General features: G+C 64.0%; 108 protein-coding genes, 1 tRNA gene and 2 pseudogenes (1 of these 111 running past the window's edge). 53 read left to right on the top strand and 58 right to left on the bottom strand.

Features of this window, described 5'->3' with window-relative positions:
- Positions 1 to 208, bottom strand: partial view of a LysE family translocator gene (locus tag AC07SZ_RS20455; protein WP_172372452.1) — the start only. Its footprint begins 392 nt before the window's first position; only the first 208 of its 600 coding nucleotides appear in the window; its start codon is at positions 206 to 208; its stop codon lies off the left edge, out of view.
- A gap of 55 nt (positions 209 to 263) precedes the next feature.
- Here AC07SZ_RS20455 and AC07SZ_RS20450 point away from each other — a divergent pair, with 55 nt between their 5' ends.
- Positions 264 to 1,172 (top strand): LysR family transcriptional regulator, encoded by a 909-nt coding sequence (locus tag AC07SZ_RS20450; RefSeq protein ID WP_162258949.1) that lies wholly within the window; start codon positions 264 to 266, stop codon positions 1,170 to 1,172.
- A gap of 70 nt (positions 1,173 to 1,242) precedes the next feature.
- Here the strand turns inward: AC07SZ_RS20450 and AC07SZ_RS20445 are convergent, their stop codons facing one another.
- The 3 genes from AC07SZ_RS20445 to AC07SZ_RS20435 form a co-directional block, all read right to left on the bottom strand.
- Positions 1,243 to 1,893 (bottom strand): dihydrofolate reductase family protein, encoded by a 651-nt coding sequence (locus tag AC07SZ_RS20445; protein WP_494915627.1) that lies wholly within the window; start codon positions 1,891 to 1,893, stop codon positions 1,243 to 1,245.
- Positions 1,894 to 2,013: 120 nt separating this feature from the next.
- Positions 2,014 to 2,853: a protein-L-isoaspartate O-methyltransferase family protein gene (locus tag AC07SZ_RS20440; protein ID WP_494915625.1), complete on the bottom strand. Its 840-nt coding sequence runs from the start codon at positions 2,851 to 2,853 to the stop codon at positions 2,014 to 2,016.
- A 50-nt stretch (positions 2,854 to 2,903) separates the two neighbouring features.
- Positions 2,904 to 4,268 (bottom strand): Nramp family divalent metal transporter, encoded by a 1,365-nt coding sequence (locus AC07SZ_RS20435; RefSeq protein ID WP_494915624.1) that lies wholly within the window; start codon positions 4,266 to 4,268, stop codon positions 2,904 to 2,906.
- Positions 4,269 to 4,501: 233 nt separating this feature from the next.
- Here AC07SZ_RS20435 and mntR point away from each other — a divergent pair, with 233 nt between their 5' ends.
- From mntR to AC07SZ_RS20410, 5 genes are all read left to right on the top strand, one after another.
- A complete protein-coding gene (mntR, locus tag AC07SZ_RS20430; RefSeq protein ID WP_056578997.1) occupies positions 4,502 to 4,954 on the top strand; it encodes a manganese-binding transcriptional regulator MntR in 453 nt (150 codons plus the stop codon).
- Positions 4,955 to 5,045: 91 nt separating this feature from the next.
- On the top strand, positions 5,046 to 5,234 hold the full coding sequence (locus AC07SZ_RS20425; RefSeq protein ID WP_056578647.1) for a hypothetical protein: 189 nt from the start codon (positions 5,046 to 5,048) through the stop codon (positions 5,232 to 5,234).
- A 241-nt stretch (positions 5,235 to 5,475) separates the two neighbouring features.
- Positions 5,476 to 6,417, top strand: coding sequence for a KPN_02809 family neutral zinc metallopeptidase (ypfJ, locus tag AC07SZ_RS20420; protein WP_494915623.1), 942 nt, complete (start codon positions 5,476 to 5,478; stop codon positions 6,415 to 6,417).
- A 157-nt stretch (positions 6,418 to 6,574) separates the two neighbouring features.
- A complete protein-coding gene (locus AC07SZ_RS20415; protein WP_494915621.1) occupies positions 6,575 to 7,840 on the top strand; it encodes a TCR/Tet family MFS transporter in 1,266 nt (421 codons plus the stop codon).
- On the top strand, positions 7,837 to 8,757 hold the full coding sequence (locus tag AC07SZ_RS20410; protein ID WP_172372465.1) for an aldo/keto reductase: 921 nt from the start codon (positions 7,837 to 7,839) through the stop codon (positions 8,755 to 8,757). Before AC07SZ_RS20415 ends, AC07SZ_RS20410 begins: the two co-directional genes overlap by 4 nt.
- Positions 8,758 to 8,981: 224 nt before the next feature.
- Here AC07SZ_RS20410 and carA read toward each other — a convergent pair whose 3' ends face one another.
- On the bottom strand, positions 8,982 to 10,199 hold the full coding sequence (gene carA / locus AC07SZ_RS20405) for a glutamine-hydrolyzing carbamoyl-phosphate synthase small subunit (RefSeq protein ID WP_172372476.1): 1,218 nt from the start codon (positions 10,197 to 10,199) through the stop codon (positions 8,982 to 8,984).
- A 277-nt stretch (positions 10,200 to 10,476) separates the two neighbouring features.
- On the opposite strand from carA, the gene AC07SZ_RS20400 reads away from it, so the two are divergent.
- Positions 10,477 to 10,926 carry a GatB/YqeY domain-containing protein gene (locus AC07SZ_RS20400; RefSeq protein ID WP_056578994.1) on the top strand — a complete coding sequence of 150 codons (450 nt, stop codon included), beginning with the start codon at positions 10,477 to 10,479 and terminating at the stop codon, positions 10,924 to 10,926.
- Positions 10,927 to 11,096: 170 nt separating this feature from the next.
- Here AC07SZ_RS20400 and AC07SZ_RS20395 read toward each other — a convergent pair whose 3' ends face one another.
- The gene (locus tag AC07SZ_RS20395; protein ID WP_494915620.1) at positions 11,097 to 12,101 is read right to left on the bottom strand and encodes a hypothetical protein; all 1,005 of its coding nucleotides are present in this window, start codon (positions 12,099 to 12,101) and stop codon (positions 11,097 to 11,099) included.
- A gap of 240 nt (positions 12,102 to 12,341) precedes the next feature.
- Here AC07SZ_RS20395 and AC07SZ_RS20390 point away from each other — a divergent pair, with 240 nt between their 5' ends.
- The 4 genes from AC07SZ_RS20390 (at position 12,342) to AC07SZ_RS20375 (ending at position 15,666) form a co-directional block, all read left to right on the top strand.
- The gene (locus AC07SZ_RS20390; RefSeq protein ID WP_494915619.1) at positions 12,342 to 13,244 is read left to right on the top strand and encodes an AraC family transcriptional regulator; all 903 of its coding nucleotides are present in this window, start codon (positions 12,342 to 12,344) and stop codon (positions 13,242 to 13,244) included.
- Between the two features lie 154 nt (positions 13,245 to 13,398).
- Positions 13,399 to 14,142 carry an SDR family oxidoreductase gene (locus AC07SZ_RS20385; RefSeq protein ID WP_494915617.1) on the top strand — a complete coding sequence of 248 codons (744 nt, stop codon included), beginning with the start codon at positions 13,399 to 13,401 and terminating at the stop codon, positions 14,140 to 14,142.
- Positions 14,143 to 14,348: 206 nt separating this feature from the next.
- Entirely contained in the window at positions 14,349 to 15,059 is a 711-nt protein-coding gene (locus AC07SZ_RS20380; RefSeq protein ID WP_494915615.1) for a DNA helicase, read from the top strand.
- A 49-nt stretch (positions 15,060 to 15,108) separates the two neighbouring features.
- The gene (locus AC07SZ_RS20375; RefSeq protein ID WP_056578619.1) at positions 15,109 to 15,666 is read left to right on the top strand and encodes a GNAT family N-acetyltransferase; all 558 of its coding nucleotides are present in this window, start codon (positions 15,109 to 15,111) and stop codon (positions 15,664 to 15,666) included.
- A gap of 12 nt (positions 15,667 to 15,678) precedes the next feature.
- Here AC07SZ_RS20375 and AC07SZ_RS20370 read toward each other — a convergent pair whose 3' ends face one another.
- From AC07SZ_RS20370 to AC07SZ_RS20350, 5 genes are read right to left on the bottom strand one after another with little or no spacing between them, the layout of a single operon-like run.
- Positions 15,679 to 16,707 carry a DmpA family aminopeptidase gene (locus tag AC07SZ_RS20370; protein WP_172372483.1) on the bottom strand — a complete coding sequence of 343 codons (1,029 nt, stop codon included), beginning with the start codon at positions 16,705 to 16,707 and terminating at the stop codon, positions 15,679 to 15,681.
- 9 nt (positions 16,708 to 16,716) lie between these two features.
- Positions 16,717 to 17,460, bottom strand: coding sequence for an amino acid ABC transporter ATP-binding protein (locus tag AC07SZ_RS20365; RefSeq protein ID WP_056578613.1), 744 nt, complete (start codon positions 17,458 to 17,460; stop codon positions 16,717 to 16,719).
- 19 nt (positions 17,461 to 17,479) lie between these two features.
- Positions 17,480 to 18,589, bottom strand: coding sequence for an amino acid ABC transporter permease (locus AC07SZ_RS20360; RefSeq protein WP_494915614.1), 1,110 nt, complete (start codon positions 18,587 to 18,589; stop codon positions 17,480 to 17,482).
- Positions 18,589 to 19,434: an ABC transporter substrate-binding protein gene (locus tag AC07SZ_RS20355; RefSeq protein ID WP_172372487.1), complete on the bottom strand. Its 846-nt coding sequence runs from the start codon at positions 19,432 to 19,434 to the stop codon at positions 18,589 to 18,591. Before AC07SZ_RS20355 ends, AC07SZ_RS20360 begins: the two co-directional genes overlap by 1 nt.
- A 40-nt stretch (positions 19,435 to 19,474) precedes the next feature.
- The gene (locus AC07SZ_RS20350; RefSeq protein WP_056578991.1) at positions 19,475 to 20,338 is read right to left on the bottom strand and encodes a D-amino-acid transaminase; all 864 of its coding nucleotides are present in this window, start codon (positions 20,336 to 20,338) and stop codon (positions 19,475 to 19,477) included.
- A gap of 160 nt (positions 20,339 to 20,498) precedes the next feature.
- On the opposite strand from AC07SZ_RS20350, the gene AC07SZ_RS20345 reads away from it, so the two are divergent.
- Positions 20,499 to 21,419, top strand: a complete 921-nt coding sequence (locus AC07SZ_RS20345; protein ID WP_056578604.1) for a LysR family transcriptional regulator — start codon at positions 20,499 to 20,501, stop codon at positions 21,417 to 21,419.
- Here AC07SZ_RS20345 and AC07SZ_RS20340 read toward each other — a convergent pair.
- Positions 21,409 to 22,209, bottom strand: a complete 801-nt coding sequence (locus AC07SZ_RS20340; RefSeq protein ID WP_494915611.1) for a M55 family metallopeptidase — start codon at positions 22,207 to 22,209, stop codon at positions 21,409 to 21,411. The two genes, AC07SZ_RS20345 and AC07SZ_RS20340, sit on opposite strands and share 11 nt — an antisense overlap.
- A 90-nt stretch (positions 22,210 to 22,299) precedes the next feature.
- Positions 22,300 to 22,716: a MerR family transcriptional regulator gene (locus tag AC07SZ_RS20335; RefSeq protein ID WP_056578599.1), complete on the bottom strand. Its 417-nt coding sequence runs from the start codon at positions 22,714 to 22,716 to the stop codon at positions 22,300 to 22,302.
- Between the two features lie 104 nt (positions 22,717 to 22,820).
- Between AC07SZ_RS20335 and AC07SZ_RS20330 the strand changes: the two genes are divergently transcribed.
- Positions 22,821 to 25,100 carry a heavy metal translocating P-type ATPase gene (locus AC07SZ_RS20330; protein WP_494915779.1) on the top strand — a complete coding sequence of 760 codons (2,280 nt, stop codon included), beginning with the start codon at positions 22,821 to 22,823 and terminating at the stop codon, positions 25,098 to 25,100.
- 19 nt (positions 25,101 to 25,119) lie between these two features.
- Here the strand turns inward: AC07SZ_RS20330 and AC07SZ_RS20325 are convergent, their stop codons facing one another.
- On the bottom strand, positions 25,120 to 25,950 hold the full coding sequence (locus AC07SZ_RS20325) for an SDR family oxidoreductase (protein WP_494915609.1): 831 nt from the start codon (positions 25,948 to 25,950) through the stop codon (positions 25,120 to 25,122).
- 95 nt (positions 25,951 to 26,045) lie between these two features.
- Between AC07SZ_RS20325 and AC07SZ_RS20320 the strand changes: the two genes are divergently transcribed.
- Positions 26,046 to 26,942, top strand: coding sequence for a LysR family transcriptional regulator (locus AC07SZ_RS20320; RefSeq protein WP_494915607.1), 897 nt, complete (start codon positions 26,046 to 26,048; stop codon positions 26,940 to 26,942).
- Positions 26,943 to 26,947: 5 nt separating this feature from the next.
- On the opposite strand, the gene AC07SZ_RS20315 is transcribed toward AC07SZ_RS20320, so the two are convergent.
- The 3 genes from AC07SZ_RS20315 to AC07SZ_RS20305 all read right to left on the bottom strand — a co-directional run bounded on the left by AC07SZ_RS20315 (position 26,948) and on the right by AC07SZ_RS20305 (position 30,206).
- Complete coding sequence (locus tag AC07SZ_RS20315) at positions 26,948 to 28,132, bottom strand: MFS transporter (RefSeq protein WP_494915605.1); 1,185 nt, start codon at positions 28,130 to 28,132, stop codon at positions 26,948 to 26,950.
- A gap of 97 nt (positions 28,133 to 28,229) precedes the next feature.
- Positions 28,230 to 28,439, bottom strand: coding sequence for a DUF2061 domain-containing protein (locus tag AC07SZ_RS20310; RefSeq protein WP_056578587.1), 210 nt, complete (start codon positions 28,437 to 28,439; stop codon positions 28,230 to 28,232).
- Positions 28,440 to 28,541: 102 nt separating this feature from the next.
- Positions 28,542 to 30,206, bottom strand: a complete 1,665-nt coding sequence (locus AC07SZ_RS20305) for a Na/Pi cotransporter family protein (protein ID WP_172372493.1) — start codon at positions 30,204 to 30,206, stop codon at positions 28,542 to 28,544.
- 385 nt (positions 30,207 to 30,591) lie between these two features.
- Between AC07SZ_RS20305 and AC07SZ_RS20300 the strand changes: the two genes are divergently transcribed.
- The 3 genes from AC07SZ_RS20300 (at position 30,592) to rpoD (ending at position 35,501) form a co-directional block, all read left to right on the top strand.
- The gene (locus AC07SZ_RS20300) at positions 30,592 to 30,960 is read left to right on the top strand and encodes an RcnB family protein (protein ID WP_056578582.1); all 369 of its coding nucleotides are present in this window, start codon (positions 30,592 to 30,594) and stop codon (positions 30,958 to 30,960) included.
- A 143-nt stretch (positions 30,961 to 31,103) separates the two neighbouring features.
- On the top strand, positions 31,104 to 33,038 hold the full coding sequence (dnaG, locus tag AC07SZ_RS20295) for a DNA primase (protein ID WP_056578579.1): 1,935 nt from the start codon (positions 31,104 to 31,106) through the stop codon (positions 33,036 to 33,038).
- 438 nt (positions 33,039 to 33,476) lie between these two features.
- Complete coding sequence (rpoD, locus tag AC07SZ_RS20290) at positions 33,477 to 35,501, top strand: RNA polymerase sigma factor RpoD (RefSeq protein ID WP_056578576.1); 2,025 nt, start codon at positions 33,477 to 33,479, stop codon at positions 35,499 to 35,501.
- A gap of 95 nt (positions 35,502 to 35,596) precedes the next feature.
- Here rpoD and AC07SZ_RS20285 read toward each other — a convergent pair whose 3' ends face one another.
- Positions 35,597 to 36,652 (bottom strand): TauD/TfdA family dioxygenase, encoded by a 1,056-nt coding sequence (locus AC07SZ_RS20285; protein WP_494915604.1) that lies wholly within the window; start codon positions 36,650 to 36,652, stop codon positions 35,597 to 35,599.
- A 274-nt stretch (positions 36,653 to 36,926) separates the two neighbouring features.
- On the opposite strand from AC07SZ_RS20285, the gene AC07SZ_RS20280 reads away from it, so the two are divergent.
- The 5 genes from AC07SZ_RS20280 to AC07SZ_RS20260 all read left to right on the top strand — a co-directional run bounded on the left by AC07SZ_RS20280 (position 36,927) and on the right by AC07SZ_RS20260 (position 39,988).
- The gene (locus tag AC07SZ_RS20280; protein WP_056578573.1) at positions 36,927 to 37,220 is read left to right on the top strand and encodes a GYD domain-containing protein; all 294 of its coding nucleotides are present in this window, start codon (positions 36,927 to 36,929) and stop codon (positions 37,218 to 37,220) included.
- Positions 37,221 to 37,348: 128 nt separating this feature from the next.
- On the top strand, positions 37,349 to 37,615 hold the full coding sequence (locus AC07SZ_RS20275; protein WP_056578570.1) for a putative hemolysin: 267 nt from the start codon (positions 37,349 to 37,351) through the stop codon (positions 37,613 to 37,615).
- A 35-nt stretch (positions 37,616 to 37,650) separates the two neighbouring features.
- Positions 37,651 to 38,715, top strand: coding sequence for a DMT family transporter (locus tag AC07SZ_RS20270; protein WP_494915603.1), 1,065 nt, complete (start codon positions 37,651 to 37,653; stop codon positions 38,713 to 38,715).
- Between the two features lie 11 nt (positions 38,716 to 38,726).
- Positions 38,727 to 39,119, top strand: a complete 393-nt coding sequence (locus AC07SZ_RS20265) for a thiol-disulfide oxidoreductase DCC family protein (RefSeq protein WP_056578983.1) — start codon at positions 38,727 to 38,729, stop codon at positions 39,117 to 39,119.
- A gap of 179 nt (positions 39,120 to 39,298) precedes the next feature.
- Positions 39,299 to 39,988 carry a PadR family transcriptional regulator gene (locus AC07SZ_RS20260; RefSeq protein ID WP_494915602.1) on the top strand — a complete coding sequence of 230 codons (690 nt, stop codon included), beginning with the start codon at positions 39,299 to 39,301 and terminating at the stop codon, positions 39,986 to 39,988.
- A gap of 70 nt (positions 39,989 to 40,058) precedes the next feature.
- On the opposite strand, the gene AC07SZ_RS20255 is transcribed toward AC07SZ_RS20260, so the two are convergent.
- Positions 40,059 to 40,319, bottom strand: coding sequence for a YiaA/YiaB family inner membrane protein (locus tag AC07SZ_RS20255; RefSeq protein WP_023779112.1), 261 nt, complete (start codon positions 40,317 to 40,319; stop codon positions 40,059 to 40,061).
- A 56-nt stretch (positions 40,320 to 40,375) separates the two neighbouring features.
- Positions 40,376 to 41,053: a PspA/IM30 family protein gene (locus AC07SZ_RS20250; protein ID WP_056578562.1), complete on the bottom strand. Its 678-nt coding sequence runs from the start codon at positions 41,051 to 41,053 to the stop codon at positions 40,376 to 40,378.
- A gap of 179 nt (positions 41,054 to 41,232) precedes the next feature.
- Here AC07SZ_RS20250 and AC07SZ_RS20245 point away from each other — a divergent pair, with 179 nt between their 5' ends.
- Both AC07SZ_RS20245 and AC07SZ_RS20240 read left to right on the top strand, forming a co-directional pair.
- Complete coding sequence (locus AC07SZ_RS20245; protein ID WP_056578560.1) at positions 41,233 to 41,874, top strand: TetR/AcrR family transcriptional regulator; 642 nt, start codon at positions 41,233 to 41,235, stop codon at positions 41,872 to 41,874.
- A 47-nt stretch (positions 41,875 to 41,921) separates the two neighbouring features.
- Positions 41,922 to 42,218: an HlyU family transcriptional regulator gene (locus tag AC07SZ_RS20240; protein ID WP_056578557.1), complete on the top strand. Its 297-nt coding sequence runs from the start codon at positions 41,922 to 41,924 to the stop codon at positions 42,216 to 42,218.
- Positions 42,219 to 42,403: 185 nt separating this feature from the next.
- Here AC07SZ_RS20240 and AC07SZ_RS20235 read toward each other — a convergent pair whose 3' ends face one another.
- The gene (locus AC07SZ_RS20235) at positions 42,404 to 43,996 is read right to left on the bottom strand and encodes an ATP-binding cassette domain-containing protein (RefSeq protein WP_494915601.1); all 1,593 of its coding nucleotides are present in this window, start codon (positions 43,994 to 43,996) and stop codon (positions 42,404 to 42,406) included.
- Positions 43,993 to 45,603: an ATP-binding cassette domain-containing protein gene (locus AC07SZ_RS20230; RefSeq protein WP_494915600.1), complete on the bottom strand. Its 1,611-nt coding sequence runs from the start codon at positions 45,601 to 45,603 to the stop codon at positions 43,993 to 43,995. The genes AC07SZ_RS20235 and AC07SZ_RS20230 overlap by 4 nt, the downstream gene beginning before the upstream one ends.
- 100 nt (positions 45,604 to 45,703) lie before the next feature.
- Here AC07SZ_RS20230 and AC07SZ_RS20225 point away from each other — a divergent pair, with 100 nt between their 5' ends.
- The 4 genes from AC07SZ_RS20225 to AC07SZ_RS20210 are packed head-to-tail and all read left to right on the top strand — an operon-like array spanning position 45,704 to position 49,064.
- Positions 45,704 to 47,275 carry a cytochrome ubiquinol oxidase subunit I gene (locus AC07SZ_RS20225; RefSeq protein WP_494915599.1) on the top strand — a complete coding sequence of 524 codons (1,572 nt, stop codon included), beginning with the start codon at positions 45,704 to 45,706 and terminating at the stop codon, positions 47,273 to 47,275.
- Between the two features lie 15 nt (positions 47,276 to 47,290).
- Positions 47,291 to 48,445 (top strand): cytochrome d ubiquinol oxidase subunit II, encoded by a 1,155-nt coding sequence (gene cydB, locus AC07SZ_RS20220; protein ID WP_494915597.1) that lies wholly within the window; start codon positions 47,291 to 47,293, stop codon positions 48,443 to 48,445.
- Between the two features lie 19 nt (positions 48,446 to 48,464).
- Positions 48,465 to 48,596, top strand: coding sequence for a cytochrome bd-I oxidase subunit CydX (cydX, locus tag AC07SZ_RS20215; protein ID WP_494915596.1), 132 nt, complete (start codon positions 48,465 to 48,467; stop codon positions 48,594 to 48,596).
- Positions 48,597 to 48,620: 24 nt separating this feature from the next.
- Positions 48,621 to 49,064 carry a hemerythrin domain-containing protein gene (locus tag AC07SZ_RS20210; RefSeq protein WP_494915595.1) on the top strand — a complete coding sequence of 148 codons (444 nt, stop codon included), beginning with the start codon at positions 48,621 to 48,623 and terminating at the stop codon, positions 49,062 to 49,064.
- Between the two features lie 30 nt (positions 49,065 to 49,094).
- Here AC07SZ_RS20210 and AC07SZ_RS20205 read toward each other — a convergent pair whose 3' ends face one another.
- The gene (locus AC07SZ_RS20205; protein ID WP_494915593.1) at positions 49,095 to 49,817 is read right to left on the bottom strand and encodes a Crp/Fnr family transcriptional regulator; all 723 of its coding nucleotides are present in this window, start codon (positions 49,815 to 49,817) and stop codon (positions 49,095 to 49,097) included.
- Positions 49,818 to 50,020: 203 nt separating this feature from the next.
- Between AC07SZ_RS20205 and AC07SZ_RS20200 the strand changes: the two genes are divergently transcribed.
- The 3 genes from AC07SZ_RS20200 to AC07SZ_RS20190 are packed head-to-tail and all read left to right on the top strand — an operon-like array spanning position 50,021 to position 53,746.
- On the top strand, positions 50,021 to 52,459 hold the full coding sequence (locus tag AC07SZ_RS20200; protein WP_494915592.1) for a GcvT family protein: 2,439 nt from the start codon (positions 50,021 to 50,023) through the stop codon (positions 52,457 to 52,459).
- Positions 52,460 to 52,478: 19 nt separating this feature from the next.
- Positions 52,479 to 53,588, top strand: coding sequence for a mandelate racemase/muconate lactonizing enzyme family protein (locus tag AC07SZ_RS20195; RefSeq protein ID WP_494915591.1), 1,110 nt, complete (start codon positions 52,479 to 52,481; stop codon positions 53,586 to 53,588).
- Positions 53,589 to 53,602: 14 nt separating this feature from the next.
- Positions 53,603 to 53,746, top strand: a complete 144-nt coding sequence (locus AC07SZ_RS20190; RefSeq protein ID WP_494915590.1) for a hypothetical protein — start codon at positions 53,603 to 53,605, stop codon at positions 53,744 to 53,746.
- Between the two features lie 109 nt (positions 53,747 to 53,855).
- Here the strand turns inward: AC07SZ_RS20190 and AC07SZ_RS20185 are convergent, their stop codons facing one another.
- The 5 genes from AC07SZ_RS20185 to AC07SZ_RS20165 all read right to left on the bottom strand — a co-directional run bounded on the left by AC07SZ_RS20185 (position 53,856) and on the right by AC07SZ_RS20165 (position 58,890).
- Positions 53,856 to 54,650: an ATP-binding cassette domain-containing protein gene (locus AC07SZ_RS20185; RefSeq protein ID WP_056578537.1), complete on the bottom strand. Its 795-nt coding sequence runs from the start codon at positions 54,648 to 54,650 to the stop codon at positions 53,856 to 53,858.
- Positions 54,650 to 55,747, bottom strand: a complete 1,098-nt coding sequence (locus AC07SZ_RS20180) for an ABC transporter permease (protein WP_056578534.1) — start codon at positions 55,745 to 55,747, stop codon at positions 54,650 to 54,652. Before AC07SZ_RS20180 ends, AC07SZ_RS20185 begins: the two co-directional genes overlap by 1 nt.
- A gap of 58 nt (positions 55,748 to 55,805) precedes the next feature.
- Complete coding sequence (locus tag AC07SZ_RS20175; protein WP_056578532.1) at positions 55,806 to 56,762, bottom strand: rhizopine catabolism ABC transporter substrate-binding protein; 957 nt, start codon at positions 56,760 to 56,762, stop codon at positions 55,806 to 55,808.
- 113 nt (positions 56,763 to 56,875) lie between these two features.
- On the bottom strand, positions 56,876 to 57,775 hold the full coding sequence (gene iolE, locus AC07SZ_RS20170; protein WP_494915588.1) for a myo-inosose-2 dehydratase: 900 nt from the start codon (positions 57,773 to 57,775) through the stop codon (positions 56,876 to 56,878).
- Positions 57,772 to 58,890 carry a Gfo/Idh/MocA family protein gene (locus AC07SZ_RS20165; RefSeq protein ID WP_494915586.1) on the bottom strand — a complete coding sequence of 373 codons (1,119 nt, stop codon included), beginning with the start codon at positions 58,888 to 58,890 and terminating at the stop codon, positions 57,772 to 57,774. Before AC07SZ_RS20165 ends, iolE begins: the two co-directional genes overlap by 4 nt.
- A gap of 97 nt (positions 58,891 to 58,987) precedes the next feature.
- Here AC07SZ_RS20165 and mocR point away from each other — a divergent pair, with 97 nt between their 5' ends.
- The gene (gene mocR, locus AC07SZ_RS20160) at positions 58,988 to 60,457 is read left to right on the top strand and encodes a rhizopine catabolism transcriptional regulator MocR (RefSeq protein WP_494915584.1); all 1,470 of its coding nucleotides are present in this window, start codon (positions 58,988 to 58,990) and stop codon (positions 60,455 to 60,457) included.
- 37 nt (positions 60,458 to 60,494) lie between these two features.
- Here the strand turns inward: mocR and AC07SZ_RS20155 are convergent, their stop codons facing one another.
- Together AC07SZ_RS20155 and AC07SZ_RS20150 are read right to left on the bottom strand one after the other, a co-directional pair.
- Complete coding sequence (locus AC07SZ_RS20155) at positions 60,495 to 61,697, bottom strand: MFS transporter (protein ID WP_494915582.1); 1,203 nt, start codon at positions 61,695 to 61,697, stop codon at positions 60,495 to 60,497.
- Between the two features lie 148 nt (positions 61,698 to 61,845).
- Positions 61,846 to 62,304 carry an Lrp/AsnC family transcriptional regulator gene (locus tag AC07SZ_RS20150; protein WP_056578518.1) on the bottom strand — a complete coding sequence of 153 codons (459 nt, stop codon included), beginning with the start codon at positions 62,302 to 62,304 and terminating at the stop codon, positions 61,846 to 61,848.
- Between the two features lie 170 nt (positions 62,305 to 62,474).
- Between AC07SZ_RS20150 and AC07SZ_RS20145 the strand changes: the two genes are divergently transcribed.
- Both AC07SZ_RS20145 and AC07SZ_RS20140 read left to right on the top strand, forming a co-directional pair.
- The gene (locus AC07SZ_RS20145) at positions 62,475 to 63,209 is read left to right on the top strand and encodes an AzlC family ABC transporter permease (protein ID WP_172372505.1); all 735 of its coding nucleotides are present in this window, start codon (positions 62,475 to 62,477) and stop codon (positions 63,207 to 63,209) included.
- On the top strand, positions 63,206 to 63,505 hold the full coding sequence (locus AC07SZ_RS20140) for an AzlD family protein (protein ID WP_172372507.1): 300 nt from the start codon (positions 63,206 to 63,208) through the stop codon (positions 63,503 to 63,505). The genes AC07SZ_RS20145 and AC07SZ_RS20140 overlap by 4 nt, the downstream gene beginning before the upstream one ends.
- Positions 63,506 to 63,535: 30 nt before the next feature.
- Here the strand turns inward: AC07SZ_RS20140 and AC07SZ_RS20135 are convergent, their stop codons facing one another.
- From AC07SZ_RS20135 to AC07SZ_RS20115, 5 genes are read right to left on the bottom strand one after another with little or no spacing between them, the layout of a single operon-like run.
- Positions 63,536 to 64,594, bottom strand: a complete 1,059-nt coding sequence (locus tag AC07SZ_RS20135; RefSeq protein WP_494915580.1) for an ABC transporter ATP-binding protein — start codon at positions 64,592 to 64,594, stop codon at positions 63,536 to 63,538.
- A 10-nt stretch (positions 64,595 to 64,604) separates the two neighbouring features.
- Entirely contained in the window at positions 64,605 to 65,537 is a 933-nt protein-coding gene (kce, locus tag AC07SZ_RS20130) for a 3,5-dioxohexanoate:acetyl-CoA acetone transferase (protein WP_056578508.1), read from the bottom strand.
- Between the two features lie 30 nt (positions 65,538 to 65,567).
- Positions 65,568 to 66,416 carry a carbohydrate ABC transporter permease gene (locus tag AC07SZ_RS20125; RefSeq protein WP_056578505.1) on the bottom strand — a complete coding sequence of 283 codons (849 nt, stop codon included), beginning with the start codon at positions 66,414 to 66,416 and terminating at the stop codon, positions 65,568 to 65,570.
- The gene (locus tag AC07SZ_RS20120; protein ID WP_056578502.1) at positions 66,413 to 67,348 is read right to left on the bottom strand and encodes a carbohydrate ABC transporter permease; all 936 of its coding nucleotides are present in this window, start codon (positions 67,346 to 67,348) and stop codon (positions 66,413 to 66,415) included. Before AC07SZ_RS20120 ends, AC07SZ_RS20125 begins: the two co-directional genes overlap by 4 nt.
- Position 67,349: 1 nt before the next feature.
- Positions 67,350 to 68,600 (bottom strand): sugar ABC transporter substrate-binding protein, encoded by a 1,251-nt coding sequence (locus AC07SZ_RS20115; RefSeq protein WP_494915578.1) that lies wholly within the window; start codon positions 68,598 to 68,600, stop codon positions 67,350 to 67,352.
- Positions 68,601 to 68,749: 149 nt separating this feature from the next.
- Between AC07SZ_RS20115 and AC07SZ_RS20110 the strand changes: the two genes are divergently transcribed.
- The 4 genes and pseudogenes from AC07SZ_RS20110 to AC07SZ_RS20095 all read left to right on the top strand — a co-directional run.
- Positions 68,750 to 69,673, top strand: coding sequence for a BadF/BadG/BcrA/BcrD ATPase family protein (locus tag AC07SZ_RS20110; protein ID WP_494915576.1), 924 nt, complete (start codon positions 68,750 to 68,752; stop codon positions 69,671 to 69,673).
- Positions 69,674 to 70,696: an SIS domain-containing protein gene (locus AC07SZ_RS20105; protein WP_494915574.1), complete on the top strand. Its 1,023-nt coding sequence runs from the start codon at positions 69,674 to 69,676 to the stop codon at positions 70,694 to 70,696.
- Positions 70,697 to 70,834: 138 nt separating this feature from the next.
- Positions 70,835 to 72,061, top strand: coding sequence for an ROK family transcriptional regulator (locus AC07SZ_RS20100; protein WP_494915572.1), 1,227 nt, complete (start codon positions 70,835 to 70,837; stop codon positions 72,059 to 72,061).
- An 18-nt stretch (positions 72,062 to 72,079) separates the two neighbouring features.
- Positions 72,080 to 72,176: pseudogene (locus AC07SZ_RS20095) on the top strand (HlyU family transcriptional regulator); the annotation flags it as partial.
- Position 72,177: 1 nt separating this feature from the next.
- Here AC07SZ_RS20095 and AC07SZ_RS20090 read toward each other — a convergent pair.
- The 3 genes from AC07SZ_RS20090 to AC07SZ_RS20080 form a co-directional block, all read right to left on the bottom strand.
- On the bottom strand, positions 72,178 to 74,757 hold the full coding sequence (locus tag AC07SZ_RS20090) for a polynucleotide kinase-phosphatase (RefSeq protein ID WP_172372517.1): 2,580 nt from the start codon (positions 74,755 to 74,757) through the stop codon (positions 72,178 to 72,180).
- Positions 74,754 to 76,136 (bottom strand): 3' terminal RNA ribose 2'-O-methyltransferase Hen1, encoded by a 1,383-nt coding sequence (locus AC07SZ_RS20085; protein WP_172372519.1) that lies wholly within the window; start codon positions 76,134 to 76,136, stop codon positions 74,754 to 74,756. The genes AC07SZ_RS20090 and AC07SZ_RS20085 overlap by 4 nt, the downstream gene beginning before the upstream one ends.
- A gap of 167 nt (positions 76,137 to 76,303) precedes the next feature.
- Positions 76,304 to 76,936, bottom strand: a complete 633-nt coding sequence (locus tag AC07SZ_RS20080; RefSeq protein ID WP_172372521.1) for an FMN-dependent NADH-azoreductase — start codon at positions 76,934 to 76,936, stop codon at positions 76,304 to 76,306.
- A gap of 105 nt (positions 76,937 to 77,041) precedes the next feature.
- On the opposite strand from AC07SZ_RS20080, the gene AC07SZ_RS20075 reads away from it, so the two are divergent.
- The gene (locus AC07SZ_RS20075) at positions 77,042 to 78,001 is read left to right on the top strand and encodes a LysR family transcriptional regulator (RefSeq protein WP_494915571.1); all 960 of its coding nucleotides are present in this window, start codon (positions 77,042 to 77,044) and stop codon (positions 77,999 to 78,001) included.
- Here AC07SZ_RS20075 and AC07SZ_RS20070 read toward each other — a convergent pair.
- Positions 77,934 to 78,560 carry a TetR/AcrR family transcriptional regulator gene (locus AC07SZ_RS20070; RefSeq protein ID WP_172372525.1) on the bottom strand — a complete coding sequence of 209 codons (627 nt, stop codon included), beginning with the start codon at positions 78,558 to 78,560 and terminating at the stop codon, positions 77,934 to 77,936. The genes AC07SZ_RS20075 and AC07SZ_RS20070 overlap by 68 nt on opposite strands.
- Before the next feature lie 66 nt (positions 78,561 to 78,626).
- Here AC07SZ_RS20070 and AC07SZ_RS20065 point away from each other — a divergent pair, with 66 nt between their 5' ends.
- Entirely contained in the window at positions 78,627 to 79,052 is a 426-nt protein-coding gene (locus tag AC07SZ_RS20065) for a VOC family protein (protein ID WP_056578474.1), read from the top strand.
- A gap of 259 nt (positions 79,053 to 79,311) precedes the next feature.
- Here the strand turns inward: AC07SZ_RS20065 and AC07SZ_RS20060 are convergent, their stop codons facing one another.
- Positions 79,312 to 80,262, bottom strand: coding sequence for a S1C family serine protease (locus AC07SZ_RS20060; RefSeq protein ID WP_172372527.1), 951 nt, complete (start codon positions 80,260 to 80,262; stop codon positions 79,312 to 79,314).
- A gap of 227 nt (positions 80,263 to 80,489) precedes the next feature.
- Here AC07SZ_RS20060 and AC07SZ_RS20055 point away from each other — a divergent pair, with 227 nt between their 5' ends.
- The 3 genes from AC07SZ_RS20055 (at position 80,490) to AC07SZ_RS20045 (ending at position 82,971) form a co-directional block, all read left to right on the top strand.
- A complete protein-coding gene (locus AC07SZ_RS20055; RefSeq protein ID WP_494915570.1) occupies positions 80,490 to 81,362 on the top strand; it encodes a S1C family serine protease in 873 nt (290 codons plus the stop codon).
- Between the two features lie 8 nt (positions 81,363 to 81,370).
- On the top strand, positions 81,371 to 82,003 hold the full coding sequence (locus AC07SZ_RS20050; RefSeq protein WP_494915568.1) for a helix-turn-helix transcriptional regulator: 633 nt from the start codon (positions 81,371 to 81,373) through the stop codon (positions 82,001 to 82,003).
- A 101-nt stretch (positions 82,004 to 82,104) separates the two neighbouring features.
- Positions 82,105 to 82,971: an SDR family oxidoreductase gene (locus AC07SZ_RS20045; protein ID WP_056578462.1), complete on the top strand. Its 867-nt coding sequence runs from the start codon at positions 82,105 to 82,107 to the stop codon at positions 82,969 to 82,971.
- An 81-nt stretch (positions 82,972 to 83,052) separates the two neighbouring features.
- On the opposite strand, the gene AC07SZ_RS20040 is transcribed toward AC07SZ_RS20045, so the two are convergent.
- Positions 83,053 to 83,571, bottom strand: a complete 519-nt coding sequence (locus AC07SZ_RS20040) for a TIGR00645 family protein (RefSeq protein WP_056578459.1) — start codon at positions 83,569 to 83,571, stop codon at positions 83,053 to 83,055.
- Positions 83,572 to 83,891: 320 nt separating this feature from the next.
- Complete coding sequence (locus tag AC07SZ_RS20035; protein WP_494915566.1) at positions 83,892 to 86,111, bottom strand: OmpA family protein; 2,220 nt, start codon at positions 86,109 to 86,111, stop codon at positions 83,892 to 83,894.
- 198 nt (positions 86,112 to 86,309) lie between these two features.
- On the opposite strand from AC07SZ_RS20035, the gene AC07SZ_RS20030 reads away from it, so the two are divergent.
- Positions 86,310 to 86,756, top strand: a complete 447-nt coding sequence (locus AC07SZ_RS20030) for a YcgN family cysteine cluster protein (RefSeq protein ID WP_494915565.1) — start codon at positions 86,310 to 86,312, stop codon at positions 86,754 to 86,756.
- Positions 86,757 to 86,945: 189 nt separating this feature from the next.
- Positions 86,946 to 87,302 carry a hypothetical protein gene (locus tag AC07SZ_RS20025; RefSeq protein ID WP_081295150.1) on the top strand — a complete coding sequence of 119 codons (357 nt, stop codon included), beginning with the start codon at positions 86,946 to 86,948 and terminating at the stop codon, positions 87,300 to 87,302.
- Positions 87,303 to 87,427: 125 nt separating this feature from the next.
- Here AC07SZ_RS20025 and AC07SZ_RS20020 read toward each other — a convergent pair whose 3' ends face one another.
- On the bottom strand, positions 87,428 to 88,138 hold the full coding sequence (locus AC07SZ_RS20020) for an SIMPL domain-containing protein (RefSeq protein WP_056578449.1): 711 nt from the start codon (positions 88,136 to 88,138) through the stop codon (positions 87,428 to 87,430).
- 134 nt (positions 88,139 to 88,272) lie between these two features.
- On the opposite strand from AC07SZ_RS20020, the gene AC07SZ_RS20015 reads away from it, so the two are divergent.
- The 3 genes from AC07SZ_RS20015 (at position 88,273) to AC07SZ_RS20005 (ending at position 92,423) form a co-directional block, all read left to right on the top strand.
- Positions 88,273 to 88,348: transfer RNA gene (locus tag AC07SZ_RS20015), tRNA-Ile, on the top strand.
- A gap of 382 nt (positions 88,349 to 88,730) precedes the next feature.
- Entirely contained in the window at positions 88,731 to 91,154 is a 2,424-nt protein-coding gene (locus AC07SZ_RS20010; RefSeq protein WP_494915564.1) for a phosphoketolase family protein, read from the top strand.
- 51 nt (positions 91,155 to 91,205) lie between these two features.
- On the top strand, positions 91,206 to 92,423 hold the full coding sequence (locus AC07SZ_RS20005) for an acetate/propionate family kinase (RefSeq protein WP_494915563.1): 1,218 nt from the start codon (positions 91,206 to 91,208) through the stop codon (positions 92,421 to 92,423).
- Here the strand turns inward: AC07SZ_RS20005 and AC07SZ_RS20000 are convergent.
- The 4 genes from AC07SZ_RS20000 to AC07SZ_RS19985 all read right to left on the bottom strand — a co-directional run bounded on the left by AC07SZ_RS20000 (position 92,412) and on the right by AC07SZ_RS19985 (position 94,953).
- Positions 92,412 to 92,933, bottom strand: a complete 522-nt coding sequence (locus AC07SZ_RS20000; RefSeq protein WP_056578442.1) for a GNAT family N-acetyltransferase — start codon at positions 92,931 to 92,933, stop codon at positions 92,412 to 92,414. The two genes, AC07SZ_RS20005 and AC07SZ_RS20000, sit on opposite strands and share 12 nt — an antisense overlap.
- Positions 92,934 to 93,038: 105 nt before the next feature.
- Positions 93,039 to 93,686, bottom strand: coding sequence for a helix-turn-helix domain-containing protein (locus tag AC07SZ_RS19995; RefSeq protein ID WP_056578439.1), 648 nt, complete (start codon positions 93,684 to 93,686; stop codon positions 93,039 to 93,041).
- A 414-nt stretch (positions 93,687 to 94,100) separates the two neighbouring features.
- The gene (locus tag AC07SZ_RS19990; protein ID WP_056578436.1) at positions 94,101 to 94,631 is read right to left on the bottom strand and encodes a cytochrome b/b6 domain-containing protein; all 531 of its coding nucleotides are present in this window, start codon (positions 94,629 to 94,631) and stop codon (positions 94,101 to 94,103) included.
- 43 nt (positions 94,632 to 94,674) lie between these two features.
- Positions 94,675 to 94,953, bottom strand: coding sequence for a PepSY domain-containing protein (locus AC07SZ_RS19985; RefSeq protein ID WP_056578434.1), 279 nt, complete (start codon positions 94,951 to 94,953; stop codon positions 94,675 to 94,677).
- 257 nt (positions 94,954 to 95,210) lie between these two features.
- Here AC07SZ_RS19985 and AC07SZ_RS19980 point away from each other — a divergent pair, with 257 nt between their 5' ends.
- Together AC07SZ_RS19980 and AC07SZ_RS19975 are read left to right on the top strand one after the other, a co-directional pair.
- A complete protein-coding gene (locus AC07SZ_RS19980) occupies positions 95,211 to 95,708 on the top strand; it encodes a cupredoxin domain-containing protein (RefSeq protein ID WP_172372533.1) in 498 nt (165 codons plus the stop codon).
- 150 nt (positions 95,709 to 95,858) lie between these two features.
- Entirely contained in the window at positions 95,859 to 96,842 is a 984-nt protein-coding gene (locus AC07SZ_RS19975; protein WP_056578965.1) for a zinc-dependent alcohol dehydrogenase family protein, read from the top strand.
- Between the two features lie 14 nt (positions 96,843 to 96,856).
- Here AC07SZ_RS19975 and AC07SZ_RS19970 read toward each other — a convergent pair whose 3' ends face one another.
- From AC07SZ_RS19970 to AC07SZ_RS19950, 5 genes are all read right to left on the bottom strand, one after another.
- Positions 96,857 to 97,447, bottom strand: a complete 591-nt coding sequence (locus tag AC07SZ_RS19970; protein ID WP_056578427.1) for an NAD(P)H-dependent oxidoreductase — start codon at positions 97,445 to 97,447, stop codon at positions 96,857 to 96,859.
- A 32-nt stretch (positions 97,448 to 97,479) separates the two neighbouring features.
- A complete protein-coding gene (locus AC07SZ_RS19965) occupies positions 97,480 to 97,866 on the bottom strand; it encodes a hypothetical protein (RefSeq protein WP_056578424.1) in 387 nt (128 codons plus the stop codon).
- A gap of 85 nt (positions 97,867 to 97,951) precedes the next feature.
- Positions 97,952 to 99,205 (bottom strand): MgtC/SapB family protein, encoded by a 1,254-nt coding sequence (locus AC07SZ_RS19960; protein WP_494915778.1) that lies wholly within the window; start codon positions 99,203 to 99,205, stop codon positions 97,952 to 97,954.
- 13 nt (positions 99,206 to 99,218) lie between these two features.
- Positions 99,219 to 99,668 carry a thioredoxin TrxC gene (gene trxC / locus AC07SZ_RS19955; RefSeq protein ID WP_172372537.1) on the bottom strand — a complete coding sequence of 150 codons (450 nt, stop codon included), beginning with the start codon at positions 99,666 to 99,668 and terminating at the stop codon, positions 99,219 to 99,221.
- Positions 99,669 to 99,695: 27 nt separating this feature from the next.
- Positions 99,696 to 101,549, bottom strand: coding sequence for a heavy metal translocating P-type ATPase (locus tag AC07SZ_RS19950; RefSeq protein WP_065005229.1), 1,854 nt, complete (start codon positions 101,547 to 101,549; stop codon positions 99,696 to 99,698).
- A gap of 166 nt (positions 101,550 to 101,715) precedes the next feature.
- Between AC07SZ_RS19950 and AC07SZ_RS19945 the strand changes: the two genes are divergently transcribed.
- Entirely contained in the window at positions 101,716 to 104,397 is a 2,682-nt protein-coding gene (locus AC07SZ_RS19945) for a bifunctional acetate--CoA ligase family protein/GNAT family N-acetyltransferase (RefSeq protein WP_494915562.1), read from the top strand.
- Between the two features lie 20 nt (positions 104,398 to 104,417).
- Here AC07SZ_RS19945 and AC07SZ_RS19940 read toward each other — a convergent pair whose 3' ends face one another.
- On the bottom strand, positions 104,418 to 105,971 hold the full coding sequence (locus AC07SZ_RS19940) for a bifunctional aminoglycoside phosphotransferase/ATP-binding protein (protein WP_494915560.1): 1,554 nt from the start codon (positions 105,969 to 105,971) through the stop codon (positions 104,418 to 104,420).
- 49 nt (positions 105,972 to 106,020) lie between these two features.
- A complete protein-coding gene (locus AC07SZ_RS19935; RefSeq protein WP_056578416.1) occupies positions 106,021 to 106,419 on the bottom strand; it encodes a c-type cytochrome in 399 nt (132 codons plus the stop codon).
- A gap of 174 nt (positions 106,420 to 106,593) precedes the next feature.
- Here AC07SZ_RS19935 and AC07SZ_RS19930 point away from each other — a divergent pair, with 174 nt between their 5' ends.
- Positions 106,594 to 107,430, top strand: coding sequence for a universal stress protein (locus tag AC07SZ_RS19930; protein ID WP_056578414.1), 837 nt, complete (start codon positions 106,594 to 106,596; stop codon positions 107,428 to 107,430).
- Positions 107,431 to 107,511: 81 nt separating this feature from the next.
- Here AC07SZ_RS19930 and AC07SZ_RS19925 read toward each other — a convergent pair whose 3' ends face one another.
- The 3 genes from AC07SZ_RS19925 to AC07SZ_RS19915 are packed head-to-tail and all read right to left on the bottom strand — an operon-like array spanning position 107,512 to position 109,102.
- Entirely contained in the window at positions 107,512 to 107,958 is a 447-nt protein-coding gene (locus AC07SZ_RS19925; protein ID WP_494915559.1) for a pyridoxamine 5'-phosphate oxidase family protein, read from the bottom strand.
- 19 nt (positions 107,959 to 107,977) lie between these two features.
- Positions 107,978 to 108,664 carry a phosphoribosyltransferase gene (locus tag AC07SZ_RS19920; RefSeq protein WP_494915558.1) on the bottom strand — a complete coding sequence of 229 codons (687 nt, stop codon included), beginning with the start codon at positions 108,662 to 108,664 and terminating at the stop codon, positions 107,978 to 107,980.
- 3 nt (positions 108,665 to 108,667) lie between these two features.
- On the bottom strand, positions 108,668 to 109,102 hold the full coding sequence (locus AC07SZ_RS19915; RefSeq protein ID WP_494915557.1) for a DUF2267 domain-containing protein: 435 nt from the start codon (positions 109,100 to 109,102) through the stop codon (positions 108,668 to 108,670).
- On the opposite strand from AC07SZ_RS19915, the gene AC07SZ_RS19910 reads away from it, so the two are divergent.
- Positions 109,101 to 109,268: a hypothetical protein gene (locus AC07SZ_RS19910; protein WP_155772426.1), complete on the top strand. Its 168-nt coding sequence runs from the start codon at positions 109,101 to 109,103 to the stop codon at positions 109,266 to 109,268. The genes AC07SZ_RS19915 and AC07SZ_RS19910 overlap by 2 nt on opposite strands.
- A 42-nt stretch (positions 109,269 to 109,310) precedes the next feature.
- On the opposite strand, the pseudogene AC07SZ_RS19905 reads toward AC07SZ_RS19910, so the two are convergent.
- Positions 109,311 to 109,541 (bottom strand): annotated as a pseudogene (locus AC07SZ_RS19905) (5-aminolevulinate synthase); the annotation flags it as partial.

Here is a 109,541-nt window from a genome sequence, read left to right as displayed (position 1 = left end):
GCGAAGGGACCGCAAGCAGCAGGCCGGCGAGCCCAGCGGCGGCCGCGCCTGTCACGGTGGCGAGGCCGGCGGCACTGCCGGCCATCAGCGGAACGGACCGGCGAAAGCCGAACCGCGCGCCCGAAGCGGTGGACAAGGTGGTGGCGATGCCTGGCGTGGCCGTGGCCACGAAGGCAAACAGGATGAGCGGCAGGATGGGCTGGAGCATGGGACGTCCTTTTCGGAGGCCCCATGGTAGACTTGGGTTAGCATCAGTAAATGCAATGTTTGTGATGTCAGGCATTAGCATCTATAATGCGGATATGATCCGCAATCTCGATACCGCACTGATGCGCACCTTCGTCACCGTCGCCGACAAGGCCAGCATGACGGCGGCCGCCAATGCGCTGCACCTGACGCAGGGCGCCGTCAGCCAGCAGGTGAGGCGGCTGGAGGAGACGCTTGGCTGCGGGCTGTTCGAGCGCGACCGGCGCGGCCTGCGCCTGACGCGGTCGGGCGAGCGCCTGTTCGACAAGGCAAAGCGCCTGCTCAGCCTCAACGACGAGATCTGGGCGGAGATGACTGGCTCGGCGGTTGCCGGGCAGGTGCGGCTCGGCGTGCCCTACGATCTGGTCGGAACCTTGCTCGCGCCGGTGCTGAAGGCCTATGCCGAGACCTATCCGCAGGTCGAGATCTCGCTGGTCTGCGCCTCGTCGCCGGAACTGGCGTCAGCGCTCGCGGCCGGAACCATCGACCTTGCGGTGATCGAGGAGCGGGTCGGCCCGACATCAGGCGAATGCCTGGCCATCGACCGGCTGGTCTGGGTCGGCGCCAGAGGCGGCACCGCGCGTGCCAAGCGGCCGCTGCCGGTGTCGATCGTTGCCGACACCTGCGCCTTCCGGCCGGTGGTGCTGGCGGCGCTCAACGAGCATGGACTGGAATGGCGTACCGTGTTCGAGAACGGCAATATCGACGCAACGACGGCGACGGTGCGCTCCGACCTTGCCGTCACCACGTGGCTCGCTTCGACCGTGCCGGCCGATCTCGACATCCTGCCGTTCGAGACCGGCCTGCCGCCGCTGCCGAATTTTTCGATCAACCTGCATTTGCCAAGGCACGGCGTCGGGCCGGCGGCGCAGGAATTCGCGCGGCATATACGCGATGGACTGGCGCGACGGCCTGTCGCGGCTTGAGACCAAGCAGCACTTGGGCTCCTTTCCCCGGTCGATCAGGGAAGAGGAAAGGTGCCAGGGCCGCGTCCCGCTATTTCCAGTTCCTGCGCCGTTCGAGTTCGGCGTCGGACGGCTCCCCGGTGACAAAGGAGCCGACCTCGATTTCGCCTGAGCGCTCGTAGGTCGCGATGATGACGCCGGTGCTGGAGGTCTGCGACTTGGCAAGCCTGAAGGCGACCGGCGTGGTGTCATCGCCGAACAGCCGCTTGCCCTTGCCAAGCAGCAGCGGGAAGATCATCAGCCGGATCTCGTCGATCAGCCCGTTGGCGAGCAAGGTCTGGATCAGGTTGCCCGATCCCTGGATGAGTAGGTCAGGTCCATCCTCCTGCTTGAGACGGCGCAGTGTCGCGACGATGTCGGGCCCAAGCGATTGCGTGTTCTGCCAGGTGAGGGTGTCAGGCCGGTGCGTCGCCACATATTTGGTCGCCGGGTTGAAGGCATCCGCGATCGGATCTTTCTGATACGGCCAGTACGCGGCGAAGATGTCATAGGTCCTGCGGCCGAGCAGCAGGGCGAAGGGTTTGGAGAAAAGTTCCTCCATTGCCGCGCCTCCCACCTCGTCGAAATAATGGAAGGTCCAGCCGCCGAACTTGAAGCCGCCGACCGGATCTTCCTCCGGGCCGCCCGGCGCCTGCATGACGCCGTCCAGGCTGACGAAAGTGGCGGCGATGATCTTCCTCATGGTACTCTCCCTTGTTCCGTTCCATCCGCCGTCGCGGCCGGACCATGGCCCAAGGACGGATCGCCCGCGACCATCCCGACAGGGTTCGCGAAATTTTGGACAAGCCTGCCCATCGATCCGTCAGTTGCCGGGTCTGGCGCGGAGATTTTTCGATGAGAACCAGACGTCGCCGAAGATGGCGGTGGCGGTGCGGTCCGGCGCCTTGTCGCTCGTCAGCCATATCGAGCGGCTGCGCGCGGCTTGCTCCCGCGTCGGGATCTTCGCCGCGAGATCCGCAACCGAGGCACCGAAGCATGGGATGAACCAGGAGCGCATGAAGGGGTCGCAGGCGAAGCCCTTTTGGGTGCGGGTCACCATCACCGCCAGCGGGACGCGCTCGGCCGGGCGCCAGGGGAAGATCATGCGGCCACCGGGGCGCAATGCCTTCAGCCATCCGGCCGGAGGGGCGACGACCCCGGCGTTGACATAGATGATGTCGGATGGCGGCAAGGGCATGGTCACGGCATCGCCATGGACGACAGTCGCGTTGCCGTAAGCCTTGAGATTTCCGCGTGCCAGATCGGCCAACTTGTCGTCGAGTTCGAAAGCGGTGACGGTGCCGGGCGACACCAGCCTGGCGAGCAAGGCTGTGTAGTAGCCGGTGCCGGCACCGATATGGGTGACGGTCTCACCGAGTTTCGGTGCCAGTTTTCCAATCCACATGGCGTGCAGGAACGGCTCGCCATTGTTGATGCCCTTGTCGGCATCGAGCGCCACCAGCACGTTCTGGTAAATATGGGAGGGGTCGGCACTAGGCGTCGTGACCCTGCCGTTGCCGGCGACGATCGTCCACGGTCCGGGGCCGAGGAAGGCCTCGCGCGGCACGCTGGCGAAAACCTCCTCCAGGCGTGGATCCGACGAGGCGGCATTGGCCGCCATCAGCCGCGCGTAGAATCTCCTAGTATCTTCTATCGTGCCCATGACGCCAAGATAGCGCGATTTGTCGGCTTGTCTCGCGATCCGGCGGAGCCTTAGCCGACTCCGAACATCGTGTCGTAGAGCAGCTTGAAATTGAGCACGAGGATGATCGCGGCGACCACCCAGGCAAGGGCCGCCACGGCGCGCGGGATGGCGAGGCCGCCCATCTTCTTGCGGTCGGAGACGAACTGCACCAGCGGAATGACCGCGAAGGGCAGTTGCATGGACAGGATGACCTGGCTGAATACCAGCAGCTGGCCAGTGCCCTTTTCGCCGTAGAGCGCGGTGACGACCACCACCGGGATGATGGCGAGGCCGCGCGTCAGAAGCCGCCGGGCCCAGTTGGGGATGCGCAGGCGCAGGAACCCTTCCATGATGATCTGGCCGGCGAGCGTCGCCGTCACCGTCGAGTTGAGGCCGGAGGCAAGCAGCGCCACGGCGAACAGGATCGAGGCGATGCCCAAGCCCAGGAGCGGCGACAGCAACTCGAAGGCCTGGCCGATCTCCGCGACATCCTGGTGGCCCGTATTGTGGAAGGCGACAGCCGACACGATCAGGATGGCGGCGTTGACGAACAGCGCCAGCATCAGGGCGATGGTGGAATCCATCGTCGCCCATTTGACGGCGTCGCGCTTGCCTTTCTCCGTGCGCTCATAGGCCCGGGTCTGCACGATCGAGGAGTGCAAATAGAGATTGTGCGGCATGACGGTGGCGCCGATGATGCCGATCGCGATGTAGAGCATCGCCGGATTGGTGACGATCTCCGGTGACGGCACGAACATCGAATGCAGGATTGTGCCGGCCGGTGGGGCGGCGACGAAGATTTGGATGGCAAAGCAGCTGAAGATGATGATCAAAAGCGCGATGACGAAGGCTTCGAGATAGCGAAACCCCTTGTTCATCAGGAGCAGCACCAGGAAGGCGTCGAGCGCGGTGAGCATGGCGCCCCCGACCAGCGGAATGCCGAACAGCAGCTGCAATGCGATCGCCGTGCCGATGACTTCGGCGAGGTCACAGGCGATGATGGCGAGTTCGCAGGCGATCCACAGCACGAAATTGACCGGGCGCGGGTAATAGGCGCGGCAGGCCTGGGCGAGATCGCGGCCGGTGGCGATGCCGAGGCGTGCGGCCAGCGCCTGCAGCAGGATCGCCATCAGGTTGGACAGCATGATGACGAACAAAAGCGTGTAGCCGAACTGGGCGCCGCCGGCGAGGTCGGTCGCCCAGTTGCCGGGGTCCATATAGCCGACCGAAACCATGTAGCCGGGGCCCATGAAGGCGAACAGGCGGCGGAACCAGACGCCGGAACTCGGCACCGCGACCGAGGAATTGACCTCGCGCAGGCTGGGCTGGTCGTCCTCGTCCCGTCCGGCGAACCGCCATTCGGACCGGGTGGCTGTAATGTCTGATTCTGACATGGAAAGGCTTTCCGCGACTTCCGGGGATATCCGTAACCTATGCCATGGCTCAACATTATGCAACATGCTATATTTCATTGTCGGTGCTTTTTACCGGATGGTCCGAACAGCGTGTGCAGGCGCCAATCGGAAACGCCGGTTGCGCCTGTGGGGGAATGCAAATAAACGGCCTGAAGAATCAGAGCCCGTGCTATAAAAGCGCCGACGGCCAAACTCCCGAGGAGGAGCGCGCATTGGCGCTGAAGAACAGACCGGTTCCGCGCGAGCCATTGCCCGATGCCGATGTCCATTCGGAAGGGTTCAGGCAGACGCGCGAAGCGCGCCGCAGCGCGCTGGTCGAGGACTATGTCGAGCTGATCGCCGACCTGATCGAGGACGGCAACGAGGCGCGCCAGGTCGACATCGCCGCACGGCTCGGCGTCGCCCAGCCGACGGTGGCCAAGATGCTGACGCGACTGTGCGCCGACGGGCTCGTTTCGAGAAAACCCTATCGCGGTGTGTTCCTGACCGATGCCGGCCGCAAGGTCGCGGAAGAAAGCCGCATCCGCCACCAGACGGTGGAAGCTTTCCTGCGTTCATTGGGCGTCAGCGCCGAAACGGCGCGCATCGATGCCGAGGGCATCGAACACCATGTCAGCGCCGAGACGCTGGAAGCATTTCGCAAGGCCATGACCGCGCCGCGTTAGGCCGCTAAGCCGTTCTCGGACGGCCGCCGGAACCACCGCACCTTACGCACGTTGCTCCTGACATCGCGCTGATGTCGCAAGGGAGGAAGCAATGGGCGTTGAACAAGCACCGACCGCCAAGGGCAAGCAAGCCGCCAAAGGGTTGAAACAGGCGGCCGCGAAGGACGAGCGCAAGACCGAGGCGGAGACCGGCCGCCCGCTGAAAAAGGGCGCCGCGCGGTTCGAGGAGCGCTCGAAAAGCTCCGACGGCAAGAGCGCCGGCGCCAAGCAGAAGGGCTGAGGTCGGGTCGACGTCAAGGCGCCCGCCTGTTCACTCCCGCACATCCTGCACCCATCAAGTCTCGCACGCCCCCGGTTTGCGGGCAAGCTACAGGCCCTGCTGGCTCTCGGCCAGAGCACCATGCCGGCACCCCGGCGGTCTCGAAAAATACTGTGACTTGGCGCAACCATTGGGCTAATTGTTTGTTGGGTTGAGCCGGCCTGCCGGAGCAACGGAAAAGTTTGCAGCGCGAGGAGTTGCCATGCTCTGGAGAGGCCGTCGTCAGAGTGACAATATCGAGGACGACCGCAGCGACAGCGGCTCCGGCGGAGGATTGGGCGGCAGCCCCGGCCAGTTCCGCATTCCCATCGGCGGCAGTTCCGGCGGTGGCGGCATGTCGCTTTCGGGCCTCATCATCTTCGCGGTCGTGGCGTTGATCGCCTGGGGTGTCTTCGGCATCAATCCGCTGCAATTGCTCAACGGTGACGGCGGCGCCTTGCTGCCGGGCGGCGGCGGGCAGATATCGGACAACAGCGGCGGCCAGAACAGCGGCTCGGCGCCCGCCAATGACGAGATGAAGCAGTTCGTCGCGACCGTGCTCGCCGAGACGGAAGACACTTGGACCGGCATCTTCAAGTCACAGGGCCTGACCTATGAGGATCCCAAGCTGGTGCTGTTTTCCGGCCAGGTCCGCTCCGCCTGCGGCTTTGCGTCGGCGGCGGCCGGGCCGTTCTATTGTCCAGGGGACCACAAGGTCTATCTCGACATGACCTTTTTCCAGCAGCTCGACCAGCAGTTCGGCGCTTCCGGCGAGTTCGCCCGCGCCTATGTGGTCGCCCATGAGGTCGGCCACCACGTGCAGAACCTGACCGGCATCATGTCCAAGTTCAACCAGATGCGGCAGGGCATGAGCGAGGCCGATGCCAACCAGCTGTCGGTGCGCATCGAGCTGCAGGCCGACTGTTTCGCAGGCGTGTGGGCGCATTACACGGCCCAGAAGGGCATATTGGAGCAGGGCGACATCGAAAGCGCGCTGAACGCCGCCAAGCAGATCGGCGACGACACGCTGCAGAAGAAGATGCAGGGTTATGTGGTGCCGGAAAGCTTCAACCACGGCACCTCGCAGCAGCGGCAGACCTGGCTGGCGCGCGGCTACAAGAGCGGCAAGCTTTCAGACTGCAACACGATGAGCGGGCCTCTCTGAACACTCCTTTCCAGGCGCCGACCTGACGGCAAAGTCGCCGTCAGGGAGTGTCAGGAACGCGTATTCCTGCCTGTTCCCTCATTGTTCCTTTTCGCCGGCTCGCCTATAAGGTGCGTCCGCCCGTGCCCCCGGGGCGGCTGGAGGAGCTTGACCCATCATGATCGATCCCAAAACCGCCAGGCGGGGCCTCGCGCTGGTTTTCACCACGCTGCTGCTCGATATTATCGGGTTCGGCATCATCATGCCGGTGCTGCCGGCCTATTTGCAGGAATTGACCGGTGTCGGCGTCAGCGAGGCGGCCATCGAGGGCGGCTGGCTGTTCTTCGTCTACGCGGCCATGCAGTTCTTCTTCGCACCCATCATGGGCGGCCTGAGCGACCGCTTCGGGCGGCGGCCGATCCTGCTGGCCTCGGTGCTGACCTTTTCCATCGACAATCTGATCTGCGCTATCGCCTGGTCCTATCCGATGCTGTTCATCGGGCGTGTGCTGGCCGGCATTTCGGGCGCCAGCTATTCGACGACATCGGCCTTCATCGCCGACATCTCGAACGACGAGAACCGAGCAAAGAATTTCGGCCTGCTTGGCATCGCCTTCGGCGTCGGGTTCGTCATCGGACCGGTGCTGGGCGGATTGCTCGGCACGTTCGGACCGCGCGTGCCGTTCTATTTCGCCGCCGGGCTCGCCTTCGTGAATTTCCTGATCGCGATGGTCCTCCTGCCGGAAACGCTCGATGAAAAGCATCGCCGCCGCTTCGAATGGAAACGCGCCAACCCGGTCGGCACGCTTCTGCAGATGCGCCAATATCAAGGCATTGGCTGGATCGGGCTCGTCTTCTTCCTGATGACGCTCGGCCACATGATGTATCCGGCGGTGTGGTCTTTCGTATCCAACTACCGTTATGGCTGGAGCCAGCAGCAGATCGGCTTCTCGCTCGGCGCCTTCGGCCTGTGCGGCGCGATCGTCATGGCAACGGTGCTGCCGCGCGTGGTCACGAGGCTCGGTGAATGGAAGACGGCGGCAATCGGGCTGACCTTCACGGCGGCCAGCGCCTTCGGCTATGCCTTCGCCACGCAGGGCTGGATGGTCTACGCGGTGATCGTCGTGGGTTGCCTGGAGGCCTTGGCCGATCCGCCGTTGAGGAGCCTCGCCGCCGCCAAGGTGCCACCTTCCGCACAAGGCGAACTGCAGGGCGCGATGACCTCGATCTTCTCGATCACTTCCATCATCACGCCGCTGCTCTACACGGCGATCTTTTCCTGGTTCACGGGGCCTGGCGCGCCGGTGGCCTTCGGCGGGGCACCCTATCTGGTCGGTGCCTGCTTCCTGGTGCTGGCGCTCATCGTCTTCGTCACCAGGGTGGCGAGACCGGCCGTGGTCGGGACTATCACCGCCAACGTGGCGGAAGACGGAGCGCGGATATGAGCCGTGACAGCCGCATGGTGCTGACCAGGAACGGGGTGTCGCTGTCGCGATTGGTCTTCGGTGCCTGGCGCCTGCTCGACGGCGACGCCCGCCCTGATGCCGATCAGGTCGGAAGGCTGATCGGCGCCGCTGTCGATCTCGGCCTGACCAGTTTCGACCACGCCGATATCTACGGGAATTACGAGGTGGAGGCGGCCTTCGGCGCGGGGCTGTCGCGCTGGAAAGGCAAGCGCGAGGAGATCGAGCTGATCTCGAAATGCGACATCATGCTGGCCTCGGCCAACCGGCCGCGGAGCCGGCTGAAGCACTATGATACCAGCGCCGCCCACATAACCGCCTCGGTCGACCGCTCGCTCGGCAATCTCGGCACCGATTATCTCGACCTGTTGCTGTTGCATCGGCCGGATCCGCTGATGGATGCCGACGAGACGGCGGCGGCACTGGCCGGGTTGGTCAAGGCCGGCAAGGTGAGAGCGGTCGGCGTCTCGAATTTCACGCCATCACAGTTCGATCTGCTGGCCTCGCGGCTGCCGTTTGCCCTGGTCACCAACCAGATCGAGATGTCGGTGCTGAAGACATCCGCATTGACCGATGGCAGTCTCGACCACGCGCAGCGCCTGGGCTACGCGCCGATGATCTGGTCGCCGCTTGGCGGCGGCTCGCTGTTCACCGGCAAGGAAGCCCGGGAGGCTCGGGTGCGGGCAGCACTCGCGGCGGTTGCCGCCGAAGTCGGCGCCGGTGATCTCGCCACTGTTGCCATCGCCTGGCTGCTGCGCCATCCGGCCCGGCTGGTGCCGGTGTTGGGGTCGATGAAGCCGGAACGGCTGGCGGCCATGGTCAAGGCGCTGGAGATCAGCCTCGACCGCCAGCAATGGTTCGCCATACTGGAGGCGAGTGAAGGCCGGCCGGTGGCGTAAGGGTGGGGCATTTGCGGTGCAGGGCTGCGAGATGTTGGCGCTGCCCCTCATTGCCCTGCCGGGCATTTCTCCCCGTATAGTGACGGGGAGAAAGATGCAGCCAGCGCCGCTTTCGCAAATCGTCGACGTTGCAATAGGAGCGCTGAGGTGGCCACAGCTTCCTCTCCCCGTTCACGGGGAGAAGGTGCCGGCAGGCAGATGAGGGGCCGCGCTGACGGATCGAATTAAGCCCGCTCCGCCAGCAATTCCTCGCCGCGCTTTTGCCGGATCAGGTTGACGAAACGGCGGAACAGATAGTGCGAATCCTGCGGGCCCGGCGAGGCCTCGGGGTGGTGCTGGACCGAGAACACCGGCCGGCCGGTCAGCGCAATGCCGCAGTTCGAACCATCGAACAGCGAGACATGGGTTTCCTCGACACCCTCGGGCAGCGAGTCGGCATCGACGGCGAAGCCGTGATTCATCGACACGATCTCGACCTTGCCGGTGGTGTGGTCCTTGACCGGATGGTTGGCGCCATGATGGCCCTGATGCATCTTGGCGGTCCTGCCGCCGAGCGCCAGCGCCAGCATCTGGTGACCGAGGCAGATGCCGAACACCGGGATGTCGGTCTTCAGCAGATCCTGGATGACGGGCACGGCATAGTCGCCGGTGGCTTCCGGATCGCCAGGGCCGTTGGAGAGGAAGATGCCGTCGGGCCGCATGGCGAGGATTTCTTCGGCGCCTGTCTTGGCCGGCACCACGGTGACCTTGGCGCCGAGGCCGGCGAGCAGGCGCAAAATGTTGCGCTTGACGCCGTAGTCGATGGCCACGACGTGCAGCGACGGATCAGTCTGTTCGCCAAAACCTTCGTTCCACACCCAGGGCGTCTCGCGCCAGACCGAGGACTGGCCCGAGGTGACTTCCTTGGCGAGGTCGAGCCCGATCAGACCCGACCATGCGGCGGCGCGCTGCTTCAAATCGTCCAGGTCGAAGACGCCGTCCGGCGCATGCGCGATGACGGCGTTGGGCATGCCCTTTTCGCGGATCAGCGCGGTCAGCGCACGGGTGTCGATGCCCGACAGCGCCACGATGCCGCGCTTCTTCAGCCACTGGTCGAGATCGCCGGCGGCGCGGTAGTTGGACGGGTTGGTGACATCGGCCTTGAACACGGCGCCGACGGCGCCGGCGCGGGCGGCGGGGTTGAGATCCTCGATGTCCTCGCCATTGGTGCCGATGTTGCCGATGTGCGGGAAGGTGAAGGTGACGATCTGGCCGGCATAGGAGGGGTCGGTGAGGATTTCCTGATAGCCGGTGAGCGCGGTGTTGAAGCAGACTTCGGCGACGGCGGAGCCGGTGGCACCGAGGCCGCGGCCCTCGATGACGGTCCCGTCGGCCAGCACCAGAAGGGCGGTCGGCTTTTCGGTGGCCCAAGGTGGGGTCAGCGCGGGCGTCGTCTCGGCCATGGCGGCACTCCTATCAGGCTGCGCGCTGCAAAAGGCCCGGCGGGCCATCCGCGCAGCAAACGGCGCGGAGCGGCGAATTCGCGGCCTCCACGCATTCAAGCTTCAGTTCATGCAAGGCCCAGTACATAGGGGAAGGGGGCAGGGCGGTCAATGATCATGCGAAATGCCGCCATGATTTATTTCATCAAGCAATATCAGAGGCTTGGTCCACAATATCTGGGTTTGCCTTGGCTGGGCCCCGGCGCTATTGTCCGCGCCGACCGAAGGAGAAAACATCATGCGCGGAAAAATCGCCGAATCCCTGAAGAGCGCGATGAAGGCGCAGGACAAGCACAGGCTACCGACATTGCGGCTGATCCAGGCCGCCATCCACGATCGCGACATCGCCAATCGCGGTTCGGGCAAGGACCCCGCCAGCGACGAGGAAATCCTGCAGATCCTGGCCAAGATGGTGAAGCAGCGCGAGGAATCGGCCAAGGCGTTCGAAGACGGCAAGCGGCCGGAACTGGCGGCGCAGGAGCGCGGCGAGATGGAGATCATCCGCGGCTTCCTGCCGACCCAGCTCGATGATGCCGCGATCACCGCCGCGGCGCGCGAGGCGATTGCCGAGACCGGTGCCGCCAGCCAGAAGGACATGGGCAAGGTGATTGCCGCGCTGAAGCAGAAATATGCCGGCCAGATGGATTTCGGCAAGGCGAGTGGCATCGTCAAAGGGCTGCTGCAGTAGGGGCCTGCCGCTGGCCGAGGTTGCGACCGAGATTGTCTTCTTTCACCGCCAGAGCCGGACGGTTCTTTTCGCCGATCTCATCCGGCATTTCCGCCCTGGATGGTTCAAGGGCTGGCGGGCACTCGTTGCCCGGCTCGACCTGATGGTGGCCGCCAAGCCGTCCTGCCGGTTCACGGCCCCTTGCACATCGGCAGCGGCTGCACGGGTGGGGCGGGGTGATCCTTCTTGTACTGGGCGATCATCGGCTCGAGGGCTTTTCGCGGCCAGAATTTCGGCGCGCCGATTTCCTTAAGGCATGATGCGTTCCAATAGGGCGCCTCGCCGGATGGCGAATGGCCTTTGGCCGCCTGCGCGACGGCGGCGATGTCGCGCGATTCCGGATAGATGTAGAGTGTCGTCGGATTGTCCTTCACCATCGCGATGATCTGCCGCGCGTCCGCCGGCGACCAGCTGGTGCAGCCATTGCTGCGGCCGCCGGCATACTCGACCAGTTTGCCGAACGGCACCAGGCCATCATGGTCGGCATAGGAGCTGTTCGGGCTTTTGCGCATGCACATGGCGCGCAGCACCTGCGCCGCATGGCCGCCGATCACTCTTTGTCTCGCATTGTCGGCTTCGCCTTCGCCGTCGAACTGGATGAAGGTGCGCAGGAAGGCGGCATCCTGTTTCGCGCCGGTGCTGTAGAAGCCCTTGAAGGAGGTCTTCGCCTCGCGGGTGACATAGGCGCCGCCAGCGGTCAGCTCCGAATCCATGGCATTGCCGAAGTTCTTGGAACAGCGCCTGCCATTTGAAAAATCGGCCGTGCCTTTCAGATCTTTTCCGCCGCCGTGGCCTGACGCGATGGCGCGAAACGATTGGCTGGCCTCGCAGATGACATAGTACCGGCGCCCCAGCACGCCATTGCCGAGATCGCCGGGACGTGTAGCGTCCATGGCGAAGTAACAGGGATTCCTGACCGCGCCTTGCGCCACCTTTTTCAGGTAGAGCGCTCGCGCCCGCTCCAGCACCACGGCCGAGATCTGGCCGTCGCTGTCGCCGACATGGGCCTGCAGCCAGGCCGGAACACCTGATGGCTGCAATGCGGCGAAGGATCGGGCCGTCGCCGTCAAGGCAATGACCATGACAAGGAGGCTGAGGGTGACGACCACACCCAATGGGACAGATCTCAACCGCACCGGATCAATTCTCCTGCCGAAGCCATGCGAATCCTTGCGGCGTCATATCCGCAACCAATCATAAAATGTCCCGCGCCCATCGGCGAGACACATCTTGTTTAGCTTGCCCGCAGCGATCGTTTTGCGATCAGCCTGCGGATGACGCACTGCAGGGACGCCTGCCGCGCTCCCAGCCAAACTGGACAGGCCGGGAGGACGATCTATAATTACCGAGCGCAAAATAATTATGGATCGTCTGGAATGGATCCTCTCAGTGACATCATTGCTCTTTTGCAACCCAGCACGGCGATTTCCAAGCCCATCAAGGGGCGTGGCCGATGGGGCGTGCGTTACGCCGCCTATGATGCGCCTGGCTTTACAATAATCGTGGAGGGCACGTGCTGGATCGCCTTTGCGGGCCAGGATCCAGTCAAGTTCGAGAAGGGAGACTTCCTCCTGCTGCCTTCCACGCCGGCCTTCTCGCTCAGCAGCCATCCAGGCATCGACTGTGAGCTCCGGACGCCAATGGACGTTGCCGTCCAGCATGGCGAGCAAGATGGAGACCCGGATTTTGTCGCGCTCGGCGGAACGTTTCGAATCGAGCCGGTCAATGCCGCGCTTCTGCTCGCTCTGCTTCCGAGCGTCATCCACGTGCCGGGATCGCAGGGGCGTTCCTCCAGGCTTGGCAGGGTCATTAGCCTCATCATGGAGGAGTGCGAGAACGAAGATCCGGGCAAGGAAATGGTCTTGCAGCGATTGCTCGAGATTCTGCTCGTCGAAGCGCTGCGATGGCGTGGCATCGGTTCCGGCGCGGCCGGCCTGCTCGGCGGGATGCGGGATCCGGCGCTGGCGCGCGTGCTCCGCGCCATGCACGGGGATGTCCGGGCGGGTTGGACGGTCGCGGAGCTCGCCAGGATCGCGGGACTTTCGCGGTCGGCCTTCGCGGCTCGCTTCGTGGACGTGCTCGGTTGCGGCCCGATCGAGTACCTGGCCCGCTGGCGCATGGCGCTGGCGAAGGATGCTCTCATCCGAGGCTCGAAAACCCTGGACAAAATAGCCGGTGAGATCGGCTACGAGTCCGCCAGCGCCTTCAGCACTGCTTTCAGGAAACGGCTTGGTTGCTCACCGGGCAAGTTCGCCCGCGACGCCCGCGTGACCGCATAGGGCAGTGCCTCGCGCGGCGTAGCCTCTTCAAGGTCACTTGCTCGCCCGGTATGAGCCATTTTTGGACAGTTGGAAATAAAAATAGGACTATTGATTATGGATCGTCTGCGTTGGCAAGCCTACGAAAGGGGCATTGAAACCGACGGAGCCAAGCATGCAAACGATCCTCATCACCGGCTGTTCATCTGGCTATGGCCTCGAGACAGCCCGCCATTTTCTCGTCAACGGGTGGAACGTCATCGCCACCATGCGGACACCGCGGGAGGACATACTGCCGCGCTCGGAGCGCCTGAGGATCCTGCCGCTGGACGTCACCAGCGAGGCCAGTATCTCGGCGACCGTCAAAGCCGCGGGTCCGATCGATGTTCTCGTCAACAATGCAGGCATCGGCGTGGTCGGCGCCTTTGAAGCGACGACGATGTCGCACATCCGAAAGGTCTTCGAGACCAATACGCTTGGCGTGATGGCCATGGCGCAGGCCGTGATTCCGCAGATGCGCGAGCGCCGGTCCGGCGTGATCGTCAACGTCACCTCAAGCGCCACCCTCGCCGCAATGCCCTTGGCGGCCGCCTACACCGCCAGCAAGCAGGCCATCGAGGGCTTCACCGGATCGCTCGCGCACGAACTTGCCTATTTCGGTATCCGCGCAAAGCTGGTCGAGCCCGGATATGCGCCAACAACGCGTTTTTCGCATAATACTTCAGTGCGCATCGAAGACATGATCCCTGAAGCCTATGCCGATTTCGCGGCCCCGATCTTCGCGGCCTTCGCCCAGCCCGCGCTGACCACCAAGGAAAGCGACGTTGCCGAAGCTATCTGGGCCGCTGTCCACGACACTTCGGGCAAACTCCGTTTTCCGGCAGGCCAGGATGCGGTCGCCCTGGCAAACGCTGGCTGAAGTCTCCCGGGGTGCAACGATTGTCGTCCCGCCAATTCTACGTCCGTTCGGATTGAGCTATCATCCGATTCTGGCGTGGCCCACGCCTCCTCCCTCCACCGGGAAAGCATTCGTTCGTGCGGGGCACTCTCATCATCGAACCGACTGTTCGAGCACCAGGCATAAGGAGGGGTTGCGAAAACTGCTCGCACCAGGAGGTTTTTGAGATGATTTTATCCGCGCCTGTCTACCATCTGAAGCGTCAAGCCAGGCTGTTGTCGCGCGAGGCAAAAATCCCGCTCCACCAGGCGCTTGACCGGATTGCCGCGCAAGAGGGATTTGCCAGTTGGAGCCTGCTTGCGGCGAAGCTGTCCGAGACGGCGCCCGCCAGCAGGTTGTTCGCGCAACTCACACCTGGTGACCTGGTTCTGGTCGGCGCGCGGCCGGGCCATGGCAAGACGCTGATGAGCCTCGAACTGGCGGTCGAAGCGATGAAGTCGGGCCACCGCAGTGTGTTCTTCACGCTGGAATATACGCAACGCGATGTACTGGAGCGGCTCCGCGCCATCGGCGTCGAGCCGGCCCGGTTCGACCGGCTGTTCGAGTTCGACACTTCCGATGCCATCAGCGCCGGCTATATCGTCAGGGTGTTGGGGTCGGCGCCGCGTGGCACGCTGGCGGTCATCGATTACCTGCAACTGCTCGATCAGAAACGAGAGAATCCAGGCCTGATGGACCAGGTCCGCACGCTGAAGGCTTTCGCGCGCGATAGCGGCGTGATCCTGGTCTTCATCTCGCAGATCGACCGGTCCTACGATCCCGCGAAGAAGCCGGTCCCGGATATCAGTGATGTTCGCCTGCCCAACCCGCTTGATTTGTCCCTCTTCGACAAGGCCTGCTTCCTGAACGAGGGCGAGATCCGCTTCCAGGCGGCTTGAGCGCTCCAGCGGCCAAGGCTATCCCAGCGTCACTGGGAGAGCATGGATCATGGTCGAGATCGTCAAACCGGCGCTTGAACATCTGCCGTCCTACAAGGCCGCGCTTGAGCGCGGCTGGTCGCCGGACAATGTTCGGCCCGTGGAGGCAACGCGCGAGCAGCTCGCGGCGATAGAGCAGGCTCCGGTGGCCTTCCTGGCCAGCCTGGATGATCCTGAAGCCAGGGGCGGCCCGATCACCTTGCCCGATGGCACACAAGTGCCGCGCCTGCCGGGATTTCGCCGCTGGATCTGGGATGGCGAGGCGTCAGGCTCGATCGGCTTTCGCTGGCAGAAGGGAACGGCGATGCTGCCGTCGCATGTGCTTGGCCATATCGGCTATGCGGTGGTGCCCTGGAAGCAGCGGCGCGGCTACGCCACCGAGGCCCTGCGGCTGATGCTCGACGAGGCGAGGGCGGTCGGCCTTCCCTATGTCGAGATCACCGCCAAGCCGGGCAATCCGGCATCACACAAGGTGATCCTGGCCAATGGCGGCAAGCTCGTCGAGCGCTTCCTCGAGGACGCAGCCTATGGCGGGGTGGAGAGTCTGCGGTTCCGGATCGACTTGTAGGCCGCCTCGTCGCTACGCCTGACCGCGCAGCCAGTCGGCCAGCGATGCGCGATGCTTGCCGGCCCTGCCGGTGAAGGCTTCGGCCGACAGCATGGAGTTCAGCACGGCCTCCTGCGTGGCTTCCGCCGCCGCCCGAAAAAGGATGTCGATGCGCGCTTCGTTGAGCGCCAGCAGCGGTACGAGATCGCGGCTTTCATCGTGGTCGACCAGATTGCCGGTGCTGAAGGCAATGGCGATGTCGCCGCTCCCATGGCCCCAGAAGGAGCCAAGTGTCGCGATGCCTGCCCCGGCGCGGCGTGCTACTCTCTCGAGCTGGCGGTGTTCGAGCGGCACGTCGGTTGCCAGCACGACCATGATCGAACCGCGTTCGGCCTCGGCCGGCCGCCTGGGGTCGGGCCGGCGCCCATCGGGCAGAATGAGGTCGCCCGGCCTGCCGAAATTCGAGAGCACGAGAACACCAAGGTGATGTTCGCCGCCAAGCGCGATTCTCCTGGACGCCGAGCCGATGCCGCCCTTGAAGCCGAAGCAACTCATTCCCGTTCCGGCGCCGACATTGCCCTGTTCGACCGCGCCTTCACGAGCGTCCGCCAGTGCGGCAAGGGCGTGTTCTTCGGTCACGGCCAGGGCCTGGATGTCGTTCAGCGGACCGTCATTGCACTCGCCGACCACCGGATTGACGGTTCCGGTGGTGCGGCCGATATCCGGATTCTGGCGGATGGCGTCGCGGATCAGGGCCGTGGCGCAGGTGCCGACCGAGAGCGTGTTGGTCAAGAGAACAGGTGTTTCGATGGTGCCGAGTTCCTGCACCTGCGTCAGGCCGACCGTCTTGCCGAAACCATTGATGACATGGCTTGCCGCCGTCACCTTCTTGCGGAACAGATTTCCGCCATGCGGCAAGATCGCGGTCACGCCGGTGTTGATGTGCCCATCGCGCAGGGTGGAATGGCCGACCCGCACGCCGGGCACGTCGGTGATGGAATTCATTGCGCCCGCCGGCAAGGTGCCGCAGGTCAGGCCGAAGTCACCGACAGTCCTGATCATCCTTGCTCCTTACAAACGTCCCGCGTCGATGATCCGTTTCAGGAAGGCGCGGGTGCGTTCGCCCTGCGGGTTGCCGAAAATCCGCGAAGGCGGGCCTTCCTCATAGACCAGCCCTTCCTGCAGGAAACAGACCTTGTCGGCAACCTCGCGCGCAAATCCCATTTCGTGCGTCGCCAGCACCATGGTCATGCCCTTGGTCGCCAGGTCGCGCACGATGTCCAGGACTTCCGAGACGAGCTCGGGATCGAGCGCCGAGGTGATCTCGTCGAGCAGCAGGAGGGCAGGGTCCATCATCAGCGCGCGCACGATCGCCACACGCTGTTGCTGGCCGCCGGACAGGCGGTCAGGATATTCCCGTGCCTTGGCGGCGAGGCCGACCCGTTCGAGCAGCGCCATGCCCTTGTCTTCGGCCGCCTTGCGCGGCGTGCCCAGCACCTTGACCGGGCCGAGCGTGATGTTCTCGATGACGCTCATGTGCGGAAACAGGTTGTAGCTCTGGAAGACGATGCCGATCTCGCGCCGGAGCAGGTCGAGGTCGACGCCCGGACCGGTGACGCGGTCGCCATGCAGCCTGATCTCGCCGCCCTGGATGGGCTCGAGACAGTTGATGCAGCGCAGCAGCGTGGACTTGCCGCAACCCGAAGGGCCGATCAGGCAGACCACCTGGTGTTCCTCGATGTCCAGCGAAATGCCCTTCAGCACCTCGACCGCGCCATATCGCTTGTAGGCCTTGTCGATTTCGACCAATGCCATGGTGGTTACTCCCCGCTCGTCAGGATCCCGAGCGCATTTTGCGGCGGTCCCGCTCGATCAGCCGATCGACGAACCGGGCCTGCGGGATGGTGATGAGGATGAAGAGGAGCGCCACAGTCGTCACCGCCGACAGGTTGAAGTTATTGCTGGCGACGATCTTCGACTGGTTGAAGGCATCGATGGTGCCGATGATGGCGACCAGCGCGGTGTCTTTCTGCAGGCTGATGCAGTTGTTCATCAACGGCGGAATGATGCCGCGTACCGCCTGCGGAACGACCACATAGCGCATCGTCCTGAAATAGGAGAGGCCCAGCGAACGCGCCGCCGCGATCTGGCTCGGATGCACGCTTTCGATGCCGGCGCGATAGACTTCCGAGGTGTAGGCGCCGTAGGTCAGTGTGAGCGCGATGATCGCATAGGCGTTGGAGGACAGGTCCTTCAGGATGGGCAGTCCGGTCAGCGGCAGGCCGAAGCCGATGAGATAGATGGTGATGATGGCCGGCAGGCCGCGGAACAGGTCGCCATAGACGATCGCAAGCGTGCGGATCGGCCGGCCGGCCTTGCCGGGCAAGGTGCGGGCGATGGCGACGACCAGCGCCCAGACCAGGATGAGGATCGCGGAAAAGAAGAAGATCGAGATGTTGGTGCCGAATGCCTTGAGAATGGTCCAGGCCGACTTCCAGATCAGGTCGAGATCGAAGAACGTCCGGCTGACGGCGGCATCGTTGACCACCAGGAACCAGGCGAAGGCGCAGATGATCAGGAGCGCCACCGAATAGGAAAGGGCATTCCAGGATGCATCCGAGGATATGGACCCGAGTTCGCGGCCGGCATGCACATCATCCGAGGATGCCGCGCGCGCGGACAGCCTGACAGCGCGCCAGGCAATCCCGATGACCCATAGCGGCGGCACGCAGGCGAGTGCCGACATGATCTGGACAGGCACGTTCGGCCAGCCCTGCCGCAGTACATAGGCGGCGATGTGCAGGGACGTGCAGGCAATGGCGAGGAACGTCGCGACAGCCACGCCGAGCACGACCCAGGCCCGCCTGCCATGCGTGCGGACCTTGCTGCGAGCACGCCATTGGCTGGCGCGCTCGTTTCCCGATTCGGCTGTCGGTGTCGACATCAGTACTTCCAGGTCGGCACGCTGTCGGGGGAGAGGCCACCCCAGGACGGCAGCAGATAAGCGGCCTCCAGCTTCTTCAGCGTGCCGTCGTTCTTGAGGTCGGTCATGACCTTGTCGATGACCGCTCCGTTCGGCGAGCCCTTCGGATAGATGCCGGCGGTCGGCCGGTCGGTGGCGTATTTGCCGACGACGGCAAGCTTGCCGTTGGAATTCGCCACCTGGCCGAGCACGATGCCGAGATCGGTCATCACGGCGTCCACCTTGCCGGCGGCTGCCGCGGTGAACATCGAGGCCGTGTCGTCGAACACATCGACGCTCTTGGCCTTGAGGGTCTCTTGCGCGAACTGCACCAGCGTCGTGCCCGCCTGGACGCCGACGCGGCTGGTCTTGATGGTTTCTTCGGTGACCGTGTTGCCGGCCTTCACCGCCACGCCATTGTCCGACTGTATGTAAGGCACCGAGAAGTCGACGACCTTCTTGCGCGGTTCCGTCACCGAGATCAGCGCCAGCGCGATGTCGTAATCCTTGTTCTGGCCGGCGACGATGGAATCGAACGAGGCGTTGACCAGCTTCACCGTATCGAGGCCGAGCCGATGCGCGATGTTGACCGCCATGCAGAACTCGTAGCCGTCCTTGATCGTGTCGGGCGTATCGCCATTGAACTGGCCGACCGCCGGCAGATTGATGATGACGGTGAACTGGCCGGCAACCGCCGGAGTGATCTTGTCGGTGCCGCGCTCGCCGGTCACCTGGCAGTCGCCATAGCCCTGGGTCTCGGCCACGGCCGAGGTGGCGCAGGCCAATGTCAGGACGGAGGCGCATAATGCGTATTTCAAGGATTTCATTTTCAATTCCCCATTGTTGATTGTCGTTGCGGGTCTTCTCCTACTGAACCTGTGCAGGGCTCCCCAATGCCAGGTCCAGATAGGTCTTCTGCAGGAGCCGCGTGACCGGCCCGGACTTGCCGTCGCCGATCGCTCGTCCCGCAATTTCGATCACCGGGGTCACCAGGCTCGATGCGCTGGTGAGGAAGGCCTCGCGGGCGTTCTGCGCTTCTTCGACGGTGAAGCGTGACTGGTCGACGACCAGGTTCAACTGATCGGCCACCTTGATCACGGCACGGCGCGTGCAGCCCGGCAGGATGGCGCGCGAGTTGGCACGGGTGACGATGCGGTTGTCGGCGGTGACGATATAGGCGGTGGAGGAGGCGCCCTCGGTGACGAAGCCGTCCTCTACGAGCCAGGCCTCCTTGCAGCCGCGTTGAGAGGCGACATGCTTGGCCTGGACCTGCGCAAGCAGCATGGTGGTCTTGATATCGCGTCGTGCCCAGCGCTGGTCGTCGACGACGGCGACGCGGATACCGTCGCGCAATGCCGCCGTGTCGCTGATATCCCTGGCCTGGGTGAAGGCGAAGAAGGTCGGCTTGATGTCTTCGGCATAGCCGAAGTTGCGGTCGGCGATGCCACGGCTGATCTGCAGGTAGATGACACCTTCCCGCAGCTTGTTGCGGGCAATCAACTGGGTCTGGACTTCGACGATTGCTTCCTTCGAGAGCGGCATCGGGATTTCGAGTTCGCCAAGCGACCGTTCGAGCCTCGCCAGGTGGAGATCATTGTCGATCAGGCGTCCCTCGATGACCGCGGTCACCTCATAGATGCTGTCTCCGAACAGCAGCCCCCTGTCGAAGACCGAAATCCTCGCCTCGTGCTCGCTGACGAAACTGCCTTCCACATAGACTTCGCGCGCCACGATCATTCCCGTTTTGATGAAGTGGGCGGACGCTAGTGGCATCGCTGGACCGTGGCCAATGCCATGTTTCTTCGTGCTTATGCATTTTTTGCATGGGATTTGCGCGGCGTGAGGAAAGGCCGCTATACGGAGCTGCGCAAGACGCGGGAGACTGGATTGCATGGAACTGAAATGGCTGGAGGATTTCTGCTGCCTGGCCGGCTGCCTGAGTTTTTCCAGGGCTGCCTATTTGCGCGGCGTGACGCAGCCGGCCTTCAGCCGGCGCATCAAGCAGCTCGAAGGCTGGATGGGCGCCACCCTCGTCAACCGGGCGACCTTTCCCATAACGCTGACGGCGGAGGGCGCGCGCTTCCTGCCGATGGCCGAGGACGCCATACGCACTATGCATCGCAATCGCGATTCACTGCGCCCGCGCAACGAGGCGGAAAAGCACAGGGTGACGTTTTCGGCGCTGCACACGCTAACTGTCACCTTCCTGCCCGCATGGCTGGACGACATGCGCGCGCACCTGCCGCGCTTCAGTTCGCATGTCAGCCCGGACAAGGGCGGCATCGAGGAGAACATCGACACGCTGCTCGACGGCAATTGCGATTTCCTGCTGACCTATTTCCATCCCTCGGTGCCGTTCTTGCTCGACAGTTCGCGCTTTTCCTTCCTCGTGCTGGGTACGGAGAAGGTGAAGCCGGTGGCGGCGCCGCATCCGGAGGGACCGCTGCTCGACCATGCGCTGAGGACACACACGCCGCTGCCCTATATCGATTATGGCGACTTCTCGTTTTTCGGCATGGCGCTGAACAAGCTGTTCGCCAAGCGTGCGCCCTTCGTGCGCAACACAACGCATGAGAACACCATCTGCATCGGCCACAAGGCGATGGCGCTCGCCGGCTGGGGCGTGTCGTGGCTGCCGGAACGTCTGATCGCCGGCGAACTGGCCCAGGGAGCACTTGTGCCGGCGTCCGTCGATCCCGACTGGGAGCTGACCACCGAGATCCGCCTCTATCGCCACGCCGATGGCGCGCGCCCGATCGCCAACCGTTTCTGGGAAGCGGCGGCCAGCTCGGCCAGTGGCGTCACACGGTGAGGAAGCGCAGCGCGCGCAGCACCTCGAAATAATCGTCGGAGACGAAGCGCAAGGTGCGCTCGCGCGGATGCTCCGCTCCCGGATACCAGCTGGCGCGGTAGGCGTCGGTCGGATTGTTGAACTCGATCTCCACGTCGAAATGCCTGGGCAGATCGAGGCGGCACGCCGTCAGGTCACGCGACAGCGCCTTTTCCACCCCCTCGCGAATCCGGTCGATCGCTCGCGCCGGCGACATGGACAGCGCGGCGCGTCCGAAGCCTTCGCTCACCGCTACCGTGCCGATTTCCGGCACGAGCGCGCGGGCGTCATCGCATATGCCGCGATCGCCCGACAGAAACACTGGCGGGACGCCGAGCGGGGCCGCGGTATAGGCGTTGACGGTGAACTCCGAGGCGACCTCGCCATTGATGATCAGCCGCGAAATCCTGTCGTTCATGGTGTGGGCAAGCGGGTTCGCCTCGACGCCGGCCTTGGCGTGATAGCCGGTGAAAAGTGCCGCGTCGAAACTCTTGTCGAGGCCGAACATCATGACATGGGGGTGGCCGCTCCAGCCACGCACGATGCTGGCATGGTCGGGCAGTTTCGAAACAATGAGGTTGCGCCCGGTCTGGTGCGCGTCCTTGATCAGGATCTCTTTGGCGCCGGCGGCCTTGGCGCCTTCGCAGGCGGCGGCGACCTCGGCGGTCATCAGTTCGCGGAATTCCTGGTAATCCGGTCTTTCCTTCAGCGCCTCGTCCCAGTCCGCTATGCCGGCGGTACCCTCTATGTCGGCGCTGATAAACACTTTCATCCGTTGTCCCTGCCTTGCCGCTGTTCGATTCTTTTCCGCCGATTAACTCCTTTCGCCGCGAAAATGAATCTCCTCGCTGAAATCAAAGTCTCACTTGTGCTCGTCGGCGCAGAGCGCGTGGTCGGACAGCGCGCGGATGACGTAGCAGTCGCCGACCGTCTTGCCGTCGCAGCAAGAGGCGATGCGCTCCAGCTCGGTTTCCAGCCGCTTCAGCTGGGCGATCTTTTCGCGCACGGAAACCAGCTGCTCCTGCGCGATCTTGTCGGCATGGCCGCAAGGCTGCTCGGGATGGAAGCTGAGCTCGATCAGCGAACGGATGTCCTCGACGGCGAAGCCCAGGTCGCGGGCGTGGCGGATGAAGGCCAGCCGTTCCAGCTCCTGCCTGGAGTAGCGGCGCTGGTTGCCTTCCGAGCGTTCGGGCGCGGCGACCAGGCCCATCTGTTCGTAATAACGGATGGTCGGCACCTTGACCCCGGTGCGGCGCGAGAGATCACCGATCGAAAACATGCATTTTGCCTCTTGAAGCTCTAGTGACTAGAGCAATTACATTGGCTGACATCAAGGTGCAAGGTCCGGCGCGGCAGCCGGTGAAAGAGCAGACAGGTGATGTGATGACGGCTCTTCTAAAGCAGACACGGTTCAGGATCGGCGGCATGGATTGCGCCTCCTGCGCGGCCAAGATCGATACGGCGGTGCGCCGCCTCGACGGTGTGGCCGATGTCTCGGTTTCGGTGACCGGCGCCTCGATGACCGTCAGCCATGGCGGTCCGCTCAACGATGACAAGGTGCTGCGGCAGGTGGCGCGGCTGGGCTACGGCATCGTCAAGGCGGAGGCTCTTGCCGGCAGGCCAACGGCCAAGGCGCACGATCATGCCGCTCATGACCACGAAGGCCCTGACCATGAAGGCCCTGACCGTGAAGGCCATGACCATGAAGGTCACGGACACGAAGGCCACGACCATGTCGGCGGCCAACAAATCACCAAGGAGGCCGCGGGGTCATCCCATCTCCACAGCCATGCCGAGCCTGGGCAGGCGTGGTGGCGCGGCCGTCGCGCGGCGCTGACGCTGGCCTGCGCGGCAGCGCTTCTGGCCGCCTATGGCATCGGTCATCTGTATCCCGCGACCGAGCGCTGGGTCTTCCTGGCCGCCTTGCTGGTCGGTCTCGTTCCGATCGCGCGGCGTGCGCTGATGGCGGCACTCGCCGGCACGCCGTTCTCGATCGAGATGCTGATGACCATCGCCGCTGTTGGGGCCGTGATGATCGGCGCCACGGAAGAAGCGGCAGCCGTCGTGGTGCTGTTCCTGATCGGGGAGCTTCTCGAGGGTGTCGCCGCCGGCCGTGCGCGGGCCAGCATCCAGGGCCTTGCCGATCTGGTGCCGAAGACGGCGCTGGTCGAGCGGGGAGGCGGCACGGTTGAGGTTCTCGCCGAAGACCTTGCGGTCGGCGACGTCATCACGGTGCGGCCGGGCGACCGCATCCCGGCCGATGGCGAGATCACGGAGGGTTCGAGCGACATTGACGAGGCGCCCGTGACCGGCGAGAGCACGCCGAAGCGCAAGAGCGTTGGAGAGCCTGTGTTCGCCGGCACGATCAACAGCGACGGCGTGCTGAAGGTGCGGGTGACAGCGGCCGCTTCCGACAACACCATCGCCCGCGTGGTGCGGCTGGTGGAGGAAGCGCAGGAGGCCAAGGCGCCGACCGAGCGCTTCATCGACCGCTTTTCACGATACTATACGCCCGGTGTGCTGGCAGTCGGCACGCTGGTGGCAGTGCTGCCGCCGCTTGTCGCCGGCGGCGACTGGAACCAATGGATCTACAAGGGCCTGGCGATCCTTTTGATCGGCTGTCCCTGCGCTCTGGTCATCTCGACGCCGGCGGCAATCGCGGCGGGTCTGGCGACAGGCGCCCGGCGCGGGCTGCTGATGAAGGGCGGTGCGGTCCTGGAGCGCTTTCGCCGGATCACCGCGGTCGCCTTCGACAAGACCGGCACGCTGACCGGGGGCAAGCCTGTGGTGACCGACATCGTGGCCTATGGCCGCGACGAACGCAGCGTACTGGCGTTGGCGGCGGCACTCGAGCAGGGCTCCAGCCATCCGCTGGCGGTGGCGATCCTGGACAGGGCAAAGGCGGACAAGGCACCGGTGCCGCCGGCGCTCTCGGCCAAGGCGATCTCCGGCAAGGGAGTCGAGGGCAGCGTCGGCGGCGTCTCCATCTTCCTCGGTTCGGGCCCGGCGGCGGACGAACGCACTGACATGACGCAAGCGCAGCGCCTTGCCATCGACAGCCTCAACGGCCAGGGCAAGACCGTGTCTGTGCTGGTGGCCGATGGTGTGCTGGCCGGGCTGATCGCCATGCGTGACGAGCCGCGGCCGGACGCGGCGGCGGGCATCGCGGCGCTGAAGGCCGAGGGTATCCGCGCGGTGATGCTGACCGGCGACAATCGCCGCACCGCGGAAGCCATCGCCGCCTCGCTCGGCATCGAGGCGCGGGCGGAACTGCTGCCGCAGGACAAGCAGCGGATGATCGGCGAGTTGCAGCGCGAAGGGCTGACGGTGGCCAAGGTCGGTGACGGCATCAACGACGCGCCGGCGCTCGCCGCCGCCGACATCGGCATCGCCATGGGCGGCGGCACCGATGTGGCGCTGGAAACGGCGGATGCGGCGATCCTGCATGGCCGCGTCACGGACGTTGTCCGGATGGTGCGGCTGTCGCGTGCGGTGATGGCCAATATCGGCCAGAATATCACCGTGGCGCTGGGGCTGAAGGCGGTCTTCCTGGTCACGACCATCCTGGGCATCACCGGCCTCTGGCCGGCGATCCTGGCCGACACCGGCGCCACGGTGCTGGTCACCGCCAACGCCATGCGCCTCTTGCGCTGGCGCGGGTGACCGCACGCTACCGTTTGGGTCAGGGGTCGATATCCATGGCGAGTGCCACGTCCTTCCGGTTCTCCAACTCCGCAAGCCTGCCCTGGAGCGCGCTATGGATCGAGGCGTAGGCGGTGGCGCCGAAGGTCAATCGTCGAGGCGCGGGATCCTGCTCCACCGAGGCGATCATCGCCTCGACCATCTTGCAGGGATCGCCCTTGATGTCGAACGAACCCTCGGAAAAAGCCCGGCGTAAGTCCGCGACCGGGGTGTTCTCGTAGGCATCCGTGGACCCGGAACTGACCAGGCTGGCACCGAAGTTCGTGCGTGTCGGCCCGGGCTCGACCAGCGTCAGCCCGATGCCGAACGGCTCAACTTCCTGGCGAACGGATTCGACGAAGCCTTCGATGCCCCATTTGGTGGCGTGATAGAGGCTGAAGCCGGGATAGGCCATCTGTCCGCCCTCCGAGGAGAATTGCAGGATGCGGCCGCCCTGCTGTTTCCTCAGATGCGGCAGTGCTGCCCGGATCAGCTGGATCGAGCCGATGAGGTTTGTGTCGATCAGGTCGCGGATCTGGCCGTCTTCCAGTTCCTCGGCGGCGCCGAAGAGGCCATAGCCGGCGTTGCTGACGATGACATCGATGCGTCCCAGTTCGCCAAAGGCCCTGCCGATCGTCGCCCGGATAGCATCGGTGTCGGTTATTTCGAGCGACGCGATCCAGAGCCGATCGCCATGTTGCGTCTTCAAATCGGCGAGCGTCCGTGGCTTTCGTACAGTCGCGGCGACACGGTCGCCACGGGCCAGAAGCCTTTCTGTCAAAAGTCGCCCGAAACCGGATGAGGTGCCGGTGATGAACCATGTCCTGGTCATGGAAAATGTCCTCTCATGTTGACTTCAGCCAAGACTACTCGATCCAATTCATGATACTATCCGTTCAATTTGATATAGCCTGATGAAGATTTCCCATGAGTGGTAAGCCCGGACTTCCGGAATTGACTGCGCTCGCCGCGATTGTCTCGCACCGCAGCTTCCGCAAGGCGGCCGACGATCTCGGCCTTTCGCCGTCCACGCTCAGCCACATGATGCGGACGCTGGAACGGGGCATGGGTGTACGCCTGCTCAATCGCACCACGCGCAGCGTCGCGCCGACCGAGGCGGGCGAGCGGCTCGTTACGCGCCTGCGGCCGCTTCTGTCGGATATCGACGCCGCATTGGCAGAGGTCGACGACTTCCGTGGTCTTGCATCAGGGACGCTGCGGATCAACACCAGCGAGATCGGTGCGCGACTGTTGCTCGGATCCGTGGTGCCGGTCTTTCTTCAGCGCTACCCCCAAGTCTCGCTCGATCTCGTCACCGAGGGAAGACTGGTCGATGTCGTCGCTGAAGGCTTTGATGCCGGTATCCGTCTGGGCGAGGCCGTGCCGCAAGACATGGTTGCGGTGCGCTTCGGCGGGCCGACACGCTTCATTGCCGTTGCATCGCCGGCCTATCTGGCAGGTCGCCCGGTTCCGCGCGTCCCGGATGATCTCAGGGATCAAACCTGCATCCGGTTTCGGTTGCCGAGTGGCAAACCCTACCGATGGGAGTTCGAGAAACATGGCCAGGAGATCGCGATCGATGTCCCTGGCGCGCTGACACTCGACAATATGGAGTTGATGGCCGAGGCCGCCGCCGGCGGCATGGGGATCGCTTACATCTCTGACAAATCCGCCAAGGCTCACCTCGACCGGGGAGCGCTTGTCACCGTGCTGGACGATTGGTGTCCGCCCATTCCCGGCCTGTTCCTCTATTATCCGGGCCGTCGGCTGGTGCCGCCGGCGCTGCGCGCCTTCATCGACGTGCTGAAGGAGACCGAAAGCTGAAGCCGCTACTCGGCTGGAGCCGTCAGCGGCGGCGTGGCGTTGCTGCGCCCTTCCCAGACCTGGGAAACAATTGCGACCACCACGGCGACCAGCATCGCCAAAGCTCCGACCACCGGCAGGCTGCGGTAGCCGTAGCCGGCATTGAGCATGGCGGCGCCCAGCGACGCGGCAAGCGCGATGCCGACATTGAAGCCGGACGGGATCAGCGAGGAGGCGAGGTTGGCGGCATCCGCCGTCCACGCCAGGATGCGGGTCTGGATCGGCGTGCCGATGGCGAAATTGAGGCCTCCCCAGATGACGATCGCGATGACCATCGGCACGGGGTAGGGGCTGACGGCGTAGATCACCGCCAGCGTCGCCGCCTGTAGGCCAAGCATGGTGATCAGCGACGGCATCAGCTTCCAGTCCGACAGCTTGCCGCCGAGGAAGACGCCAAGCGTGGCGCCGACGCCGTTGAGCAGCAGCACCCAGGGCACCAGGTTCTCGTCGAGCCCGGTGACTTCCAGCAGGGTCGGCGTGATGTAGGTGAACAGGCAGAACTGGCCGAGCATCAGCATCAGCATCAGGATCAACGAGGTCCAGACCTGCTGGCGTGCCAGCACGCGGACCTCACGGGCAAGGCCGGCTGGCTTGGCCGATGAGCCGGTGGTGCGCGGCAACAGGGCGGCCATGGCAAGAGTCGCCGCCACGCCCAACCCGCACATCACCCAGAAGGTGGCGCGCCAGCCCCAGATGTTGCCGATCGCCGTGCCGGCCGGCACGCCGATGACGTTGGAGACGGTGAGGCCGGACAGGATGACCGCCACCGCCATGCCGCGCTTGTCTTCGGGAACGAGCCCGACAGCGACCACCATGGCGACACCGAAATAGGCGCCGTGCGCGACCGCGACGGCAACGCGCAGCAGCAGCATCGAGGTGAAGTCGGGCGCCAGCGCGCAGGCCGCCTGGCCGATGGTGAAGGCGACGGCGAGCCCGAGCAGCAAGGTCTTGCGCGGCAAGGACTTGGTCGCGAGCGCCAGCAGCGGGCCGCCTATGGCGATGCCGCAAGCATAGCCGGAAACGAGATAGCCGGCGGATGGGACAGAGACGCCAAGCCCTTGCGCCACCTGCGGCAGCACGCCTGCAATGACGAATTCGGTGGTGCCGAAGGCGAAAGCGGCGATGAACAGGGCGATAAGCGGAAGCGACATGGGGAAGCCTTGGCTGGAATGGCCTCAAACCACGGATGGACCGCGGGGGCAATCCAGAAATTTTTGTCGCGACTTTAGGTTTTCTTGACCGGCAGCTTCAGGCCGTGTTCTTGCGGCCATAGGGAATCTTCAGCCACGCCCGCTCGTGGAAATAGTAGAGCAGGGACTTGGTGAAGACCTCGGTTATGCCGATGGCCGCGGCGAGTTTGACGCTTCCTGTGACGACCAGGGAAATGATCAGCGTGTCGATGGTGCCGGTCACGCGCCAGGACAGCGCCTTGGCAAAACTGCGCGAATGGGTGTCCATCGATTCCTCCGAAAGCCTGGGTAGCCGATCCTTATCCTGTCTGCCGGAAGCGGAGCAAAGGTATTTTGCCGTCAAGTGAGCACCGCAGCCGGTGGGGTGGCTTCAGCTCGCCTTCAACCTTGACCCCGTCAGCAGGCCGCGCTCTTCGAGCACCGGATAGGCCATCGACGCCAGCAGCGAGTTGATCTGCTTCAGGTCGCGGATGGTATCGAGATGGATCGAGCTGGTCTCGACGCTCTTGGCGGTGCCTTCGCGCAGCCGCAGGAAATGGCTGGCGCTGGTTTCCTTCTCGCGGTCGCGCAACTGGTCCTTTTCCAGCACCAGCTGGCGGGCGGTTTCAGGGTCGCGGGAGACCAGCACGTTGAAGGCGAGCCTTGCATTGGCCAGCACCGAGCTGTGGAAGGCGCACAACTCGCTCCAGCCTTCGTCGGTGAATTCCAGCCCGCGATCGAACTTCTTCTTCACATGCACCAGCATGTTGCGCACGATGATGTCGCCGACCTGCTCGAGCTTGACGCAGGCGCCGATCAACTCCTGGCAACGCAGCGCCTCGTCCTCGGTCAGCGGGTTCTTGGTGACCTTGGCGAGGTAGAGTTTGATGGCGGCATGCTTCCGGTCGACGCGGTCGTCGAGGGCGGCCAGCGCCTTGATCTTGTCGGCGTCGGCGCTCTCATAGAGCTCGATGATGCGTTTCAGCATGATCTCGACCGTCTCGCAGACCCGCACCACCTCGCGCGTGGCGTTGGCCAGCGCCTGGCTCGGCACGTCGAGCGCGCTCTCGTTGAGCGCGGACAACTCGACGACGTCGAGCGAGGCCGTTGGCTCCGGCTTGGTGCCAAGCGCCACGATCTTCTCCGAAGCGCGGTAGACGAAACCGGCCAGCGGCAGGCCTGCCAGCAGGATGATGACGTTGAACAGGATGTGGGCGTTGACGATCTGATCCGCGGCCGTCGCGCCGAGGAAGCCGACATGCGGCCGGAAGATCATGAACAGGATCAGCATGACCAGCGAGCCAAGCCCGCGCATCAGGAGATTGCCGATCGGCACGACGCGCACGGCGGGCCCGGCCGAGCGGGTCAGCATCGGTGCGATGATGGAGGAGCCGAGATTGACGCCGAGGATGAGGACGACGCCGAGTTCCGGGCTGATCAGGCCACGGCCGGCCAGCGTCGCCATCAGCAGAACCGCCGCGATGCTCGACTGGAACAGCCAGGTGATCAGCGCCGCCAGCAGGTAGGCGGTGATGGAATCGGTGGAGAAGTAATTGATGATGACCGGCATGAGCTGGCTGTTGCGCAGCGGCTCCGATGCCTGGCCGATCATTTCCAGCGACAGGATCAAAAGGCCGATGCCGACCAGGATGCGGCCGGTCTGGCGCCAGTCGCGCCGTTCGGTGGCCATGAACATCACCGTGCCGGTGATCAGGCAGAGCGGCACCAAAAGCGTGAGGTCGAAGGTCAGCAGCTTGACCACCAGCGCCGAGCCGATCTCGGCGCCACGCACGGCCAATTGGCCTGCGGCACCCGAAACGATGCCGGAGCCGGCGAAGGAGCCCACCAGAAGCGTCACGGCGGTCGAGCTTTGCAGCGCGATCGCAAGGCCGGTGCCGGCCAGCACCGCCATGATCGGATTGCGCATGGTGGCGCGCAGACGATGGCGCAGCACATCACCATAAGCACGTTCGACGCCGGTCTTGACCATGCGGGTGGCAAACAGCATCAGCGCGACAGCGCCGGCCAGATGCAGAAGGACGACGGAACCGCTCATTGCGGCGCCTGCATGCGGGCGGGGCGCGCGGTGCGGACGGCGCTGCGGTCAGGAAGGGAAGCGAGGGTACGAATCATGATCATGGCAGTCGTCATATATAGCTGGAATATTTTAGCCGGATAATAAAATCTTGTCGATTTCAAGGGGCCGCCGCAAGGCGACAGGCGGTGTCGGGAAATGGACGGGTGCGCAAATGGTTGCATCGCCGGGTCGCGGTGGGACAGGGAAGCGGCCGGTTGGCGTGCTTGTGGCGGCTGTCTTTGCGATGATGTTCAAATATTCGAAATAAGCGGAGGATTTCATTACACAATTGTAATGCCGCCGTTCAGTTTCAGTTCATCCCCGGCCGCTATTCCTCGGGCATCGACAACCAAGGAGACCTCCTATGAAACGCATTGTCCTTTCCGCTCTCGCTGTCACGATGCTGGCCGCCACCTCCATGACCGGTCAGGCCGCGCCGATGAACGCCCCGGTCGCGCCGCAGTCGAATTACACCAAGGTCGACTGGCAGAAGCCAGGCCACCACAACGACGTGAGGAAGCGCGTCTACAAGAAGAAGGTCGTCGTGAAGCGCAACAACTGGCGCAACGGCCAGAAGTATTCCGGCTGGAGGCAACACCAGCCGATCCGCGACTATGGCCGCTACGGCCTGCATCGTCCCGGCCGCGGCCAGGAATGGATCCGCGTCGGCAACGACTACGTGCTGGTCGGCATCCTCTCCGGCGTCGTCTTCGGCGCGCTTGCCGCGCGGTAAGGTTCGATCGCTGGATTGAGCTGGGAAGGGCGGTCCGCAAAGGGCCGCCTTTCTTTTTGCCCTGTGGAAACCGGGCATCGTCCGCATTGGGGGTCGTCGGATTTCGCGGGTATGCTTATATGGAGGGGAAACGAGTTCCCTCAATGCGCTTTCCGCCCGCCTTTCTCGACGAGATCCGCGACCGCGTGCCGATTTCATCTGTTATCGGCCAGCGCGTCGCGTGGGATCGCAAGAAGACCAATACGTCGCGCGGCGACTATTGGGCCTGCTGTCCCTTCCATGGCGAGAAGAGCCCGTCCTTCCATTGCGAGGACAAGAAGGGCCGCTACCATTGCTTCGGCTGCTCGGTCTCGGGCGACCATTTCAAATTCCTCACCGAACTCGACGGAATGAGCTTCCCCGAAGCGGTCGAGAAGATCGCCGACATGGCCGGTGTCCCGATGCCAGTCCGCGACGTCCAGGAGGAACGGCGCGAGAAGGAACGCGCCAGCCTGACCGACGTCATGGAAATGGCGACCGCCTTCTTCCAGGAACGGCTTCAGGGACCCGAGGGCGCCAAGGCCCGCGCGTATCTGCGGGACCGCGGGCTGACGCCGGCGACGCAGCATTCGTTCCGGCTCGGCTTCGCGCCCGATAGCCGCAATGCCTTGAAGGAGCATCTCGCCGCAAAGGGCGTGCCGAAAGCCGATATCGAGGCGTGCGGGCTGGTGCGCCACGGCGACGACATTCCGGTCTCCTATGACTGGTTCCGCGACCGCATCATGTTCCCGATCCCGGATTCGCGCGGCAAGATCATCGCCTTTGGTGGCCGGGCGCTGGCGCCCGATGCGCTGGCCAAATACATGAACTCGCCCGACACGGAGCTCTTCCACAAGGGCAATGTGCTCTACAATTTCGCCCGTGCCCGCAAGGCTCTGGCCAAGGGCGGCACGGTGATTGCCGTCGAAGGCTACATGGACGTGATCGCGCTGGCACAGGCCGGCTTCGAGAATGTCGTGGCGCCGCTCGGCACCGCGCTCACCGAGAACCAGCTCGAGCTGTTGTGGCGCATGGCGCCGGAGCCGATGCTGTGCTTCGACGGCGACAAGGCCGGGCTGAAGGCGGCATGGCGTGCCGCGGATCTGGCATTGCCCTCGGTGCAGGCCGGCCGTTCGGCGCGCTTCGCGCTGCTGCCGGAAGGCAAGGATCCCGACGACCTCGTCAAGGCCGAGGGGCCTGACGCTTTCCGCGCGGTGCTTGCCGATGCGCGGCCGCTGGTCGACCTGTTGTGGATGCGCGAGACAGCCGGCGGTGTCTTCGACACGCCGGAACGGCGGGCGGAACTGGGAAAGACGCTGCGGGAGTTGACCAGCCGCATCCGCGACGAAAGCACGCGCTATCACTACCAGCAGGAAATGCGTGAGCGGGAAAAGAGCTTCTTCGGCTCGCAGCGCGATGCGCGGCAAGGGCGCCAGGACTGGAAACCGGGACAGGGCAAGGCAGCCGCGCCCGGCGGGCAATTCGCCAAGCCTGGTGGCGGCCGCATGGCGATCACCGAAAGCCTCGGCCAGTCGGCGCTGGTCAAGCGCGGCAGCGAGGGCATGTCGGTGCGCGAGGCGACGATCATCGTGGCGCTGGTCAACCATCCGGCGCTGATCGACGAGAATTTCGCCCATGTAGAATTTCTCGACCTCGCCAATTCCGAGCTGCAGCGGCTGCACGCCGCCATCCTCGACGCGATGGCGCATGACATGGCCAATGACCGCCATGCCGTGGTGGCGACGATCGAACGCGCCGGCTGCGCGGAGATCTGGGAGCGCGCCGTCGGCCTGATCCGGCGGGCGCGGCAATGGCCGGCGCTGGAGACGGCCGCGCTCGACGATGCCCGCGATGCCCTGAACCAGGCCCTGCACTTGCAGCGCAGCGCGCGCACCTTACATAAGGAGCTGAAACAGGCGGAAGCGGCTCTCGAAGCGGATCCTTCGGACGAAAACTTCCGCCATCTGATCGAAATTCAGGCGCAATTTCAGGATGTACAGGCGACGGAAGCGCTGATCGAAGGATTTGGCGTTTCGTCGGGCAGGGCCGGGCGAGCCTAAGTGCAGCTGAGAACAGGAATGAGAGCGTGGCCGGGCTTCCCCAAGGAGCAGGGCGCGCTAAGTCGGGTAATTGATTCGCTTTTTTCATGCGAATCATGCCAGAGGCGCTTGACCTTCCGACAGAATGGCGGAATCAGGACGATTCGAAACGTTAACCCGCACCCGCGCCGACGGGAAATGAGCGATGTGAGGTACTGGTCACTGGACAGGCAGGCCGCCTGCCACAGATATCAGGGTTAATCTGGACTTAATGCATGTCGCCCAAGAGTGGTCAGCCAAGAGTGGAACCGGTTTTGGGGTGATGGCATGCACCAAACAAAAGAGATGATGCGGTTAGTGGCCCGGTGAGGCGCGTTTCAAAAAACGAGCGTATCCGATTTGACTGGTCCGACAGCTTACGCGGCCCCAAAGTTTGGCCGCTAGGAGAAGATAAAAATTATGGCGACTAAGGAAAAGGAAGAGGTCGAGACCGAACGCGAAGGCGCCACCGATGGCCCTCTGCTCGACCTTTCCGATGATGCTGTCAAGAAGATGATCAAGGCCGCCAAGAAGCGCGGCTATGTCACGATGGACGAGCTGAATTCGGTGCTGCCTTCCGAGGAAGTGACCTCCGAGCAGATCGAGGACACGATGGCAATGCTGTCCGACATGGGCATCAATGTCGTCGAGGATGACGAGCAGGGCGAAGAGGCCGAGGCCGGCGACACCGCGGCGGACGCCGAGGAAGACGCCAACGAACTGGCCGAACAGACCGGTACGGCGGTCGCCGCCACCACCACCAAGAAAGAGCCGACCGACCGCACCGACGATCCCGTGCGCATGTATCTGCGTGAGATGGGCTCGGTCGAGCTGCTGTCGCGCGAGGGCGAAATCGCCATCGCCAAGCGCATCGAAGCCGGCCGCGAGACGATGATCGCGGGCCTGTGCGAAAGCCCGCTGACCTTCCAGGCCATCATCATCTGGCGCGACGAACTCAACGAATCCAAGATCCTGCTGCGCGAGATCATCGATCTCGAAGCCACCTATGCCGGCCCCGAAGCCAAGCAGGCGCCGGTGGTCGAGCGCATCGAGGAAGCGCCCAAGGCCGAGGAAAAGCCGCGCCGCGGGCGCGACGATGAAGACGACATCACCAATGTCGGCGCCGATACGCGCGGCATCGGGGACGACGACGAGGAAGACGAGGACGAGGCCAGCCTGTCGCTGGCGGCGATGGAAGCCGAACTGCGTCCGCAGGTGATGGAGACGCTCGACGTCATCGCCGACACCTACAAGAAGCTGCGCAAGCTGCAGGACCAGCAGGTCGAGAACCGTCTGGCCGCCGCCGGCACGCTGTCGCCCAGCCAGGACCGCCGGCTGAAGGAGCTGAAGGACCAGCTGATCAAGGCGGTGAAGTCGCTGTCGCTCAACACGGCGCGCATCGAGGCGCTGGTCGAGCAGCTCTACGACATCAACAAGCGCCTGGTGCAAAACGAGGGCAAGCTGTTGCGGCTGGCCGAAAGCTACGGCGTGCGCCGCGAGGAATTCCTGAAGGAATATCAGGGCTCGGAGCTCGACCCAAACTGGACGCGCTCGATCGCCAACCTGACCTCGCGCGGCTGGAAGGAATTCACCAAGAACGAGAAGGATGCGATCAAGGACCTGCGCGCCGAGATCCAGCACCTGGCCACCGAAACGGCGATCTCGATCCTGGAATTCCGCAAGATCGTCAACCAGGTGCAGAAGGGCGAGCGCGAAGCCGCGATCGCCAAGAAGGAAATGGTCGAGGCCAACCTGCGCCTCGTCATCTCCATCGCCAAGAAATACACCAATCGCGGCCTGCAGTTCCTCGACCTGATCCAGGAAGGCAATATCGGCCTGATGAAGGCGGTCGATAAGTTCGAATACCGCCGCGGCTACAAGTTCTCGACCTACGCGACATGGTGGATCCGGCAGGCGATCACGCGTTCGATCGCCGACCAGGCGCGCACCATCCGCATCCCGGTGCACATGATCGAGACGATCAACAAGATCGTACGCACCTCGCGCCAGATGCTGCACGAGATCGGCCGCGAGCCAACGCCGGAAGAACTGGCCGAAAAGCTCGCAATGCCGCTCGAAAAAGTGCGCAAGGTCTTGAAGATCGCCAAGGAGCCGATCTCGCTCGAAACGCCGGTCGGCGACGAGGAGGATTCGCATCTGGGCGATTTCATCGAGGACAAGATGGCGATCCTGCCGATCGACGCGGCGATCCAGGCCAATCTGCGCGAGACCACCACGCGGGTTCTCGCCTCGCTGACGCCGCGCGAGGAGCGTGTCCTGCGCATGCGCTTCGGCATCGGCATGAACACCGACCACACGCTGGAAGAAGTCGGTCAGCAGTTCTCGGTCACCCGCGAGCGTATCCGCCAGATCGAAGCCAAGGCGCTGCGCAAGCTCAAGCACCCGAGCAGGAGCCGCAAGCTGCGCAGCTTCCTCGACAGCTGAGTTTTATCCGACGCGAAGAATTGAGGGCGCCAACTGGCGCCCTTTTTCGTTTTCACATCAATGGAAAGTCGTTTTCGGACCTTCCGGGAATTGCGTTACAACGGCACGTTCAGCCGTGTTCCCTTGACGATGATGCCGCCCCGGTCGCCGATCTCGATCGAGCCATAACGCTGCCTGAAACATTCGGGCAGCGGACGGTCGCCGGGGATGGACAACCACAGGCGCAGCATATGGCGCCGCTTGTCCGGGTCCGGCCAGTCGCGAAACCCCATGCGGTCGTGAAGCAGCGAATGATTGTAGACGAACTGCATGTCGCCGGGCCGAAGCCGCATCGACAGGTTCAGCTTCGGATCATTGGCAAGACTGTCGAAGAGATCCAGCGCTTCGACATGGGCGGCGCTCAGCCGCATGGCATCCGGGAAGCGCTGCGCGCTGTCGATGTACTGGCGCTGGTAGATGCCGGTCAGCAGTCCCGCATGCCAGTTGAGGACTGGGATTTCGAAATAGGGCTTTTCGCCTTCCGGGATCTCGCCGCGCCGGTCGGTTGCGATCGGATCGAACAGCAGGCGGACCAGATCGGGCCGGCTTTTGCGCATCTCATTGTAGATCGTAACCGTGCTGACCAGCAGGGATTCGCCGCCTTGCATGGCATCGCGCAGGCAGAGCAGGCCGACGACATCGGCGGAATCGGTGTGAAACGTCTGGCGCTCCGCCGTCTGGTAGATGCGCGTCGTGGCGTCCCTGGCGTCGGCGCCGATGTCGCGGACATGGCCGAGTATATGGCCCTGGGCATTCTGGGAGCGTGCGCTTCCCAGATGCGCGCCAATCCCGCAGAAGATGGTTGCCGCCATTTCAGCGGAATATCTCTCGACCGGGAGGCCGCGCAGGACCTCGAAGCCGATGCCGGCGATCAGTTTTCCGCGAAGGGCGGCAAGATGGCCGGCAAGCCGGGGCAAGGGGAAATCGGCCTTGGTCAGGCCGCCTATATCGCGCGAGCCGGCGAGAAAGCCGGTTGCCGCCAATTCCAGCTCGGCGACGTCGCGAGGGTCCAGTTCGACCAGCCAGCGGCCGGGATGCTTCGCCACGTCCTCGCCGGTCCATGCGGCGGGAATTTCGATCGATGCCGGGGGCAGGTCTGTCGTCTCGCGCATGAAGCCCTCCGGCGGCTGGATTGATCCTGGACATCGGCCTGGGATTTCCACCATGGCCACGAAGGAGATTGCAGCAATCAGGCGGGTTTTCAAACCGGCTTTCGCCGGTCGCCGCCGAGTGTCCCTTCCAGCCCGCAAATGATGCGTGGATGCGTCCTTGCAGGACGTTCGCCGCGGGAGGATAATTTGACGTCGGATGCATTTTCTGGGCGACAACCCGGATGCCCGCCCCGGCGAAGCCGCCGTGCTCCGTGGCCCCGGAGGGAGGTGAGCCATGACAAGCTACATCGTGCTTATGAACTGGACGGAGCAGGGCGCCAGAAACGTGCGCGATTCACCCAAGCGGCTCGACGCCGCCAGGAAGCAGTTGGGAGATATGGGCGGCTCGTTCAAGTCGTTCTATCTGACCATGGGCGAATACGACATGGTGGCCGTGGTCGAAGCCCCCGACGACGCGGTGCTGGCGCGTTTCTCGCTGATGCTGGCGGCGAGCGGCAATATCCGGACGCGAACGCTCAAGGCCTTCCCCGAATTCGCTTATCGCGAGATCATAACTTCGCTCGGCTAGTGTTTGCGGACAACCGGATCAGGTGCCGCCTTGATGGCACCTGATCCGCCGCGCGTTCCGACATATTTGACAGTTGTCTCGGGACAGGACGTCTCGCCGTGGTAGATATGCGGCCAGGAGGGATCGCGATGAACAATTTTTCGATACTGGCCGTCGCTTTTGCCTTGATATCATCAATGCCGCTCGAGGCCGGCGCCACGACAAAACCGGTCGGCATGGCCAATCCGGCCTCGGTCCATTGCGGTCAGATTGGCGGCCGCCTGACGATCAGGAAAGACAAGGCCGGCAACGAATATGGCTTCTGCCGCTTGCCCGATGGGCGCCTGTGCGAGGAATGGGCGCTGTTTCGCGACAACAAATGCATCGGCCCAAAGGCCGCGATGCGCCACAAATAGCAGCCACGTCGCCGCCTGGGTACAAGGATAGGACCATGTCAGACCCGCACCCGCATTCCCATCTGTGGCCCGGTGTGCCGCTTGCCCTGTTTTCGGCTGCATTGTTTGGCGCCACGCCGCCCCTCTCCAAGCTGCTGCTCAACAGCGTGAGCCCCTTCATGCTGGCCGGCCTGCTCTATCTCGGCGCCGGCATTGGCCTTGCCCTGTATCGCCTGCTTCGCGGCAAACAGGCCGCGGCCGGCGAAGCGCAGCTGGCCGCCAGGGATGTCCCCTGGCTGGCGCTGGCGATCGGCATGGGCGGCATCCTCGCGCCGGTGTTGTTGATGTTCGGCCTCAGCCTCAACACCGCATCCAGTTCAGCGCTGCTGCTCAATCTGGAAGGGCTGGCGACGATGGCGATCGCCTGGCTCGTCTATCGCGAGAATGTCGACCGGCGCCTGCTTGTTGGCGCCTTCGCCATTCTGGCGGGCGCGGTCCTGTTGTCATGGCAGGGCGAGGGTGTCGCCTTCAATCTCGGCGCGCTGCTCGTCGCCGGGGCCTGCCTGGCATGGGGACTGGACAACAACTTCACCCGCAAGATCTCGGCGACCGACCCGGTGGTGATCGCCATGCTGAAAGGGCTGGTGGCGGGCGCGGCCAATGTCGGGTTGGCGCTTGCCGCCGGAACGTCGTTTCCCGCGGTATCCATTGTCGTGGCCACGGCCGCCGTCGGCTTCCTCGGCATCGGCGTCAGCCTTGTGATGTTCATCCTGGCATTGCGCCATCTTGGTACCGCGCGGACAGGCGCCTATTACTCGCTGGCTCCGTTCATCGGTGCGCTGCTGGCCATCGTCATCCTGGGCGATGCCGTCACCTTCAAGCTGGCCTTGGCGGGACTTCTGATGGGTATCGGCCTATGGTTGCATCTGTCGGAACGCCACGACCATGAGCACGACCACGAGGCGCTGGAACATGAGCACAGCCATGTGCATGACGAACACCACCAGCACGATCATGACGGGCCGGTGAGCGAGCCGCATTCGCACTGGCACCGGCATGCGCCGATGCGCCACCGCCATCCGCATTATCCGGACCTGCACCACAGGCACGGCCACGGCTGAGCATGCCAATCATGCTCAAGCAAACGCCAAGGCCTGAACTAACCGTTTGGTACAACACGCGTTGCCCCGTCTGCGATGGCGGCATTACCAGGCAGAAGCGGCGGCTGATCGAAGCGGTCAGGGCCGGGCGGATCAAATTTCGCGACATCAATCTGGAGCCGGCGGCCCTGGCCGGACATGGCGCCTCGCTGGAGGACATCCGCCGGCGGCTGCACGCCACCGATGCGGATGGCCGCTTGCTGGTCGGCGCCGATGTCGCCATCGCCGTGTGGCGGATAACGCCGGGCGAGGGCTGGCTGGCCACGCTTCTCGGCAACCGGTTGACCCTGCCGATGACGCGCTTCGCCTATGACCGGTTCGCTGATCTGCTCTACGCCTGGAACCGCCGCAAGGGCCGCTGGTAGCGCGCGGTGATGCGGAAGGGTCCGGAGGGTGTCTCCCAACCCTTGTCCGCCGGCTTTATCGGCCGGCGAAAGCAAGCGTCTGCCATGACATTCAGATACATCGTAAGATATATCTTGACTCCATGGGAAGGCGACCCTAATTAAGATATATCGTAAGATAGAACTCAAGGAGCAATCCAATGCACAAGGACAATCATTTCGGACGCGGCCATTTCGGTGAGCGCATGTTCATGCACATGGCCGGCAAGTTCGGTGGCAGAGGGGGCGGCGGCTTCGGCCCGTTCGGCCATGGCGGCCGCAGTGGCGGCCGCGGCGGGCCGGGGGACATGTTCCGCGCCGGGCGGATGCTGGCCGACGGCGACCTCAAGCTGATCACGCTGTCGCTGCTGGCCGAGGCGCCTCGCCACGGCTACGACATCATCAAGGCGCTGGAAGAGCGCACCAGCGGCATCTACAGCCCGAGCCCGGGCGTGGTCTACCCGACGCTGACCTTCCTGGAAGAGGCAGGCTATGCCGTCTCGTCGAGCGAAGGCAACAAGAAGGTATTTTCCATCACCGAGGCCGGCCAGGCGCATCTCGCCGACAATCGCGAGATGATCGACGGCGTGCTCGACCACCTCGAACGCTTCGGGCGCAAGATGGCCAAGGCGCGCGACTGGTTCGGCTGGAACGACGATGGCGAGGACCGGCGCGGCGGTCGCGGCGGCCGTGGCGAGCGTTCGGAAACGCGCGACGAATTCCGCGCCATCCGCCATCGCCTGCGCGCGGCGCTGGGCGACATCGTCGATGCCCCGGCTGAAAAGCAGGCCGAGGCGATCGCCATCCTCGAAGCCGCGGCGGAAGCGCTGGAAGCGCTGACGCATCGCTGATCTCGTCGCGACAGACGCAAGAAAGCCCGGGGCGACGACCCGGGCTTCTTTGCGTCAGGGCGGGCCGGCATCATTCCTTGCCGACATATTCGCTGATCAGCTTTTCGTTGCGGGCCTTTTCGATCTTGGCGGTCATCTCGGCCGAGAGGCGCTCGTCGGTGCGGTACTTGACCAGATTCACCAGGCTGCCGGTGAGCAGCAGAATGCCCATCGCCCAGTAACCCTTGGTCGCCAGGTCGACCGGCGCCAGCCACAGCGACAGGCCGAGCATGAAATAGGCGGCACCGACCGAGGCGGTGTTGAACATGATGTAGGTCTGATTGGCGTTCATGGGTGTTCTCCGTTGGTTTGATGGATTTGATGGAAATCAGGTCTGCAAGGCGGGTTTCAGTTGATGGTCTTCAGGCGCTCGAGTACGTCCTTGGCGCGCACCTTCACCGCCGCGCCGTGCCCGGCGTCGGCAAGGCGGTCGCGGATTGCTTCGTGACGCAGTTCGCCGTCGATCTCGTCGAGAATGCCGGCCTCCTCGAATGGGTCGCCGGCTCCCTTGATGCGGGCCAAAAGCTCCTCGGCGTCGTTGAGGCTCGCCGAATGGCCGATCGACCTGACGAGGCGTGACTGCGCCTTGCGCTCGGCATCGATGGCCCGGGCCGAGATCATGCCCTGGTTGAGGTCGATGATGCGGCGATGCGCCCGCTCCACCGAAACGCGCATCCGCAAGGTCTTTTCGCCAAGGCTCTGCACGGTGGCGCGGCGAACCTCGCGTTCATTTTCCAACTCCGCGACAGCCGCGGCACCACTTTCGGCAAGCCCGTTGTTGCCGGCGGCCAGTGCGCTCAGCGTGCGGCTTTCGAGATCCGCGTGGCGGCGTTCGAGGTGGTCGAGCCCGGCCTGCTCGGCACGCTGGCGCACGATCAGCGAGGCGAGGGTCTGCTTGGCGGCGGCAAGGCCCGCCTCGGCGTCGCGGATGCGTTGTGCCAGAAGGTCGATGGCGAAGCGATCCTTCAGGCCGTCCTCGGCCCGCGCGCTGGCGCCGTCGAGCAATGTTCTGATCAGGCTAAGCATGGTTCTTCTCCCTTCGATTTGTTCTGTGAACAATGTTCACGGGGCCAACATAACAGGAAATGAACATTGTTCAAGACGTTTTTGAACGCTGTTCACGAAACTTCGCATATGGTAAACAGGGGGAAATCGCGGTTCGAACCAGCGTGCCGCGCAAAGCATTCGCACCCACAAGGACTGATATGGCACTGGACAAGGAAGAGACGGGCGAGCGGGTGCTGGCGATTGCCGAAGTGCTGCTCAACGAGGGCGGCATGGACAATCTGAAGGCGAGGACCATCGCCGAGCAGGCGGGCATCTCGGTCGGTTCGGTCTACAATCTGTTTTCCGATCTCGACGGGGTGCACCGTGCCGTCAACATGCGGCTGCTTGATCGACTCGGGGCGGCGGGGGCAGCGGCGATGGCCGATCTTTCCCGGCGCGGCATCACCGATGTGCGCCAGCGCCTGCTGGCGCTGGCGGGCGCCTATGTGCGCTTCGTCGAAGCGCATCCGGGCAGTTGGCCCGCATTGCTTGCCTTCAACAGGCGGCGTCCAACACTGGCCGAACCCGATGCTTACGAGGCGCGGCTCGACCAGCTGTTCGAGATCATTGCCGGCGTGCTCGCCAGCGGCGATTTCGACCTTGACGCCGACACGCGACGGATCGCCGCGCGCACCTTGTGGTCAAGCGTGCACGGCATCGTCACCAGCGGCTATGCGGCCAGATCCGTGCGCGGGCAGACGGACGAGATCGACCAGCAGATCGACCTCCTGGTCGCCGTCTTCATCAGGGGGCTGGAACGCGGCGGCGCATTCGCGCATGCTGGGACGACAGCGTCGTGAATCGCGAACAGACCGTGGTTTGCAGGACGAACAAGGAGATTTGAGCGATGTCTTTTCTGAAGCGTCTTTTCGGTGGTGGCGGCGGCGGTGAGACGGCCGAGCCCAAAAGTGCGGCGCCAGCCAAGCAGGTCGAGCATAAGGGTTTCCTCATCAGCGCCACGCCCTACAAGACCGATGGCCAGTACCAGACCTGCGGTGTCGTTTCCAAGGAGGTCGACGGCGTGGTGAAGGAGCACAAGTTCATCCGCGCCGACCGTTTCGCCGGGCTAGACGACGCCGTCGACATTTCGATCAAGAAGGGCATCCAGCTGGTGGATGAACAGGGCGACCGGATCTTCGGTTAGGCGGACTGCTCGAGGCGACCGCCCGCATTGCACCAGAGGCGGCAAATGCCGGCGCGGCCAAGCTTGTCGCGAGGCTTGCTCGCGGAGCAAACCTCGGTAACGCCTTGTCCCACTCAAACCGCATTGCCCGAGGCCAGACAGGTGTCGAAAATGCGAGGCGATGGTCCTCGCCACGAAACCCGGGTTCAAGGTTTCAGCTCGATGGTTCCCATGTCGCGAAGCGGGAACGCGCGATGGGTGGAAATGACGACGATCCGGTCGCTCAGCTGGGCGAGCAGCCGCTCCAGGATGCGCTCGCCCTGCTCGTCGTCGAGATGCTCCGTCGGCTCGTCGAGCAGCACCAGCGGCATGGCGGACAGCCAGGCGCGCGCGAGGTTGATGCGCTGCACCTCGCCGAGCGAAAACCGGTCTTGCCTGATCCAGGTATCCAGCCCGCCTGCCTCACGGATTCGCCGGTCCATCTCGACGATTTCCAGCGCGCGCCACAGGGCCGCGTCCGGTGCGTTGCCGACGAAGAGGTTGGCGCGCACAGTGTCCTCCATGATGACAGCATCATGGAGCACCAGTGCCGAGAGTGCCCGCCGCTCGCCTGCCGACAGGATGCGGTCGCCGGCGGCAAATCCATCCTCGCCGATCCAGCCGGCGACCTGCTTGAGCAGGCTGGTCTTGCCCGAGCCGCTGGCGCCGACGAACACCGTCGGCCGACCTCTTTCAAGTGTCAGCGCGACCGGTGCACCAATGGGACGGTCGTCCGGCGCGCGGCGCTGCAGGGCGCCGTTGCGCAGTTGGCGCGGTTCGGTCGGCATGTGCGCTTGCCTGTCCGCCGAAGCGGCCTCGGTCCACCTGCCGATCTCGGCCCGGGCGGCATTGCGGCGAAGCACGGCCACGAGCATTCGCGACGCGCCGTTCAGCGCTTCGCCCAGCGCCAACCATGAGAACGCGAGCAGCATTGGCAGGAGAAGCTCCGTGCCTTGCCGGCCGGCATACCAGGCAGCCGCCATCACGCTTATGCCGCCGATCGGACCGAGGGCGGCGCAGAGCGTGTCGAGCCCGGCCTGCAGGCGGCGAAGGGCAAGCATCTCGCCATCCGCTCGGGAGAGTGCGGCAAGCGCCTCGCCACACTCGTGGCGCCAGGCACCCTCGGCCTTGAGCGGAACGGCTGACGCCATGGCCGCGCCAAGCCTGCCTGCGCCCCCGCGACGCATCGACCTGGCGCGCTCCCATGCCATGGCGCCAGCCTTGGCCACCCGGTTCCCCGCGAACAGGATGGCGAGCAGCAGAAGCAGGATCGGTAGAAGCGAGGGCGGTACGAGCACCGCCGAACCGGCGATGAGGACGGGGAGGCCGCAGGCCAGCGTCAGCGCCGGCAGGCCGGCACGCAGCCGGGCGTAGTCGAGATCCTCGACATCATCGAGATAGTCGGCCAGCCTTGCGTCATCGCCGAGCTGCCACCCGGCCCGGCGCACGGCGGGCGCCGCCGCCATCGCGGCGAAAAGTTCGACGCGATGCGCGACCTGGTCCGCGAGTGCTGCCTTGTGGCCGGCCAGCCGCTCGCCATAGCGGGCGGCCGTGCGGCCCACCGCGAACAGCCTGATCAGCGCGGCCGGTATGTGGAAGTTGAAGGTGAAGGCGGTGGCGGAAAGGCCGGCGATCGCCACCGATCCCAACAGCCAGGCGGAAACACCGCCGAGCAATACGCCGCAGCAGAGTGCCGAGAAGGCAAAGCCCGTAGCCAGCCGCCACGACTTCCGGCTCGAGGATTGAAGGAGAGTGTTCATGCCGCCACCTCGATGGCATCGTTGGGGGTGAGATCGACCGTCATGTCCGCGGCGGCGGCGAGATCGCGGTCATGGGTGGCCACGACGACAAGCCGCGATCGCGAGATCGCAAGCAGCATGCGCCGCACCGCTTCGGCCGTCTGGCGGTCGAGCTTTGCCGTGGGTTCATCGGCCAGTACGATCCGGCCGGAAAGCTGCGCGCGGGCGACCGCGATGCGCAGTCGTTGCCCACCGGAAAGATTGGCTCCGCCCCTGTCCAGCCTGGCTTCGAGGCCGCCGGGCAACAGCGCATCGTTGACCAGGCCGATCGCGCCGGCGGCTGCCTTGAGGTTGTCCCCGGCCGGCACGTCGATACTCCATGAAAGGGCCTCGGCAAGCGTTCCCTCGGGCACGTAGCTGTCGGTGGAAACCCAGGCGATTTCCCGGCCGGCGAGTGCATCGGCGTCGAGCGCTCCGCCTGGTTCGAGCCCGGCCAGTCGGCGCAGCAATGTCGACTTGCCTGATCCGCTCGGGCCGACAATGGCGACGAGGCCCTGTTCCGGCAACGCCAGGGACAGGCGGTCGAGAACCGGCAAGGCCTTTGCCCCGACCGGCTCGGCATCGAGCAGCCGGTCAAGTGCGGCCGCCGCGGCTAGGCCTTCCGCCTTGGCATGATACTGTTCCGAAAAGCGCCGGAAGGGTGCGAAATATTCCGGCGCGATCATCAGGATGAACAGGCTCTGCCAGAGCGCGAGGTTGGAGAAGCCAGGAATCATCGCGAGCTTCAGATGGCCAAGGCCGAGGAAGACGGCGAGGATGGCGATCGACAGCGATGCGAAGAAGTCGATGATGCCGGCATTGATGAAAGCGATGCGCAGCACGCTCATGGTGTTGTCCGCATAGGTTTCGAGGCGTCGGGCCAGCTTGGCGTCCTCGGTGGCCATCGCGTGGTTGGCGAGGATCGTGGGCAGCGTGCGGATGCGGTCGGCGAACTGGCCCGCCAACCGGCCGAAGGCGTGTTCCTGGGCGTCGGCGCGCCGGCGGATGGCATCGCCCACCAGCGCGAGGAACAGGATCATCACCGGCGTCAGGCACACGACCAGCAGCGCAGCCTGCCAGGAAACGAGGAAAAGTGCGATGGCCGCAAGCACCGGTCCGGCACCCATCATCCTGCTGGCCGCGCGATGGCCGACGACAAGGCCGGCCACCGCCTCGGGATGTCGCTGCATCGAGACGATGACGCCGCCGACCGACAGCGATTGCAGTTGTCGCGCCGGCATGTCGTCCAGGCGCTCGCCCGCAGCCCCGCGCAACCCTACCGACACGGCGGTTTCGGCCGATGCCTGCGCCCTGTCTGAGGCGAGCCCGGCGAGGCAAAGAGAAGCGAGAAGCACGATCACAGCCGCGGCCAGCCATGGATCGACGGGATCGCCCATCACCAGCCGTCCGGTGGCGATCGCCGCCGACGCGGCGAAGCCGAGGCGCAGCCCGGTGCGCGCGACTTGCAGGACGAGCAGCCGACGCAAGCCGCGCCTTGCCAGCCGTTCGGCGATCGACAGTGCCTGGAAAGGGGCGGGGCCGGAGGGGATGCCCTTCGGATCCGGTGCGGGAACAGCTGACGTTTTCATGCCCCGGCTCTCGCACACGCAATGATGAAACGAAATGATCCAGATCAAGCCGCGGATGTTCGCGGCGCGTTATGAGCGGGTGTCCAAAAAGGATGCTCCCATGCCCGACTTTCTCCTCGTTGACCTATCCCGGCTGCAGTTCGCGCTGACAGCCCTCTACCATTTCCTGTTCGTGCCGCTGACGCTTGGCCTCTCCATCCTGATCGCCATGACGGAGACCGTCTATGTCATGACCCGTCGCACCATCTGGCGCGACATGACCAAGTTCTGGGGCGTGCTGTTCGGCATCAATTTCGCCCTCGGCGTCGCCACCGGCATCACCATGGAATTCCAGTTCGGCATGAACTGGGCCTACTATTCGCACTATGTCGGCGACGTGTTCGGCGCGCCGCTCGCCATCGAGGGCCTGATGGCTTTCTTCCTCGAAGCCACCTTTGTCGGGCTCTTCTTCTTCGGCTGGGACAGGCTGTCGGCCCGCGCGCATATGATCGTGACCTGGTTGATGGCGCTTGGCACCAATTTCTCCGCGCTCTGGATCCTGATCGCCAATGGCTGGATGCAGAATCCGGTCGGCTCGGCCTTCAACCCGGACACGATGCGCATGGAGGTCACCGACTTCATGGCGGTGATCTTCAATCCGGTGGCGCAGGCGAAGTTCGTGCACACCGTTTCGGCCGGCTATGTCTGCGCGGCCACCTTCGTGCTCGGCGTTTCGGCCTGGTACCTGCTGCGCGGGCGCCATGTCCAGCTCGCCAAGCGCTCTTTCGTCATTGCCTCGGCCTTCGGCCTGGCCTCGTCACTCTCGGTGATCGTGCTCGGCGACGAAAGCGGCTATGCGCTGACCGACAACCAGAAAATGAAGCTCGCGGCCATCGAGGCCATGTGGGAGACGGAGCCCGCGCCGGCGTCATTCACGGCATTCGGCATTCCCAGCCAAAGCGACCGCGAGACGCATTTCGCCATCCGCATCCCGTGGGTGATGGGCATCATCGGCACACGCTCGATCGACAGGCAGATCGCCGGCATCGACGAACTGGTCGCCCATGCCGAAATGCGCATCCGCAACGGTATCGCCGCCTATGACGCGCTGGAGAAGATCAAGTCGGATCGCACCGATACCGCCGCCCGCGCCGCCTTCGATGCCAGCTCCGGGGATCTCGGCTACGCGCTGCTGCTCAAGCGGTACCTGCCGGATCCGAGGCAGGCGAGCGAGCAGCAGATCAAGGATGCCGCCTGGTCGACCGTGCCTTACGTGCCGCTGCTGTTCTTCGGCTTCCGGCTGATGGTGGCCTGCGGTTTCGTGCTCGCCGCGCTGTTCGCGGTGTCGCTGTGGCACACCACACGGGAGACCGAAGCGCCACGCTGGCTCTTTCGTGCCGCGCTCATCGCCATGCCGCTGCCCTGGATCGCCATCGAGGTCGGCTGGTTCGTGGCGGAGTTCGGACGCCAGCCCTGGATCATCGATGGCGTGCTGCCGACCTTCCTCGCCACATCCGAGCTTGGCGTCACCGACCTGGCGCTCACCATCTCCGGCTTCACGCTCGTCTACGGCGTGCTCGCCATCATCGAGGTCAAGCTGATGCTGGCCGCAATCCGCAAGGGGCCCGAGATCGCCAGGGTCATCGATGACCTGCGCCCGAACGCCGACCCCGCACTGCAACCCGCAGAGTGAAAAAGGATCACGACGATGATCGACTTTCTCTTCGACTATGAAACGCTGCGCGTGATCTGGTGGATCCTGCTCGGCATCCTCCTGATAGGTTTCGCCACGACCGACGGTTTCGACATGGGCGTGGGCGCGCTGCTGCCCTTCGTTGCAAGGACCGATGCCGAACGGCGTGTAGCGATCAACACAATCGGCCCGGTCTGGGAAGGCAACCAGGTGTGGTTCATCCTGGGCGGCGGCGCCATCTTCGCGGCGTGGCCGGCCCTCTACGCGCTGAGCTTTTCAGGTTTCTACCTTGCCATGTTCCTGGTGCTTCTGGCGCTGATCCTGCGCCCCGTTGCGTTCAAGTATCGCTCGAAGCGGCCCGATCCCGCCTGGCGCGGCCGCTGGGACTGGGCGCTCTTCGTCGGTGGCGCGGTGCCGGCGCTCATCTTCGGCGTCGCCCTCGGCAACACGCTGCAGGGCGTGCCGTTCCATTTCACACCGGATCTGCGCCCCATCTATGAAGGCAGCCTGTTCGGCCTGCTCAACCCGCTCGCGCTCTATTGCGGCCTCGTCTCGGTCGCCATGCTGATAACCCACGGCGCGGCCTGGCTCGCGTTCAAGGCGGAAGGCATCGTCGGGGACCGAGCGCGCGCGGTCGGCGCCAGGTCCGCTGTCATCACTTCGCTGCTCTTTGCCGGCGGTGGCGTGCTGGTCTGGCTCGGCCTGCTCGGCGGCTACCGCGTGACCTCGCCGATCGTGTGGGACGGGCCGTCCAATCCGCTGCTCAAGACGGTGTCGGCGGACAGCGGTGCCTGGCTGGCGAATTTCCATGCTCATCCGCTGCTGTGGATCGTGCCGGCGCTCGGTGTCGTCGCACCGCTGCTGGCGGCCATCGGCTTCCGGGCCCGGCGTGAAGGCTGGACCTTCCTTGCCTCGCAGTTCGGCGTTGCGATGATCATCGCGACGGTGGGGCTTGCCATGTTCCCCATCCTTCTGCCGTCGAGCAGCAATCCCAGCCATTCGCTGACCGTGTTCGATGCCTCTTCGAGCCGCGTCACGCTGCGCAACATGCTGATCGCCACGGTGATCTTCCTGCCGCTGATCCTTGCCTACACCGCGTGGGTCTACAGCGTGCTGTGGGGCAAGGTCGGCGAGAAGAGCGTCGAGAAAGCCGGCTCGTCGGCCTACTGATTCAACCGGAGTTTTGACCATGTGGTTTTTTGCCTGGATCCTCGGCCTCGGACTGGCCGCCTCCGTCGGCATCCTCAATGCGCTCTGGTATGAGCTGCGCACCGTCCGCGAGGAGCCCGCCGAGGACACCGTCGCCCTGCCCACGCCTTGAGCCCGCCGTGGCGGAGGAGGCATCATGAACGAGTCTAATCTCGGACCGCTGCGCGGGCCGGCGGACATGAAGCGGGCGCATGTGCGGATGCTTGCGCTCTGTCACATGCTTGAAGGCATCGCCGACGATCTGCCGTCGCGCGTCGACCGCTTCCAGTGCCTTGCCGTGGCGGCCGATCTGTTGCCGGTGCTGCGAGAGTGCCATCGCTTCGAGGAAGACACTGTCTTCCCCGCCTTCGCGCGGCTCCAGGGCGGGGAAGACATCGTCGCGCGGCTCAAGATGGAGCATCTGGAGGACGATTGCGCGGCGGCTGATCTCAGTGAGATCCTGCTTGCGCATGGCCACGGGAGGCCCATCGAGAACCCCGAGGCGCTCGGCTACATGCTGCGCGCGCTGTTCGAATCCATGCGGCGCCATATCGCCTTCGAGCGCGACCATGTGCTGCCGGGGATTCTCGGGCAGCGCTGAGCGCTTCATCGCATCGCGTCTGGTTGGCGATCAGTCCCCGGAACGCGCTGCCAGGCGCGCGAGGTCGCCGACGACAATGTGACGGTTGTTGTCGATGCGAATGACGTTGTCGCCCCGCAGCCTGGTCAATTGCCGGCTCACCGTTTCGATGGTCAGGCCGAGGAAATCCGCGATTTCGGCGCGCGACAGCGGCAGGTCGAAAGCGGTGACGCGGTGTTCCGGGCCGGCGGCCGGATCTATGTTGCGCGCGATCATCAACAGGAAGCTCGCGATCTTCTCGGCGGCGGTCTTGCGGCCGAGCGCCACCATCCAGTCGCGCGCCTGGTCCAGTTCGCGCAATTTCTGTTCGAGCACCCGATGCTCGAGGTCGGGTTGCTCCTTCATCATCCGCTCCAGCGTCTGGCGCGGAAAAGAGCACAACTCGACATTGGTCGCGGCTTCCGCGATCAATGTGCTCTCGGCCTGGAAAGGCCTGCCCAGAAAATCGGGAGCGAACTGCAGGCCGACGATCTGCTGGCGGCCGTCGGACAGCGTCTTGGTGAGTTTCACGACACCGGAAAGAACGTTGGAGAACCGGTCGACGCTTCCGCAGTCGCTTATCAATTCCTTGCCTGTCTCCGCCCTGTGCCGTTTCGTCGACTTGGACAGGGCGACAAGCTGATCGGGGTTGAGGGCGCCGCAAATGCCGCGATGCCGCGCTTCGCATGAAACGCAGAGAACAGGAATGCCCGTCGTGTGAATGTCTTCGCGCACGATGGTCCATCTATAGTGTTACCAGCCGGCAGGGGCAACGCGTGGGGGAGGACTTTAGCGACGGCGCATATGCGCTGCCGAAAGGGCCCAGCTGCATAAATCCAGCTTATCATGATCCCCAGTTTTTGAAGACGTTACAGGGGCTTTCGCCGCCTGTAGCCTCGACGATGGTTCGTTGAAAATGCCAGGGATTTGGTGGATCGATGCAGACACATGCGCGGGTGGTGATTGTTGGCGGCGGATGCGTCGGCGCGGGTATCCTGTACGGTCTTGCCAAACGCGGCTGGACCGACGTCGCACTGCTCGAACGCACCCAGTTGACGGCCGGCTCGACCTGGCATGCGGCGGGCCTCGTCCCGTCCTACGCCCGCAACATCAATGTCGGCCGGATGATCAACAAGACCATCGAGATCTATGAGGGGCTGGAGGCCGAGACCGGGCAGCCAGTCGGATGGCACAAATGCGGCCAGCTGCGCATCGCCAATTCCAGGGACCGGCTCGACGAATACAAGAGCTATATGAGCGTCGCCGACGTTCAGGGCATGCGGGCGCATCTGCTGTCGCCGGCGGAGGCGAGGGCGCTGTGCCCGCTTCTCGACAACAAGCACATGCTCGGCGCGCTCTATCATCCAGACGACGGCCATATCGCGCCGGCCGACGTGACCCATGCCATGGCCAAGGGCGCGCGGGATCTGGGCGCCAAGATCTATCTGAACACGGAGGTCACCGGCTTCCAGCGGACCGCCGGCGGCGAATGGCGGGTCCAGACGAACAAGGGCGACATCACCTGCGAGCATGTGGTCTGCGCGACCGGCAATTACGCGCGCCAGACCGGCGCGCTGCTCGGCCTCGAGATCTCCGCCATTCCGATCCTGCACCAGTACTGGATCACCGAGCCGGTGCCGGAGGTCGTGGAGCGCAAAAAGCAGGGACGTCCCGAAATGCCGATCCTGCGCGACGAGGGTTTTGAGGGCTATCTGCGCGAGGAGGGCGACGGCTTCATGTTCGGGCCCTATGAGCGGACCGAACACCTCAAGCTGTTTGCCGAGGATGGCGTTCCCACCTGGTTCGGCGCGGACCTCGTCGAAGAGGATTTCGAGGCGGTATCATGGAACTGGGAGCAGGCAACGCAACTTGTGCCGTCACTGGGACGAGCCGGCATCAAGGCCAATGTCCGCGGCCCCTTCCAGATGACGGCGGACGAGCTTCCGCTGATGGGACCGGCCTGGGGCCTGCCCAATGTGTGGCTGGCCGAGGGCGTGCCGGGCGGTATCCTGTGGGGCGGCACGATCGGCTACTATCTGTCGGAGCGGATCGTCGAAGGCGGCAACAGCCTCGACACCTCGGATTTGGATCCTCGCCGCTTCGGCGACTACGCCAACAAGGCCTGGACGCGCGAGAAAGTCCGCGAAGCCTGGGGCACGCATGCGGAGCAGAAATATCCCGGACAGGACATGCCTGCCGCCCGGCCGCAGAAGACTGCGCCATCCTACGCGCGGCTGAGCGAGTTGGGCGCGGTCTGGGGCGTGCTCAACGGCTGGGAGATGCCCAACTGGTTCGCGCCCAAGGGCGTCGAGGCCAAGGACCAGTATAGCTGGCGCTGGACCGCCAAGGGCGTTTTCGTCGGCGAGGAAGTCCAGGCCGTGCGCAATGCCGTTGGCCTGGTCGAGATGACGCCGATGACCAAGTTCGAGGTCTCGGGAGCAAACGCGGCCGCCTGGCTCGACAGGATCCTTGCCAACCGCCTGCCAGCAGTCGGCAAGGCTGTTCTGGCGCATCACCTCACCCCCGCGGGCGGGGTGCAGGCGGAATACATGGTGGCGCGCCTCGCCGACGATGGCTTCTATCTCATCTCGACGCCGCGCGCGGAGCGCTGGAATTACGACGACCTCTCAAAACTGCTCCCCGCCGACGGCGGTGTCAGCTTGAAGAACGTCACCAATGAGCGCGGCTGCTTCACGGTCGTCGGGCCGAACGCGCGAGATGTGCTGCAGCCGCTCACCGAGATCGACCTGTCGAACGCCGCCTTTCCCTGGTTCGGGGTGAAGACCGGCAGCGTGGCGCTTGCCAGCGACGTGCGGCTGCTGCGCGTCAACTACGAAGGCGAGCTCGGATGGGAGCTCTATCATCCGATGGCCTACCAGCGGCAATTGCTCGACGCGATCCTGAAGCAAGGTGAGAAACACGGCATGCGGCTCGTCGGGCTGCATGCGCTGGAATCGCTGCGGCTGGAGAAATCCTACCGCGCCATGTACCGGGACATGAATCCCGAGCTCAACGCGCTGGAGAGCGGGCTCGAGCGGTTCATCCGCCTCGACAAGGGCGATTTCGTCGGCCGCGAGGCGGTGCTGAAATACAAGGATCGTAACGACCAGCGCCGGTCGGTGACGCTCAGGATAGAGACCGACGGCGCCAGCACGCTTGCCAACGAGGGCCTCTACATCGATGGCGAACTCCTCGGGCGCATCACATCGGGCGGCTATGGCTATACGCTCGGGCATGACGTGGCGCTGGCGCTGTTGCCCGAGCGCCTCGGCAAGCCCGGCACCAAGCTCGACGTGGCGATCCTGGGCGAATGGAAGGTCGCCGAGGTGATCGCGGACTCGCCCTACGATCCCAGCTCGGCCAGGGCGCGCGGCTGATCGCAAGGGCCGAGAGAAGATGCGCATCGACCGGATCAACGTCTACACGGCGCGGCTGCCCGTCAAGGGCGGCGCCTATCGCATGGCCAGCGACGACGTAAAGTCGCTGGACAGTACCCTGGTCGAGATCGTGACGGATGACGGCCTGACCGGCTGGGGCGAGACCTGCCCGATCGGACCGATCTACCAGCCGCATCACGCGCTCGGCGCCCGCGCCGCGATCGCCGAAATTGCCCCAGGCCTGATCGGCGCGGAGATTGCGTCGATCAGGCTTCTGGCGAAGCGGATGGACGAGCGCCTGAACGGGCATGGCTACGCCAAGGCCGCGTTCGACATGGCCTTTCTCGACCTCCTCGGCCAGAAGCTCGGCGTGCCCGTGTCGACGCTTCTGGGCGGCGCGCTCACGGACCGCGTACCGGCCTACTATTCGCTGATCGTCGGCCCGCCGGATGAAACGGCCAGGATCGCGGCCGACAAGGTGAAGGCAGGCTATCCGCGTCTGCAGGTCAAGATTTCGGGGCGTAATCTCGAAGAGGACGTGGCCACTGTCCACAAGGTCTGGGAGGCGGTCGGCTACAAGGCGCGCATCGCTGTGGACGGCAACAGAGGCCTGACGGCGGCCGCGGCAATCCATCTCGACAGGCTCTGCCAGGCGATCCCTTTCGTCCTAGAACAGCCCTGCAACACCATGGACGAGGTCGCGACGCTGAAGGGGCGCGTCACACATCCGGTCTATCTCGACGAGAGCACCGAGGACCAGAACGTGGTGCTGCGGGCGATCTCGCTGGGCATCGCGGATGGTTTCGGCTTCAAGGTCACCCGCCTTGGCGGCCTCACCAAGATGACGACCGTGCGCGACCTTTGCGCCATCCGCTCGCTGCCGCACAGCTGCGACGATGCCTGGGGAGGCGACATCATCGCGGCGGCCTGCGTTCATCTCGCGGCGACCGTCGAGCCGCGCCGGATGGAAGGCGCATGGATCGCCCAGGAGTATATCGACGGGCATTTCGACCCTGGCAATCCGGTTGTCATCCGCGAGGGGCATATCGCCGTGCCGCAGCGGCCCGGACTGGGCGTGAAGCCCGAGCCCGGCATGTTCGGCCAGCCGATCGCCACATACGGAGTCTGATCAGAGCAGGGGCGGTGCATATCGAGGCATCCCCCGACATCGAGGCACAAGCATTCATGGCGACCGTATACGGAGCCATGCCTGCGGCCCGGGCGCTTGATGACCCGGAACGTTTCGACGTGATTGTGGAAACGCTTTTTCGTCGCATCTGCGCCTGATGCCTGGCGCCAATGGCTGCCTCGAGCGGCAAGGCAGCCATGCGCGCCTTCGCCCGCGTGAGTGCTTGTTTGGCGGCGCGTTTCGTTGCCGGCAAAGGCGCGCCGCGCCTCAAGCCGGGCCGTTCTTGGCCGATTTTGCCAATTCCTGTTCCAGGTCCACCAGTTCCTTGCCGCCGGCCATCAGATTGAGCAGCTGATCGCGGTCGATTTCGCCCTTGGCGTAGGTGCCGGTGCTCCGGCCGCGCTTCAAGAGCGTGAAGCGGTCGCCCACGACATAGGCGTGATGGACGTTGTGGGAAATGAAGATGACGCCGATGCCGCGCGCCTTGGACTGGACGATGAGCTTCAGGACCACGGATGCCTGATGGACCCCCAGCGCCGATGTCGGCTCGTCGAGGATCAGCACCTTGGCGCCGAAATAGACGGCACGCGCAATGGCCAGGCATTGCCGTTCGCCGCCCGACAGCGTGCCGACGGGCTGTTCGGGATCACGCAGCTGGATCCCCATGGCCGACATCTCGTCATGGGCGGTGCGGTTGGCGAAGTCGCTGTCGAACTGGCTGATCGGCCCGAACTTGCGCATCGGTTCGCGCCCGAGGAAGAAGTTGCGCGCCACGCTCATCAGCGGCACCAGCGCCAGGTCCTGGTAGACCGTGGCGATGCCGCTGTCGCGGGTATCGGCGGGCGAGGCGAACCGTGTCGGCTTGCCCTGGACGCGGATTTCGCCTTCGTCCGGCGTGTAGACGCCCGACAGCGTCTTGATCAGCGTCGATTTGCCGGCGCCATTGTCGCCGAGCAGGCAATGCACCTCGCCGGGGCAGACATCGAAAGACACGTCCTTGAGTGCGACGACCGAGCCGAAATATTTGCTCACCGATTTCAGTTCGACATAGGGCTCGGCCATCACCGGCTCCTCATGGCGCGGTTGCGCACATAGCTGTTGAACAGCACCGCGATGACCATCATGGCGCCCATGAACAGCTTGAACCAGTCCGTATCGATGCCGGTGTAGAAGATGCCCATCTGCACCACGCCGAAGATCAGGGCGCCGAACATGGCGCCGATGGCCGATCCATAGCCGCCGGTGAGCAGCGTGCCGCCGATGACGACGGCGATGATGGCCTCGAATTCCTTCTGCGTGCCGCGCAGCGTGTCGGCCGAGCCGGTGACCAGCACCTGGATCGCCGCGAACAGGGCTGCCGCAAGTGCGGTCATGACGAACAGCGTGATCTTTGTGCGCGCCACCGGCACGCCGAGATTGCGCGCGGCATTGGCTTCTCCGCCGGCGGCGAAGATCCAGTTGCCGAAGCGGCTGCGCGTCAGCAGCCAGGTGCAGGCCAGTGTCAGCACGATCCACCACACGATCGACACCGGAATGCCTGATATGGACGGCAGACCGTCCGCCCGCTTGCCGATCAGGCCGATGTCGGAAAGCCAGGCGATCAGGCCGGAGAACACCTGCCCCGAGAACAGGCTGTTGAGCGGATCGTGCAACGCCAGTTCATGCACGCCCGAGACCTGGGTTCGCCCTGAAATGCCGCGCGTGAGGCCGAGCGTGAGGCCGCGCAGCATGAACAGGCTGCCGAGCGTCACGATGAAGGACGGGAGGCCGGTCCTGACGACGGCGAGCCCGTTCAACGCGCCGATGCCACCGCAGACGGCGAAGGTGAACAGCAGCGAAAGCCAGATCGGCCAGCCCCAGAACACCGAAGGGATGGCGATGAGGATGCCGGCAAAGCCTATCATCGAGCCAACCGACAGGTCGAACTCGCCGGCGATCATCAGCAGGGCCACGGGTGCGGCGAGAATGCCAAGCTGGGCCGAGACTTCGAGGAAGTTGACGATGCCCTTGGCACTGAAAAGTCCTGAGCTTCCCGCCGTGACGGCGAAGAACACGAAGACCAGCACGGTGCCGGCCGCCGCGCCAAGTTCCGGCCTGCTCAACAGGCGGCTCAGGCGTGAGACCGACCGGACCCGCTCGTCGCGAATCTCTGAAACCATGGCTGCTTTTGCCCTTCAGCTAGTAAAAGCGGCCGGAGCGAAGCCCCGGCCGCCAATGTCAGCGCTTGCCGAGTTTCGACAGCTCGATAACCGAGGCGGCGGTGTCCTTGGTGACGAAGCCGGGGCCGGTCGGATAGTCGGCGATCGGCATGATCTTGTACTTCTTCCAGAGGTCGAACATGGCGACCGGGATATAGCCCATGGCATATTGCTGGGCGTCGATGCCCCATTCCATCTTGCCGGCGACGACGGCCTGCAGGATCGTGGGGGAGAGATCGAAGGTGCCGGTCTTCACCTTGCCCGAGAGGCCCATTTCATCAAGGGCGGCCAGCGTTGGCTCGGCGCCGCTGGCGCCGACGGCGAGGATGAACTGTGTGTCGGCATGAGCGGTCATGTAGGCGATCACGCGGTTCTTCATTTCGGTCGGGTCGATGACGCCGTTCATCACCGGAACGTCGACGCCCAGACCCTTGGCAAAGCCGGCGCAGCGGTCGTCAAGGCTCGAATTGCCGACCTCATGGTTGGCGCAGACCGCCTTGGTGAGGCCCAGCGCCTTGATGCGCTCGCCGGCCATGACGCCCGCCTGGAATTCATCCTGCCCCATGAACAGCAGGCCGCCAAGGTCATGGGTGAGCTTGGAGCCGCCGGAATCGATGACGATCACCGGGATGCCGGCGGCGACCGCGTTCTTGACCGGCGTTGAAAGGGCGGCGGCGTCGGGGATCGAGACAACCATGCCGTCGGGCTTCGAGGCCGTGATGGCGTCGATCATCTGCGCCATCTTGGCCATGTCGAAGGTTTCGGGCGCCAGGTATTCGGCCTTCACGCCCAGGGTCTTGGCGGCATCGTCCATGCCGTTCTTGACCACCGACCAGTAGGGGTCGCCGCTCTGGCCATGGGTGACGAACACCACGCGCGTCTCGTCGGCGGCCGCAAGGGTCGTGGCCGCCGCCATCATCGTGAAGCCGGCCAGAAGGCCAAGCGCAGGCTTTACTAATTTCGCAAGCGAAAACATAGAACCTCCTGTTTGTTTTCCGCCGCCGCAATTACGGTCGGCGGTTCCAGTTGCCCCTTTATTCCAGTTCCATTCCTCAGCACTGGTTCCCTGGGGGCCGCACGCGGCCCCAATCATTCAATGACGGTAAATCCGGCTTCCTTCGCCATGCGCGACAGGTTCTGGAAGCCCATTGTCGCATAGGTCAGGGGGATCGCCCTGCTGGGATCCTGCTCGGCCTCGACGACCAGCCAGCCGCTGTAACCATTGTCGGCCAGCACCCGCAAAATAGTGGGATAGTCGATGGAGCCGTCGCCGGGAACGGTGAAGATCCCTTCCATGACCGCGCCCATGAAACTCATGTCCCTGGCGCGGGCACGCTCGAGCACGGCCTTGCGGGTGTCCTTGCAATGCACATGCACGACGCGTTTGACCTGCGCCTTGATCAGGGCCAGCGGGTCGCCGCCCGAAAAGATCGAATGGCCGGTGTCGTAGAGCAGGCCGACCGCTTGGCCGGTGTGGCGCATCAAGAGGGCCACCTCGGCATCGGTCTCGACGATGGTCCCCATATGGTGGTGAAAGGCCATGCGCACGCCGAAATCCGCCATCCGTTCGGCCAGCGCCGTCAGCTTGCGGCCATAGGCCGGCCATTCCTCCGCGCTGAGGACCGGGCGCTGCGAGATCGGCCCCCAGATGGCGTTGTGGCGCCCGCGCGAGGTGTCGGCATAGACAACATGAGTCGAGCCCATATCCTTCAAAAGCTGGAGATGCGGCGTGATCGCATCCATCTCCGCGCCGACGTCCTTTTCGTCGCAGCGGCCATCATACCAGCCGGAAACCACCGCAAGGCCATGGCGCTGCATGATCGGCTTCAGCTCGGCCGACCGGCGCGGAAACTTGCCGCCAAGTTCGGTGCCGGAATAGCCGGCCTGCCTGGTTTCTGCCAGACACACCTCCAGCGGCGTGTCGCCGCCGAGTTCCGGCACGTCGTCATTGGTCCAGGTGATCGGATTGATGCCGATGCGAACCTTCACGGGCGAACTCCTGATTGCTTAGACTGGGCAAGGTGATGGCGGGCGAGGCCGGCCAGCAGCGTCATGTCGCGACGGGCATGCTCGGCGGTGTTGCGCACGGGCGTGCCTTCGACGATCGCCGACCAGAAGCCTTTCAATTCCTCGACGAACGCCTCCTGGTAGCCGCTGCGGATGTCCGCGCTGGAAAGCGTGTGGCCGCTGCCGGTGCGAACCGTCAGCCGCGTCGGCTGGTGGTTGAGATAGGGCGAGGGGAATTCCAGCTCGAGCGAGGCGTCGTCGAAGTAGAGCGTGATGCGCTCGCGATAGTCGGGCAGCCTCGGAATGGCGACATGCGCCATGGTCCACAGCGCCTGGCCGTCGAGCAGCCTGACCGTCCCCTGGCCGCCTTCGCCTCTGGCGAAAAGCGAGGCGCCGACAATTTCGCCGTCGGCGACGCCGAGCGCATCGAGCAGCCCATGGACGGCGTTCACGTCATGGACGATCGAGGAACAATAGGCGCCGACAAAGCCGCGAAAGGCGTCAGGATGATCGATGCCGGGCACCGCGCGGTCCACCTGCTCGCGCTGCTTGGCTTCGGTCGAGGCAACCAACGCCTCCGCGACGTCGTCACCCCGGCGAGTGGAGGTGTGCCGGATGAAGGGCCAGGCGTCGGGATCGTTGACCTCGACCGAAATGTAGCGAAGCGTCCGCGCCGTGCCCGGCAGCATTTTCAGCGCCGCCTCGTAGCTCGGGTCGAAACGCTTCATGTAGCCGACTTGGAGCACCTTTCCGGCGCGATCCCTGGCGGCGATCAATTCGTCGATGTCCGCGGCGCTGTAGCAAAGCGGCTTTTCGCAGAAGACATGCAGCCCGCGGGCGAAGGCGGCGAGAGTCTGTTCGCGGTGCAGCGCGTCCGGCGAGGCGATGACCACGGCATCGAGCGGCATCGCGAGAAGCGCGTCGAGATCAGGGAATGTCTCGAGGCCGAATTCCTCGCCGACGAAGGCACGGACCTTGCGCGACGGATCGTAGACGCCAACGATCTTGAACTGCCGGTGCAACTTGAGCAGATTCGGTATGTGCTCGACCTGGGCGACGCCACCCGCCCCGATCACTCCCACTTTCATGCGCTGCATCGGCCAGCCCCATCTGAATCCGAACGCTTTTTTCTTGAGCCTAGGACGCCTTTGGTTCCATTGTTAGAACCAGATTCCATTGATTTTCGGGAACCAGATGAAGACCAGTTTTCCCATCGACGGCATCGCCCTGGATCGCGACGGTCCCGTCAATCTGCACCGGCAGCTCTATGTCCAGTTGCGCGGCCTGATCGAACGGCGCGTGCTGCCGAGCGGCCATGCGCTGCCCTCGACACGGGTCATGGCACGGGATCTGAATGTGGGGCGCAACACGGTGATTGCCGCTTGCGACCAGCTCGCGCTGGAGGGCTACCTGGCCATACGGCCACGCAGGCCTTCGGTGGTCATGGACCTGCCGACCCGTTCAGTGGCAGCGGAACATGTGTCTGTCGAGGACGCCAATCCGTTATCGCTGCGCGGGCAGACGATGCTCGCCCAACCCTATCATCATGGCCGGCCGGGCATGCTCGCCTTTCATCCCGGCATGCCGGATCCGGACAATTTCCCGTTCAACACCTGGTCCAAACTGCTCAGCCGCCGCGCCAAATTCGCGCATATCGATCTTTTCGGCACCTATCACGTCAAAGGCTATCCGCCGCTTTGCGAGGCGATAGCACGCTACCTCACCGCCTCGCGCGGGGTGAAGTGCACCGCCGAGCAGATCGTGGTGACCAATGGCGCCCAGTCGGCCTTCGATCTGCTGGCCCGGTTGCTGATCGATGAGGGCGACACGGTGTGGATGGAGGAGCCGGGCTATTATGGCGCCGGTTCAGCCTTTGTTTCGGCCGGGGCGAAACTGGCGCCGCTGCGCGTCAGCAATGCAGGCTGGAACCTCGATCCGCCGCCTGTCATTCCGCGCATGATTTTCGTGACACCCTCCTGCCATCACCCGCTCGGCATAACCATGCCGATGGAACAGCGGCTCAATCTGTTGCACATGGCCGAGACCTGGCGCTCGTGGATCATCGAGGACGACTATGACGGCGAGTACCGGTTTCAGGGACAACCTATCCCGGCCCTGCAAGGCATCGGCGCGTCAAACCGGGTGGTGTATGTCGGGACCTTCGCCAAGATCCTTTTCCCGGCCATGCGCCTCGGCTTCATGGTGGCGCCCAAGGCGATCGATCACACGATCGTCTCGGCGCTGAGCGTCAGCGGCCAGTTCGCCCCGTTGCTGACCCAGGCCGCGCTCGCGGATTTCATGAATGAGGGGCATTTCACCCGCCATCTCAGGCGCATGCGGCGTCTCTACGCGGAGAGGCGGCAGTTCTTCCTGGAAAGCGCGCAAAGGCATCTCGGGGAATGGCTGGATTTCCACACGACCGAATCCGGCATCCAGGTCGTCGGGATTTTCCGCGGCAGATGCAGCGACAGGGCCGTTGCCGAGGCGGCCCTCCAGCAAGGCATCAACGTCTCGGCGTTGTCGATCCAGTACCGCCATGGCACGGAGCAGAACGGTCTTGTCATGGGCTTCGCGGCGGCCGATGCGCAGACGACCGAAAAGACGATGCAGAAGTTTCGCACCGTGCTGCAAAGCCATTTTTCGCGAATGAACGATCTCGGCTGAAAACCGGGATCGTTCGTTGTTTCGAAGACAGCGGCTCCTACGCCGCCTGCAATTCCCGTCGCGGCAGCGGCGGAAAGGCTATCGCTATGCCCGCCGCTCCGAGTCCGATCAGGGCCGAGCCGATGAAAAGCCAGTGATAGCTGGCGTAGGCGTCGAATATCATTCCGCCGGCGAGCGGTCCCAAGGCCATGCCGAGGCTGGACAGCATGGTGGCGGCGCCGAACACGGTGCCGAGGATACGCTGGCCGAAATATTCGCGCGCCAGCACGGCATAGAGCGGCATGACGCCGCCATAGGTGGCGCCGAAGATGACGGCCAGCATATAGAACTGGTCGAGCTGGCTGATCGAGAGATAGGCGGCGATGACGATCGCCTGGATCGCGAGGCCGGCGACCAGCACCGGCTTGACGCCCATCCGGTCGGCCAGCACGCCGTAGAGAAGCCTGCCGCCCAGGCCGGCGAGACCCTCGACACTGTAGATCGTGACCGCCGCCATGGGCGCGACGCCGCACAGCATGGCATAGCTCACCATATGGAAGATCGGGCCGGAATGGGCCGCGCAGCAGGCGAAAAAGGTCAGCCCGAGCACGATGAACTGCGGCGAGCGCAGCGCCTGGCCGACGCTCATGCCCGCACCCTCGGCGACCGGCGCGGAAGCCGCGTCGGCAATAGCGGGCTTGGGCGGCTGGCGCACCAACAGCACCGCCGGCAGCAACAGCACCCAGGCCATGATGCCGATATCGAACATGGCGGCGCGCCACTCATAGGCCGAGATGAGCCAGCGGGCGAAGGGCGAGATCGTCATCGGGGCGACGCCCATGCCGGCGGAGACCAGCGAAACCGCGAGGCCGCGGTGGGTGTCGAACCAGCCCGTGGTCAGCGCGATCATCGGCGCGAAGAAAGCGCTGGCGGCAAGTCCGACGAGGACGCCATAGGTGATCTGGAAGGTCAGGAGCGAGCCGGCGCGGCTGGCCAGTACCAGCGCCAGCCCGAGCAGCACGGCACCGATCGACACGACGAGACGGGCGCCGAAGCGGTCCGAAAGGGCACCCCAGGCGAAGCCGCCAAGGCCCATCACCAGGAAGTTGAGCGTCATGGCGCTTGATATGCCGGCGCGCGACCACTGCGTGTCGAGCGCCATCGGCTCAAGAAAGATCGCCAGCGAAAACATCGTGCCGATGGCGACACAGGACATCAGCGCGCCTGCCGCGACGATGACCCAACGATAGGAAAGGTTCATGCAAATCTCCCATGCCAGAGCGCAGCGCCGAGCGCTGCTTGCGTCCGAAGGACGCTTCCGTCGAGGCCGATCCTACAATCTGGTTGCATTTTTTATCCAGTTTGGAATGGCGCTGTTTTCCAGCTGCCCCCGCGCCTTGCGGGCGCTGTCAGATCGGCAGTTCCAGCGTGTATTTGATCGTCTGGCTGGGGACGTCGGTCTTGACGTTCTGGACGCCCTTGATGCGGCTCAGATGCTCCGACTGGAAGCGGCGGTAGTCGTCGATGCTAGCCGCCACGATGCGCACCATGGCGTCGCAGTCACCCAGCATCAGGTAGCATTCCATGACCTGGGGCAGCTTGGCCACTTCGGTGGCGAAATGCTCGATCGTGTCCTCGTCCTGTGCCTTCAGCCAGATGCGGGTGAAGAAGGTGAGGCCCTTGCCGATGCTGGCCGGGTTGAGCACGGCGACATAGCGGTCGATGACGCCGGCTTCCTCCAGCAGCTTGACGCGCCTCAGGCAAGGCGAGGGCGACAGGCCGACCTCGTTGGCCAGATCGTTGTTGGCCATGCGGCCGTCGCGCTGCAGCGCGCGCAGGATGCGTTTGTCGATGTCATCCAGCTTCATGGCTTACAATTCCATTTTATTGGCCATGCGTGACATCAGATGCCAAAATTGAACGATATACAACAATCTTCGCAACCAAATTGCGGAGAAGTGTGGGTACATTTGCCGCCGGTATCACGAGAGTTCAAACCCAGGGAAGCGGCGGCCGCGAGGCCGGCCGATGGCAAGCCATGAGCATTTCACAGGCAGTCGAAGCGGCGGGCGATGGTTCGGGGTCAGAGTTCCGCCGCGGCGTGGCATCCTGCGCGCCGGTGCTGTTCGGTACCATTCCCTATGCGCTGGTGCTTGGCGCCCAGGCGACCCAGAAAGGACTGAGCCCGGTCGAATTGTCCATGATGACCGGGCTGAATTTCGCCGGCGGCTCGGAATTCGCGGCGATCCAGTTGTGGACGTCACCGCCGCATATCCTTCTCATCGTCGCCATCACCTTCCTGGTCAACAGCCGGCATCTGCTGATGGGGGCGGCGCTCGCGCCGTTCCTGCGCGACCTGCCGCGGGGCAAGGTGTTTCCGGCGCTGTTCTTCCTGTGCGACGAAAGCTGGGCGCTGGGCCTGGCCGACGCCAAACGGCGTGCCGCGGCGGGCATCACTCCGGCCTTCAGCCCCCGCTACTACATGGGCGCGGCCCTGGCGATGTATCTGACCTGGGTGGCCTTCACCACGCTGGGCGCCTTGCTCGGCCCGATGCTCGGCCATGTCGAGACCTATGGTTTCGACATGGCGTTTCCGGCCGTCTTCCTGGTGCTGATGCGCGGCATGTGGAAAAACGTGGCGGCGGCGCGGCCCTGGCTGGTCAGCCTCGTCGTCGCAGCCCTTGCCTATCTCCTCGTTCCCGGCGCCTGGTATGTCGCGGCGGGCGCGGTGTCGGGGCTGCTTGCTGCCTGGTTGATGGCAGGTGACGCATGATCGGCATGGCAACCCTGCTCACCATCGTGCTGATGGCCGGCGTCACCTATCTCACGCGGATCGGCGGCTATGTCGTGCTGCGCAACCGCGTGCTCAGCGCGCGCGCCACGGTGGTGATGGAAGCCGCACCGGGCTGCGTGCTGATCTCGGTCATCGCGCCGGCCTTCGTGTCGCGGAACCTAGCCGACCTTCTGGCGCTGGCGATCACCTTCGTCGCCGCGACGCGGTTGTCCATGCTGCCGACCGTGTTGATCGGGGTCGCTTCGGCGGGTCTGCTCAGGCATTTGATAGGCTAGCCCCGGCAAACTCCGGCATGGTGCCTGCGTCTACTGGACCGTGGACGTGATGCGCCGACCCTTGGTGTCGAACAGATGCAATTGGGTCAGGTCCGGCGCCAGGAAAACCTGCTGCCCAGGCATCACGGGAATCCGCTCGCGCAACAGCGCGCTCAGCGTGTTGTTGCCGGCCCTGGCCATGACCAGCGTTTCAGAGCCGGTCGGCTCGACCACTTCGACCACGGCCGGCACGCCGCTGTCGGCGAGCCTGAGATGTTCAGGGCGGATGCCCCAGGCTGAAGCGCTTTCGCCCTGTTCCAGCGCCGGCAAGGGAAACACGGTGCCGTCGCCGGCCGTGAAGCCGTCCGCCGTCGTGCGGCCCTGCAGGATGTTCATCGACGGCGAGCCGATGAACTGGGCAACGAACAGATTGGCTGGCCGGTCATAGAGATCGAGCGGGGCGCCGACCTGTTCGACGATGCCGCCATTCATGACGACGATCTTGTCGGCCATGGTCATGGCTTCGACCTGGTCGTGGGTGACATAGACGATGGTGGTTCCCAGGCGCTGGTGCAGCGCCTTGATCTCGCTGCGCATCTGCACACGCAGCTTGGCGTCGAGGTTGGAGAGCGGCTCGTCGAACAGGAAGACCTTGGGATCGCGCACGATGGCGCGGCCCATGGCGACACGCTGGCGCTGGCCGCCGGAGAGCTGGCGCGGGTAGCGGTCCAGCAGATCCTGCAGCCCGAGGATCGTCGCGGCGCGCGCGATCTTGGCGTCGGTCTCGCTCTTGTCGGTCTTCTTCAGGGTCAGCGCGAAAGCCATGTTCTCGCGCACCGTCATATGTGGATAGAGCGCGTAGTTCTGGAACACCATGGCGATGTCGCGCGATTTCGGCGCGACGTCGTTGATGATTTTGCCGTCGAGCGCGATTTCGCCGGCGCTGATGTCCTCCAGCCCGGCGATCATCCTGAGCAAGGTCGACTTGCCGCAGCCGGACGGGCCGACCAGGATGACGAATTCGCCCGACGCGATATCAACCGACACGCCGTGGATGACCCGCGCCTTGCCATAGGCCTTCTCGACATCGGATATGGTGACCGCACTCATTTGTCGTTCCTCAGAAAGAGACCTTGTCGCCGCCCTTGAGCTGCAAGATCTGCCGCGCCTCGTCGGGGGTGGCGACCGAGGCGCCGAGACCCTCGATGATCTGGCGCACCTTCATCACCTGCTCGGCGTTGGATTTCGCCAGTTGGCCCTTGCCGATCCACAGCGAGTCCTCCAGCCCGACACGCACATTGCCGCCGAGCGCAATCGCCTGGGTGGCGATCGGCAACTGACTGCGGCCAGCGCCCAGCACCGACCATCGGTAGTCCTGTCCGAACAGGCGGTCGGCGGTGCGCTTCATATGCGCGACATCCTCCGGATGCGTGCCGATGCCGCCCAATATGCCGAACACGCTCTGGACGAAGAACGGCGCCTTGACCAGGCCGCGCTCGACGAAATGGGCCAGCGTGTAGAGATGGCCGATGTCATAACATTCGATCTCGAAACGCGTGCCGTTTTCCGCGCAGGTGCGCAGGATGTGTTCGATGTCGCCAAAGGTGTTGCGGAAGATGCGGTCGCGCGAGCCTTCGAGATAGGGCCGTTCCCAGTCGTGCTCGAAGGTCTTGAAGCGTTCGAGCATGGGATAGAGGCCGAAATTCATCGAGCCCATGTTGAGCGAGGCAACCTCCGGCGCGAAGGTCGCCGCCGGCTTGACCCGCTCCTCGACGCTCATCGTCGCCGCGCCGCCGGTGGTGATGTTGACCACGCAGTCGGAGCGCTGCTTGATCACTTTCAGGAAGGGCGCGAAGGCCTCGGTCGACTGGTCGGGCCGGCCATCGGCGGGATTGCGCGCATGCAGATGAACGATGGCCGCACCGGCCTCGGCCGCGCCGATCGCGGCGTCGGCGATCTCCTGTGCGCTGACCGGCAGATGCGGCGACATGGACGGCGTGTGGATCGACCCGGTGACCGCGCAGGTGATGATGATCTTGTTCTGGTTCGCCACTTGAAAGGATCCTCGCTTGTTTGCCCGCGCCTATTTCACCGCGCCCTGGGTGATGCCGGAAATGAACTGCTTCGACAGCACGATATAGAGCAGTGTGATCGGCAGCGCCGCCAGTGTCAGCCCGGTGAACAGCACGCCCCAGTCGGTGGTGAACTCGCCGACGAAGACGGTGAGGCCCTGTGGTAGCGTCTTGAGATTGTCGGAGGTGATCAGCACCAGCGGGAAGAAGAAGTCGTTCCAGATCGGAACCGCGTTCTGGATCGCGACGATGACCAGTGCCGGGCGCGCCAGCGGCAGCATGATGGAGCGCATGATGCGGAATTCGCTGGCGCCGTCCATGCGAGCGGACTCCTCCAGCTCGCGCGGCAAGGTCCTGAGGAAGCCGGTCATGATGAACACCGCCGAGGGAATGCCCATGGCGACATAGACCAGCACCAGGCCGGCATAGCTGTCGACCAGGCCAAGCGAATCCAGCTGGATGAACAGTGGAATGATCGCCAGCTTCAGCGGCACGGTCATGCCGCTCAGGAAAAACATCAGCACCAGCGCGCTCAGCCGGAACTGGTAGCGGGCGATCGCGTAAGCCGCCATCGTGCTGAACAGAAGGATCAGCACCACCGCGGCCGCGGTGATGCCCACCGAATTGGCGAGGTAGCGCACGAAATTGGTTTCGCTCCACACACGTTCGGCATTGGCCAGCGAAAAATGCGCCGGCAGGGCGAAGGGGGAGCTGAAGATCTCGGCATTGGTCTTGAAGGACGACATCACCATGACGAACAGCGGATAGATCATGATGACGGCGTTGATCGCCAGCATCAGCTGGATGGCGCCGTTCTTCAACAGCTCGCCTGTTTCCCTGGTGCCGACCGCTGTGCTCACAGTTCGATCTCACGACGGCGCAGGTAGCGAAGCGCGATTGCGGTGACGCCGGCAACGATAATGAACATCATCACGGCCAGCGCGCTGCCCTGGCCGAAATCCTGGATGCCTGTCGTCGTCGAGCCGAAGGCGGTGCGGTAGAAATAGAGGCCGAGCACGTCCGTCGCGCCGCCGGGCGAACCGGTGAGGCCGGCCATGACATAGGGGATCTCGAACCAGTTGAAGCTGCCGATGAAGGTCAGGATGGTGACGATGGTGACGCTGGGCGCGATCAGCGGCCAGATGATGCGGGTCATCAGCACATAGTCGCCGGCGCCGTCGAGGCGGGCGGCCTCGATCACTTCCTTGCTGATGCGCTGCATGCCGGCGAGCAGCACCAGTGTCGGGAAGCCGAGCCAGTGCCAGATGTTGGCGAACAGGACGCTGCCCAGCGCCGTCGATTCATTGCCAAGCCAGGGGACGGCGCCGATGCCGACAAGCGCCAGCGTCTGGTTCACCAGGCCGAACAGCGGATGCAGGAACAGCTTCCACAGGAAGCCGACGATGACCGCCGAAAGCACGACCGGAAGAAAGACGATGACCTGGTGGATGCGGTGACCGGGCAGGGCTTTCAACAGCGAATAGGCGAGCAGGAAGGCGGTGCCGTTCTCGAACACCATCAGCGCCACGAAAGCGATGATGTTGTGCTTCAGCGCATTGTAGGTCCAGCCGCTATAAGGCTGTTCAAACAGCACCTTGCGGAAGTTTTCAAAGCCGATGAATCCGGTCGGTTGCAAGCCGTTGAACTCGTAGAAGGCAAGGCGGAAGGCCGAGAGCAGCGGCCACAGCACGAACAGCACCATGACCACCAGGGCCGGTGTCAGCAGGGACGCGATCCAGAGTGACCGGCGCCACGGAAAGGCTTTTGTGGTGTGGCGCCGGCCGATGTTCATGTCACTTGCCCTGGAAAGGCTTGTACCATTTGGCGAGGCCGTCGGTCAGGTCGGCGGCCAACTGGTCAGGGGTGATCGAACCCGACATCATCTTGGTGATGTCGCCCTGCAGCAGTTCCGATCCCGTCGGCTTCTCGAAACGGAAGTAGACGACATTGATATGCGGCATGGCGGTTTCGTTCAACTTGGCGACGTGGGCGAGCAGCTCGTCCTTGATGACGACGCCCTTGATGGGCGAGATGTTGCCGAGAAGGGCGGAGAACTTGTCGCCGAACTCCTTGGTGCCCATCCAGTTGACCAGCTTGAGCGCCGCCCCCTTGTTGGCTGACTTGGCGTTGACCGCATAGCCGCCGTCGAAGAACTTGGTCACCTGCGGTGTATCGCCGGCCTTGGCCATGGGCGGGGCGACGAAGTCCATGTTGATGGCCGGGTTCTGGCTCCTGTAGGTGGCGATGTCGAAGCTGCCGCCGGCCAGCATCGCCGCCTTGCCGCTGATGAACAGCTGGCCCGCGGTGTCGTAGTCGATGCCTTCGAAACCGGGAGGCATGTAGTCGCGCAGTTCGAGCAGCTTGCCGAGCGCCGCGACATAGCGCGGGTCCTTGAAGGTGGTCTTGCCCGACGTCAGGTCGCTGACGAAATCCTGGCCGAGGAACGGGTTGGTGAAGATGGCCACGAACATCTCGTTGAACCAGCTGGTGCCCATGCCGTTGGCGAGGGGATAAATACCCTTGTCCTTCAGCGCCTTGCTGACGGTGATGAACTCGTCCCATGTGGTCGGCGGCGTCAACCCGGCCTTGGCAAAGACGTCCTTGTTGATGAACAGGCCGAGCGTCTGCGAAGCGAAGGGCAGGGAATAGACCTTCTTGTCGGCGCGGTAGGTGCCGGCCACCAGCGCATCGGCGGGCTGGTTGGCGAGCGAGGGGACGGTGGTGAGATCCTGCGGCTCGAAATAGCCTGATTTAACGAACTGCTCCAGCCAGCCGTAAGCATGGGTGTGGATGACGTCGCCGCCCTTGCCGGCGGCCAGCGCCGTCGAGACGATGGTCGGGTAGTTCTCATCCGGGAACGACTCGAACTTCACATGGATGTCCGGGTTCTCCTTGGTGAAATCGGCGAAAAGTTCGTTGTAGGCGGCCTTGTCTTCCTGGCGCCAGGTCCAGAACGAGATGTCGGTTGCATGCGCCACGCCGGCTGCCAATCCCCATGCGAAAGACGCGGCCGCGAGGGCCAGACCCATCCTTCTCCTGCTCATGTTGCAATCTCCCAATGCGCTTGATGCGCTTTTTACGACGATTATCAAATCATAGTTCTTGCCGTCTGGAAAGATAGTTTGTAAAGTTTCCTAACTAATGTGAATTGGACGCGGCAACCCGCTCCGTCCGGCATGCGCGGTGGATATCGGTGACCCAGAAAATCATTGCAGGCGTGGATATCGGCGGCACCAAGACGCGCATCATGGCGTATCTGGGCGAGCGCATGATCGCCGACGAGGTGCTGGTGACGGAGAGCTGGCGCATTCGCCAGATGGAGACCGATGCGACGACATTGGCCGGCATCGTCACCAATCTGTGCGGCGGCGTCGCGCCCGCCGCGTTGGCGGTCGGCGCCCATGGCTGCGACACGGGTGAACAATGCCTGCACTTCCAGGCGCTGCTGGCAGCCAGGACCGGCGGCGCGGTGCAGGTGGTCAACGACGCCGAGCTCATGGTGCCGGCCGCCGGCCATGTCGATGGCATCGGTGTCGTCTCCGGCACCGGCTCCATCGCGGTGGCGCGCACGGCTGACGGCAAGATGCTGGCGGCCGGCGGCTGGGGCTGGATCCTCGGCGACGAGGGCAGCGCGCCGGCCCTGGTGCGCGAGGCCGCGAAGGCAATCCGCCACAGCCTCGACCGGGGCCAAGAGGGTGACCCGCTGATTGCAGCGCTGATGCGCGAACTCAACACCGACGACCAGACCAAGCTCGGCATCCTGCTCAACGAAACGCGCGGTGCCGCGGTCTGGGGCCGATATGCCAACGCCGTGTTCGATGCGGCGATCGCCGGCTCGGTGCTGGCAAACCGCGTCATTCGGGAAGGCGGGGCTGGGCTTGCCGCGCTGGTCGAACTGTTGATCGAACGCGGCGCCAATCCCGCCCTTGTGGTGGCCGGTGGCGGTGTCATTTCGGAGCAGCCGATGCTGATGACGGCATTCGTCGAGGCCATGGCAAAAGTGTCGCCGTCGAGCCAGGTGCTGCTGCTGCGCGAGCCACCGGTGCTTGGCGCGGTCGCCTTGGCCAGGCGACTGCTCGTCGGCCAAGGGTTGTCCTCACAAATTGGAGCCGTTTGAATGCAGCAGCGTATCGGTTATCGCCAGGCGGTGGCGCGCCAGACGGAAAGTCTCGAGATCGGCCGGGCGTCGGTGGCCGCGGCGCTCGAGGGTCTCGATCTCAGCGCTTTTGCCGGCAAGACGATCGGGCTTGCAGGCATCGGCGCCAGCTATCAGGCGGCGCTGGCCGGCGCGCTGTACCTGCGCGCTTCCGGCATCAGGGCTTTCGCCTACACGCCGACCGATCTCTATGGCCGCACGGATGAAGCCGCCGATGCCTTCATCGCGCTCTCTGCCTCGGGGCAGAGCCGCGAAATCTGCGATGTCATGCGCGAGGCATCAGCGTCGCCACGCCTGGCGGTTTGCCGGGGCAGCGACAATCCGCTGGCTGATCTGACCGGCGCGGTGCTGGCCACGGATTCGGGCGCCGACAATGGTGCGAGTTCGACGGGCTACACAGGGACCTTGCTGGCGCTCGGCATGCTGATCGACAGGTTTGCCGGCAACGGTTTCGACTGGACGCGTTTGCCCGGTGCTGTCGCCAACGTCCTGTCCGGCGCACAACAGGCGGCCGGGCAAGCGGCGCGGCTGCTGCAAGGCAGGACGTCAATCGACATTGTCGGCGCCGGTGTCGGCTTCGCCAATGCCGGCGAGGCCGCGATGCTGATCCGCGAAGCCGTTCGGGTGCCGGCCTCGGGATGGGATACGCTGAACTACCTGCATGGGCCGATGGAATCTCAGGATGCGGCCACCGGACTCATTTCCGTAGGTGACGGACGCGAGGTGAAGATCGCCAGGGATGTCGCCGGCTTCGGCTGCCCCTCGGTGCTGGTGACGCGGCGCTCGGATGTGACTTCCGCGGACAGGCTGGTGGTGATCTCCATTCCGGCGCTCGGCAACGCCATGGCCGATGCCATTCTGGAGATCATCGCCATTCAGCTTGTGGTCGGCGACATGCAGGACGCGGCCGGGCTCACCGACATCGTTTTCCGTTACCGGCAGACGGATACCAAGCTGAAGCCGTGGTCGCCGACGGAAGTCTGACGTGTTTGCCCGGATATCGCGGAAATTGCCAAACCGCCTGTCCATGAGGCATTGAGGACAGGATGCGGCTTTCGAGTCGGGTGGCGATTGGGCTTTCCGGCTGGGGCCAGGATTTCAGGCAGAGGTCGAACGGCTGAGATGGCGGCTGCGGAAATCCCCAATCTGACCGACAGCGCCCGCGCCGTGCTGCGCGTACTTGCCGCGCAGGGGCCGGTGACGCGGCCGAAGCTCGGCGCCATGCTCGACCTGTCGAAGCCGACCATGTCGGCGGCTGTCTCGGAACTGAGCGCGCTCGGCCTCGTCGCCTCGCGCGGGCTGGAGCGCGGCGCCATCGGCCGCACGGCGACGATCTACGGCATCGGCCCGGGTGCGGGTTATGCGATCGGCATCGATGTCGGCGCCGCCCAAGTGCGCGCTGTGGCCTATTCGATGGACGCGCAGAAGCTGGCGTCGGCGGAAGAGCCCATCCCGGAAACGATAGCCGGCGATGCCGACGAGATCGGCGCCGTCGTGCTGTCGGTGGCGCGCGCCACCATGGCCAAGGTCGGCAAAAGCTTCCGCGCGCTGCGCGCCATTGCGGTGGCCGTGCCGCGCATCGTGTCCAACGATCGTTTTGACCGCCCTGGTGGGCCGTCCGCCGTGCTTGGCCTGCTGCGCCGCGGCATCGAGGTGCCGATCATCCTGGAAAACAACGTCAACTGCGCGGCCATCGGCGAAATGCATTTTGGCGCCGCGCAAGGCCACCAGACCTTCGCTTTCCTGCAGGTCGGCGTGCGGGTCGGCCTCGGCTTCATCACCGAGGGGCGCCTGTTTCGCGGCGCCGGCGGTGCCGCCGGCGAAATCGGCCGCATGCCGTTTCCGTGGTCGACCAGCGAGACGCCCTATCGTGAGGGGTTGGAACACTATCTCGGCTCACGGGCGCTGATCGAGCGCTGCCGTGTCGACTGGCCGGCGGGGGAGGGTGCGCCGCCCGATTCGGCCAAGGATCTGTTCGCACGCGCGCTGGAGGGCTCGGCCCCCGCGGTGGCGGCCGTCGCGCGCCATGCCGCCGATATCGGCAGGCTGGCGGCCGGCTGCATCGGCATGCTCGATCCCGGCCTCATCGTGCTTGGCGGTGGCGTCGGCAGAAACCCGCTGATGACGGAAAAGGTCGCGGATGTCGCGGCGGAGCTTGCCTGGCCGACAAGGATCGCCGTCAGTTCGCTGGAAGACGGCGGCACGGCGCTTGGTGCGATGAAGCTCGCCGTCGACTACAGTCTTGGGCTGATGCTGCGCGAAGGCCGCCATCCAGCTGTCGTGCTGCCGCCGCTGTCGGAAATGACGCAAGATGCGACGGACACGACCGGCCAGGCAAAGGACGTCTGATAACAGAGAAGGGTAGGCGTGCGCGCCGACCGTTTCGCCGGGCTCGACGATGCCGTTGACATCTCAATCAAGGCGGCATTCAGGCGACGAGCAGGGTGACAAAATCTTCGGATAGATTACAGCCTGGGATCGATTGGCTCGCTCTCCAGCGCCAGGACACCGAAAACACACTCGTGGACACGTCTTAGCGGCTGCCTGGCGACAAACCGCTTCAGCGCCTCGTGACCGAGCGCGAACTCCCTGAGTGCCAGATTGCGCTTGCCGCTCAAGCCTCGTTCCCGCAGGCGCACCAGATTGTCGGGTGCATCATATTCCGGACCATAGATGATGCGCAGGTACTCGTGGCCGCGCACCTTCAGCGCCGGCTGGATGATCCCCTTCTTGTTCCGGCTGACGAAGTCGCGCGGCTTCACCACCATGCCTTCGCCGCCCGAGCCGGTCAGCGTGTCCCACCAGGCGACAGCCTCCGCACAAGCACTGGCGTCGGCCAGATCGACCACCCGCCATTGTGTTCGCGTTACCACGCCATCGCCGGCAGCCAGACGGTCTGCAAGCGTCATGTGCCAGACGTGGTCCTGGTCGAACCAGACACGCCCTTCACTGGCGAGCAGGTGAAACGGCGCTACCTTCAGGTCCTCGATGCCCGAGACCGGCCACATGTAAGGCGCCCAGGCGGTGGCGTATCTGGCCGCGCGCGCAGCCCTGTCCTCAAGGCGCGCGTCGAGCGCGGCCGCATCGACGCCACGCGCCATCGCACGGGCCAGCGCTTCACGACTGGCTTGGAGGCCTGCGGCCGCAGACGTCGCCACCGGGGCATACTGGCTTTCAATCAGGCTGCCGGCCTTGGCCGACCAGGGCATGATCTCAGCATCCAGCAGCAGCCAATCGCTGTCCAATTCCCTCCATATATCCTCAGCCTCGACCCTGGCGCGGAGGCGGGCGAGCAGGCCCTCCGTCATGCCGGGATCGTTGAAAAAAGAGCGTCCGGTCCGGGTCCAGATCGCGCCGGTCTCGTCGCCCGGGACTCCGAACCGGTCGCGCGCCGTCTGAGCGTTTCGGCACAGCGCGATGACTGCCCGCGAACCCATGTGCTTCTCCTCGCATACGATTTGGGTGACGCCACGCTCTCGGAAATGGGCGAAGGCTTCCTCGGGGCGCTCCAGCCAGCCGCTTTGGCTGCTGGTCTCGGATGGCGACATCGTCGGCGGCAGATACATCAGCCACTGTGGCGACAGCGCGAAGCGGCTCATCACCTCAAGTGCCGCCGACGCGTTCTCCTCGGCCACAACGACCCGGCCCCTCAGTTCGGTCTCGATCCAGCGGCGCCCCGAGACATCCTGATAGTCGAGCACCCCGTCGGCATCGGCCTGTGCCGATTTGCCCAGACCGGAGGACCCACCGAGCGGGCGCACCGGTTCGGACCAGGTCTGGATTGCCGGCACCTCGACCAGTTCGCGTTCCGGCCAGCGAAAGGCCGTCAGCTTGCCGCCGAATACGCAGCCGGTGTCGATGCAAAGGGTGTTGTTGACCCACTCGGCCGACAGAACCGGCGTGTGCCCATAGACCACGGCGGTCTTGCCGCGATAGGCGGCGGCCCAGTCGGCGCGGACGGGCAGGCCGAATTCGTCGATTTCGCCCGTGGTTTCGCCATAGAGGGCGAACTCGCGCACGGCGCCGGAGCCGCGTCCGATCATCTCTTCCTTGAGGCCGGCATGGGCGACGGCGAGGCTGCCGCCGTCCAGCCAGACATGGCTGCGCAGGCTGTCGAGGAAGGCCGGCAACGCCTCTCGCAGGCCGCGATCCTGAACGCCAAGCTGGTCGATGGTTTGCTGCAGGCCGTGGGCGATCGTCACCTTGCGGCCTTCCAGCCAGCGGCCGAGTTTGCGTTCGTGATTGCCCTGGACACAGTAGGCTGTGCCGGCCGCGACCATGCTCATGGCGATGCGCAAGGCGTCGGGCACGTTGGGACCGCGATCGACGAGGTCGCCGACAAAGACGATCTTGCGGCCTTCCGGCGGCGTCACGGTGACGGCTCGTTCGCCCTGATCCTCGGACCAGGCGACGCTGTAACCGAGTTGAGTGAGCAAGGCCTGAAGTTCATCGGCGCAGCCGTGGATGTCGCCTATGATGTCGAACGGACCATGGTCGTCGCGCTTGTCGGTCCACAAGGGCTGGCGCGAGACCTTGGCCGCGTCGATACTGGCCTCGCTGGCAAGCTTCCAGACTTGGCGGAAACCTTCGCGTTGCAGGCCGCCGAGGCCCTTGCGAATTTCGGTGGTCATGCGCTGGACCACGCCGGCGCCGAATGGCCGGTCGGGTCGCAACGCGTTGCGAGCGACGCAGACATCGACGCCTGGATCGATGACTACGGCGACCGGCAAGGCGTGCCACTTGCGCGCCAGTTCGATCCAGGCCTTGCGGTCCGCTGCTCGCACATTGGTGGCGTCGATGACCGCTAGCTTGCGGTGCTTGAGCCGCTTGCCGGCGATCTCGCGCACGAGCTCGAAGGCGTCGGCGGAGACATCCTGATCAGTCTCATTGTCGCAGACGAGTGCGCGGCATTGATCCGACGAGATGATTTCGGTCGGCAGAAAATGCCTGCCGGCGAAGGTCGACTTGCCCGATCCGGTCGAGCCGATCAGCACGACGAGGGCGAAGTCAGGGATGGCGAGGTCGGTCTTGTCGGGCTCTCTCATCGGGTGAAAACCGCCATTTGCGTGGGCGCGCCCAGCGCGGAGTCCTCGGCTCCGATGCCACTGAAGACCGCGCCATAGCCATAGGCCTCGCCAATCCTGGCCGCCCAGGCTTCAAAGCGATCCCGGCTCCATTCAAAACGGTGATCGGGATGGCGAAAAGCGCCGGGGGCCAGATTGGGGAACAAGGCGTTATAGTCAGCGTTCGGAGTGGTCACGATGACGAATTTGGGCGCCGTCTCGCCGAACACAACACGTTCGATCAAGGGCAGCCTGTCCTCGTCGAGATGTTCGATGACCTCGACCAACACGGCAACGTCGGCTTCCGCCCAGCGGCTGTCGCGATATGTCAGCGATCCATGCAGCAGCGTGACCCGGCCCTCGGGCGGTCCGCCGAACTCGTTCAGCTTGAGACGCTTGGCAGCCCATTCCAGTTCACGAACTGCGGGGTCGAGCCCGAACAGCTTGTGAACCCATCGCTCGCGCACGAGCCGATAGAGCAGCTTGCCTTCGCCGCATCCCAGATCTGCAACACTGGTCCCGCCGGTCGTACGGATGGCCTTCACAACAGCGTCCATGCGCAGGTCATTCAGCCGGATGGGCGCCTCAAGCGCTTCCTCGGGCGCAACCCGGGCTTCGGCAGGCAGGGCCTCGCCGGCCGTCTCGGGGGCCAGTCGCTCCAGGGCGGTGCGGGCTAACGCACCCCGGTTGCGCAGATAACGGCGCACGATCAGGTCTTTGACCGGATGGTTTTCCAGCCAGCCCTCGCCTTTGGACAGCAGCTTGTCGATCTCGGCCTCGCCAACCCAGTAGTGCTTGGCGTCGTCCATCACCGGGATCAGGACATAGAGGTGGTTGAGCAGGCTGCTCAGCCGGCCGGTGCCAGTCAGCCTCAGACGACCGTATCGGGGGCCGCCTGCTCCAGATCCAATAGTCTCGATCGGCGTCAGGTCGACGGTCCATCCCAGAGGTTCGAACAGACCTCGCACGAGAGCCTCGCCGCCGCGCATCGGCAGCGGGGTTACCACGGCTTCGAGCGGCAGGTCGCTGTCGGCCAATTGCTGGCGCTCCTTTGATATGCCGGTCATCGCGGTCCGCAGTGCTTTGTTCAATGCCACTGACAGGAAGGACGATGCCGCATACGGGCGGTCGTTTACATACTGGTCCAGCAAACCTTCTGCCAGACCCTTCCCCCGCACGAGGCCTATCGGGTCGACGTCTAGCAGAAGCACAGCCTCGCAACGCTCGTCGGTCGCTTCCGGATAGAACAGCCAAGCCTTGCCGAAGGATAGCTCAGTCTCGTGCAGACGATCGGGGTGCTTGCGCAGCAAAAAGCCGAGATCTGTGGCCGGACGATGTGTTGTGGCGACGGAAAGGAACATCTGAGACCGATAACGCAGTCAAGCAGAATAACCAATGGCGTTGCGCGGCAATCCAACCAACGCAATACATCCATTTTCCATGCGCAACTTGTCGCGCCGCTTGCCACGAAAACGGCAGGCGCTGACGCGCCTGCCGTTTTCAATTCAGGTGGGGTGAGCGCGCATGTTTACGCGGCGACGGCGACCTGCTGGCTGGCCACCACGGCGTCGACCTTGGCGGTCGCCTTGGCGAGCGCTGATGTCACCGCGTCAGGGCCCATGCCGACGCCTTCGATGCGGATGACGTCGACATCGGTCATGCCGAGGAAGCCGAGCACGCCGCGCAGATAGGGAACCGCGTGATCGAACTGCACGGCAGCACCTTCCGAATAGATGCCGCCCGAAGCCAGCACGATATAGACCTTCTTGCCGGTGACGAGGCCCTTGGGGCCGTTCTCGCCATAGGCAAAGCTCCTGCCGGAACGGGCGATGTGATCGACCCAGGACTTGAGCGTCGAGGAGATGTTGAAGTTGATGAAGCCGGTGGCCAGGATCACGGTGTCGGCGGCGAACAGCTCGTCGAGCACGACGTCTGAGACGCCGACGACTTCAGCCTGGCGCGGCGTGCGCGCTTCGGCAGGCGTGTAGATGCCGGTTGAATAGTCGGCATCGATATGCGGCAGGGGGTTGGCGACGAGGTCGCGCACGACAAGCGTGTTCGACGGGTCGGCGGCGAGGAGTTTCTCGGCGAATTCAGTGGCGATGCGCGTTGAGTGCGAGGCAGCGCCGCGCGGGCTCGAGGTTACAAGAAGAATGGACATAGCGGGTTTCTCCATTGGAATGAATTGTCCCGCTGCATATGGGGCTATCAACCCATCAGATAAACTGGTATATTTTCTATACAATCCATCCACAAAGTAGGTACAATGGCGCAACCCAACCCGACCCTCGATCAGCTTCAGATCCTTGTCGCCGTTGCCGATACCGGGAGCTTCTCGGCCGCCGGCCGCAAGCTCAACCGCGCCCAATCGGTCATCAGCTACGGCATCGCCAATCTCGAGGCGCAGCTTGGGCTGAAGCTTTTCGAACGCGAGGGCACCCGCGAGCCGCAGCTGACCGAGATCGGCCGGGCAATGCTGGAGGATGCAAGGCGCATGATCGGCGTGCTGCAGCTCATGCGTTCTCGGGTCGACGGCCACCATCATGGGCTGGAGGCGGAAGTCGCGCTGTCGGTCGATGTCTCGTTGCCCGCACCGGTGCTGGTGCGGGTGCTGAAGGCATTCGAGGCGCAGTTTCCTACCGTGATGCTGCGCCTGCATATAGGCACGCTCGGCGTGATTCCAGATCATGTCGTCAGCGGACAGGCCGATCTTGGCATTGGCGGCCTTCTCGGCGAGGTCGACGTGCATCTCATTCGCATTGGCTTCATGACACTGGTTCCGGCCGCCGCACCCAGCCACCCGCTGGCACAGTTGCCGAAGCCCGTGGCGATCGAGGATGTGCGCGAGCATATCCAGCTTGTCGTCACTGACCAGTCCGAGCGCACCAAGGGGCGCGACTATGGCGTCTTTGCCTACCGGACATGGCGGCTGACGGACGTGCGCACCAAACATATGCTGATGCGCGAGGGGCTCGGCTGGGGCGGGCTGCCGCGTTGGCTGATCGCCGACGACCTGGCCGCCGGTCGCCTCGTTGAACTCGATCTGGAACCCTACAAGGAAGTGAATTCGTCGCTGTTTGCCATGCACCGCGCCGATCGCAGCCCGAAGCCGGCCGCCACCTGGCTGATCGAGGAGTTCAAGCGGGAGCTCGGCTGCTTCAACGAGTTCGAGCCGGGCGGAGTGCCTGGCGAGGAGATGGAGACAATCCGTCAATCAGCGCCATGAGCACGGCGCGATAATCCTCGACTGACCCGCCGGCCTCGATGGCGAGTGCGGCGCGGTCGAAGGCGGAGGCAAGCAGCGCGGTCAGTGCATCCACCGGCAATCTCGTCATCATGTTGGCCCGCATCGCCGCGACCAGGCCTTCGCGCAGCGAGCGGTTGCCGTGGCGGTTGTCGACCGCATCCATGGCGGCGCGGCCGAGCACGGCCGGGCCGTCGAGCAGCAACAGCCGCGTGCGGCCGGGCACGCGCATGGCGGCGAGATAGGCGTCGGATCCGGCGATCAGCGCATCGCGGGCTTCGAGCGAGGGTGGCGAAGCGCGGTCGATCTCCTGCGCCACCGCCTGCGCCTCCTGCTCGACCACGGCGGCAAACAGCGCCTGCTTGTCGGCGAAGTGGTGGTAGAGCGCGCCGCGCGTCACGCCGGCCGCGACGACGATCTCCGGCGTGCCGGTCTCGGCATAGGATTTCTCGGTGAACAGCTTTCGCGCCGCCGCGATCAAATCGGCGCGCGTTGCCTCGGTGCGGTCGCGGTTGGAACGGCGTCCGTGGTCCTGTTGCATACATGCAGCCTGTATGTTAATTCAATTTACATACAGACTGTATGTTATGTCCAGGGAGAAGGAAAGATGAAGACCACCAGCTATTACCCGGTGCTGATGACCGGCGACGTCGCCGGCACGGCGGCCTTCTACGTCAAGCATTTCGGCTTCCAGCCGCTGTTTGAAAGCGACTGGTACGTGCATCTGCAATCCATCGAGAACAAGCGCGTCAATCTGGGCATTGTCCAGGGCGACCACGAAACCATCCCGGAAGAGGGGCGGGGGCGCACCTCGGGCCTGCTGATCAACTTCGAGGTCCGCGATCCCGATGCGGTCTACGAGCAGGTCCTGGCCGCCGGCCTGCCGGTTCTTCGAACACTGCGCGACGAACCCTTCGGCCAGCGCCATTTCATCACCAGGGATCCCAATGGCGTTCTGATCGATGTCATCAAACCGATCCCGCCCAGCGAGGAATTTCTGGCGCAGTACGCCGAGGGCGCTGCGGGGATGTGAGCGACTGTTCCCGGAGGGCTGTGGCCAGATTTATTTATCGCTGAAGTCCGCGCCGCCCCTCATTGCCCTGCCGGGCATTTCTCCCCGTATAGTGACGGGGAGAAAGACGCCCTCATCGGTGATTTCGCCAGCCATCAACCTTGCAAGAAAAGCGCCGAGGTTGCGTCCAGCCACCTTATCCCGTCACTATACGGGGAGAAGGTGCCGGCAGGCGGATGAGGGGCGGCGCTGACGCGAGTTTTCCAGCAGCGATAGGCGATCACCCAGCCCGTGCCACCGGCGTCACCGCCACCTGGCTGACGCCGGTGCGACGCACCACCGTGCACAGCGTCTCGCGGCCGATGCGCTCGGCGTCGAGCATGCGCACGAGGTCGTCGACGCCTGTGACCGGGCGCCCATCTATTGCCGCGATGATGTCGCCCTCCTTGAGGCCGGCACTGTCCGCCGGGCCATTCTTCTCGACGCTGCGCAGCCGCACTGCCGTGCTGGTCGACACCTGCGACAGAAGGGCGGCGCGGCGCGGCAGATTGGTGGTGTCGGCCGAGATGCCGATGAAGGCGCGGCGCACGCGGCCGAAGCGGATGATCTCCGAGATGACGAAATTGGCCGTGTTGGAGGCGACCGCGAAGGCGATGCCTTGCGCGCCGTGGATCATGGCGGTGTTGACTCCGATGACTTCGCCCGCCGACGACACGAGCGGCCCGCCGGAATTGCCAGGATTGAGTGCCGCATCGGTCTGGATGACGTCGTCGATCAGCCGGCCGGTCGAGGCGCGCATCGAGCGGCCAAGTGCGGAGACCACGCCCGAGGTGACCGTCCATTCGAAGCCGAGCGGATTGCCGATGGCAATGGCTATCTGGCCGCGCCTGAGCCGCTTGGAATCGCCCAGCGGCGCGACATCGGCAAAGCTGCCGTCGGCGCGCACCAGGGCGATATCGGTGTCGGGATCGCGGCCGAGCACGCGGCCCTGGCTGGACGCGCCGTCCGGCATCGACACGCGCACTGTTTTCGCGTCACCCACGACGTGGAAGTTGGTGACGACCAGCCCATCCGGCGCGATCACGAAGCCGGACCCATGACCGCCCTGGCCACCAATGCGTTCGATGCGGCAGACGGCTGGGCCGATGCGGTCGACAGCATCGGCGACCGTCATGGAATAGGCGTCGAGCAGCGTGTCGTCGGATTGGAGTTTGGCGGCGGCGAGGGCCATGGGCGGGCTCCGTGTTTTCAGGCATGACGATGCCTTTTCTCTTGTGCGTACGGTGGTTCCCAAAACGGCTGAGCACTTTTGGGCAACACGCACTATATGTGCGGAGCGGCTGGAACCGCCGCGACCTGACCAGATGGCCAGTCAAACCGCCAACTAGCCGTCAGGCGAGTACCTCCAGGGGCGCCGTCGGGCGATATCTGGGACATGACGAACCCCAGGAGACCATCATGAGTGACTTCAATCTGAATGCGTTTTCGCAAGCCGTTGCCGACCTTGCGGCACAAGCGGCGCCGGCGACCGCGAGCTTCACTACCCATCATCACCGCACGGCAAGCGCCTTCCACTGGAGCGACGGCTATTTCGTCACCGCCGAGGAGGCGGTCGAGGCCGGCGAGGAGATCGAGCTGACGCTGGCTTCGGGCGAGACGGTGAAGGCCGAGCTCACCGGGCGCGATCCTTCGACGGGCGTTGCCCTGCTGAAGCCGGCAACTGCCGTGAATGCCGCGCCGCTGGCCAAGGCCGGCGCTGTTCGGCCCGGCAATGTCGCCATTGCCATCGGCAACAGCCAGGGCTCGGCGCTTGCGGTGTCGGGCTCGGTCGGCGAAGTCGGCCCGGCCTGGCGTTCGATGCGCGGCGGCACGATCGACCGGCGCATCAATCTGGCCGTCGGCGCCGGCGGCCGTTTCGAGGGCGGTCCGGTCCTCGACGCCAAGGGCGGGCTGATCGGCATGCTGTTGTTCGGGCCGCGCGGCCGGGCGTTGGTCATGCCCTATGAGACGATCGAGCGAGCGGTCGCGACGCTGCGCGAGAAGGGGCATGTCGCCCGTGGCTATCTCGGCGCGGGCCTGCATCCGGTGCGCGACCGTGACGCGAAGGGCGCGATGGTGATGAGCCTCGACGACAATGGCCCGGCCAAGGCCGCTGGCCTGTCGCTGGGCGATATCATCGTGGCCTGGAACGGCGAGGCCGTGCACGGCCCGCGCGACCTGATCCGCAGGCTCGGCCCTGACAGCGCCGGCGCTTCCGTGACGCTTGGCGTGGTCCGTGGCGGCGAACAGCGCGATGTGACATTGACCATCGGCGAAAAGCCGCTGAGCTGAGAGGATTGATGGAAGCGCTCTCGAGCGACCGGATCATGAGTGACGGTGCCGCTTCGCGGCGGCTTGTGGTGCTGGTTGCGCTTGCCGATGCCGCGCGCGCCGAGCGCCTGGCTGCGACGCTTGCCGCCAGCGACGACCTGCTGCCGGTGGTGGCAGGCGGCGGCAGGGCCGACGTCGCCATCATCGACGACAGGAGCGGAGATGCCGTGCCGGCCTCGGTTCCACGGGTGCTGCTGGGGCGTGCGGGCGGCGAGCGCCCCGGCGGCGACGTGTTCGCCGTCATGCCCTCGGGCGCCGACGATCTGCTGATCGCCGCGGCGGCGCGGCTGGCGGCGGCCGGCTATCGCGTCACCAGCGATGGCGGCCACGGACGCGATGAGGATTTCAATACGGGCGAGGGTGCGCCATTCGAGCATGAACCGGCCGATGACCATGCCGTTCGCCCGGCGCTGTCGCCGCGCGAGGCGGAAGTGCTGGCGCTGCTCGCCGAAGGCGCGCCCAACAAGGTGATCGCGCGGCGGCTCAACATTTCGGTGCACACGGCGAAGTTCCACGTCGCCGCGATCCTGATCAAGCTGGGGGCCGCCAACCGCACCGATGCCATCGCGATCGCGATGCGGCAGGGGCTGGTGCTGGTCTAGCCTCCGCTGCGTAACCCACATGCAGGCATCTCGGGTCTTGCGCCGTGGTCGCCCGCCGCGCAAAGGTTCGCGCCTGCCATGTTGCAAGGGAGGCGCAAGGAATGTCGCTCAAGGGAAAGACGCTGTTCATCTCCGGCGGATCGCGGGGCATCGGGCTGGCGATCGCGCTGCGCGCGGCGCGCGACGGCGCCAATGTGACGATCGCGGCCAAGACCGCAGAGCCGCATCCGAAGCTGCCTGGCACGATCTACACCGCCGCCGAAGAGATCGAGCGGGCCGGCGGCAAGGCGCTGCCCGTGTTGTGCGACATCCGCGAGGAGGCACAGGTCGCCGAGGCGGTTTCAAAGACCGTTGAGAGATTCGGCGGCATCGACATCTGCGTCAACAACGCCAGCGCCATCCAGCTCACCGGCACGCTGGAGACCGACATGAAGCGCTATGATCTCATGCACCAGATCAACACGCGCGGCACCTTCCTTGTGTCCAAAATGTGCATTCCGCACCTGAAGTTGGCCAACAATCCTCACATCCTGAATCTGGCACCGCCGCTCGACATGAAGGCCAAGTGGTTCAAGAACCATGTCGCCTACACCATGGCCAAGTTCGGCATGTCGATGTGCACGCTGGGCATGAGCGCCGAATTCGCCAAGGACGGTATCGCGGTCAATTCGCTGTGGCCGATCTCGACCATCGACACGGCGGCGGTGCGCAATCTGCTGGGGGGCGCCACGGTGGCGGCAATGAGCCGGTCGCCCGACATCATGGCCGACGCCGCGCACGCCATCTTCATGCGGCCCTCGCGCGAGGCATCAGGCAATTTCTACATCGACGAAGAGGTGCTGCGCGCCGAGGGCGTCAGCGACTTTTCGGTCTATGCGCCCGACGCGGCCGGGCCGCTGGCCGGCGACTTTTTCGTGCCGGACGAGGTGTTTGCGAATTCGGAGACGAAGGTCAGAAGCATTTACTGATGGAAACCACGCCCTGCCGGCGCTGCCTCTCATCCGCCTGCCGGCACCTTGTCCCCGTACAGTGACGGGCACAAGGGAGCCTCACGCCTCGTCCTTCTTGCCTTTGCTCAGGCCCATCAGCCGGTCGATATAGGCCAGCATCAGCGCCGAGACGACGAAGGTGAGGTGAATGATGGTCAGCCACATCAGCTGGTCGGTCGAATAGGACGACGAGTTGAGGAAGACCTGCAAGAGGTGGATGGAGGAGATGGCAACGATGGTCGAGGCGACTTTGACCTTGAGCGATCCGACATCGATCGTGCCCAGCCAATGCACGCCGCTGCCATCCGGGTCGTCGAAGCGGCTGACGAAGTTCTCGTAGCCTGAGATGATGACCATCACCACCAGCGAGGCAACGAGGGCGGCATCGATCAGGCCGAGCATCTTCAGGATTGTGTCGGTGTCGCCGAGCAGGAACACCATGGTGATGAACTCGTAGAGCTTCTTGGCGAACGACAACGCATAGACGGCCAATGCCAGGCCAAGACCGATATAGAAGGCGACAAGAAGCCAGCGCGAGGCGAGAATGATGGATTCGATGGCGAGTTCGAGACGCTTCATAGAGTGGTTCCAGTTGTTCTCTGATCGGTGATCAGGCGGTATTTCGACCACGCGAACGCTTTTTGCAAGACAGCAAAAAACCCCGCCGGAGAGGGCCGGCGGGGCTCAATGCGTCCCGCTGGAGTCGGGACGGGGCAGGGAACGCCCAGTCCTGAATCTGGGGTGAGCAGGCTCGCGATTCAATGAGCCGGCTTTGATGCCGGGACAAATCTTCTTGAGCCGAGGCTCCGGATCCGAAGCTTTCCCATCCCCGGCCGAGCCGGGGATGGGTGCTTCCAGCGTTGAGTCCGCAAATCAGGTCATGATTTTGAAATCATGATCTAATTGTTGCTGGCAACGGGTGCCACCAGCGACGTGATGCGGCGGATGGCGACACGCCGGTTTTCACGGTTGGGCGCCGAGGTGTTTACCTTCAGATACTCCTCGCCATAGCCCTGCGTCGTCAGGTTCTCCGGTGGGATGCCGAAGGCATTGGTCAGCGCTTCGGCAACCGCTTCGGCGCGGCGGTCGGACAGAGCAAGGTTTGCCTCCGGCGTGCCGACGGCGTCGGTGTGGCCTTCGATCAGGAAGGTCTCGGCCGGGTTCTTCTTCAACAGCTTCTCCATGGCGTTGGCGACGCCCTCGAGCTTCTGCACCTCGGTGTCGGAGATCGAGGACGAGCCGAATTCGAAGTTCAGCGTGTCGAGGTCGACGCGGCGCGCAATGTCGCGCACACGGGCCGAACGCTTGACCTCGTCGATCGAATAGAGGCGCTGGACCCTTTCCACCGGCGGCTGTTCGAGGAAGGTGTAGTAGTCGTCAGGGCTTTGGACGTCCTCGGAATCGAGGATGTAGTCACGGCGAGGGATGGTCAGCCGCATCGGCGGCAGGTCATCGCCTGGATCGCGCCAGTCGCCCTGGTAGTCCCGCTCGTCGACATAGCTCAGCACATATTCGCGCCCGTCAGGCGTGATGCGTGAGCGCTGGATGACATCGCCGTAGCGGTTGCGGATGGTGACGATCCGGATGCCGTTGTCGCGCTCGACCGTCTCGCGTGTACGGCCCTGCGGCAGGTCCTCGTAGTAGACGTCCCTGGCGCCGCGGTTCATGCGCCGACCTTCATTGCTCTGGACGATCGTCTGGCCGCCGAGCTGGATGATGACGCGGTCGCCGATCTCCTTGAGCACGTCAACGCCCTGGGGACGGCGGCGGTCGCGGATGTTCTCATCGGGCGCACGGTCGCGGCGCTTGCCCTTCTCTTCCGTCACCGGGACAAACTTTTCGGGCTTGATCTCCTGCTGGGCTGCCTTGTCGTCGGTTGGAGGCGGACCCTGGTCGACGGGAGCGACCGCGGGCTTCTGCCCCTGATCGCCGCCTTGCTGGGCGTTCTGGCCGCCATTCTGCTGCTCGCCACTCTGCTGACCGTTCTTGTCGCCCTGCCTGCGGCCGCCGCCCTTGCGTTCGGCGTCCTTCTGGCTGTCGAGGAGGGGGGCAGCGTTCTTGTCGGCGGGCGCTTCGCCCTGGACGGGATTTTCGCCCTGGACAGGCGCGGCCTTGCCGCCATTGGCCGGCTGTTCGCCGGTGGCTGGCTGCGCGCCCGTGACCGGCTGCTCGCCATTCGCGGGCTGTTCGCCCGTCGGCTTCTTGCCGTGCTTCTTCGTCTTGTCCTGGGGCTGCTCACCCTGGGTCGCCGGCTGTTCGCCGGCCGGAGCCGTTTCAGCCTTGGGCGTCGTCGCTTCGCCGGCGGGAGCTTGCTTCGGCGTCGGAGCGGCTTCCGGCGTCACCGCCGGGGCGGCGGGAGCCTCTTTCTGCTGGTCCGGCTTGTGTTTCCTGCCGGGCTTGGTCTGCTGGTTGTCGTTGGCGGGTTCTGTCTGCCCAGCGGGAGCCTGTTCGGCCGGCGCCTGCTCGGTCTGTTGCTGCTGGTCGCGCTTCTTCTTGCGCGGCTGCTGTTCTTGGGCGGCAGGGGCTGTCTGTTCGGCCGGCGCCTGCTCGGTCTGTTGCTGCTGGTCGCGCTTCTTCTTGCGCGGCTGCTGCTCTTGGGCGGCAGGGGCTGTCTGTTCGGCGGGAGCCTGCTCGGTCTGCTGCTGATCGCGCTTCTTCCTGCGCGGCTGCTGTTCTTCAGCGGCAGGGGCTGTCTGTTCGGCGGGAGCCTGTTCGGTCTGCTGCTGCTGGTCGCGCTTCTTCCTGCGCGGCTGCTGTTCCTCGGCGGCTGGAGCGGCCTGCTCGGCTGGCGCCTGCTCGGTCTGTTGCTGCTGATCGCGCTTCTTCCTGCGCGGCTGCTGTTCCTCAGCGGCTGGAGCGGCCTGCTCGGCTGCCGGTGCCGCCTTCTCGGCGGGGGCCTGCTCGGTCTGCTGCTGGTCGCGCTTCTTCTTGCGCCGCTGCTCCTGGTCGCTCTGTTGTCCCTCGTCGGCGGGTGCGTCCTGGGCCAGAATCAGCGGCGTTCCACCGCGTTGCATGGTGTCGAACGCGGCATTTCCCTGAAGCGGGAACGCGCCCAACGGCGCGGATGCCATCAGCAGGCCAAGTGCGGTACCTGCCAGAATCCGTGGTTGGCGTTTCATCGAAAGCTCTCCTTGTGGGGTCCCATCCTTGCCGAAACCGATCTTGGACCGATTGGTTCCAGTTTGGTGGGGATAGATGCCGTACAGGGCGATTGGCCGGCCTTTTGAAGGCAACTTCATGTCATTAGGCCAGCCTAAGGTCCGATTCCAGTCCCTACCGCGCTTGACCTCGACGGCGGGCGGGGCCACATCCGCGAGATGGAAACGCCATTCTGGAAAACAAAGACGCTGGAAGCGATGAGCCCGGCCGAGTGGGAATCGCTGTGCGACGGCTGCGGCAAATGCTGCCTGTCGAAGCTCGAGGACGAGGATACGGGCGAGATCTACTGGACAAGTGTCGGCTGCCGGCTGTTCGATGCGCAGAGCTGCCGCTGCGCCGACTATGCCAACCGGCTGGCGCGCGTTCCCGATTGCGTCGGCCTGACGCCGCAGAATGTACGCACCATCAGCTGGCTGCCCAGCACCTGCGCCTATCGGCTGGTGGCCGAGGGCCGCGACCTCTATTGGTGGCACCGGCTGGTGTCGGGCAGTGCCGAGACCGTGCACGAGGCCGGTATCTCGATGCGCGGCCGGGTCAAGGCGAGCGAGACCGAACTGGCCGAGCCCGAAGATTATTTTGACTATATACTCGACGACGAGCCTTGAGGCTGGTGTCCGCCAGGCGCCAGGAATCTGGGCGGGGTATTGGGGGTTCGAAGATCGGCGGAGGTTTCCTTACCGCCACATGAACCGCAGATGAACGGCGAGTTCGTAAATAGTTCAGACAGGCCAGTGCATTGTCCCGCCATCGGTTTCACGAGGACGGGCGCAAGCCCGCAACAAGGAGAGAGAACCATGTACACCAAGATCAAGACGGCAGCCCTTTCGGCGCTGGTCGGCCTCGGCACGCTGGCCGCCATTCCCGCCCATGCCGACAGCCTCTATCTCGGCTTCGGCAACAACCAGGATCCGCGTTTCGGCGTCTATGCCGGTGATGACGGCTATCGCCACCGCCGCGACGAGCGCCGCGACGACTGGCGCCGTGGCTGCTCGCCCGACCGCGCCCTCGACAAGGCCGAGCGCATGGGGCTGCGCCGTGCCCGCATCGTCGACGCCAACCGCCGCGTGGTGAAGGTGATGGGCCGCCAGTATGGCGATCGCGTCGTCATCGTCTTCGCCAATGAGCGCGGCTGCCCGATCATCAACCGCTGAGGCCTCTTGATGGCAGAGCCCCTGTCCGATCGGACGGGCGCGGCTCGAAAAAACCCCGCGGGAGCGATCCCGCGGGGTTTTTTCCTTGCATCGTATCGGCTGCAGACCGTTGCTTCAGCCGGCTGTTATTTCAGCTCGAAGGTGACGGTCACCTGGACATTGTAGGCGTTTTCGCCGGCCTGGGTCGGCACCGCCGACCGGGCCGCGTCGAATGCCTTGGCGTTGATGGCCATCGGCGCGGGAGCGATGTTCTGGTCGGAGATTTCCAGCACCCGGCCGATGCTGACGCCGGCGGCCTCGGCCAGCGTCTTGGCCTTGGCGATGGCGTTGGCAACCGCCTTCTTGCGGGCTTCGGTGATGGTGGCATCAGGATTGTCGTTGGTGAAGGAGATGCCGCCACCCTGGTTGACACCGAGAGACACCGCCTTGTCGAGGATCTCGCCCGTCTTGTCGATGTCGCGCACCCGTACCGCCAGCGTGTTGGTGACCTGGTAGGCGACGAGCTCTGCCTCCTGGCTGCCGTCGGGCTTGTTGGTGAAGTTGTAGCGCGGATTGATCTGGATGCCGGCGGTCTGCAGGTCGCGATCCTTGATGCCGGCCGCCTTCATCGCCGCGATAACCGCGGCCATGGCGTCGTTGTTGGCATCGAGCGCCGCGCGCGCCGTCTTGGCCTCGCGCATGACGCTGAGCGAGAGCAACGCCAGGTCGGGAGGCGTGGTCGCTTCGCCTTCGCCCGACACGATGATGCGGGCGGGCGTCGGCGAATCGGCGGCTCCAGCCATCGCCGGAAAAGCGATTGCAGCGGCGAGCGCGAGGGGCAAAAGATGTCTGGTCATGAAAATCTCCGTGGTATGCGATCAGGTCGCAAGCGTCGCCTAGAGCGCGATTATGGGTTGATTTGGGCGATCAGCGAAAGCCCGTCGCGAAAGCCTTGTGCTGCGATGCGAAAAACATTAATCCAGCCGGCGTGGGGCCTGTAGCTCAATGGTTAGAGCCGGCGGCTCATAACCGCTTGGTTGGGGGTTCGAGTCCCTCCGGGCCCACCATAACCATTGATTTTGTTGTTGAAAATTGCCCGCTTCCGTCGGCATTCTGAATGCCCTCCGGTACGCGTTGCGGGCGGTGCGCGCGCAGCCCTCCGCACGAGCGGAACACCTGGACACACCCTAACCTTGATTGGGCTCCGTCAGATGTCGTCCAGGAGCTAAGCCGGCCGCTGGTCATCCGGTTTGCGGTGGATCAAAGCGTGCCCGTTCCGGCGCTACTACAGATGTCGCGAACAACATCTATCGCAAGTCCTTCAGTGTGTGCGGCCGATTGCCCTGAACCAAAGAGCGCGGGAAGCGTTTGTGCTCATTCACTGCAGGTCGATGGCACGGGCCCATGTCGCGGTACGGTGAGATGCACCAAGAGGCAATGGAGCCAGACATGACCCAACACACCTCTCCAGTCGTCCAATCCAGCCAGCTTTCCGAGCAGGAATTGCATGACATCGACGCCTATTGGCGTGCTGCCAACTATCTGACGATCGGCCAGATCTACCTGCTCGACAATCCGTTGCTGCGCGAACCCTTGCGGCTGGAGCACGTCAAGCCGCGATTGCTCGGCCATTGGGGAACATCGCCGGGATTGAGTTTCATCTACGCGCATCTCAACCGTGTCATCCGCCTCAGGGACACGAATGTCATCTACATCTGCGGTCCCGGACACGGCGGTCCGGCGATGGTGGCAAACACCTACCTGGAGGGGACTTACAGCGAATCCAATCCCGACATTGCGATGGACGAGCAAGGGATGCGCAAACTGTTCCGACAGTTCTCGTTCCCCGGCGGCATCCCGAGCCATGCAGCACCCGATGTGCCCGGTTCTATCCATGAGGGCGGCGAGTTGGGCTATTCGCTTTCGCACGCCTATGGCGCCGCCTTCGACAATCCCGACCTTGTGGTCGCCTGCGTCGTTGGTGACGGCGAGGCTGAAACTGGGCCGCTTTCCGCCGCCTGGCATTCCAACAAATTCCTCAACCCGGCGCGCGACGGGGCGGTCCTGCCGATCTTGCATCTGAACGGCTACAAGATCGCCAATCCAACCATCCTTGCCCGAATTCCCGAAGACGAATTGCGCGCGCTGTTTATAGGCTACGGCTACGAACCGCTGTTCGTGGAAGGGCACGATCCGGCGCTGATGCATCAGCGGATGGCGAGCGTGCTCGAGGATGCGTTCGATCGGATCAAGGCTATCCAGCATGCCGCGCGCAACGGCTCCGCCGCGACGGCGTTACGACCAAAGTGGCCGATGATCGTGTTGCGCAGCCCCAAGGGCTGGACCGGTCCGAAAGAGGTCGACGGGCTGAAGACCGAGGGCTTCTGGCGCTCGCACCAGGTTCCCTTGTCAGGCCTCGCGGAAAACCCAGCGCATCTGAAGATGCTTGAGGAATGGCTGAAAAGCTATCGACCGGAAGAATTGTTCGACACCGCCGGCGCTCCTGTCGCCTCGATCCGCGCCACGGCACCCCAGGCGACGAAACGAATGAGTGCAAACCCGCACGCCAATGGCGGCCTGCTGCGCAGGTCTCTCGAACTGCCCGGGTTGCAAGATCACGCCATTGCGCTTGAGCGCCCCGGCGCCGTCAAGGCCGAGTCCACGCGGGTCATGGGCAGTTTCCTGCGCGATGTCATGCAGTTGAACGAGGCCATGAAGAACTTCCGGATCGTGGGCCCGGATGAGACTGCCTCGAACCGTCTTCAGGACGTGTTCGAAGTGACCGAGCGCGGCTGGATGGAAAAGATTCTGCCCGAAGACGTTCACCTCGGGCGCGAGGGCAGGGTTCTCGAAATCCTCTCCGAGCACACCTGCCAGGGTTGGCTCGAAGGCTACCTGCTCACCGGGCGCCACGGTCTCTTTTCCTGCTACGAGGCGTTCATCCACATCGTCGATTCCATGTTCAACCAGCATGCGAAATGGCTCGATGCCTGCCGCGCCGTCCCTTGGCGGCGGCCGATCGCATCGCTGAACTATCTGTTGTCCAGCCATGTCTGGCATCAGGAGCACAATGGCTTCAGCCATCAGGATCCGGGATTCATCGACGTCGCCCTCAACAAGAAGGCCGACATCGTGCGGGTCTACCTGCCCCCGGACGCCAACACCTTGCTGTGCGTGACCGAGCATGTGCTGCAGACCTGGAACCGCATCAACGTCATCGTCGCCGGCAAGCCGCCATCCTGGCAGTGGCTGTCGATGGACAAGGCAATCGTTCACTGCCGGGCAGGAATCGGCATCTGGGACTGGGCGTCAACGGACGATGGGGCTGAGCCCGACGTCGTGATGGCTTGTGCGGGCGATGTCCCGACCCTCGAAACGCTGGCGGCAGTGCAGATCCTCAGGCAACTGGTTCCCGATCTCAGGATCAGGGTGGTCAATATCGTCGATCTGATGACTCTTCAGCCAAAGGAATATCATCCGCACGGGCTGTCGGATCGCGAGTTCGATGCGCTGTTCACAGCCGACAAGCCGGTCATCTTTGCCTATCATGGCTATCCCTGGACGATCCATCGCCTGACCTATCGACGCACCAACCACGACAACATCCATGTGCGCGGCTACAATGAGGAGGGCACGACAACCACGCCCTTCGACATGATCGTACTGAACGGTCTCGACCGCTTTCATATCGTCCAAAGCGTCGTCGATTGGGTTCCACGACTGAAGAGCGTGCGGGTCGGCATCAAGCAGGCCATGGACAGCAAACTGCTTGAACACCGCGCCTATATTCGCGCCCATGGGCAGGATATGCCGGAAATCCTTGACTGGAAGTGGGAACAGGATGCCGATGCGGGGCCGAAGCGTCCGGATTGAGCGGACGCCCGTCCGCAAGCGCATGGGAACGGCAACATATCGGATGGCTTCATGACCGATGCGATCCTTGTCCTGAACGGCGGGTCTTCGAGCCTCAAGTTCGCCGTCTTCGAGCGACGCGACGAGCTCCCGCTGCTGCTGCGCGGCAATGTCTCCTCTATCGGTCAACAACCGCGGCTGCGTGTCGATGCCGCGGCCGGCAGGTCCAAGATCGACAAGAGCTTGGGCGAAGCACCGATCGATATGAGCACGGCGTTCGCGGCGGTTGCATCCGTGCTCGTCGACAACGATCTCCCGCGCCGCATCGACAGGGTAGGGCACAGGATCGTTCATGGCGGTCGTGATTTCACCGAAGCGACGCTGCTCGACGAACGCACGATCAAGGCACTGCGCTTGCTCGAGCCGCTGGCGCCCATCCACCAGCGGATCAATCTCGACATTGTCGCGCTGGCTGCTGAGCTCTTGCCGCGGGCCCTCCAGATCGGGTGCTTTGACACAGCGTTTCATTCGACCAGGCCGGAGCTTGCCAAAATCTACGGGCTGCCGCGCGCCCTGACTGACGCGGGCATCGTTTCCTACGGCTTTCATGGGCTGTCCTACAGCCACATCGCTGCGAAGCTGCGTGACCGCTACGGCGCGCGCGCCGGCGGTCGGGCGATCGTCGCCCATCTCGGTAGCGGCGCCAGCCTGTGCGCCATGGACGCCGGACGAAGCATCGCCACGACGATGGGATTTTCGACCCTGGACGGCCTGGTGATGAGCACACGTTGCGGCGCGCTCGACCCAGGGGTCATCCTTCACTTGCTGCAGGAGCGGAGGTTGTCTCAGGACGAACTGGCCACGCTTCTCTACGAGCAATCAGGCCTGCTCGGAGTGTCTGGAATATCGGGTGATATGCGGACGCTGATCGACTCGGACGATTCCGCCGCCGCCGAGGCCGTCGATCTCTTCCTTTATCGGATCGGACGCGAGATAGGATCGCTGGCCGCTGCGATGGGAGGACTGGACACGCTGGTGCTGACGGCCGGCATTGGCGAAAACGCGCCGTTGGTCCGCGAAAGGATTTGCCTTGCCGCAGCCTGGCTTGGAGTCGGTCTCGACGAGAAGCGAAACCGAGAGGGCGAGGAAGTGGTCAGCAACGCGACTTCCCGCGTCGACGTCCTTGTCATTCCAGCGGATGAAGAAAGCGCCGTGGCCGCGGAGATGCTCGTCTTTCGATCTGCCACGCCCACCGCGGCTCGGAAGGGGCCAAGGCAGCTAAGCGGCTGATCGCGCCCCCAGCTCCCGCCTAACCAGGACCAGCGTCGCATCGTCGGGATCGGTCGTGACGGTGAAACCCATGTCGCGCTCGACCTCGATCGCGGCGCGGTTCTCACGGCTCTCGATCGACTCGATGGCTTCGAGGCCGAGGTCTTCGGCATATTTCGCAATATAGGCGAGTAACTCCCAGCCAACGCCCAGATGCTTGCGATCCGCGCGGATGCAGATCGCGACCTCACCGGTTCGGTCGGCTCGATCGCTTGCCAGCGTCGCAACGGCGATCAGCATCCCGTCGGTCGAGAAGGCCAGAAAATTATGGATATGCGCGTCGTCTGAACGCGTCATCGCCACCAGCCGTTCATGCGAAACTTCCTTCATGCCGCCGAGGAAGCGGAAGCGCAGGTCTTCCGGAGTCACATGGGTGAAGAACTCCGCCAGGGTTGGCTCGTCCTCGGGCCGAGCAAGGCGGACTTCGAAACGAAATCCAGTACGTGTGGTAATTGCGCTGTTCGTGGACATGGTTTGAACTCTAATCCTGGGTTGTTCTGAATGGCCAGATGCCGCGGAACCGAGTGGATATGGCTTCCTTTGGATATCTCCGTGCCACCGTTCGACGATGTCTGGTCATTCGCTCATGCAATGGAGCGCGTCGTGCTTGACGATTTCGATGCTGCGCAGGTTGAGAAGGCGGATGACGCCCTTGTCCTTCAGCCGGGTGAAGACCCGCGACACGGTCTCGATGGTCAGGCCGAGATAGTCGCCGATGTCCATGCGCGACATTGGCAGCTCGACCTGCCGCAATCCGCCCTGCCGCTCCGCCATGTCGACCAGGAAGGCGGCGACACGTTCGATGGCGTTCTGTCTTCCAAGGACCAGGAGGTGCTCCTGTGCGCGCGTCAGACCCTTGAGCGCCAACGGCAGCAACTGCCGGGACATGTCCGCCCCGGCAGCCAGGCGGAAGACGCGGACGCCGGTGGCGTTGATCGCCTCGGCGAAGAAATGATGCGTCGAGTCGGCTTCGAAGCCGAAAGTCTCGCCGGCGAGGTGAAAGGCGCTGATCTGCCGGCGACCGTCGGCAAGCAGGCGGTAGATGCGCACGGCGCCGAACTCGACCTGATAGAAAGCACTGGCCTTCCCGCCCTGGGCATAGATTTCCGCGCCGGCGGGGAAAAAGCTCACCGGCTGCAGCGGCGCCGGGTCGAATGCGTCCGGCAGGCTTGGTTGAACAGAATGCGACTGCAGTGAAATTCTGGAGACGGTGTAAGCGTGCATGGCTGTTTTCCCGGTTGTTCCGTGACACAGCAATCGCGCGAATCCGCGGGGCGCGAAATTCGGTTATATCCCTACGGGAAACTACCTAGCCGCGCGGATTGTTGATCCACATAAAGTGGCCAGGCGCGCCGGTCGCTTAAGTCCTCCTTTGATTTGGCAATAGCAACGGGGGTCGTTTCGTTGCGCCGAAAAGGCCGGTGGGCAGCGATGTATCTTCCGCAATTCATGGTCGGAATGTTTTTGACGTCGGGCATCGTGGCTCTATCTGGGTCGCCGCACCAATGCCTGCTCTTATCTTGTCCTCTCCGCCCATCTCGCATCGCGCGCTTCCAGGGCCATCTCGAACAAGGACCGACCGACTTGCGCCCCGAAACCGGCCGGGGCGCAAGTCGGATTTGGTCTACTGGCAGGTCGTCAGGCGATGTCCACCGGCTCGGCTTTGCGTTTTCGCCCCGTGATCATGGCCCGTACCAGGTTTTCGCGATGACGAAGGCTTGCCAGCGCGACGCCGCCTATATGAAAAAGGACCAGCACAAGTAGGCCGTGCGCGCTCAGGCTGTGCGCCGTTTCGACCCACGAGACGCCGAAATAGGCGTCCGTCGTCATCAGCCAACCGGTCAGTGCGGTTGACCCCATCGCCGCGATCAGCACGACAACCATTGCACCGCCGGCCGGGTTGTGGCCGATGTAGCGGGCTTCGCGACCGCTCAGTATTGCATAGAGATAGCGCAGCACCGTCGCCGGGTCGCGCACGAATTGAGAGAACCGCGCATAGGGCGTGCCCAGAAAGCCCCATAAGAGCCGCATTGCGACCAGCGCGGCAGCGGTGTAGCCGGCCCAATGGTGAATGCCCTCGGAGGAATGGGAGGTGAGCCAGGCCGTGACGAAGCTGAGCACAAGCGCCCAGTGGAAACTCCGCACGACCCGGTCCCAGACGCGCACCATCTCCGGCGATGCTTGCGCGTCCGCGGCTATGGAAATGTTTGGATCAGTTTTCGCCGGCTTCGGCATTGTCGAGCTTTTCAAGGGTCTCGGCATTGTAAGCCAGATTCACTTTCTTGCCGGCCTTGTCGACCGCGTAGACCTCGTAACAACCCTTCTCGACCTTGATCTGGCGGACGGTGAGGCCTTCGCCGGTCAATTGCGCCTCGAGCGTTGCCTTGGGCTTGAATTGTGATTTCGGGGCGGTGCTGCAGCTGCCGCTGGCGGCGAGCGCCGGTCCCGCGATCATGCCAGCGAGAGCGGCGAGGACGAGTGTGCGATACATGATGGCTCCATTCGGGATTGGGCGCCGAAGTTGCGCCTGCGGGTGGGACTTCGATCGGTCTTGTCAGACGGCGATTTCACCGTCATTGGTCGAAATAGCGCGTTCAACCTGACAACTGGCTGACAGTTGGGCCGGGGCCGCAGATCGGGCTCGCGCCGGCCGGTTTGATCTGGCGCAAAGACGGCGGGTGATTCAGCGAGCAGGATGACCGCCAGGATGTAGAGCGCTTCTGCTGCCGTCCCTGAAAGAGGATCACCATGGAAACCATATCGAGGAGAGTGGCGCTTGGGCTTGTGGCCGCAACGCTGATGGCGGGCAGTGTTGGCGCTGCCCAGGCTGCCGAACTTGTTCAGGTTTCGCTGTGGGACAAGGGCGCGAGTACGGAGATGCCGATGGGTCTTGCTTATGCAATGCCAGGACTCGATCTCTCCAAGGCCACCATGGGCATCAAGGCTTCCCCCGGAGCGGTGAAGGCCGGGGAGGTCACATTCAATGTGAAGAATGACTCCAAGGACACCGTTCACGAAATGATCGTGATGTACCTTGCCGATCCCCGCAAGCCACTTCCTTACGTTGAGGCCGAGAACCGGGTCGACGAAGACAAGGCCGGCGACAAGGGCGAAGTTTCCGAGCTTGATCCCGGTAAATCGGGCACGTTGACTGTCGAACTGAAGGCCGGAAAATACCTGCTCATCTGTAACGTGCCAGGTCACTTTGGAGCCGGCATGTGGACCGAGTTCACCGTCGATCCATAAACCCCTGAACAAGGCAGCGCTAGGAGGCAGTGACCTGTCGCAGGTTTCGAAAGCCCGCCGGGATCGCATCTCATCGCCTGATGTCGGGCATGGCGAAAGGAGTGGATCGTAATCCGCTCCGTTCGTTTGCGGGGCAACATGGAGCGCGTCATGAGAGCAATGGTGCTCGAAAGCATAGGCACTCGCTTGAGACTGGTCGACAGATCCGACCCCTTACCGGGGGTGGGCGAGATCAGGTTGAAGGTCGAGGCATGCGCTGTCTGTCGAACCGATCTGCATGTCATTGATGGCGATCTGCGTCATCCAAAACTGCCGCTGACTCCCGGTCACGAAATCGTCGGCATGGTCGATTCCGTGGGCAAGGGCGTGGCGCGTTCAAGGATCGGGCGCAGGGTTGGCGTCCCTTGGCTTGGACACACCTGCGGACATTGTCCCTACTGCATCGCTGACAGTGAAAATCTTTGCGATCAGCCAGATTTCACCGGCTACACACGCGATGGCGGCTTTGCCAGCCTTGTCATTGCCGACGCGCAATTCGCCTTCGATCTGGACCAGGATGCCGATCCCGTATCGCTGGCGCCGTTGCTCTGCGCCGGCCTGATCGGCTGGAGATGCCTGAAGAAAGCCGGTGACGGCAAGCGGCTCGGGATCTACGGCTTCGGCGCCGCCGCGCATATCGTCGCCCAGATCGCGATCTGGCAAGGCCGTGAGATTTTCGCTGTCACCCGGCCCGGTGATGAGCAAGCACAGGATTTCGCGCGCTCGCTTGGAGCGAGTTGGGCGGGCGGTTCGGATCAACCTCCGCCCAGGCAGCTCGATGCCGCGATCATCTTCGCTCCTGTGGGCGACCTGGTGCCGATCGCGCTTGGTGCCGTCCGCAAGGGCGGCCGGGTGGTTTGTGGCGGCATCCACATGAGCGACGTTCCGGCGATGGCCTACGAATTGCTCTGGGGAGAGCGTGAACTGGTGTCGGTTGCAAACCTGACGCGCCGCGACGCCGAAGAGTTCTTTCCCATTGCCAAGCGCGCGCAGGTACGCACCCACACCAAGGTCTACCCGCTGGAACAGGCCAATCAGGCATTGGACGATCTGAGGCAAGGCAGATTGAACGGCGCCGCCGTCCTGGTGCCGTGATTGACGCTTGAGGATTATCTGGCTCGCTCGCCGAGATCTCGGATCTGGCTGATCCACTTCGCCCTGGTCGCATCGCTGGCGCCGGCGACCATGCCGAACAAGGTCTCACGCACCGGACTGATGCCGACAAGATGCAGGATGCTCCGCTTCATGCCGGCGATGCCGTGTCCAAGAAACCATAGCCGGTAAAGAGCGGAAGGCATGCCCATCGTCACCACAACGCGCGCGGTGCGGCCGCGAAGCAATGTCTTGGTGAAGCCGCCGCCCTTGTCCGGATAGGCAAAAGCGGTTCCCGGCCGCATGACCTGTTCCAGAAATGCCTTGAGCATGGCCGGCATAGTCCCAAGCCACAGCGGAAAAACAAAGACAATGTGCTCCGCCCAGACAATCGCTTCGGCTGCGTCCTTCAACTCGTAGGGAATCGAACCGTGCTCGAACTCCTGCATAGTTCGCAGCATTGGAAAATCGATCGCCGCCAGATCGACCCGGCGGACGGCGTGCCCCGCCTTCTCCGCGCCCTCGCCATAGGCCCTGGCGAGACCGCGGCAGAGCCGGTCCGGGGATGGGTCGGGATGGCCGACCACAATCAAGATGCGTCGCGACACAGTCTACTCCCAGCGAGCCTGAGGTTGTCGCTTCAGGGGCGCTCCACCCTCGCCACCTGGTAGGTATGCATGGCGCCGTTGCGCTCGATCGACACATACTCGCCAGTCACGAACCGTTCGTCGCCGAGATGAAAGCCGATTTCATCATCGCGGTCGCCTTCGGCGTAGTCGAAATACCACTGCCCGCCGGGCTTGCGCCTCAACCGGCCGATCAAATCTTCCTCGCCGGTGCGAAAGCGGCGAACGCGGCAAGAGGCTCTGTGCGATTTCCACTCTTCCGCATCGATCCGCCCTTCGCCAGTCAACGGAGCCAACACGTCGTAGCCCTCTTCGCGGTCGCCTTCCGGGTGGCCCTTTTCACGGGCTAGCAGCAGCCGGACATTGCGGAATTTCGGGGTGAGGTCTTTCAAACTGGTCATGGCGAACTCCTTTACGGAGTTTCATAGAGCGGTGGCGGGACCTGGCCCTTGATCCGCATCAAAAGAAAGCCCGAGCGCAGCACTTCTATCCAGGACCGGGCAACAGCAGGGCGCAGATGCCCATGGCCGCGGCGATCAGTGTTGTGACGGCCAGTGGCAACCAGAACCTGACCGGACCAGCAAATACCGCGAGCGACAGGCGACCGATCGCGTTTGCTGCCAGCGCCGCGAGCACGGCCTGGCCCACGGTCTCGACCGACACGGAATGCTTGACCAGGCGCAGCGCGCCAAGCACCGAGACATCGACATCGAATGCGCCGGCCAGCGCCGAACTCGCCAGCAGACCGCGCCCACCGAATTGAGCGGCCAGCCCCGCACTTGCGGTCGCGACGACGGCAAAGAGCAAGGCGAAGAGCAGCAACGGGCCCAGTTCGAATGGATTGCGCGCGGTCGCGCTGCCTTCACCGTTCCCGCTGTCACGAAACAGCAGCAATGCGCCGCAGACGGCGAAGGCAAGCGCCGCGGCGATCGCCGGAATGACGACCGACGCGAGCACGCTTGGCTCGACGATCAGAACCACGGCGCAGACGCGGAGCACCGAAACCACTGCGGCCAGGGATGCCGCCCCGGCGAGCGGCAGCGGATTGCTTGCCGACGCGGCATTGCGGGCAAGCGCCAAGGTCACCGCTGTGGAAGAGACGATTGCACCGGTCAGCGAACTGACCAGCAGCCCTCGCGTATTTCCCAGAATGCGAACAGCCACGTAGCCGGCGAACGAAATCGAGGCCATCAGCACCGTCAGGAACCAGATTTCCCAAGGATTGAAACCGCCCCACGGGTCCATTGTCCGGTTTGGCAGCAAGGGCAAGACGATCGCCGTCATCACCGCAAGGATCAGCGCCGACCGGAGTTCGACCCAGGTCAGTCGCTTCAAAAGACCGTGCAGGACCTCGCGGCTGGCCAGGATTGCCGCCAGCGCCGCCCCACCGGCGGCGGCAGCACGATAATCGCCGGCGACGGAAAGCGCGCCCAGGGCGAAAACGCCCAGGCCCGCGATCACGCCGGTGACACTGAAATCCTCGTCATGGGCGGCCTCGCGCGCCTTGTACCAGGCAAGGATTGCCGCAAAGGCGATGAAGCCGCCGACCAGCACCGATGCGGAGCCTAGTGCATTCGCCAGCGCCGCGAGCACGCCACCAAGCAGGCCGGATATGCCGAATGTCCGGATGCCAGCTGTGCGACTGCGATCGGGGGCATCCCGCTCCTGCCAACCACGCTCCAAGCCGACAAGAAGACCTATTGCGAGGGCCAGTCCAAGCCGGGTGATGAGCGGATCCATTGGCGCGACGACTTCAGGCGGCGACCGTTGGTAGACGGTCACGAACCCACCTGACAATCTGGCCTGCCGTCATTGCGCCGGATGTGCGCGCGACTTCGCGCCCGCCATGGAACAGGATCATGGTCGGGATGCCACGGATGCCGAGCCTGGCCGCGACGGCCTGCGCATTGTCGGAGTTGAGTTTGATCAGGCGAACATGCGGTTCCAGTTCACTTGCCGCCGCTTCATAGGCCGGCGCCATCATCTTGCAGGGGCCGCACCAAGGTGCCCAGATGTCGACAACAACGGGCAGGCTGGTGCGTGCGATCTGACGATCGAAACCAGCGGCGTCGACATCTTCGGGATGCCCCGAAAACAGCCTGGTCCCGCACTTTCCGCATTTTGCCTCAATGGCATTGCGGGCGGGCGGCAGGCGGTTGACCCCGCCACATTTGCCGCAAACCACCATATCTTGCTGTGTCATGGCCATTCACCGATTTGTTCTGGACCACTATGCGCGCCACAGATGCCCGTCGCCAAGGGTGCGCAACGCGTTCAGGATAACCGCCACGTCGATCCCTTCCTGAAGCAGCGCTCCGGCAACCGGGGTGATCTGCCCCATGGCCGCCGCGATCATTGCCAGCCCGGACAGCGCCAGCCCAGCGATGATGCTTTGCAAGGCGATCGATCGCGTACGCCGTGCAATCCGGACCGCATCGGCGACGGGCTGCAGCCTGTCGGTCAGGACAATGACGTCCGCCGCCTCGGAGGAGGCGGTCGCACCTCGTGCGCCCATGGCTACGCCGACCGTTGCCGCCGCAAGCGCGGGGGCATCGTTGATGCCGTCGCCGACCATCATCGTCGGTGCCGAGGCTTTCTCGGCTGTGACCGTCGCGACTTTTTCGGCAGGGGTCGCATCGGCGACCAGGGCGTCGAGGTCGAGCAAGGCGGAGGTGCGCTTGGCCGCGGCGCCGTCGTCGCCCGTGAGCATGACCATGCGCGTTATGCCGGCAGAGCGCAGTCTGCCGAGTGTATCGTGCGCATCAAGACGCAGGGCGTCGCCGAACGTGAACACACCGGCAAGCCGTCCGCCGAGTGCCACAAAAACCCTGAGTACGGGCTCATCCCGGTATTTTTCTTCGCCGCTTTCCGCCCAGCCGGGCAACGGCTTGTCGGCGAGCACGAGCGCCCGCGATCCCGCCACGATCGCCATGTCGTCGACCCGGCCCTTCAGGCCGGCACCGCGATGCTCGTGGACATCACGCGGATGCGAAAGCACCAACTGCCTGCCGCGCGCCGCCCGGATGATCGAGTCGGCGAGCACGTGGTGCGATGCCTGTTCCAGGGATGCCAAGAGCCGCAGCAAATGGTTCGCGTCACGGCCGGGCGCAGCTTCGATTTCGATGAGTTCGGCGCCGCCGATGGTCAAGGTTCCGGTCTTGTCGAAGATCGCGGTTCGGACTTGCGCAAGCGCCTCCAGCGCCGTGCTGCCTTTCATCAGGATGCCGGCACGCGCGGCGCGCGATACGCCACCGATGAAGGCAACGGGCGCGGCGAGGATGAGCGGGCAGGGCGTTGCGACGACCAGCACCGCAAGCGCTCTGATTGGGTCGCCGGAAACATACCAGGCGGCACCGGAAACCAGCAATGTGACCGGCAGAAGGAACAGGGCAAAGCGGTCGGCCATGCGAATGAACGGGGATTTAGCGGTCTGCGCTGCAGCGACCATGCGCACGATCGCGGCATAAGTGCTTTGTTCCGCGAGGGCGGAAGCCCGCATGTTGAAGGTCTCGCCGGCGTTGACGGTGCCGCTGCGCAGCATATCCCCTGCGCTCCGCCGTTCCGGCAGCGGTTCTCCGCTAACCGCCGACTCGTCGAGAGCGGCCGAAGCATCGAGCAGGATGCCATCGACTGGGAGTAGCTCGCCCGCCCGGACCAGAAGCTCGTCACCGACAGCCACGTCTTCGACGGAGATTGTCTCTGTCCCCAGTGTTGATGTTCGGTGGGCGACACGCGGCGATCGGTCCGTCAATGCCTTGAGGTTCCGTTCCGCGCGGCCGCGAGCGAAATCCTCAAGCACGGTGCCGCCTGCATACATGATCGCGACCACCACTGCCGCCAGAGGCTCGCCGAGCAAGAGCGCAGCGGACATCGACACCAGCGCAATCGCATCGACGCCAAAGCGGCCGATCCAGAAATCACGGAGGATAGAGATGGCGAGAGCCGCCACCACGGGCAAGGTCGCCACCGTCCAGATCGTGTTGGCGTCAAGAGGGCCGAACCCGGTTCGCCACGCTCCGATTCCAATGGCGAGACCCAGGATGGCAATGACCAGCAATGCGCGTCGCAAGGTGGACTCGTTCATGCGATGCCTTTCGATTTGATCGATGCTCGCCAATTATCACCAGCGCTGACGGGGCGCGTCGAACTCGGGCAACAGCTAATAGCGAGAACCGGAGAACGCTTTGATCCAACGCAACGAACGGGCAAGATCGACGGGCGATCATCGCTACGAACAGGAGGCATGAGGGGTGACGATCCGAAATCTCGAACATGCGTTCGCCCCGAAGTCCGTTGCTGTCTTCGGTGCGTCGGTGCGCGAAGGCTCCGTCGGCCGTGTCGTTTTCGACAACATCGTCAGCGGTGGCTTCGAGGGCGACATCTGGCCGGTCAACCCGAAATATTCCGAGGTCGCCGATCGGCAATGCTATGCCAAAGCGGCCGATCTGCCTGATGTGCCAGACCTTGGTGTCATCGTCACGCCGCCTGAGACAGTTCCCGGCATCGTGCGCGACCTCGCTGAAAAGGGCACGCGGGCGGCGGTCGTGATCACAGCCGGGCTGACGCGCGAAAATGGCCTGCGCCAGGCGATGCTCGATGCTGCCAAGCCCACGCTCTTCCGCATCATCGGACCGAATACGGTCGGGCTGATGATCCCGCTGATGAAGCTTAATGCCGGATTTGCGCATATGGCCGCCAAGCCCGGCAACATCGCGCTGCTGTCTCAATCCGGCGCCATTGCCACGTCGCTGATCGATTGGGCGGCCGACAACAATGTCGGGTTCTCCCAGATCGTCTCCCTTGGCGACATGGCGGATGTCGACGTCGGAGATTGTCTCGACATGCTGGCGGGCGATGCGCGCACCCGCGCTATCGTCATGTATCTCGAAACAATTCCCAATCCGCGCAAATTCATCTCGGCCGCTCGGGCGGCGGCGCGGATCAAGCCGGTGATCGCAATAAAATCGGGTCGGCACGAGCAATCGGCCAAAGCGGCCGCGACCCATACCGGCGCACTATCGGGGGCCGACCGTGTTGTCGATGCGGCATTGCTGAGGGCAGGCATCCTGCGCGTCAAAGGCCTGACCGAGCTGTTTGATGCCGCCGAGACGATCGCCCGCTTCAGTCCCCTCAAGAGAGCCCGTGTTGCCATCGTCACCAACGGCGGTGGGGCAGGGGTATTGGCCATCGATCAACTCATCGACTGTAAAGGAGAATTGGCAGCGCTTTCTCCTGCCACCATCGAACGCCTGAATACCATGTTGCCGTCGACATGGTCGCATGCCAATCCGGTCGACATCATTGGTGACGCCCCGCCGGAGCGCTACAGGGCCGCTGTCCAAGCAGTTGCCGCCGACCCCGGCACGGACGTCATGCTGGTGATGAACTGTCCGACCGGGTTGAGCTCACCGCTTGCCGCGGCAAGTGCGGTGGCGGTACTCGCAAGGGAAGGGATGATCGCCGGCAAGCCAGTCCTCACCTGCTGGCTCGGGGAACACACTGCCCGCGCCGGGCGACGTGTTCTTCAGGATGCCGGCATTGCCAGCTTCGAGACGCCAGCGGATGCCGCAACGGCCGTCTCCTACCTCAGCGAGTGGTCGCGTGCCCAGCGGGCATTGATGCGCACCCCGTCGAGCCGCGGCGAGGACATTACGAGCCACCGAGAAGCCGTGCTCGCCATATTCAGGCAGGCCGCGGGGGAAGGGCGGCGAATGCTGACCGAGCCCGAAGCCAAGGCAGCAATTTCCGCCTATGGCATACCGGTGCCCGAGACGATCGTCGCCAGATCTCCTGTCGAAGCGGAGGCGGCCGCCAGCCGGCTCCTCAAGACGTCCGGGCAGGTCGCCGTCAAACTGTTGTCCAAGGCGATCTCGCACAAGTCGGACATTGGCGGCGTGGTGCTCAACATTGCCGATGCCGCCGCCGCGGGGGAAGCCGCATGCGCCATCGAGGCGCGCGTGCGCAAGCACGCACCGCAAGCCGATATTGAAGGCTATGCCATTCAGCCGATGGTGGTGCGAAAACAGGCGCAGGAACTCATCCTCGGCATGAGCCAGGATGCAATCTTCGGGCCCGCCATCCTGTTTGGAGCAGGCGGCGTCTCCGTCGAGGTGATGGATGACACGGCGATAGCATTGCCGCCGCTCGACGACGTTCTCGCCGGTGACCTGATCGGGCAAACGCGGATCGGCCGCCTGCTGGCCGGATTCCGCGATCGCAAGCCTGCTGATCGGCAGGCGATCATCACGGCGCTGAACGGCCTGTCACAGATGATCGTCGACTTTCCGTGCCTTGTTTCAATGGACATCAATCCGTTGCTCGCCGATTCCGCCGGCGTGATCGCGCTCGATGCCCGTATCGAGATCGAGCCGGAACGCGTGGAGGAGCCGGGGCCGAATCGGGCGCTTGCCATCCGGCCCTATCCGTCGGATTGGGAAAAAGAGTTTTCGGCCGACGGCATGCGTTACCATATCCGGCCGATCAAGCCGGCCGACATCGCGCTCTATCCGGATTTCCTCACCCGGATTTCGCCTGACGATCTGCGCCTGCGTTTTCTGTCGCCGCGCAAGAGCTTCTCCGACCAGATGTTGAAGCGGCTTACCCAGCTCGATTACGACCGCAACATGGCTTTCGTCGCATTGGACACGAGCACTGGCGCGCTTGCGGGCATCAGCCGGCTATCCTGCGACCCCGACCACGTCGACGCCGAATACGCATTGTTGGTGCGGACGGACTTGCAGGGACATGGCCTGGGTTGGGAATTGCTCAGCCAGATCGTCGACTATGCAAGAGCGGATGGGATCCGCCGCATCGAAGGCGTCGTGCTGAGCGAAAACAGCAAGATGCTGGCCATGTGCCGCGAGTTTGGCTTCTCGATCAGGCATCTTCCGAACGAGCCCGGCCTTGTCGAGGCCAAGCTCGAACTCGGTTGAGATTGATCGTCCGCACCAAGTCAGGACGCTGTGCGCAGGATCTCGGAAGCATCGTGCGCGCAACATCTCCTCAATTCGGCGACGATGTCGACGAGCTGCCGATCGGAGTCGGTCCTGCGCCAACTGGCCTGGCTGGCATTGCGCTGCAATTGACGCGACAGGATATCGACCGTGGCGTCCGAGGGGCCGCCCTTGCGTTCATTGACCCGCTGCCAAAGGATGAGCGGATCCGCCTCCAGCCAGAAGCCGGAGAATGCGATGCCTCGGTCACGCGCCGCCTTTTCAATCCGCTCACGATCGGCCGGTCTGTCGAAAACCGCATCGGCGACAACCGAGCCTCCCTCGGAGAGGATCAGGCCGGCGCGCCATGCCATTTCGTTGTAGACCCGTTCGGACACCTCAGGTCGATAGGCCTTGTCCGGCAGCCTGGTCTCGGCAGCCACGCCGTGCATTGCCTTGCGGATACGGTCGCTTTCGACAATGCGAGCGCCCGGCGGCGCTCCAACGTAGGCAGCTAGCGCCTCGGCAATGGTCGTCTTGCCTGAACCACTGAGGCCACCGATGGCAACGAGCCGCGGTTCTGTCTCCTGGAGAAATGTCAGGGCCAGTTCGAAATAGGATCTCGCCTCGGCAATCAGCTTGTCGCTGTCGGCGCTGCCTTCCTCGACCTGTGTCGCGGTGACATGGGCGCGCACGGCAGCCCGCACGGCCATGAAAAAGGGCAGCAGGATGAAGCCGTCTTCATCGTCGGCCTCGTCGAGGTAGCGGTTCATCACGAGATTGGCGAGCTGGGGGAAGCCGCGATGCCAAAGGTCCATCAACAAGAAGGCAAGGTCGTACAGAACATCGATGCTGGCAATCTGGTCATTGAATTCGATGCAATCGAAGAGGCGAGGCTCGCCATCGAAAAGGCAGATGTTGCGCAGGTGCAGATCGCCATGGCACCGGCGGATCTTGCCCGCGGCCTCCCGGCGGTCCAGCAATCCGGCATGCCGGGCAAGCGCGGTGCGGAAGGCGCCGGCAAACGTCTCAATCTCCTGTTTCGCAAAAACATGGCTGGTGCCAAAGCCGGCCTCGTTGATGTCGAGCACGCCCATCAAATTGAACGAGCCTGTGCCATTGTGGACCTCCGGCGCCGTGCGGTGATATCCTACGATCATCCGTGCGACGTCGGTCATCAGCGCCGGCGTCAGTTCTCCCGCGGTTGCCATTCGATCGAGAAGCTTCGACTGATCGAAGCGGATCATCTCGATCGCCGCGTCGAGCATTTGGCCGGTGCCGTCAAAAGTCAACTTGTCGTCGGCTTCCCGCGTGATGCGCCGCACCCTCAGATAGAGGCCGGGAGCGGTTTTCGAGTTGAGTTCCAGCTCTTTCTCGCAAGCGGCCAGCCTGAGGCCTGGCGTCGAGAAATCGACATAGGGCAGCTTGACCGCCCGCTTCATCTTGTAGGCGCGCTGGCCAACGAGGAAGATGCGTGAAATGTGAGTCTCGATCGCCTCGACGGGCCCAATCGCGCCATGGGTAGCAGGATGAAGCAGAAACGCGGCAGCGGCTTGCTGGTCGTCGACGATCATGGCCGGCCTTCCCAGTGTGTCTTGGGAAATTCGTTTCCGTGATCCGCGCTCATTGCTGCAATGTCTGGACATAACCTGCCAACTCATGGATGCGTTCCCTGGTGACGATCTCGCCTGCGTTCGGGCCATATTTCTTCACGTCGGCAGGCAGGAATTGGCTGCCCCATACTGGCATGTCACGCTCGCCATGCGCCGGCACCATGGCGCGACCGTCGATCACGGCATAAACGCGCCAGTAAGGGAATTCGCCGCCATTGCGCCTGGAGATGCGTGTCAGGTCGCTCGGACGCTTCAGCAGTTCGTCGCCCAACGGGCCATCGCCCTTGCCTTCGGGACCATGACAGACCGCGCATGAGTTCATGTATTCGGCCTTGCCGTCGCCGAGTTCCTGGGCGCCGGCCGCATTGAAGACGAATCCTGCCAGAGCCGCCGCGACCAGGAATTTCATATGCGTTTCCCCGATTGATCGGTTGAAACCTACAGCCCTGGTTTAGCGGTGCGTTGATGCGGATCAAATGCCCCGCGGTCATGGTGTTTGATTCAGCGCAATGACCACGACGATCGCCCTCGCTAGTGACTGAAACCACGACTGACCCTTCAATCGAAATCAGGAGTTGCCGCCGTGACTTTCAGGACACTGCTTACGGTTACCGGGCCGAACCAGGGTGAAGGCGATCTAAAGCTCGCCGCCTCGCTGTGCGAACAGATCGGTGCCCATCTCTCCGTGCTCGTTCTCGAGCTTGCCGCGCCGCCCTCGGGCGGCGAGTATGCCGCCGTCGTCTCACCAGCCTGGCTGGAGGAACGTCAGGTCGAGCTGAAGAGGCTCGAGAAACGAATTTCCGACGTCGCCGGCTTTCTTTCCCAGACCGCCGTATCGGCCGATCTGAGCGACGACTATCCCGACATGGGATGGGCAGACGACGTCATCGGAAGGCGTGCCCGCTACGCGGATCTGACCATTCTCGGGCCGGATTTGCTGGCAAGCCATACGCTCAAGGACAAAGTCATCGAGGGCACGCTGTTCTCGTCGGGAAAGCCCATTCTGCTCGTTCCCGAGGGCTCGCGCCCGACGCTGAAGCCGAAACGCGTCCTCGTTGCATGGGACGCTCGCCTTGAGTCATCGCGCGCCGTCCGCGAGTCGATCGATATGCTGAAAGGCGCCGAAGATGTGCGCCTTGTCATCGTCGATCCCATTGAGAATGAGTTCCATCATGGCGAAGAGCCGGGCGCAGATGCCGCAGCCTATCTTGCCCGGCACGGCGTGAAGGTTACGGTCGACCGGCTGCCGAGTTCGAACCATTCGGTTGCCGACGTGCTGCGCCAGCATGCCGGCGATGTTGCGGCCGAGCTGATGGTCATGGGCGCCTACGGTCATTCCCGGTTGCGCGAGCGGATTTTCGGCGGGGTCACCAAATCGATGCTTGCGGGTCAATCGCTGCCGGTCTTGATGGCGCGATAGCAATTCAACGGTAAAGAAAAAGGGCCGGTGCAGATTGCGCCGGCCCTTTCCTTTCATTTCTCGCAAGACCTGATGGGGCGACTACTCGCTCGCTTCTCGTCCGGATACCTGCTCGATCAGGATCCGAAAGAAGACGTGCGGTGCACTGTCGGCTGTGGGAGGAACGACCGGCTTGAGTGCGCCAGGCTCCCACCAGTCCGTGTGCTTGCTCAACACCGACCAGGCATGATCCCGCTCAAGCTTATGGCCGATCCGGTCAGGCAGCTCTTCGTATCGGCCGTCGGCAATGACACTTTTCCATCCTCGCCCCTGGCCATGTTCATCGACCTGGACGGACACCAGCGGATTGGCCCGCATCCATTCGATCTTTTTCCCCGGCATGGAAAACGCGTAAAGATGAGCGTCCGAATGGGCGTAGTGGAAGGGCACGATATAGGGCTGCCCGTCCTTCGCGCATGCCAGGTGGCCAATGCGATTGGCCGTCAGCAATTTGGTGCATTCCAAAGCAGAAAGCGTGCGGATCTGCATCAATGCGATCTCCTTTTCTTCACGGCTTTTGAACCAGGCCGGAAACGTGCCGCTGGCCAGTTTTGTACAGCTGGGCAGCCGCGTCCATAGCGCAGACAACGTCGTTGTCAGAGAGCTGCGGGAACCGCAGATAATGGTGGCCCAAGGCCCGGAACTGTCCTGGCTGACTAAGGCAGACCACACGGTCCGCTTCCTGTTCCAGCGCTGCGATCGTTTCTTGCGGTGAAACGGGAATTGCCACGATGATTTCCCTCGGTGACCGGCGCTTGAGGGCGCGGATCGCGATTTTCATGGTCGTACCGGTCGCGGCGCCGTCATCGACGATGATCGCGGTCTTTCCCGCGATCGACATCGGTTTGGTCTTGCCTCGATAGGCAATGCGCCGGCGTTCGAGTTCAGGACGCTCATTTGCTATCAAGACACCTAGCTCACCTTCGCCGAGCTCATAGGTCTCGACGATCTCTCGGTTCAGCACGACCTCCCCAGGGGTGCCATCGACGATTGCGGCAACAGCCAGCTCGGGATTGCCCGGGGCGCCGACCTTGCGGACGATCAGCAGGTCAAGAGGAGCGTTGAGGGCTTTGGCCACTTCCACCGCGACGGGCACGCCGCCACGCGGCAATGCCAATACGATGGGCTGGTGCAGTTGAAGCCTGCTCAGTTCCAGGCCAAGCTTCGCTCCAGCGTCTTCCCGGTCGCGGAACATCGGTCAATCCACCGGCCACAGTGTTCGCAGCGACTTCTTCATCGAGTTTCTGACCTGCACGATCTCACCATGCGAAATGTGACGGTCCAGAAGCTTGAAAACGGCACTGGTCGCGACATCGAAATCGATTTCCTCATCATAGCCGAAACTGTTTCTGACGCTGATAATGAAGTCGCGCTTCGTGCGCTCATGCGCAGTTGTTGACGGATTCCAGCCTTCGAAATAGATGCCGCGGAGCAAAACAGGCAGTTGCGCCGAGAGATCGGCCATTTCGGCCGGCGACAGCCAATCCCGCACCGTGTGCAGGACAGATCTCAGGAGACGGCACGCGCTCGGCTCGCTCCAGCAGAGGTCCTTGGCGAGCTCCTTGACCCATTGTTGTGCCTGCTGGCCAGCGTGCGTGAAGCCAGCGAAGGACGTGTGGGAAATATGACCCATGGCGATGCTCCTCGACGATTTGAACTCCATTCTCAGGCATCGAAAGGCTTTGAGCATTGAGCAGGATCAAATCGGTCACAGGTGCATCGCCTCGTTTTTCCACCGCCGTCTCGATCAGATCGAGGAAGCGGCGCACCGGCTGGCGAAGTGGATGAAGAGCGTTTGAACCGAAGGCGGCTTTAGCCGCCCGGGATCAGCCGCCCGATTTTCAGCCGCCCGACTTGGGGACCAGGAGCGGAATGATGCGGTCGGTCTTGGCGACCGAAGGTTGGCCGGAACTGGCATAGGGAATGCCGAGCGCATCCCAGGTCTCGACCAGCGCATCCTGCAGTTCGGCGATCAGCGCATCGGAATGGAACGGCGTCGGCGTGATGCGCAGCCGCTCGGTGCCGCGCGGCACGGTCGGGTAGTTGATCGGCTGGATGTAGATGCCGTGGAC

It is taken from the genome of Mesorhizobium sp. GW821-FHT07A06 (assembly GCF_059419085.1).
This window is presented reverse-complemented; position numbering and strand designations above follow the sequence as displayed.

What these genes read in the sequence shown, in the direction of transcription:
- AC07SZ_RS20450 (WP_162258949.1), top strand. Translation starts at nt 264, where the DNA reads ATGTTTGTGATGTCAGGCATTAGCATCTATAATGCGGATATGATCCGC.
- AC07SZ_RS20445 (WP_494915627.1), bottom strand. Translation starts at nt 1,893, where the DNA reads ATGAGGAAGATCATCGCCGCCACTTTCGTCAGCCTGGACGGCGTCATG.
- AC07SZ_RS20440 (WP_494915625.1), bottom strand. Translation starts at nt 2,853, where the DNA reads ATGGGCACGATAGAAGATACTAGGAGATTCTACGCGCGGCTGATGGCG.
- AC07SZ_RS20435 (WP_494915624.1), bottom strand. Translation starts at nt 4,268, where the DNA reads ATGTCAGAATCAGACATTACAGCCACCCGGTCCGAATGGCGGTTCGCC.
- AC07SZ_RS20425 (WP_056578647.1), top strand. Translation starts at nt 5,046, where the DNA reads ATGGGCGTTGAACAAGCACCGACCGCCAAGGGCAAGCAAGCCGCCAAA.
- ypfJ (WP_494915623.1), top strand. Translation starts at nt 5,476, where the DNA reads ATGCTCTGGAGAGGCCGTCGTCAGAGTGACAATATCGAGGACGACCGC.
- AC07SZ_RS20415 (WP_494915621.1), top strand. Translation starts at nt 6,575, where the DNA reads ATGATCGATCCCAAAACCGCCAGGCGGGGCCTCGCGCTGGTTTTCACC.
- AC07SZ_RS20410 (WP_172372465.1), top strand. Translation starts at nt 7,837, where the DNA reads ATGAGCCGTGACAGCCGCATGGTGCTGACCAGGAACGGGGTGTCGCTG.
- carA (WP_172372476.1), bottom strand. Translation starts at nt 10,199, where the DNA reads ATGGCCGAGACGACGCCCGCGCTGACCCCACCTTGGGCCACCGAAAAG.
- AC07SZ_RS20400 (WP_056578994.1), top strand. Translation starts at nt 10,477, where the DNA reads ATGCGCGGAAAAATCGCCGAATCCCTGAAGAGCGCGATGAAGGCGCAG.
- AC07SZ_RS20390 (WP_494915619.1), top strand. Translation starts at nt 12,342, where the DNA reads ATGGATCCTCTCAGTGACATCATTGCTCTTTTGCAACCCAGCACGGCG.
- AC07SZ_RS20385 (WP_494915617.1), top strand. Translation starts at nt 13,399, where the DNA reads ATGCAAACGATCCTCATCACCGGCTGTTCATCTGGCTATGGCCTCGAG.
- AC07SZ_RS20380 (WP_494915615.1), top strand. Translation starts at nt 14,349, where the DNA reads ATGATTTTATCCGCGCCTGTCTACCATCTGAAGCGTCAAGCCAGGCTG.
- AC07SZ_RS20375 (WP_056578619.1), top strand. Translation starts at nt 15,109, where the DNA reads ATGGTCGAGATCGTCAAACCGGCGCTTGAACATCTGCCGTCCTACAAG.
- AC07SZ_RS20370 (WP_172372483.1), bottom strand. Translation starts at nt 16,707, where the DNA reads ATGATCAGGACTGTCGGTGACTTCGGCCTGACCTGCGGCACCTTGCCG.
- AC07SZ_RS20365 (WP_056578613.1), bottom strand. Translation starts at nt 17,460, where the DNA reads ATGGCATTGGTCGAAATCGACAAGGCCTACAAGCGATATGGCGCGGTC.
- AC07SZ_RS20360 (WP_494915614.1), bottom strand. Translation starts at nt 18,589, where the DNA reads ATGTCGACACCGACAGCCGAATCGGGAAACGAGCGCGCCAGCCAATGG.
- AC07SZ_RS20355 (WP_172372487.1), bottom strand. Translation starts at nt 19,434, where the DNA reads ATGAAATCCTTGAAATACGCATTATGCGCCTCCGTCCTGACATTGGCC.
- AC07SZ_RS20345 (WP_056578604.1), top strand. Translation starts at nt 20,499, where the DNA reads ATGGAACTGAAATGGCTGGAGGATTTCTGCTGCCTGGCCGGCTGCCTG.
- AC07SZ_RS20340 (WP_494915611.1), bottom strand. Translation starts at nt 22,209, where the DNA reads ATGAAAGTGTTTATCAGCGCCGACATAGAGGGTACCGCCGGCATAGCG.
- AC07SZ_RS20335 (WP_056578599.1), bottom strand. Translation starts at nt 22,716, where the DNA reads ATGTTTTCGATCGGTGATCTCTCGCGCCGCACCGGGGTCAAGGTGCCG.
- AC07SZ_RS20330 (WP_494915779.1), top strand. Translation starts at nt 22,821, where the DNA reads ATGACGGCTCTTCTAAAGCAGACACGGTTCAGGATCGGCGGCATGGAT.
- AC07SZ_RS20325 (WP_494915609.1), bottom strand. Translation starts at nt 25,950, where the DNA reads ATGACCAGGACATGGTTCATCACCGGCACCTCATCCGGTTTCGGGCGA.
- AC07SZ_RS20320 (WP_494915607.1), top strand. Translation starts at nt 26,046, where the DNA reads ATGAGTGGTAAGCCCGGACTTCCGGAATTGACTGCGCTCGCCGCGATT.
- AC07SZ_RS20315 (WP_494915605.1), bottom strand. Translation starts at nt 28,132, where the DNA reads ATGTCGCTTCCGCTTATCGCCCTGTTCATCGCCGCTTTCGCCTTCGGC.
- AC07SZ_RS20310 (WP_056578587.1), bottom strand. Translation starts at nt 28,439, where the DNA reads ATGGACACCCATTCGCGCAGTTTTGCCAAGGCGCTGTCCTGGCGCGTG.
- AC07SZ_RS20305 (WP_172372493.1), bottom strand. Translation starts at nt 30,206, where the DNA reads ATGAGCGGTTCCGTCGTCCTTCTGCATCTGGCCGGCGCTGTCGCGCTG.
- AC07SZ_RS20300 (WP_056578582.1), top strand. Translation starts at nt 30,592, where the DNA reads ATGAAACGCATTGTCCTTTCCGCTCTCGCTGTCACGATGCTGGCCGCC.
- dnaG (WP_056578579.1), top strand. Translation starts at nt 31,104, where the DNA reads ATGCGCTTTCCGCCCGCCTTTCTCGACGAGATCCGCGACCGCGTGCCG.
- rpoD (WP_056578576.1), top strand. Translation starts at nt 33,477, where the DNA reads ATGGCGACTAAGGAAAAGGAAGAGGTCGAGACCGAACGCGAAGGCGCC.
- AC07SZ_RS20285 (WP_494915604.1), bottom strand. Translation starts at nt 36,652, where the DNA reads ATGCGCGAGACGACAGACCTGCCCCCGGCATCGATCGAAATTCCCGCC.
- AC07SZ_RS20280 (WP_056578573.1), top strand. Translation starts at nt 36,927, where the DNA reads ATGACAAGCTACATCGTGCTTATGAACTGGACGGAGCAGGGCGCCAGA.
- AC07SZ_RS20275 (WP_056578570.1), top strand. Translation starts at nt 37,349, where the DNA reads ATGAACAATTTTTCGATACTGGCCGTCGCTTTTGCCTTGATATCATCA.
- AC07SZ_RS20270 (WP_494915603.1), top strand. Translation starts at nt 37,651, where the DNA reads ATGTCAGACCCGCACCCGCATTCCCATCTGTGGCCCGGTGTGCCGCTT.
- AC07SZ_RS20265 (WP_056578983.1), top strand. Translation starts at nt 38,727, where the DNA reads ATGCTCAAGCAAACGCCAAGGCCTGAACTAACCGTTTGGTACAACACG.
- AC07SZ_RS20260 (WP_494915602.1), top strand. Translation starts at nt 39,299, where the DNA reads ATGCACAAGGACAATCATTTCGGACGCGGCCATTTCGGTGAGCGCATG.
- AC07SZ_RS20255 (WP_023779112.1), bottom strand. Translation starts at nt 40,319, where the DNA reads ATGAACGCCAATCAGACCTACATCATGTTCAACACCGCCTCGGTCGGT.
- AC07SZ_RS20250 (WP_056578562.1), bottom strand. Translation starts at nt 41,053, where the DNA reads ATGCTTAGCCTGATCAGAACATTGCTCGACGGCGCCAGCGCGCGGGCC.
- AC07SZ_RS20245 (WP_056578560.1), top strand. Translation starts at nt 41,233, where the DNA reads ATGGCACTGGACAAGGAAGAGACGGGCGAGCGGGTGCTGGCGATTGCC.
- AC07SZ_RS20240 (WP_056578557.1), top strand. Translation starts at nt 41,922, where the DNA reads ATGTCTTTTCTGAAGCGTCTTTTCGGTGGTGGCGGCGGCGGTGAGACG.
- AC07SZ_RS20235 (WP_494915601.1), bottom strand. Translation starts at nt 43,996, where the DNA reads ATGAACACTCTCCTTCAATCCTCGAGCCGGAAGTCGTGGCGGCTGGCT.
- AC07SZ_RS20230 (WP_494915600.1), bottom strand. Translation starts at nt 45,603, where the DNA reads ATGAAAACGTCAGCTGTTCCCGCACCGGATCCGAAGGGCATCCCCTCC.
- AC07SZ_RS20225 (WP_494915599.1), top strand. Translation starts at nt 45,704, where the DNA reads ATGCCCGACTTTCTCCTCGTTGACCTATCCCGGCTGCAGTTCGCGCTG.
- cydB (WP_494915597.1), top strand. Translation starts at nt 47,291, where the DNA reads ATGATCGACTTTCTCTTCGACTATGAAACGCTGCGCGTGATCTGGTGG.
- cydX (WP_494915596.1), top strand. Translation starts at nt 48,465, where the DNA reads ATGTGGTTTTTTGCCTGGATCCTCGGCCTCGGACTGGCCGCCTCCGTC.
- AC07SZ_RS20210 (WP_494915595.1), top strand. Translation starts at nt 48,621, where the DNA reads ATGAACGAGTCTAATCTCGGACCGCTGCGCGGGCCGGCGGACATGAAG.
- AC07SZ_RS20200 (WP_494915592.1), top strand. Translation starts at nt 50,021, where the DNA reads ATGCAGACACATGCGCGGGTGGTGATTGTTGGCGGCGGATGCGTCGGC.
- AC07SZ_RS20195 (WP_494915591.1), top strand. Translation starts at nt 52,479, where the DNA reads ATGCGCATCGACCGGATCAACGTCTACACGGCGCGGCTGCCCGTCAAG.
- AC07SZ_RS20185 (WP_056578537.1), bottom strand. Translation starts at nt 54,650, where the DNA reads ATGGCCGAGCCCTATGTCGAACTGAAATCGGTGAGCAAATATTTCGGC.
- AC07SZ_RS20180 (WP_056578534.1), bottom strand. Translation starts at nt 55,747, where the DNA reads ATGGTTTCAGAGATTCGCGACGAGCGGGTCCGGTCGGTCTCACGCCTG.
- AC07SZ_RS20175 (WP_056578532.1), bottom strand. Translation starts at nt 56,762, where the DNA reads ATGTTTTCGCTTGCGAAATTAGTAAAGCCTGCGCTTGGCCTTCTGGCC.
- AC07SZ_RS20165 (WP_494915586.1), bottom strand. Translation starts at nt 58,890, where the DNA reads ATGCAGCGCATGAAAGTGGGAGTGATCGGGGCGGGTGGCGTCGCCCAG.
- mocR (WP_494915584.1), top strand. Translation starts at nt 58,988, where the DNA reads ATGAAGACCAGTTTTCCCATCGACGGCATCGCCCTGGATCGCGACGGT.
- AC07SZ_RS20155 (WP_494915582.1), bottom strand. Translation starts at nt 61,697, where the DNA reads ATGAACCTTTCCTATCGTTGGGTCATCGTCGCGGCAGGCGCGCTGATG.
- AC07SZ_RS20150 (WP_056578518.1), bottom strand. Translation starts at nt 62,304, where the DNA reads ATGAAGCTGGATGACATCGACAAACGCATCCTGCGCGCGCTGCAGCGC.
- AC07SZ_RS20145 (WP_172372505.1), top strand. Translation starts at nt 62,475, where the DNA reads ATGAGCATTTCACAGGCAGTCGAAGCGGCGGGCGATGGTTCGGGGTCA.
- AC07SZ_RS20140 (WP_172372507.1), top strand. Translation starts at nt 63,206, where the DNA reads ATGATCGGCATGGCAACCCTGCTCACCATCGTGCTGATGGCCGGCGTC.
- AC07SZ_RS20135 (WP_494915580.1), bottom strand. Translation starts at nt 64,594, where the DNA reads ATGAGTGCGGTCACCATATCCGATGTCGAGAAGGCCTATGGCAAGGCG.
- AC07SZ_RS20120 (WP_056578502.1), bottom strand. Translation starts at nt 67,348, where the DNA reads ATGAACATCGGCCGGCGCCACACCACAAAAGCCTTTCCGTGGCGCCGG.
- AC07SZ_RS20115 (WP_494915578.1), bottom strand. Translation starts at nt 68,600, where the DNA reads ATGAGCAGGAGAAGGATGGGTCTGGCCCTCGCGGCCGCGTCTTTCGCA.
- AC07SZ_RS20105 (WP_494915574.1), top strand. Translation starts at nt 69,674, where the DNA reads ATGCAGCAGCGTATCGGTTATCGCCAGGCGGTGGCGCGCCAGACGGAA.
- AC07SZ_RS20100 (WP_494915572.1), top strand. Translation starts at nt 70,835, where the DNA reads ATGGCGGCTGCGGAAATCCCCAATCTGACCGACAGCGCCCGCGCCGTG.
- AC07SZ_RS20090 (WP_172372517.1), bottom strand. Translation starts at nt 74,757, where the DNA reads ATGAGAGAGCCCGACAAGACCGACCTCGCCATCCCTGACTTCGCCCTC.
- AC07SZ_RS20085 (WP_172372519.1), bottom strand. Translation starts at nt 76,136, where the DNA reads ATGTTCCTTTCCGTCGCCACAACACATCGTCCGGCCACAGATCTCGGC.
- AC07SZ_RS20080 (WP_172372521.1), bottom strand. Translation starts at nt 76,936, where the DNA reads ATGTCCATTCTTCTTGTAACCTCGAGCCCGCGCGGCGCTGCCTCGCAC.
- AC07SZ_RS20075 (WP_494915571.1), top strand. Translation starts at nt 77,042, where the DNA reads ATGGCGCAACCCAACCCGACCCTCGATCAGCTTCAGATCCTTGTCGCC.
- AC07SZ_RS20070 (WP_172372525.1), bottom strand. Translation starts at nt 78,560, where the DNA reads ATGCAACAGGACCACGGACGCCGTTCCAACCGCGACCGCACCGAGGCA.
- AC07SZ_RS20065 (WP_056578474.1), top strand. Translation starts at nt 78,627, where the DNA reads ATGAAGACCACCAGCTATTACCCGGTGCTGATGACCGGCGACGTCGCC.
- AC07SZ_RS20060 (WP_172372527.1), bottom strand. Translation starts at nt 80,262, where the DNA reads ATGGCCCTCGCCGCCGCCAAACTCCAATCCGACGACACGCTGCTCGAC.
- AC07SZ_RS20055 (WP_494915570.1), top strand. Translation starts at nt 80,490, where the DNA reads ATGAGTGACTTCAATCTGAATGCGTTTTCGCAAGCCGTTGCCGACCTT.
- AC07SZ_RS20050 (WP_494915568.1), top strand. Translation starts at nt 81,371, where the DNA reads ATGGAAGCGCTCTCGAGCGACCGGATCATGAGTGACGGTGCCGCTTCG.
- AC07SZ_RS20045 (WP_056578462.1), top strand. Translation starts at nt 82,105, where the DNA reads ATGTCGCTCAAGGGAAAGACGCTGTTCATCTCCGGCGGATCGCGGGGC.
- AC07SZ_RS20040 (WP_056578459.1), bottom strand. Translation starts at nt 83,571, where the DNA reads ATGAAGCGTCTCGAACTCGCCATCGAATCCATCATTCTCGCCTCGCGC.
- AC07SZ_RS20035 (WP_494915566.1), bottom strand. Translation starts at nt 86,111, where the DNA reads ATGAAACGCCAACCACGGATTCTGGCAGGTACCGCACTTGGCCTGCTG.
- AC07SZ_RS20030 (WP_494915565.1), top strand. Translation starts at nt 86,310, where the DNA reads ATGGAAACGCCATTCTGGAAAACAAAGACGCTGGAAGCGATGAGCCCG.
- AC07SZ_RS20025 (WP_081295150.1), top strand. Translation starts at nt 86,946, where the DNA reads ATGTACACCAAGATCAAGACGGCAGCCCTTTCGGCGCTGGTCGGCCTC.
- AC07SZ_RS20020 (WP_056578449.1), bottom strand. Translation starts at nt 88,138, where the DNA reads ATGACCAGACATCTTTTGCCCCTCGCGCTCGCCGCTGCAATCGCTTTT.
- AC07SZ_RS20010 (WP_494915564.1), top strand. Translation starts at nt 88,731, where the DNA reads ATGACCCAACACACCTCTCCAGTCGTCCAATCCAGCCAGCTTTCCGAG.
- AC07SZ_RS20005 (WP_494915563.1), top strand. Translation starts at nt 91,206, where the DNA reads ATGACCGATGCGATCCTTGTCCTGAACGGCGGGTCTTCGAGCCTCAAG.
- AC07SZ_RS20000 (WP_056578442.1), bottom strand. Translation starts at nt 92,933, where the DNA reads ATGTCCACGAACAGCGCAATTACCACACGTACTGGATTTCGTTTCGAA.
- AC07SZ_RS19995 (WP_056578439.1), bottom strand. Translation starts at nt 93,686, where the DNA reads ATGCACGCTTACACCGTCTCCAGAATTTCACTGCAGTCGCATTCTGTT.
- AC07SZ_RS19990 (WP_056578436.1), bottom strand. Translation starts at nt 94,631, where the DNA reads ATGGTGCGCGTCTGGGACCGGGTCGTGCGGAGTTTCCACTGGGCGCTT.
- AC07SZ_RS19985 (WP_056578434.1), bottom strand. Translation starts at nt 94,953, where the DNA reads ATGTATCGCACACTCGTCCTCGCCGCTCTCGCTGGCATGATCGCGGGA.
- AC07SZ_RS19980 (WP_172372533.1), top strand. Translation starts at nt 95,211, where the DNA reads ATGGAAACCATATCGAGGAGAGTGGCGCTTGGGCTTGTGGCCGCAACG.
- AC07SZ_RS19975 (WP_056578965.1), top strand. Translation starts at nt 95,859, where the DNA reads ATGAGAGCAATGGTGCTCGAAAGCATAGGCACTCGCTTGAGACTGGTC.
- AC07SZ_RS19965 (WP_056578424.1), bottom strand. Translation starts at nt 97,866, where the DNA reads ATGACCAGTTTGAAAGACCTCACCCCGAAATTCCGCAATGTCCGGCTG.
- AC07SZ_RS19960 (WP_494915778.1), bottom strand. Translation starts at nt 99,205, where the DNA reads ATGGATCCGCTCATCACCCGGCTTGGACTGGCCCTCGCAATAGGTCTT.
- trxC (WP_172372537.1), bottom strand. Translation starts at nt 99,668, where the DNA reads ATGACACAGCAAGATATGGTGGTTTGCGGCAAATGTGGCGGGGTCAAC.
- AC07SZ_RS19950 (WP_065005229.1), bottom strand. Translation starts at nt 101,549, where the DNA reads ATGAACGAGTCCACCTTGCGACGCGCATTGCTGGTCATTGCCATCCTG.
- AC07SZ_RS19940 (WP_494915560.1), bottom strand. Translation starts at nt 105,971, where the DNA reads ATGATCGTCGACGACCAGCAAGCCGCTGCCGCGTTTCTGCTTCATCCT.
- AC07SZ_RS19935 (WP_056578416.1), bottom strand. Translation starts at nt 106,419, where the DNA reads ATGAAATTCCTGGTCGCGGCGGCTCTGGCAGGATTCGTCTTCAATGCG.
- AC07SZ_RS19925 (WP_494915559.1), bottom strand. Translation starts at nt 107,958, where the DNA reads ATGCAGATCCGCACGCTTTCTGCTTTGGAATGCACCAAATTGCTGACG.
- AC07SZ_RS19920 (WP_494915558.1), bottom strand. Translation starts at nt 108,664, where the DNA reads ATGTTCCGCGACCGGGAAGACGCTGGAGCGAAGCTTGGCCTGGAACTG.
- AC07SZ_RS19910 (WP_155772426.1), top strand. Translation starts at nt 109,101, where the DNA reads ATGGCGATGCTCCTCGACGATTTGAACTCCATTCTCAGGCATCGAAAG.
- AC07SZ_RS19915 (WP_494915557.1), bottom strand. Translation starts at nt 109,102, where the DNA reads ATGGGTCATATTTCCCACACGTCCTTCGCTGGCTTCACGCACGCTGGC.